Annotated in this window: 96 protein-coding genes, 1 tRNA gene and 2 pseudogenes (2 of these 99 cut by a window edge); 38 read left to right on the forward strand and 61 right to left on the reverse strand. The window is 73.8% G+C overall.

Annotation, left to right across the window (positions count from 1 at the left end; genetic code table 11):
• Together fxsT and ACQUFX_RS19680 are read right to left on the reverse strand one after the other, a co-directional pair.
• Positions 1–2,521 carry the 5' portion of an FxSxx-COOH system tetratricopeptide repeat protein gene (fxsT, locus tag ACQUFX_RS19675; RefSeq protein WP_428961824.1) on the reverse strand. It extends 1,301 nt beyond the left edge of the window, so only the first 2,521 of its 3,822 coding nucleotides appear in the window; its start codon is at positions 2,519–2,521; its stop codon lies off the left edge, out of view.
• 34 nt (positions 2,522–2,555) lie between these two features.
• Positions 2,556–2,792: a hypothetical protein gene (locus tag ACQUFX_RS19680; protein WP_428961825.1), complete on the reverse strand. Its 237-nt coding sequence runs from the start codon at positions 2,790–2,792 to the stop codon at positions 2,556–2,558.
• Between the two features lie 178 nt (positions 2,793–2,970).
• On the opposite strand from ACQUFX_RS19680, the gene ACQUFX_RS19685 reads away from it, so the two are divergent.
• Complete coding sequence (locus ACQUFX_RS19685) at positions 2,971–4,383, forward strand: aKG-HExxH-type peptide beta-hydroxylase (RefSeq protein WP_428961826.1); 1,413 nt, start codon at positions 2,971–2,973, stop codon at positions 4,381–4,383.
• A 9-nt stretch (positions 4,384–4,392) separates the two neighbouring features.
• Here ACQUFX_RS19685 and ACQUFX_RS19690 read toward each other — a convergent pair whose 3' ends face one another.
• A complete protein-coding gene (locus ACQUFX_RS19690) occupies positions 4,393–5,556 on the reverse strand; it encodes an acyl-CoA dehydrogenase family protein (protein ID WP_428961827.1) in 1,164 nt (387 codons plus the stop codon).
• Between the two features lie 251 nt (positions 5,557–5,807).
• On the opposite strand from ACQUFX_RS19690, the gene ACQUFX_RS19695 reads away from it, so the two are divergent.
• Entirely contained in the window at positions 5,808–7,235 is a 1,428-nt protein-coding gene (locus ACQUFX_RS19695; protein ID WP_428961828.1) for a UDP-glucose dehydrogenase family protein, read from the forward strand.
• A 278-nt stretch (positions 7,236–7,513) separates the two neighbouring features.
• Positions 7,514–12,508: pseudogene (locus ACQUFX_RS19700) on the forward strand (SCO7613 C-terminal domain-containing membrane protein); the annotation flags it as partial.
• 12 nt (positions 12,509–12,520) lie between these two features.
• On the opposite strand, the gene purE reads toward ACQUFX_RS19700, so the two are convergent.
• The 3 genes from purE to ACQUFX_RS19715 all read right to left on the reverse strand — a co-directional run bounded on the left by purE (position 12,521) and on the right by ACQUFX_RS19715 (position 16,357).
• Positions 12,521–13,012 carry a 5-(carboxyamino)imidazole ribonucleotide mutase gene (gene purE / locus ACQUFX_RS19705; protein WP_428961829.1) on the reverse strand — a complete coding sequence of 164 codons (492 nt, stop codon included), beginning with the start codon at positions 13,010–13,012 and terminating at the stop codon, positions 12,521–12,523.
• Between the two features lie 17 nt (positions 13,013–13,029).
• Positions 13,030–14,190 (reverse strand): 5-(carboxyamino)imidazole ribonucleotide synthase, encoded by a 1,161-nt coding sequence (locus tag ACQUFX_RS19710; RefSeq protein ID WP_428961830.1) that lies wholly within the window; start codon positions 14,188–14,190, stop codon positions 13,030–13,032.
• Between the two features lie 88 nt (positions 14,191–14,278).
• Positions 14,279–16,357 (reverse strand): thioredoxin domain-containing protein, encoded by a 2,079-nt coding sequence (locus ACQUFX_RS19715; protein ID WP_428961831.1) that lies wholly within the window; start codon positions 16,355–16,357, stop codon positions 14,279–14,281.
• Positions 16,358–16,496: 139 nt separating this feature from the next.
• Here ACQUFX_RS19715 and ACQUFX_RS19720 point away from each other — a divergent pair, with 139 nt between their 5' ends.
• Positions 16,497–17,525, forward strand: a complete 1,029-nt coding sequence (locus ACQUFX_RS19720) for a phosphatidylinositol-specific phospholipase C domain-containing protein (protein ID WP_428961832.1) — start codon at positions 16,497–16,499, stop codon at positions 17,523–17,525.
• Positions 17,526–17,724: 199 nt separating this feature from the next.
• Here the strand turns inward: ACQUFX_RS19720 and ACQUFX_RS19725 are convergent, their stop codons facing one another.
• The 3 genes from ACQUFX_RS19725 to mca form a co-directional block, all read right to left on the reverse strand.
• Entirely contained in the window at positions 17,725–20,256 is a 2,532-nt protein-coding gene (locus ACQUFX_RS19725) for a putative bifunctional diguanylate cyclase/phosphodiesterase (protein ID WP_428961833.1), read from the reverse strand.
• A gap of 180 nt (positions 20,257–20,436) precedes the next feature.
• Positions 20,437–20,730: a hypothetical protein gene (locus ACQUFX_RS19730; protein WP_428961834.1), complete on the reverse strand. Its 294-nt coding sequence runs from the start codon at positions 20,728–20,730 to the stop codon at positions 20,437–20,439.
• Positions 20,731–20,778: 48 nt separating this feature from the next.
• The gene (gene mca, locus ACQUFX_RS19735) at positions 20,779–21,660 is read right to left on the reverse strand and encodes a mycothiol conjugate amidase Mca (protein ID WP_428961835.1); all 882 of its coding nucleotides are present in this window, start codon (positions 21,658–21,660) and stop codon (positions 20,779–20,781) included.
• Positions 21,661–21,857: 197 nt separating this feature from the next.
• Between mca and ACQUFX_RS19740 the strand changes: the two genes are divergently transcribed.
• Both ACQUFX_RS19740 and greA read left to right on the forward strand, forming a co-directional pair.
• Positions 21,858–22,295 (forward strand): DUF4307 domain-containing protein, encoded by a 438-nt coding sequence (locus tag ACQUFX_RS19740; protein WP_428961836.1) that lies wholly within the window; start codon positions 21,858–21,860, stop codon positions 22,293–22,295.
• Between the two features lie 144 nt (positions 22,296–22,439).
• Positions 22,440–22,940 (forward strand): transcription elongation factor GreA, encoded by a 501-nt coding sequence (gene greA / locus ACQUFX_RS19745; RefSeq protein WP_067364635.1) that lies wholly within the window; start codon positions 22,440–22,442, stop codon positions 22,938–22,940.
• Positions 22,941–23,364: 424 nt separating this feature from the next.
• On the opposite strand, the gene ilvA is transcribed toward greA, so the two are convergent.
• The 5 genes from ilvA to ACQUFX_RS19770 all read right to left on the reverse strand — a co-directional run bounded on the left by ilvA (position 23,365) and on the right by ACQUFX_RS19770 (position 28,038).
• Positions 23,365–24,585 (reverse strand): threonine ammonia-lyase, encoded by a 1,221-nt coding sequence (ilvA, locus tag ACQUFX_RS19750; RefSeq protein ID WP_428961837.1) that lies wholly within the window; start codon positions 24,583–24,585, stop codon positions 23,365–23,367.
• 35 nt (positions 24,586–24,620) lie between these two features.
• On the reverse strand, positions 24,621–26,024 hold the full coding sequence (locus tag ACQUFX_RS19755; protein ID WP_428961838.1) for an amidase: 1,404 nt from the start codon (positions 26,022–26,024) through the stop codon (positions 24,621–24,623).
• A 16-nt stretch (positions 26,025–26,040) separates the two neighbouring features.
• Positions 26,041–27,183 (reverse strand): cystathionine gamma-synthase, encoded by a 1,143-nt coding sequence (locus ACQUFX_RS19760; RefSeq protein ID WP_428961839.1) that lies wholly within the window; start codon positions 27,181–27,183, stop codon positions 26,041–26,043.
• Between the two features lie 66 nt (positions 27,184–27,249).
• Positions 27,250–27,603 carry a hypothetical protein gene (locus ACQUFX_RS19765; RefSeq protein ID WP_428961840.1) on the reverse strand — a complete coding sequence of 118 codons (354 nt, stop codon included), beginning with the start codon at positions 27,601–27,603 and terminating at the stop codon, positions 27,250–27,252.
• A 3-nt stretch (positions 27,604–27,606) separates the two neighbouring features.
• A complete protein-coding gene (locus tag ACQUFX_RS19770; protein ID WP_428961841.1) occupies positions 27,607–28,038 on the reverse strand; it encodes a hypothetical protein in 432 nt (143 codons plus the stop codon).
• A gap of 132 nt (positions 28,039–28,170) precedes the next feature.
• Between ACQUFX_RS19770 and ACQUFX_RS19775 the strand changes: the two genes are divergently transcribed.
• From ACQUFX_RS19775 to ACQUFX_RS19795, 5 genes are all read left to right on the forward strand, one after another.
• On the forward strand, positions 28,171–28,587 hold the full coding sequence (locus ACQUFX_RS19775; RefSeq protein ID WP_428961842.1) for an HIT family protein: 417 nt from the start codon (positions 28,171–28,173) through the stop codon (positions 28,585–28,587).
• A 72-nt stretch (positions 28,588–28,659) separates the two neighbouring features.
• On the forward strand, positions 28,660–29,322 hold the full coding sequence (msrA, locus tag ACQUFX_RS19780; protein ID WP_428961843.1) for a peptide-methionine (S)-S-oxide reductase MsrA: 663 nt from the start codon (positions 28,660–28,662) through the stop codon (positions 29,320–29,322).
• Positions 29,323–29,528: 206 nt separating this feature from the next.
• The gene (locus tag ACQUFX_RS19785; RefSeq protein ID WP_428961844.1) at positions 29,529–31,313 is read left to right on the forward strand and encodes an N-acetylglutaminylglutamine amidotransferase; all 1,785 of its coding nucleotides are present in this window, start codon (positions 29,529–29,531) and stop codon (positions 31,311–31,313) included.
• Positions 31,314–31,315: 2 nt separating this feature from the next.
• Positions 31,316–33,229: an N-acetylglutaminylglutamine synthetase gene (ngg, locus tag ACQUFX_RS19790; protein ID WP_428961845.1), complete on the forward strand. Its 1,914-nt coding sequence runs from the start codon at positions 31,316–31,318 to the stop codon at positions 33,227–33,229.
• Positions 33,226–34,410 carry an osmoprotectant NAGGN system M42 family peptidase gene (locus ACQUFX_RS19795; RefSeq protein ID WP_428961846.1) on the forward strand — a complete coding sequence of 395 codons (1,185 nt, stop codon included), beginning with the start codon at positions 33,226–33,228 and terminating at the stop codon, positions 34,408–34,410. The genes ngg and ACQUFX_RS19795 overlap by 4 nt, the downstream gene beginning before the upstream one ends.
• Positions 34,411–34,470: 60 nt before the next feature.
• Here ACQUFX_RS19795 and ACQUFX_RS19800 read toward each other — a convergent pair whose 3' ends face one another.
• The gene (locus tag ACQUFX_RS19800) at positions 34,471–36,198 is read right to left on the reverse strand and encodes an alpha/beta hydrolase domain-containing protein (RefSeq protein ID WP_428961847.1); all 1,728 of its coding nucleotides are present in this window, start codon (positions 36,196–36,198) and stop codon (positions 34,471–34,473) included.
• 609 nt (positions 36,199–36,807) lie between these two features.
• On the opposite strand from ACQUFX_RS19800, the gene ACQUFX_RS19805 reads away from it, so the two are divergent.
• Positions 36,808–37,722 (forward strand): ribonuclease Z, encoded by a 915-nt coding sequence (locus ACQUFX_RS19805; RefSeq protein ID WP_428961848.1) that lies wholly within the window; start codon positions 36,808–36,810, stop codon positions 37,720–37,722.
• A gap of 10 nt (positions 37,723–37,732) precedes the next feature.
• Positions 37,733–38,242 (forward strand): GNAT family N-acetyltransferase, encoded by a 510-nt coding sequence (locus tag ACQUFX_RS19810; RefSeq protein WP_428961849.1) that lies wholly within the window; start codon positions 37,733–37,735, stop codon positions 38,240–38,242.
• A 137-nt stretch (positions 38,243–38,379) separates the two neighbouring features.
• Here ACQUFX_RS19810 and ACQUFX_RS19815 read toward each other — a convergent pair whose 3' ends face one another.
• Together ACQUFX_RS19815 and ACQUFX_RS19820 are read right to left on the reverse strand one after the other, a co-directional pair.
• Positions 38,380–39,750 carry a cystathionine beta-synthase gene (locus tag ACQUFX_RS19815; protein WP_428961850.1) on the reverse strand — a complete coding sequence of 457 codons (1,371 nt, stop codon included), beginning with the start codon at positions 39,748–39,750 and terminating at the stop codon, positions 38,380–38,382.
• Positions 39,751–39,826: 76 nt separating this feature from the next.
• Positions 39,827–40,183, reverse strand: coding sequence for a YkvA family protein (locus ACQUFX_RS19820; protein ID WP_067364599.1), 357 nt, complete (start codon positions 40,181–40,183; stop codon positions 39,827–39,829).
• A gap of 194 nt (positions 40,184–40,377) precedes the next feature.
• Between ACQUFX_RS19820 and ACQUFX_RS19825 the strand changes: the two genes are divergently transcribed.
• The 3 genes from ACQUFX_RS19825 to ACQUFX_RS19835 all read left to right on the forward strand — a co-directional run bounded on the left by ACQUFX_RS19825 (position 40,378) and on the right by ACQUFX_RS19835 (position 43,800).
• The gene (locus ACQUFX_RS19825; RefSeq protein ID WP_428961851.1) at positions 40,378–41,496 is read left to right on the forward strand and encodes an SGNH/GDSL hydrolase family protein; all 1,119 of its coding nucleotides are present in this window, start codon (positions 40,378–40,380) and stop codon (positions 41,494–41,496) included.
• A complete protein-coding gene (locus tag ACQUFX_RS19830) occupies positions 41,493–42,296 on the forward strand; it encodes an SGNH/GDSL hydrolase family protein (protein WP_428961852.1) in 804 nt (267 codons plus the stop codon). The genes ACQUFX_RS19825 and ACQUFX_RS19830 overlap by 4 nt, the downstream gene beginning before the upstream one ends.
• Positions 42,297–42,537: 241 nt before the next feature.
• Positions 42,538–43,800: an acetyl-CoA C-acetyltransferase gene (locus ACQUFX_RS19835; protein WP_428961853.1), complete on the forward strand. Its 1,263-nt coding sequence runs from the start codon at positions 42,538–42,540 to the stop codon at positions 43,798–43,800.
• Between the two features lie 169 nt (positions 43,801–43,969).
• Here ACQUFX_RS19835 and ACQUFX_RS19840 read toward each other — a convergent pair whose 3' ends face one another.
• The 3 genes from ACQUFX_RS19840 to ACQUFX_RS19850 form a co-directional block, all read right to left on the reverse strand.
• Positions 43,970–44,323 carry a hypothetical protein gene (locus ACQUFX_RS19840; protein WP_428961854.1) on the reverse strand — a complete coding sequence of 118 codons (354 nt, stop codon included), beginning with the start codon at positions 44,321–44,323 and terminating at the stop codon, positions 43,970–43,972.
• Between the two features lie 91 nt (positions 44,324–44,414).
• On the reverse strand, positions 44,415–45,233 hold the full coding sequence (locus ACQUFX_RS19845; RefSeq protein WP_428961855.1) for a Bax inhibitor-1/YccA family protein: 819 nt from the start codon (positions 45,231–45,233) through the stop codon (positions 44,415–44,417).
• A gap of 110 nt (positions 45,234–45,343) precedes the next feature.
• Positions 45,344–45,424, reverse strand: a tRNA-Leu gene (locus ACQUFX_RS19850).
• A gap of 103 nt (positions 45,425–45,527) precedes the next feature.
• Between ACQUFX_RS19850 and ACQUFX_RS19855 the strand changes: the two genes are divergently transcribed.
• The gene (locus tag ACQUFX_RS19855; RefSeq protein WP_428961856.1) at positions 45,528–47,438 is read left to right on the forward strand and encodes a hypothetical protein; all 1,911 of its coding nucleotides are present in this window, start codon (positions 45,528–45,530) and stop codon (positions 47,436–47,438) included.
• A 106-nt stretch (positions 47,439–47,544) separates the two neighbouring features.
• Here ACQUFX_RS19855 and ACQUFX_RS19860 read toward each other — a convergent pair whose 3' ends face one another.
• Positions 47,545–48,876: an NAD(P)/FAD-dependent oxidoreductase gene (locus tag ACQUFX_RS19860; RefSeq protein ID WP_428961857.1), complete on the reverse strand. Its 1,332-nt coding sequence runs from the start codon at positions 48,874–48,876 to the stop codon at positions 47,545–47,547.
• Positions 48,877–49,225: 349 nt separating this feature from the next.
• Here ACQUFX_RS19860 and ACQUFX_RS19865 point away from each other — a divergent pair, with 349 nt between their 5' ends.
• Positions 49,226–50,269, forward strand: coding sequence for a chymotrypsin family serine protease (locus ACQUFX_RS19865; RefSeq protein ID WP_428961858.1), 1,044 nt, complete (start codon positions 49,226–49,228; stop codon positions 50,267–50,269).
• A 95-nt stretch (positions 50,270–50,364) separates the two neighbouring features.
• Here the strand turns inward: ACQUFX_RS19865 and ACQUFX_RS19870 are convergent, their stop codons facing one another.
• From ACQUFX_RS19870 to eno, 17 genes and pseudogenes are all read right to left on the reverse strand, one after another.
• Complete coding sequence (locus tag ACQUFX_RS19870; RefSeq protein ID WP_428961859.1) at positions 50,365–50,943, reverse strand: hypothetical protein; 579 nt, start codon at positions 50,941–50,943, stop codon at positions 50,365–50,367.
• 130 nt (positions 50,944–51,073) lie between these two features.
• Positions 51,074–51,634, reverse strand: coding sequence for a hypothetical protein (locus ACQUFX_RS19875; RefSeq protein ID WP_428961860.1), 561 nt, complete (start codon positions 51,632–51,634; stop codon positions 51,074–51,076).
• Between the two features lie 13 nt (positions 51,635–51,647).
• The gene (locus ACQUFX_RS19880; protein ID WP_428961861.1) at positions 51,648–53,057 is read right to left on the reverse strand and encodes a DUF58 domain-containing protein; all 1,410 of its coding nucleotides are present in this window, start codon (positions 53,055–53,057) and stop codon (positions 51,648–51,650) included.
• Positions 53,057–54,064, reverse strand: a complete 1,008-nt coding sequence (locus ACQUFX_RS19885) for an AAA family ATPase (protein ID WP_067364562.1) — start codon at positions 54,062–54,064, stop codon at positions 53,057–53,059. The genes ACQUFX_RS19880 and ACQUFX_RS19885 overlap by 1 nt, the downstream gene beginning before the upstream one ends.
• Positions 54,061–54,642: a hypothetical protein gene (locus ACQUFX_RS19890; protein ID WP_428961862.1), complete on the reverse strand. Its 582-nt coding sequence runs from the start codon at positions 54,640–54,642 to the stop codon at positions 54,061–54,063. Before ACQUFX_RS19890 ends, ACQUFX_RS19885 begins: the two co-directional genes overlap by 4 nt.
• Complete coding sequence (locus ACQUFX_RS19895; RefSeq protein ID WP_428961863.1) at positions 54,639–55,376, reverse strand: DUF4129 domain-containing protein; 738 nt, start codon at positions 55,374–55,376, stop codon at positions 54,639–54,641. The genes ACQUFX_RS19890 and ACQUFX_RS19895 overlap by 4 nt, the downstream gene beginning before the upstream one ends.
• Positions 55,377–55,459: 83 nt before the next feature.
• Entirely contained in the window at positions 55,460–56,200 is a 741-nt protein-coding gene (locus ACQUFX_RS19900) for a uracil-DNA glycosylase (RefSeq protein WP_067364554.1), read from the reverse strand.
• On the reverse strand, positions 56,193–56,858 hold the full coding sequence (locus tag ACQUFX_RS19905; protein ID WP_428961864.1) for a dienelactone hydrolase family protein: 666 nt from the start codon (positions 56,856–56,858) through the stop codon (positions 56,193–56,195). The genes ACQUFX_RS19900 and ACQUFX_RS19905 overlap by 8 nt, the downstream gene beginning before the upstream one ends.
• A 149-nt stretch (positions 56,859–57,007) precedes the next feature.
• On the reverse strand, positions 57,008–57,844 hold the full coding sequence (locus tag ACQUFX_RS19910) for an HAAS signaling domain-containing protein (RefSeq protein ID WP_428961865.1): 837 nt from the start codon (positions 57,842–57,844) through the stop codon (positions 57,008–57,010).
• Positions 57,841–58,173, reverse strand: a complete 333-nt coding sequence (locus ACQUFX_RS19915) for a PadR family transcriptional regulator (RefSeq protein ID WP_428961866.1) — start codon at positions 58,171–58,173, stop codon at positions 57,841–57,843. The genes ACQUFX_RS19910 and ACQUFX_RS19915 overlap by 4 nt, the downstream gene beginning before the upstream one ends.
• 228 nt (positions 58,174–58,401) lie before the next feature.
• A pseudogene (locus ACQUFX_RS19920) lies at positions 58,402–58,882 on the reverse strand (endonuclease V).
• Between the two features lie 41 nt (positions 58,883–58,923).
• On the reverse strand, positions 58,924–59,853 hold the full coding sequence (locus ACQUFX_RS19925; protein WP_428967008.1) for a Ppx/GppA phosphatase family protein: 930 nt from the start codon (positions 59,851–59,853) through the stop codon (positions 58,924–58,926).
• 8 nt (positions 59,854–59,861) lie between these two features.
• Complete coding sequence (locus ACQUFX_RS19930) at positions 59,862–61,139, reverse strand: hypothetical protein (protein WP_428961867.1); 1,278 nt, start codon at positions 61,137–61,139, stop codon at positions 59,862–59,864.
• Between the two features lie 52 nt (positions 61,140–61,191).
• Entirely contained in the window at positions 61,192–61,734 is a 543-nt protein-coding gene (locus ACQUFX_RS19935) for an amino-acid N-acetyltransferase (RefSeq protein ID WP_428961868.1), read from the reverse strand.
• Positions 61,731–62,333 carry a DUF501 domain-containing protein gene (locus tag ACQUFX_RS19940; RefSeq protein ID WP_428961869.1) on the reverse strand — a complete coding sequence of 201 codons (603 nt, stop codon included), beginning with the start codon at positions 62,331–62,333 and terminating at the stop codon, positions 61,731–61,733. The genes ACQUFX_RS19935 and ACQUFX_RS19940 overlap by 4 nt, the downstream gene beginning before the upstream one ends.
• Positions 62,334–62,391: 58 nt before the next feature.
• Positions 62,392–62,991 (reverse strand): FtsB family cell division protein, encoded by a 600-nt coding sequence (locus ACQUFX_RS19945; RefSeq protein WP_428961870.1) that lies wholly within the window; start codon positions 62,989–62,991, stop codon positions 62,392–62,394.
• A gap of 28 nt (positions 62,992–63,019) precedes the next feature.
• Positions 63,020–64,303, reverse strand: a complete 1,284-nt coding sequence (eno, locus tag ACQUFX_RS19950; RefSeq protein WP_428961871.1) for a phosphopyruvate hydratase — start codon at positions 64,301–64,303, stop codon at positions 63,020–63,022.
• A gap of 208 nt (positions 64,304–64,511) precedes the next feature.
• Between eno and ACQUFX_RS19955 the strand changes: the two genes are divergently transcribed.
• Positions 64,512–65,201: a hypothetical protein gene (locus ACQUFX_RS19955; protein WP_428961872.1), complete on the forward strand. Its 690-nt coding sequence runs from the start codon at positions 64,512–64,514 to the stop codon at positions 65,199–65,201.
• A 98-nt stretch (positions 65,202–65,299) separates the two neighbouring features.
• A complete protein-coding gene (gene nudC / locus ACQUFX_RS19960) occupies positions 65,300–66,121 on the forward strand; it encodes an NAD(+) diphosphatase (RefSeq protein WP_428961873.1) in 822 nt (273 codons plus the stop codon).
• A 133-nt stretch (positions 66,122–66,254) separates the two neighbouring features.
• On the opposite strand, the gene ACQUFX_RS19965 is transcribed toward nudC, so the two are convergent.
• The 4 genes from ACQUFX_RS19965 to mfd all read right to left on the reverse strand — a co-directional run bounded on the left by ACQUFX_RS19965 (position 66,255) and on the right by mfd (position 73,475).
• On the reverse strand, positions 66,255–67,874 hold the full coding sequence (locus tag ACQUFX_RS19965) for a DUF885 domain-containing protein (protein ID WP_428961874.1): 1,620 nt from the start codon (positions 67,872–67,874) through the stop codon (positions 66,255–66,257).
• 114 nt (positions 67,875–67,988) lie between these two features.
• Positions 67,989–68,963 (reverse strand): nucleoside triphosphate pyrophosphohydrolase, encoded by a 975-nt coding sequence (locus tag ACQUFX_RS19970; protein ID WP_428961875.1) that lies wholly within the window; start codon positions 68,961–68,963, stop codon positions 67,989–67,991.
• 2 nt (positions 68,964–68,965) lie between these two features.
• Positions 68,966–69,751 (reverse strand): hypothetical protein, encoded by a 786-nt coding sequence (locus ACQUFX_RS19975; protein WP_428961876.1) that lies wholly within the window; start codon positions 69,749–69,751, stop codon positions 68,966–68,968.
• 49 nt (positions 69,752–69,800) lie between these two features.
• Positions 69,801–73,475 carry a transcription-repair coupling factor gene (gene mfd, locus ACQUFX_RS19980; RefSeq protein WP_428961877.1) on the reverse strand — a complete coding sequence of 1,225 codons (3,675 nt, stop codon included), beginning with the start codon at positions 73,473–73,475 and terminating at the stop codon, positions 69,801–69,803.
• A 208-nt stretch (positions 73,476–73,683) separates the two neighbouring features.
• Between mfd and ACQUFX_RS19985 the strand changes: the two genes are divergently transcribed.
• A complete protein-coding gene (locus ACQUFX_RS19985; protein WP_428961878.1) occupies positions 73,684–74,430 on the forward strand; it encodes a hypothetical protein in 747 nt (248 codons plus the stop codon).
• A 31-nt stretch (positions 74,431–74,461) separates the two neighbouring features.
• Here ACQUFX_RS19985 and ACQUFX_RS19990 read toward each other — a convergent pair whose 3' ends face one another.
• Positions 74,462–74,767, reverse strand: coding sequence for a hypothetical protein (locus tag ACQUFX_RS19990; RefSeq protein WP_428961879.1), 306 nt, complete (start codon positions 74,765–74,767; stop codon positions 74,462–74,464).
• Between the two features lie 203 nt (positions 74,768–74,970).
• Between ACQUFX_RS19990 and ACQUFX_RS19995 the strand changes: the two genes are divergently transcribed.
• The 6 genes from ACQUFX_RS19995 (at position 74,971) to ACQUFX_RS20020 (ending at position 84,539) form a co-directional block, all read left to right on the forward strand.
• Positions 74,971–75,195, forward strand: a complete 225-nt coding sequence (locus tag ACQUFX_RS19995; protein ID WP_428961880.1) for a GntR family transcriptional regulator — start codon at positions 74,971–74,973, stop codon at positions 75,193–75,195.
• A 31-nt stretch (positions 75,196–75,226) separates the two neighbouring features.
• Positions 75,227–75,454 carry a winged helix-turn-helix domain-containing protein gene (locus ACQUFX_RS20000; protein WP_428961881.1) on the forward strand — a complete coding sequence of 76 codons (228 nt, stop codon included), beginning with the start codon at positions 75,227–75,229 and terminating at the stop codon, positions 75,452–75,454.
• 189 nt (positions 75,455–75,643) lie between these two features.
• The gene (locus tag ACQUFX_RS20005; protein WP_428961882.1) at positions 75,644–76,585 is read left to right on the forward strand and encodes a cyclase family protein; all 942 of its coding nucleotides are present in this window, start codon (positions 75,644–75,646) and stop codon (positions 76,583–76,585) included.
• A 630-nt stretch (positions 76,586–77,215) separates the two neighbouring features.
• Positions 77,216–79,204 carry an OmpL47-type beta-barrel domain-containing protein gene (locus ACQUFX_RS20010; protein ID WP_428961883.1) on the forward strand — a complete coding sequence of 663 codons (1,989 nt, stop codon included), beginning with the start codon at positions 77,216–77,218 and terminating at the stop codon, positions 79,202–79,204.
• Positions 79,205–79,284: 80 nt separating this feature from the next.
• Positions 79,285–80,508 carry a multicopper oxidase domain-containing protein gene (locus ACQUFX_RS20015; RefSeq protein ID WP_428961884.1) on the forward strand — a complete coding sequence of 408 codons (1,224 nt, stop codon included), beginning with the start codon at positions 79,285–79,287 and terminating at the stop codon, positions 80,506–80,508.
• 38 nt (positions 80,509–80,546) lie between these two features.
• Positions 80,547–84,539, forward strand: coding sequence for a ThuA domain-containing protein (locus ACQUFX_RS20020; RefSeq protein WP_428961885.1), 3,993 nt, complete (start codon positions 80,547–80,549; stop codon positions 84,537–84,539).
• A 61-nt stretch (positions 84,540–84,600) separates the two neighbouring features.
• On the opposite strand, the gene ACQUFX_RS20025 is transcribed toward ACQUFX_RS20020, so the two are convergent.
• The 4 genes from ACQUFX_RS20025 to ACQUFX_RS20040 all read right to left on the reverse strand — a co-directional run bounded on the left by ACQUFX_RS20025 (position 84,601) and on the right by ACQUFX_RS20040 (position 87,641).
• Positions 84,601–85,362, reverse strand: a complete 762-nt coding sequence (locus tag ACQUFX_RS20025; RefSeq protein ID WP_428961886.1) for an ABC transporter permease — start codon at positions 85,360–85,362, stop codon at positions 84,601–84,603.
• Positions 85,359–86,168 carry an ABC transporter ATP-binding protein gene (locus ACQUFX_RS20030; protein WP_428961887.1) on the reverse strand — a complete coding sequence of 270 codons (810 nt, stop codon included), beginning with the start codon at positions 86,166–86,168 and terminating at the stop codon, positions 85,359–85,361. The genes ACQUFX_RS20025 and ACQUFX_RS20030 overlap by 4 nt, the downstream gene beginning before the upstream one ends.
• The gene (locus ACQUFX_RS20035; protein ID WP_428961888.1) at positions 86,165–87,028 is read right to left on the reverse strand and encodes a DUF4097 family beta strand repeat-containing protein; all 864 of its coding nucleotides are present in this window, start codon (positions 87,026–87,028) and stop codon (positions 86,165–86,167) included. The genes ACQUFX_RS20030 and ACQUFX_RS20035 overlap by 4 nt, the downstream gene beginning before the upstream one ends.
• A 106-nt stretch (positions 87,029–87,134) precedes the next feature.
• A complete protein-coding gene (locus tag ACQUFX_RS20040; protein ID WP_428961889.1) occupies positions 87,135–87,641 on the reverse strand; it encodes a type II toxin-antitoxin system HicB family antitoxin in 507 nt (168 codons plus the stop codon).
• A 387-nt stretch (positions 87,642–88,028) separates the two neighbouring features.
• On the opposite strand from ACQUFX_RS20040, the gene ppc reads away from it, so the two are divergent.
• Positions 88,029–90,815: a phosphoenolpyruvate carboxylase gene (ppc, locus tag ACQUFX_RS20045; protein ID WP_428961890.1), complete on the forward strand. Its 2,787-nt coding sequence runs from the start codon at positions 88,029–88,031 to the stop codon at positions 90,813–90,815.
• Between the two features lie 184 nt (positions 90,816–90,999).
• Positions 91,000–91,977 (forward strand): NAD(P)-dependent alcohol dehydrogenase, encoded by a 978-nt coding sequence (locus ACQUFX_RS20050; protein WP_428961891.1) that lies wholly within the window; start codon positions 91,000–91,002, stop codon positions 91,975–91,977.
• A 45-nt stretch (positions 91,978–92,022) separates the two neighbouring features.
• Here ACQUFX_RS20050 and ACQUFX_RS20055 read toward each other — a convergent pair whose 3' ends face one another.
• The gene (locus ACQUFX_RS20055; RefSeq protein WP_428961892.1) at positions 92,023–92,811 is read right to left on the reverse strand and encodes a hypothetical protein; all 789 of its coding nucleotides are present in this window, start codon (positions 92,809–92,811) and stop codon (positions 92,023–92,025) included.
• A gap of 212 nt (positions 92,812–93,023) precedes the next feature.
• On the opposite strand from ACQUFX_RS20055, the gene ACQUFX_RS20060 reads away from it, so the two are divergent.
• Positions 93,024–94,196 carry a DNA recombination protein RmuC gene (locus ACQUFX_RS20060; RefSeq protein ID WP_428961893.1) on the forward strand — a complete coding sequence of 391 codons (1,173 nt, stop codon included), beginning with the start codon at positions 93,024–93,026 and terminating at the stop codon, positions 94,194–94,196.
• 174 nt (positions 94,197–94,370) lie between these two features.
• On the forward strand, positions 94,371–97,673 hold the full coding sequence (locus ACQUFX_RS20065; protein ID WP_428961894.1) for a S8 family serine peptidase: 3,303 nt from the start codon (positions 94,371–94,373) through the stop codon (positions 97,671–97,673).
• 227 nt (positions 97,674–97,900) lie between these two features.
• Here the strand turns inward: ACQUFX_RS20065 and ACQUFX_RS20070 are convergent, their stop codons facing one another.
• Positions 97,901–98,323: a hypothetical protein gene (locus ACQUFX_RS20070; protein ID WP_428961895.1), complete on the reverse strand. Its 423-nt coding sequence runs from the start codon at positions 98,321–98,323 to the stop codon at positions 97,901–97,903.
• A gap of 133 nt (positions 98,324–98,456) precedes the next feature.
• Positions 98,457–99,452 carry a 4-hydroxy-3-methylbut-2-enyl diphosphate reductase gene (locus ACQUFX_RS20075; RefSeq protein ID WP_428961896.1) on the reverse strand — a complete coding sequence of 332 codons (996 nt, stop codon included), beginning with the start codon at positions 99,450–99,452 and terminating at the stop codon, positions 98,457–98,459.
• Between the two features lie 135 nt (positions 99,453–99,587).
• On the opposite strand from ACQUFX_RS20075, the gene xseA reads away from it, so the two are divergent.
• Both xseA and ACQUFX_RS20085 read left to right on the forward strand, forming a co-directional pair.
• Positions 99,588–100,805, forward strand: coding sequence for an exodeoxyribonuclease VII large subunit (xseA, locus tag ACQUFX_RS20080; protein ID WP_428961897.1), 1,218 nt, complete (start codon positions 99,588–99,590; stop codon positions 100,803–100,805).
• A 117-nt stretch (positions 100,806–100,922) separates the two neighbouring features.
• The gene (locus tag ACQUFX_RS20085; protein ID WP_428961898.1) at positions 100,923–101,144 is read left to right on the forward strand and encodes an exodeoxyribonuclease VII small subunit; all 222 of its coding nucleotides are present in this window, start codon (positions 100,923–100,925) and stop codon (positions 101,142–101,144) included.
• Positions 101,145–101,227: 83 nt separating this feature from the next.
• On the opposite strand, the gene ACQUFX_RS20090 is transcribed toward ACQUFX_RS20085, so the two are convergent.
• The 3 genes from ACQUFX_RS20090 to ACQUFX_RS20100 form a co-directional block, all read right to left on the reverse strand.
• Positions 101,228–102,097 carry a hypothetical protein gene (locus tag ACQUFX_RS20090; protein WP_428961899.1) on the reverse strand — a complete coding sequence of 290 codons (870 nt, stop codon included), beginning with the start codon at positions 102,095–102,097 and terminating at the stop codon, positions 101,228–101,230.
• A 183-nt stretch (positions 102,098–102,280) separates the two neighbouring features.
• Positions 102,281–103,158, reverse strand: a protein-coding gene (locus ACQUFX_RS20095; protein WP_428966897.1) for an IS5 family transposase whose coding sequence is annotated in 2 segments (ribosomal slippage) — positions 102,281–102,762 and positions 102,762–103,158 — 879 coding nt in all. Because the reading frame shifts where the segments join, the coding sequence is not laid out codon by codon here.
• A gap of 145 nt (positions 103,159–103,303) precedes the next feature.
• On the reverse strand, positions 103,304–103,957 hold the full coding sequence (locus tag ACQUFX_RS20100; protein WP_428961900.1) for a DUF4245 domain-containing protein: 654 nt from the start codon (positions 103,955–103,957) through the stop codon (positions 103,304–103,306).
• Between the two features lie 175 nt (positions 103,958–104,132).
• Here ACQUFX_RS20100 and glpX point away from each other — a divergent pair, with 175 nt between their 5' ends.
• Positions 104,133–105,164 (forward strand): class II fructose-bisphosphatase, encoded by a 1,032-nt coding sequence (gene glpX, locus ACQUFX_RS20105; RefSeq protein ID WP_067364213.1) that lies wholly within the window; start codon positions 104,133–104,135, stop codon positions 105,162–105,164.
• A gap of 46 nt (positions 105,165–105,210) precedes the next feature.
• Positions 105,211–106,122: a DMT family transporter gene (locus tag ACQUFX_RS20110; RefSeq protein WP_428961901.1), complete on the forward strand. Its 912-nt coding sequence runs from the start codon at positions 105,211–105,213 to the stop codon at positions 106,120–106,122.
• 109 nt (positions 106,123–106,231) lie between these two features.
• On the opposite strand, the gene ACQUFX_RS20115 is transcribed toward ACQUFX_RS20110, so the two are convergent.
• The 5 genes from ACQUFX_RS20115 to ACQUFX_RS20135 form a co-directional block, all read right to left on the reverse strand.
• The gene (locus tag ACQUFX_RS20115; protein ID WP_428961902.1) at positions 106,232–106,879 is read right to left on the reverse strand and encodes a rhomboid family intramembrane serine protease; all 648 of its coding nucleotides are present in this window, start codon (positions 106,877–106,879) and stop codon (positions 106,232–106,234) included.
• Positions 106,880–107,006: 127 nt separating this feature from the next.
• Entirely contained in the window at positions 107,007–107,726 is a 720-nt protein-coding gene (locus tag ACQUFX_RS20120) for an aggregation-promoting factor C-terminal-like domain-containing protein (protein ID WP_428961903.1), read from the reverse strand.
• A 294-nt stretch (positions 107,727–108,020) separates the two neighbouring features.
• Complete coding sequence (locus ACQUFX_RS20125) at positions 108,021–109,436, reverse strand: PhoH family protein (RefSeq protein ID WP_428961904.1); 1,416 nt, start codon at positions 109,434–109,436, stop codon at positions 108,021–108,023.
• Between the two features lie 366 nt (positions 109,437–109,802).
• The gene (locus tag ACQUFX_RS20130; protein ID WP_428961905.1) at positions 109,803–110,126 is read right to left on the reverse strand and encodes a hypothetical protein; all 324 of its coding nucleotides are present in this window, start codon (positions 110,124–110,126) and stop codon (positions 109,803–109,805) included.
• A gap of 31 nt (positions 110,127–110,157) precedes the next feature.
• Positions 110,158–110,499 (reverse strand): hypothetical protein, encoded by a 342-nt coding sequence (locus tag ACQUFX_RS20135; protein WP_428961906.1) that lies wholly within the window; start codon positions 110,497–110,499, stop codon positions 110,158–110,160.
• Between the two features lie 264 nt (positions 110,500–110,763).
• On the opposite strand from ACQUFX_RS20135, the gene ACQUFX_RS20140 reads away from it, so the two are divergent.
• The 3 genes from ACQUFX_RS20140 (at position 110,764) to otsB (ending at position 112,683) form a co-directional block, all read left to right on the forward strand.
• On the forward strand, positions 110,764–111,204 hold the full coding sequence (locus ACQUFX_RS20140) for a helix-turn-helix domain-containing protein (protein WP_067364271.1): 441 nt from the start codon (positions 110,764–110,766) through the stop codon (positions 111,202–111,204).
• 186 nt (positions 111,205–111,390) lie between these two features.
• A complete protein-coding gene (locus tag ACQUFX_RS20145; protein WP_067364230.1) occupies positions 111,391–111,744 on the forward strand; it encodes a hypothetical protein in 354 nt (117 codons plus the stop codon).
• 114 nt (positions 111,745–111,858) lie between these two features.
• Positions 111,859–112,683 (forward strand): trehalose-phosphatase, encoded by an 825-nt coding sequence (gene otsB / locus ACQUFX_RS20150; protein WP_428961907.1) that lies wholly within the window; start codon positions 111,859–111,861, stop codon positions 112,681–112,683.
• A gap of 144 nt (positions 112,684–112,827) precedes the next feature.
• Here otsB and ACQUFX_RS20155 read toward each other — a convergent pair whose 3' ends face one another.
• The 3 genes in view from ACQUFX_RS20155 to ACQUFX_RS20165 are tightly spaced (at most 31 nt apart) and all read right to left on the reverse strand, a layout consistent with a single transcriptional unit that may run on beyond the window.
• Positions 112,828–113,598: an isoprenyl transferase gene (locus tag ACQUFX_RS20155; protein WP_067364235.1), complete on the reverse strand. Its 771-nt coding sequence runs from the start codon at positions 113,596–113,598 to the stop codon at positions 112,828–112,830.
• A gap of 31 nt (positions 113,599–113,629) precedes the next feature.
• Positions 113,630–114,772, reverse strand: coding sequence for a geranylgeranyl reductase family protein (locus ACQUFX_RS20160; RefSeq protein WP_428961908.1), 1,143 nt, complete (start codon positions 114,770–114,772; stop codon positions 113,630–113,632).
• 25 nt (positions 114,773–114,797) lie between these two features.
• A protein-coding gene (locus tag ACQUFX_RS20165) for a hypothetical protein (RefSeq protein ID WP_428961909.1) crosses the window boundary here: on the reverse strand, positions 114,798–115,343 show its 3' portion. Its footprint extends 522 nt past the window's final position; the window shows 546 of its 1,068 coding nt (coding positions 523–1,068); the start codon falls outside the window, past its right edge — the gene reads right to left on this strand; its stop codon occupies positions 114,798–114,800.

The raw sequence follows: 115,343 nt of genomic DNA on the forward strand, positions 1-115,343 counted from the left end.
CGAGCAGGTGCTGGTGCAGCTCCCGGCGCAGCGCGGAGCCGGCGGCGGTGCTCCGGGGCGCCGCCCCGGCCAGGCCGAGCAGGAACTGCCCCCGCCGGGCCTCCTCCTCGGGCGGGGTCAGGCAGGCCCGCACGGCGGCCTGCACGGCGGGATGCATCCGCACCACCCCGTGGTCGCCCCAGGCGACGTCGAAGAGCCGGTACCGGGTCGCCACCGTCAACGCCCGGTCCATCTCCAGGCCGTCGGCGTTCAGCAGCGCCGCGTCCTGGCCGGTGAGCCCGGCCGCGACCTGCGTGCGCATCCGCCGCGACTGCACCAGCGTCAACGACAGCCCGTCCGGGGCGGCGAACGCGAACATCTGGGCCAGCACCACGGCGACCCGACCGCTCAGCTCCTCGCCCATCAGCCCGAGCGCCACCTCGACGATCCGCCGCGTCGGCGACCCCGCCGGGTCCGCACCGGTGGGCGCGACCACCTCCAGGAACGCCGGCACCGCCGTGTCGCCGGCCCGCGACCCGGTGACCGTCTCCCGGGTGGTGAGCAGGATGCCGGCCTGCTCCAGCAGCCCGGACGCCAGCCACAGGTCGAGCGGGAGCGCGCCGACCGCGTCGACCACGGCGGCGGCCGGGGCGGCGGTCAGCCCGGTGACCTGCCGGGTGAGCAGCCGTACGGCGTCGGCCCTGGTCAGTTCCGCGACGGTCACCTCGGTACCGCCGGTGGACGGGCCCGTCCCGGGCCGGGTGAGCACCACGTGGCCGGGCCCGGTGGGCAGCAGCCCGGCGAGGTCGACCCCGTCGGCGACGCCGTCGTACACCAGCAGCCACGGCTCGTTCCAGCGGCCCAGTTCGCGCAGCAGTTCGGGCACCGAGCCGCGCGGGCCGACGCCCAACCGGTCGGCGAGCGCGGCCAGCGCCCGCCACACGTCGTGCCGGCTGCGTGCCGGTATCCACTCCACGAGGCCGTAGTCGGCCCGGAACCGGTCGACGTAGGTCCGGACCAGGCTGGTCTTGCCGGCCGCCGCCGGCCCCCGGACCGTCACCGGCTCCCCGTGGCGGCTCGCCAGGAGGTGGTCCCGCAGCTCGGCCAGTTCCCGGTCCCGGCCGACGAAGCGGCGCGGCGCCGGCGGCAGGCCGGACACCGGGCGGGCCCGGTCCCGCCCGCCGGGGAACCCGACCCGCCACGGGCGGGACCCCGGCTGGCTGGTCACCGCCGCGAGGCCCAGCGTGCCGCGCAGCCGTCGGCGGGCCGCCTCCTCGGTGCAACCGGCCAGGTCGACGACCCGCGCCGGGTCGGGTCGCAGCCCCGGCGTCGCGGTGGTGCGCACCACCAGCAGTTCGGTGCCCGGGTGCGCGTGGACCTGCTCGACGAACGGGGCCAGCCAGCCGTCGTCCAGCACGGACGGGGGCACCGGCGCGCCGGTGGCCCGGGGCGGGGGCGGGTCGGGGGCGACCGCCAGCACGGTGACCGGGCCGTCGACCGGTGGCGCCCCCCGGCCCCAGCGCCGGACCTGGAGCCCGAGCACGGTCAGCTCGTCGCGCAGCCAGTCCGCCCACGGCCGCTGGATCTCCGGGTACGCCAGGCTGACGGCGCCGGTCTCGGTCACCGGCTGCCGGCCCACGCCGTACCGGTAGCGGTCCCGGACCGGGTCCGGCTCCGGCGCGGCGCGGTCCACCTCGCCGGCGGTGAGCAGGCCGAGCAGCGCCCCGTACGCGGTGAGCACGCCGTCGCGGTGGCGGGACTCCTCCAGCAGCGGGGCCAGCGGCTGCCCGGAGGGCCCACCGGCGATCTCGACCTGCGCGAAGTCGACCGGGACGGCGGGCTCGTGGAGCACGCCGAGGAACCGGCTGCGGACCTCCTCGGCGTACCGGGCGGCGGCCTCCTCGTCGCCGGTCAGCCCGGTGGTCGCCGCCACGATGCGTACCCCGGCCGGAGCGGCCCGCTGCACCTGCCGGGCGACCGCCGCCGCGTCGGCCAGCGCGGGCCGGTGGTACGGCAGGCAGACCACCACCGCGTCGCAGAGCACCGCGAGCCACGCGGCGACGGTCTCGGCGAAGTCGGCGGGTTCGAGCAGCACGTCGTCGTACTCGGTGAAGCGCAGTTGCCGGCGCAGCTCGATGCGCAGCGCCCCGTCCGGGCCGGCGCCCACCTCGGTCACCGCCGGCCACACCGTGGGGTCCGGGGTCCAGAGCACGTCCAGCCGGCCGGGCGGTACGGCGTACCGGCGCAGGGTGGGCTCGCCGGTGGCGAACCCGGGCAGCGCGAACATCAGGTCGGTCAGGGCGGTCGGGAGGTGGTCGGTGATCGCCGAGTCCTCGGCGTGGAAGGCGCGCAGGTGCTCGTGCACCCGTACCGCGCCCCGCCCGGCGTCGACCACGAGCACCCGGCGACCGGCGCGGGCCAGCAGCAGGGCCAGGTTGCTCACCACGTTGGTCCGCCCGGTGGAGCGGGCCGCCGCCACGAAGCCGGTCACCCGGGTCTCCGCCGCCCCGGCGTCCGGCCGGTCACCCCCCGGCGCGGTCACCGGCGAACCGTCCCGGCCCGGCCGTGCTCTCCCGTCATGCCGTCCCTCCCCGTCCCGCATCCCGGCCGGCGTCGGCCGCTCCCGCCCGGTCCTGTGTGTTCTGCCACCAGAGGAACCCGGTGGTGGGGTCACCTGTCTCGGCTATCAACCGGCGTAACGACCGACGCAGCAGTTCGCGGGGGATGGCGTCGAGATCGGCCGGGTCGAGAGCCTCGACATCAAGGAGATGAGACACCAGCGGTCGGTCGCGGCTGCTCATCCTTTCCGACATGTCCGGCCCAACCTTCGATCCATCGGCGCCACCATCCCGAACGGCCGAGTCCGCGACCCGAACGGCACAACCAGCATCCCGCCAGTAACATATCGTAGCGTTCATCGATATTCACCGTCGTTACGGTGGATCGCGCCATGGCCTGGGGAGGGCAGCCGTGCGGTCCGATCGGCACGAAATGCCCACCGGGACGTTCCTGGCGATCGCCCGTGGCGGCGGCGGCCGGTCCGCCGTCCGGCGGCTGCTCGCCGGGCAACTCAGCCGCAATCTGCTCGCGCTGCGTGAGGTCGTGGCGCTGAGCCAGGACGTCGGGCACCCGCACGCGCCCCTGGCCCGGCACGCCTGGACGCTCCTGGCGGAGCTGCGGCGCGACGCGCCCGGGGCGGCCCGTGCGGTGCTCGGGTACCCGTCGGTCAGCGTCTGGGCGGTCCGTACCCTCGCTGCGCTGCGTGACGGCGAGGTCGGTGCCGAGCCGGCCCTGCTCGGTGCGGTGGTCGCGGCGGTGGCGCTGCGGGCCGGCAGCCGGGCTCGTGTCGTCATGCCGACAGCCCCCACCGGCGCCACCGTGGTCGCCCTGCCGGGGCTCGGGCTGCTACGCCGGGGCCCCGGCGAAGCCGCGGGGAAGCCGGACGGCGGCGGGGCGGCGCTGCACGGCCACGGCGCGGGCGGGGCGGGGCTGACCGGCGGCGGGGCGGAGCTGACCGTCGACGGCGGACGGGGCCTCGTCGCGCTGGACGGCGTTCCCGCCACCCCGGCCGGGGACGCGCGGCTGTCCTGGCAGCCCACGTACCGGCTGCGGGCGCGCGGGCGGGGGGCGGTGTTCCACCTGGACGACCCGTGGGCCCTGGTCGAGCCGGCCAGCGTCGTCCCGGTGGACGCCGCCGGGGCGGCCCACTGGCGGGCCCGCCTCGCCCCGGGGTGGCGGCTGCTGGCCACCCGGCACCGGTCGTCCGCCGCCGACCTGGCCGAGGCCGTCTCGGTGCTCACCCCGCTGCGCCGGGACCCGGCGGGCCGGCCGCTGGCCGCGCTGGCCGGGGGCGGCACCCCGGCCGAGCTGACCGCCCCGCTGATCAGCGGCACCTTCCCGGCCGCGGTGGGCTGCATCGCCCTGGCCGGCACCGGGGACGCCCGGACGATCGCGGCGACCCTGGTGCACGAGCTGGCGCACAACAAGCTGGCCGCGCTGGACGACCTCTTCCCGCTCGTGGAGCCGACCGGCGGGGCCCGGCACGCCGCGCCCTGGCGGGCCGGCCCCCGCCCGCTGCCGGCCCTGGTGCACGGCCTGTACGCGCACGTGGCGGTCGGCGGGTTCTGGCTGCGCCAGCGGCACCACGAGACGGCGGCGGGCCGGCACCTGGCCCGCGCGGAGTTCGTCCGGATCCGCGCGGCCTGCCGGGAGGTGGCCGGGCTGCTCCGCGCCGCCGACGGTCTCACCGGGCACGGACGGCTGCTGGTGGAGCAGCTCGACACGGTAATCGCCGGCTGGGCCGACCGGCCGGCACCCGGGCGGGGCCGGCTGGTCCACGACCGGGCCGGGCGGGGCCGGCCGGTCCGCGACCAGGCCGGGTGGTGGGCGGTCGCCACCCGGTGAGGGCGTCGGTCAGTCCTTGAGGAGCTGGCGGGCCATCACGATGCGCTGGACCTGGTTGGTGCCCTCGTAGATCTGGGTGATCTTGGCATCCCGCATCATCCGCTCGACCGGGTAGTCGCGGGTGTAGCCGTACCCGCCGAGCAACTGCACCGCGTCGGTGGTGATCTCCATGGCCGCGTCCGAGGCGAAGCACTTGGCCGCCGCGCCGAAGTACGTCAGGTCGGCGTCGCCCCGCTCGGACTTCCCGGCGGCGGCGTACGTCAACTGGCGGGCCGCCTCCAGCTTCATCCCCATGTCGGCGAGCATGAACTGGACGCCCTGGAACTCGGCGACCGGCTTGCCGAACTGCCGGCGCTCGGCGACGTACCCCTTGGCGTAGTCGAGCGCGCCCTGCGCGATGCCGAGCGCCTGGGCGGCGATGGTGACCCGGGTGTGGTCCAGGGTCCGCATCGCGGTGGCGAAGCCGGTGCCCTCGGCGCCGATGATCCGGTCGGCCGGGATGCGGACCCCGTCGAGGTAGACCTCCCGGGTCGGGGAGCCCTTGATGCCGAGCTTCTTCTCCGGCGCGCCGAAGCTGACCCCGGGATCGGACTTCTCGACCACGAAGGCGGAGATGCCCCGGGACCGGGCGCCCGGGTCGGTCACCGCGAAGACGGTGTAGAACTCCGACACCCCGGCGTTGGTGATCCACCGCTTCACGCCGTTGAGCACCCAGTGGTCTCCGTCACGCACCGCGCGGGTGGTCATCGAGGCGGCGTCGCTGCCCGCCTCCGGCTCGGAGAGGCAGTAGGAGAACATCGCCTCGCCGGTGGCGACCGGGGTGAGGTACCGCTGCTTCAGCTCTGCCGAGCCGGCCAGCAGCAGCGGCATGGTGCCGAGCTTGTTGACCGCCGGGATCAGCGAGGAGGCGGCGCAGGCGCGGGCCACCTCCTCGATCACGATCGCGGTGGCCAGGGCGTCCGCGCCGGCACCGCCGTACTCCACCGGGATGTGCGGGGCGTGGAAGTCGGCGGCCCGCAGGGCGTCGAACGACGCCTTCGGGAACTCACCGGTCTCGTCGGCCTCGGCGGCGTGCGGGGCCACCTTCGCCGCGCAGACCTCACGGACCGCCTCCCGGATCGCCTCGTGCTCCTCGGGCAACCGGTAGACGTCGAATGGTTCCCCTGCGGCCATGTCGGCACCCTCCCTCTCACCGCTATCATGCGCAGTCGGTGCCTTGTCCGTCACGGTCGACCACGCAGGATGAAGGATAACGACACGGCCCCGGTCTTGGTTACCCGCGCGTAGCCTCGGCCAGGATGTCACCGGCGTCACCCCGCCGGCTGGCCGCCACACATTCACAATGTCCTTCGGTGCCCCGGACAGGCGCCCGGCCGAAATGCGACGCAACCAGAGCGCCGCCAGTGCGAGCGGAGAAGACAGGCGTGACGATCCCGTACCCGAACCCCCAGCCGATGCCGGTGATCCCGGCGGTGACGCCGCCCTCCGGCGCGTCCCGGCCCCGGGTCACCTTCCTCGGCACCGGTTACCTCGGCGCGACGTACGCCATCTGTTACGCGGAGTTGGGCTACGAGGTCCTCGGCTTCGACGTCGACGCCGACAAGATCGCCAAGCTCAACGCCGGTGAGGTGCCGATCCACGAGCCCGGCCTGGACGAGCTGCTGCGGCGTAACCTGGCCGCCGGCCGGCTGCGGTTCAGCACCGACATCGGCGAGACCGCCGACTTCGGCGACGTCCACTTCATCTGCGTCGGTACCCCGCAGCGGGCCGACGGCATGGGCGCCGACCTGTCGTACGTCGAGGCGTCGGTGACCGGCCTGGCCCAGCGGCTGACCCGCAAGGCGCTGATCGTCGGCAAGTCCACCGTCCCGGTGGGCACCGCCGAGTGGGTGGAGCAGCTCGTCGGCAAGCACACCCCGACCGACCTGGGCGTCGAGGTGGCCTGGAGCCCCGAGTTCCTCCAGGAGGGCTTCGCCGTCGACGACGTGCTGCGCCCCAACCGGATCGTGGTCGGCGTGAAGAGCGAGTGGGCCAACGGCATGCTCTACGCCGCGCACAAGGGCGTCTTCGACCTGGCCGCCACCGAGGACCGCGAGGTGCCGCTGGTGGTCACCGACTTCGCCACCGCCGAGCTGGTCAAGGTCGCCGCGAACGCCTTCCTGGCCACCAAGATCTCCTTCATCAACGCGATGGCCGAGGTCTGCGAGGCCTCCGGCGGCGACGTCACCCAGCTCGCCCGCGCGATCGGGTACGACCCCCGGATCGGCAACCGGTTCCTCCAGGCCGGGCTCGGCTTCGGCGGCGCCTGCCTGCCCAAGGACATCCGGGCGTTCCAGGCCCGGGCACAGGAACTGGGCGCCGGGGAGGCGCTGCGTTTCCTGCACGAGGTCGACCTGATCAACCTGCGCCGCCGTACCCGGGTGCTCCAGCTCGCCGCCGACCTGCTCGGCCGCCGTTCCGGGCCGGCCGGGCCGGACCTGTCCGGCACCCGGATCGCGGTGCTGGGCGCCACCTTCAAGCCCAACACCGACGACGTCCGCGACGCGCCCGCCCTGGCGGTCGCCGCGCTGCTGCACAAGGCCGGCGCGGACGTGCACGTCTTCGACCCGCAGGGCGTGGAGAACGCCCGCCGGGCGGTGCCGGAGCTGCAGTACGAGGCCACCATCAACGACGCCGTCACCGACACCGACCTGGTCTGCGTGCTGACCGAGTGGGCCGACTTCCGCAACGCCGACCCGGTCGCCCTCGGCGAGCTGGTCGCCGGCCGCCGGGTCGTCGACGGCCGCAACTGCCTGGACGCGGCACTGTGGACCCAGGCCGGCTGGGAGTACCGGGGGCTGGGCCGCCCCTGACCCGACGCCGGTCCGCACCCGGCGCGGCGGCGCGCCGCGCGGTGACCGGCACCTGATCCGCCCGCAGCGGCCGGTCGTGGCACCTCGGCCACGACCGGCCGCCATTTTGTGGCCCCCGACGCGGCGGCGGGTGTCGAAATCCGGGCCAGGTTTGGGCATGCTGCGACAGTGGAGATGTCCACAGTGCGGGTCGGCCGGGTGGAGGGGTGTCGGTGGGTACCTTCAAGTGCGCCTCGTGCGGCCAGGAGATCAAGCCGGCCGCCGACTGCCCGCACTGTGGGGCCCACCAGCCCCAGTGGGTCGAGCACCTGGCGGAGATCGAGCGGTCGATCGCCGAGATGAAGGCCCGCGAGGCCGCCATCGCCGCCGAGCAGCGGCAGATCGCCGCCAAGATGCAGGCCGCCCTCTTCCAGCGGGACATCCTCGCGCACGCCGGTGAGGAGCGGCTCAAGCAGTCCGCCCGACCGCACCGGGTGCTGCGCCGCCGGGCGGGCCGCCGCCCGGTGCCGAACCCGGCCGGCCCCGCCGACCCGACCGACGCACCGGCCCCGGCCGGCACCGGGGACACCGGCCCGGCGGGAGCCACCGACCCGGCCGGGGAGGGACCGACGGCGGCCCACGCCGGGGCACCCACCGGCGACGGGACGGCGCGGGCCACGCCGGCACCCGGCGGCCGACCGGGTGCCGGGGCACCGCCCCGGGTGCCCCGGCAGGGCCCGCCACCGCCCCCGGCGGATCCGTCGCCACCCCCGCCGACCGCCGAGTCGACCGCCACCTGGCTGGACGCCGACAGCCCGGAGCACCCGCCGGAGTCGTCCTCCCGCGAGGTGCAGAACATCCCCCTCGGGTTGGGCGCGTTGCTGCTCGGCGTCGCCGCCGTGGTCTTCGCCGCCCTGGCCACCAGCTCGATGGACGCGCTCGGCCGGCTGGGCATCCTGCTGCTGGCCACGGTGCTGATGCTGCTCGCCCCGCCGGTGCTGGCCCGCCGGGGGCTCACCTCCACCGCCGAGACGATCGCCGCCGTCGGGCTGCTCCTGCTGCCCCTGGCCGGGTACGCGCTGTGGGCCGTGGACCGGGTCGGCTCCGGTGCCGTACCGGGCGCGGTCTTCGCCGCCGGGGTCTTCGCCGCCACCGCCGGCACCGCCCTCGGGTACGCCCGCTGGAGCGGCCTGCGCGCACCCCGGTTCGCCACGGTGCTGGCCGCCCAGCCGGTGCTGCCGCTGCTGGCGTACGAGTGGCTGGGCGGGGCGGTCGGCTGGGCGCTGGTGCTCACCGTGGTCGGCGCGCTCGACCTCTGGCTGGCCGGCTCCGCGCTGACCGTGGAACGGCCGGTACGCCGGGACCTGCCCGGTGCCGCCGGGACACCGCGTCCCGCCGGTGGCCGCCCGGAGACCGACCCCGAGGAGGGCGGCGAGGTGCTCGGCGGCGAGCCGGGGCCACGGGCGCAGGTCGGGCCGCCCCGACCGGTGCCGGGGCTGCGGCAGCTCGCCTGGGGGCTGCACGCGGTCGCGGTGGCGCTCGCCCTGGCGTACGCGCTCACCGGGCTGCTGCGGGCGGCCACCGTGCCGGCCGCCGTCGGTGCCGGTACGGCGCTGCTGCTGGCCGCCGTGGTCTGCCTGGCCGGCACGCTCGCCCTGCGCCGGCCGCCCCTGCCGGACGTCGGGGCCGGCGTCGTCACCCTCGCCGTCATCGTCGCGCTGAGCCGGATCGCGGCGGTCGCCCTGCCCGGACGGGCGCTGCTGCTCATCGCGGCGGTCATCGCGCTGACCGGGCTGGCCGTGCGGGCGGTGCCCGAGGCGGCCCGGCGCGGCCCGCAACTCGCCGCCGCCGCCGCGCTGACCGTCAGCGGGCTGCTGGTCGCCGTCGACGCGGTCCGCGCCGGGCTCGCCCCGGTCCGGGCCGCCCTGCCCGCCTGGGCCGCCGACCTCGACCGGTACCCGGCCGAGTTGGCCGCCGCCGTCGGGCCCGCCGCGTGGCAGTTGCCCGCCGCCGCGCTGCTGCTGGCCGTGGCCGCCGCGCTGGCCCTGCCGCCGGAGATCCGCCAGGAGTTCGCGGTGGTCGGGGCGGCGCTGACCGCGCTCGCCGTACCGGCCGCCCTGGGGCTGGGCTGGCTCATGGCGCCGTGGCCGATGGTGCTGACCGCGATCGGCATCGGGCTGGTGGGGCTCGCCGCCCGCACCCCGCGCTCCGCGCTGGTCCACGCGGTCACCGCGGCGGCGGTCGGGCTGGTCGGCGTCGGCGCGGCGCTGGCCCGGCCGGCGCTGACCAGCGGCGTGCTGCTGGTGGTCTGCCTCGCCGGGATCGCCGTGGCCACGCTGCCCCGGTTCCGGATGACCTCGACCGGCACCGAGACGGTCGCCGCCTGGGCCGCCGGGGGCGCCGCCGCCGCCCTGCCCGGCTCGGTGGCCGCGTTCGTCGCCGCCAGCGTGCCGGTCGACCCCACGCCGACCCCGGCGAGCCTGCGCGAGGTGACCGTGCCGGTGCTCGCCGCCAGCTTCCTGGCGGTCTGCGTCACCCTCGGGTACGCCGCCCTGCTCCAGGTGTCGCAGCGGCACATCCCGCCGCCGCTGGCGACCGGGACCGGGCTCGGCGCGCTGGCGGTCGCCGCCGCCGCGCTCGTCGCGCCGGGCACCACCGTGGCCGACGCCTGGGTGGGCGTGCTGGTGCTGATCGCCGCGCTGCTGGTGGTCTTCGCCTCGTCGATCGACGCCAGCCGCCGCTCCGACCTGGCCCTGGACGGCGCCGACCTGGCCGTCGCCGCGGTCACCACGGCGCTGGTGGCCACCATGGTCCGGATCGCGGCCGTGGTCACCCCCGGCGGGCAGCTCGTGGTCGCCGCCGGGCTGGTGCTGGTGGTCGCCGTGGCCGCCCGCGCCATGCCCGAGGAGTGGCGGCGCGGGCCGATCCTCGGGGTCGCCGTCGGCGGCGTCCTGATCGGCCTGATCGCCGGCTGGTCGGCGCTGCGCGGCGGGTTCGGGGTGCTCGCCACGCCCGGCGCGATCTGGGCCGGCGACCTCTCCACCTGGCCGGCGGCGCCGACCGGCGGGTCGACCTGGCAGGCCCCGGTGGCGCTGGCGCTGCTCGCGGTCGCCGCCGCCGTGCTGCTGCCACCACCCTGGCGGTACGACGTGTCGGGCGGGGCGGCCGTGCTCGCCACGATCGGCGTGCCGGCCGCCTTCGCCCTGCCCTGGTGGTCACCGGTCCTGGTCGGCCTGGCGGCGGCCACCGTCTTCGGCATGGCGTCGGTGAGCGCGATGGACCCCCGGGCCGGGCTGTCCCGGGCCGTCCTGGCCGGCGTCCTCGGCCTGTACGCGGCCGGCGCCGGCCTGGTCCGGCCGTGGACCACCGCCCTCGCCCTGGGCGGCCTCGCGCTGATCTGCGTCACGGTGGCCGTCCTGGCCCGGGTCTTCGCCGGGCGGCAGGTCGACGTCGAGGCGGAGGGGATGCCGCCGTACCTGGCGCAGATCGGCGGGGCCGCCGCCGGGGCCGCGCTGCTGGCCGCGCCGGGCGGGATCGCCGCGCTGGCCGCCGAGTACGGTCACGCCCCCGAGGTGGTGGTGACCGCCGCGATCGCCGCCACCAGCCTCGGGCTGGCGGTGATCGGCGCGGTCCGCCGCCGGGTGCCGCAGTACCTCCCGTACGCCAGCGTGGCCGTGGTCGGCGCCGCCACGATCAGCGCTTTGGCCGCGTTCCCCGCCGGGCTCCCCCTCGGCGTGTACGCCGCCGCGGCGGCGCTGCTCGGGGTGCTCGCCGAGCTGATCCGGCACGCCACCGACCCGCCGCCCGACCTGGCCCAGCCGGTACGCCGCTGGACCGTCCTGCTCGACGGCGCGCTGCGCCGGCTGCCCGACGACGGTACGCCCCGCTGGCGGGTCAGCCCGGCGGCCGGGGCGGTCGCCGCCGCCGTACCGCCGACCGTCCTGGCGGTGGTCTCGATCGCGCCGACCCTGCCGGTGGCGCTGGTGGAGCCGTACCGGACGCTGACCCGGATCTGGCAGGGGCCGCCGCCGGAGCTGCTCACCCCGCCGGCCAGCGCGGCCGACCCGACGCACGTGCTGACCACGCTGCTGCTCACCGCGACCGCCGCGCTGGCCGCCACCGGCTTCAGCGCGGGCCGCCGGTCCCGGGCGGTACCGGTGGTGCTGCCCGGGATCGCCGTCACGCTGCTGATCGCGCCGGTCGCCCTGGGCCGGCCCTGGCCGGCCGGTGCGCTGGCCGGGATCACCGTCTTCGCCGTGGTGATGCTGGGGCTGGCGCTGACCCCGCCGCCGGCCCTGCTCGAACGGGCCCGTTCGCTGCGGGTGACGCGGGTGCTGGTCTTCCTGATCGGGCTGGCCGCCGGAGGTGCCGGCCTGGCCGGGTCGCTGGCCACCCGGGAGCTGACCCTGCTCGCCCTCGGCGGCGGGGTGGCGGTGGGCACGGTGGCCGCCCTGTTCGGCACCACCCAGCGGGCCCGCATCCTCGGCTGGCTCTTCGCCTCGCTGAAGGCGCAGCTCTTCGTGCTCACCCTCGGGCTGGTCGTCGGGTTCGCCCCGGTCTGGTCGGCGTTCGGGGTGCTGGCGGTGGGCGCGGCGCTCCAGTTCGGCACCGCGACGCTGCCCCGGCTGCGCCGGCCCGAGGCGTACGCCGAGGCGGCCACGGTGCAGTGGAGCGGGTACGCGGCGGGGTTCATCGCGCTGGCGTTGGCCTTCGACTCGCCCCGGCACATCGCCGCGCTGCTGGCGGCCTGGGGCGCGGTGCTCGGGCTGGCCGCCGTACGGCCGGGTCGCCGGCCGGTGGAGCGGCGGATCCTGTTCTGGGGCGTGGTCCTCTGCGAGATCACCGCCTGGTGGATCCTGATGCAGGTCGCCGACGTGGCCCTGCCGGAGGCGTACACGCTGCCGTTCGCCGCGCTGGCCCTGCTGGTCGGCCTGCTGGAGCTACGGCAGCGGCCGGAGCTGAGCAGTTGGGTGGCGTACGGGCCGGCGTTGGTCGCCGCCTTCGTGCCGACCCTGGCGATCGTGCTGGCCACCGACTCCAGCATGCTGCGGCAGGTGCTGCTGCTGCTCGGCGCGGTGGCCGTGTTGATCTACGGCTCGATCAGCCAGCAGCAGGCCCCGGTGATCGTCGGGGCGGTGGTGACCGCGATCGCCGCCGTGCACGCCCTGTTCAGCCTCGGCCCGTGGCTGGTGCTGATCCCGGTCGGGCTGGTCCTGCTGGTCCTCGGGGCGAGCAACGAGCGCCGCCGCCGGGCCCAGGAACGCCTCCAGACCGCCCTGCGCGCCATGCGCTGAAGTGCAGAGGGCTCAGGTGAGGGAGGCGTGCAGGGCGGCTTCCTTCTCGGCGACCAGCTTCTCCAGGCTGTCCTGGTACGCGACCATGCGGGCCCGCAGGCCCTCGTCGGTGGCGGCCAGGATGCGGACGGCGAGCAGGCCCGCGTTGCGGGCGTTGCCGATCGACACCGTCGCCACCGGCACACCGGCCGGCATCTGCACGATGGAGAGCAGCGAGTCCAGCCCGTCGAGGTGTTTCAGCGGCACCGGTACGCCGATCACCGGCAGCGGGGTCACCGAGGCGACCATGCCGGGCAGGTGGGCGGCGCCACCGGCCCCCGCGATGATCACCTTGAGGCCCCGGTCGGCGGCGGTGCGGCCGTACTCGATCATCTTGCCCGGGGTGCGGTGGGCGGAGACCACGCCGACCTCGTGGCCGACGCCGAACTCGGTCAGCGCCTCGGCGGCGGCCCGCATGGTCGGCCAGTCCGAGTCGCTACCCATGATCAGACCAACGGTGGTCACGCTGCTCGTTCCCTCGCTCACTCGGTACCGTCCCGCAGCCAGCGGGCGGCGCGTGCGGCCCGCGCCCGGACGTCGGCCAGGTCGTCGCCGAGCACCGTGACGTGCCCGATCTTGCGGCCGGGGCGCGCCTGCTTGCCGTACAGGTGGACCTTGGCGCCCGGCTCGGCGGCGAAGAGGTGGTGCAGCCGCTCGTCGATGGAGATGCCACCCGGCGCGCCGCCGAGCACGTTCGCCATCACCACCACCGGCGCGGTGAGCGCGGTGTCCCCCATCGGGTAGTCGAGGACCGCCCGCAGGTGCTGCTCGAACTGCGAGGTCCGGGCCCCCTCGATGGTCCAGTGCCCGGAGTTGTGCGGGCGCATCGCCAGCTCGTTGACGACCAGCCCGGTCGGGGTCTCGAAGAGCTCCACCGCGAGCAGGCCGACCACGCCGAGCGCGGTGGCCAGGTCGATGGCGAGCTGCTGGGCGGCGACCGCGACCTCCTCGGCCAGCCCGGGAGCGGGGGCCAGCACCTCGACGCAGATGCCGTCGACCTGCACCGTCTCCACCACCGGGTACGCGGCGACCTGCCCGAACGGGGACCGGGCCACCTGCACCGCCAGCTCCCGGCGCAGCGCCACCCGCTCCTCGACGATCAACCGGGTACCCCCGGCGAGCAGGGTGGTGGCCAGCTCGGTGGCCTGCGCGGCGTCGTCGACCAGCCAGACGCCCCGGCCGTCGTACCCGCCCCGGGCGGCCTTGAGCATCACCGGCCAGCCCTGCGCGTCGCCGAGGGCGACCAGGTCGGCCGGCTCGGTCACCGGTCGCCAGGCCGGGTTCGGCGCGCCCAGGGTGCCGAGACGCTCCCGCATGACCTGCTTGTCCTGGGCGTGCACCAGCGCGTCGGCCGGCGGGAAGAGCTTCACCTGCTCGGCGGCGAGGGCCCGGATGTGCTCGGTCGGCACGTGCTCGTGGTCGAAGGTGACCACGTCGCAGCCCTTGGCGAAGGTGCGCAGGGCGGCGAGGTCGGTGTGGTCGCCGTACTGCACGTCGGCGGCGACCAGGGCGGCGCCGTCGTCCGGGGCCTGCGCGAGCACGCGCAGGGACTGGCCGAGGGCGATCGCGGCCTGGTGGGTCATCCGGGCCAGTTGGCCGCCCCCCACCATGCCGACTACAGGAAGACCGGTTCGCGTGTCCATCTCGTGCGCAAGCCTAACGGCGTCCCCGGCCGCCTCTCGTCGGAGGTGGGCCGGGGTGTGAGAAGGGGCCCCTTCTCGACCGTATGGGTTAAGAGGGGGCCCCTCCTTCCAACTGGGCGCGCAGGTCGTCGACGGTGCCGACCGGACGCTGACAGACGAAACCCCGGCAGACGTACGCCGTGGGTCGCCCGTCGCGGGCCGGGCGGTCGGCGAGCAGCGGCACCCCGGGCTGGTCCGGGCGGCCGGCGACCAGCACCGCCCCGGGTGGGGCGTGCCGGAGCGCCGCCGCGACCAGCGGGTCACCGGCCGGGTCGTCGGTCGCCACCGCGATCTCGTACGGGCCCGACAGCAGCGCCTCCCCGACGGTGGCCGCGTACCCGGTGAAGCGGGCGTGCCGGGCGGCGATCGGGGCGATCGTGGCCAGGGCGGCCTCGGCGGCCTCCCGGTAGCGGTTCTCCCCGGTCAGCGCGGCGTACGTGACCAGCGCCGCCGCGACCGCCGAGCGCCCGGACGGGGTGGCGTTGTCGGTCGGGTCGGCGGGCCGGGTGACGAGCTGCTCGGCGTCGTCGGCGGTGTCGTAGAACCCCCCGTTGGGGGCGGCGAAGCGGGCCAGCGCGGTGTCCAGGAGCTGGCCGGCCAGCGCCAGCCACCGGCCCTCCCCGGTGAGCTGGTGCATGGCGCAGAACGCCTCGGCCACGGCTCCGTAGTCCTCCAGCACCCCGGCCGGCGCCCCGACCACGCCGTCGCGGGAGACCCGGCGCAGCCGGCCGTCGACCACGTGCACCCGGGCCAGGTGCTCGGCGGTGTCCCGCAGGGCCCCGTCGGCGACGATGGCCACCCCGGCGAGCACGTTGTCCTCGCCGCCGAGCCCGGCTGCGGCAGCCGTGCCGGTCCCGCCCGTGGTCTGCGTCTCGACGAGGCGGACGAACTCGGCGAGCGCGGTCACCGCCAACCCGTTCCAGGCGGCCACCACCTTGTCGTCGCGGGCCGGCTGGGGACGACCGTCCCGGGCCACCAGCAACCGGCTGACCACCTCCTGCCAGCGGCGGCGCACCTCGGGGTCGGCGTCGTCGACGTCCCGGGCCAGCCGCAGCACGCTCGTGCCGTGTTCGAAGGTGCCGGCCTCGGTGACGGCGAAGAGGTCGGCGGCCCAGCGACCGTCGGACTCGCCCAGCACCTCGACGAGCTGGGCGGGGGTCCAGGCGTAGGTGAGCCCCTCGACGCCCTCGGTGTCGGCGTCCAGCGCGGAGGCGAAGCCCTCGCCCGGCTTGTGCAGCTCGTCGGCGAGGAAGCGGGCCACGTCCCGGGCCACCCGCTTGGCCATCGGGTCCCCGGTGAGCCGCCAGAGCTGGGTGTAGACCCGCAGCAGCAGGGCGTTGTCGTAGAGCATCTTCTCGAAGTGCGGCACCGTCCAGTGCCCGTCCACCGCGTACCGGGCGAACCCGCCGGCGAGCTGGTCGTGGATGCCGCCCCGGGCCATCGCCTCGCAGGTGTGCCGGACGATCTCCAGGCTCTCCGCCGAGCCGGTGCGCTGGTGGTGGCGGAGCAGGAAGAGCAGGTTCATGTGCGGCGGGAACTTCGGCGCGCCACCGAAGCCGCCGTTCTCCCGGTCGTACTCCCGGGCGAGCTGGCCGGCGGCGGCGTCGAGCAGGTCGGCGGTGAGGGGCGCGGTGGGGCCGCCCACGGCCTGCGCGCCCCCGATCGCCTCGACCACCGCGGCGCCTTGCTTGAGCACGGCCTCCCGCTGCTCCCGCCAGGCGGTGCCGACCGACTCCAGCAGCCGGACGAAGTTCGGCTTCGGGAAGTACGTGCCGCAGAAGAACGGGGTGCCGTCCGGGGTGGCGAAGACCGTCATCGGCCAGCCGCCCTGCCCGGTCATCGCCTGGGTGGCGGTCATGTAGACGGCGTCGACGTCGGGGCGCTCCTCCCGGTCCACCTTGATCGCCACGAAGCCCGCGTCGATCAGCGCGCCGACCGCCTCGTCCTCGAAGGACTCGTGGGCCATCACGTGGCACCAGTGGCAGGCCGCGTACCCGACCGAGATCAGCACCGGCACGTCGCGCCGTTTCGCCTCGGCGAACGCCTCGTCGCACCAGGGCCACCAGTCCACGGGGTTGTCGGCGTGCTGGAGCAGGTAGGGGCTGGTGGCGCTGGCGAGTCGGTTCACCCGACGACCATATCCACCCGACGGCGGCTCCGTGCGCTCCCCCGTTGTCCCCGCCGAGGCCTTCCTTCGTTCACGTTCATCGATTTATATCGGCGCATGGCCCGGCGGGCAGGTCGCCGGCGCGTCGAAGGAGGAGCCCATGCGCGGTACCCGTCCCCTGGCCGCGATCACCTCGGTCGCGGTGGTCGCGGCGGTCCTCGCCGCCACACCCGCGTCGGCCGCCGCCGACCCGGCCGCCCGGGTCTCGGCCACCACCACCGTCGGCACCCACAACGCGTACGAGCGGGCCACCTACCCGTACCTGGCACAGGCACTGGACGCCCGGCCCGGCATGATCGAGCTGGACATCTGGCCGGACATCATCAGCCGGGTGTGGCGGGTCAGCCACTCCAACCCGCTCGGCAACGACAACAACTGCGTCCAGGCGTCCAGCGCCGCCCAGCTCTACACCGGCACCCGGAACCGGAACCTGGAGCACTGCCTGGACAACATCCGGCTCTGGCTGGCCGCCCACCCCGACGCCGGCCCGCTGCACGTCAAGATCGAGCTGAAGACCGGATTCAGCAGCCGGACCGGGCAGGGGCCCGCCCAGCTCGACGCGCTGCTCGCCGCCCGTCTCGGCGACCGGGTGTTCCGCCCCGCCGACCTGCTCGGCAACCACCCCACCCTGGACGCGGCGGCACGGGCCGACGCCTGGCCCACCCGGGCCCAGCTCGCCGGGAAGGCGATCGTCCACCTGATCCCCGGCACCGTCGAGCAGAGCAACCCGACCGACACCCTCTGGACCGACGTCGAGTACGCCCGCCACCTGGTCGCCCTGGCCGCCGCCGGCGCCCTCGGCTCGGCCCGGGCCTTCCCCGCCGTGCACCGGGCCCAGGCCGGCGACCCCCGCACCCGGTACGCCGAGACCGCCCTGCGCCCCTGGTTCGTGGTCTTCGACGGCGACGCGACCGCCTACGTCACCGGCGGGATCGACACCTCCTGGTACCACCGCAACCACTACCTGCTGGTGATGACCGACGCGCAGAAGGTGCCTCCGGCGGTGGGCGACGACGCCGGGGCCGCCGCCGCCCGGGTGGCGCAGCTCGCCCGCGCGCACGCCACCATCGCCTCCGCCGACTGGGCCACCCTGCCCGGCGTGGTCGACGACGTGCTGCCCCGGGGCTGACCCGCAGCCGACCCGGCGCGACAGGACCCGCCGCCGGCAGGACCCGCCGCCGACGGGGGCACCCCGTCGGCGGCGGCACCGACCTGGAGAGCCTTTCGAGCTGCCCTCAGGCACGGGGCGCCCCGTGCGTGAGGGCAGCTCGAAAGGATGACGAACAGCGCCACCGGCACCCCGGGTCACGCCGGGTGGGGGCGACCGGTCAGGAGGCGCCGTCGGCGCGCAGCGGCAGCACGTTGGGGCGGGAGGTGTCGATCAACTGCCCGAGCACCGCGCTGATCTTGTCCGCCGGCATGGGCTTGAAGAAGTGGTACCCCTGGGCGGCGGTGCAGCCCAGCTCGGTCAGGGCGAGCCGCTGCTCGGCGGTCTCCACCCCCTCGGCGACCACCCGCAGCCCCAACTCGTGGGCGAGCCCGACGGTGGTCCGGACGATGGCCGCCGCCTCCGGGGAGTCGGCCATCCGGATCACGAAGGAGCGGTCCACCTTCAGCTCGTCCACGGTGATCCGGGTCAGGAAGGTCAGCGACGAGAAGCCGGTGCCGAAGTCGTCCACCGCGAGCTGGACCCCCATCGTGCGCAGGGTGGCCAGCACCTCGTCGATGATCTCCAGCTCGCTCATCACCACCGTCTCGGTGATCTCCAGGACCAGCCGGTGCGCCGGAACCTGGTGCCGGCGCAGCAGCTCGGCGATGTCGGCCGGCAGCCGGGCGTCCAGCAGGCTGCGCGCCGAGAGGTTCACCGAGATGGGGACGTCCAGCCCCTCCCGGGCCCAGCCGGCGGCCACGGCGAGCGCCTTGTCCAGCACGTACCGGGTGAACGTGCCGAGCTGCTCGCTGTGCTCCACCGGGCGGATGAACTCGGCCGGGTTCAGCCAGCCCCGGCGCGGGTGCTGCCAGCGGATCAGCGCCTCCACCCCGGTCGGCGCCCCGGTGGCCAGGTCCACCGCCGGCTGCAACGCCAGCACGAGCTGGTCGTCGGCGGCGAGCGCCTCGCGCAGCTCGGCGAGCAGGGCGAGCTGGTCGGTGCTGGCCGCGTCCCGGGCGCTGTCGTACGCGGCGATGCTGCCGCCCCCGCCCTTGGCCTGGTACATGGCGATGTCGGCGCGGCGCAGCAGCTCGGTCAGGTCGGCGGTGCCGGCGGCGGCCACCACCACCCCGACGGAGACCTCGACGGACATCCGTACGCCCGCCACCTCGGTCGGCGCGGCGAGCCGCTCGGCGATCTCCCGGGCCCGGCGCAGCGCGTACGTCAGCGGGGCGGACCGGTCGCCGACCACCGGGGCGGACGTCACCAGCAGGGCGAACTCGTCCCCGCCGAGCCGCCCGAGCAGTTCGTCGGCGCGGGTCAGCGTCCCCAGCCGGTCGGCGGTCAGCCGCAGCAACTGGTCGCCGGCCGCGTGCCCGAGGGTGTCGTTGACCTCCTTGAACTGGTTGATGTCGAGCAGCAGCAGCGCCACCGGGTGCTCGTGGGCCAACTGCCGCAACGCCTGGTCACCCTGGCTGAGCATGGCCGCCCGGTTGAGCCGTCCGGTGAGCGGGTCGTGCACCGCCTCGTACGACGACCGTTCGGTCACCAGGCGCAGTTCCCGGTGCGTCGCCGCGTCGTGCAGGGCCGCCGCGAGGGCGTCGCCGAACGCGGCGACGGCGTCCCGCTCCCGGGGCCCGGGCGGCGCCGAGCGGGGGAAGAACAGGCGCAGCTCGCCGACCTCGGCCGAGCCGACGGCGAGCGGCCGGAACAGCTCGTGCTCGTCCGGGTCACGCCGGCGCGGCGGGTCGACGTCCCGGTCGGTGACCTGCCCGCCGGCGTCGCACCGGTACCGCCGCCAGTGGCCGTCGGGGCGGGCCACGTGCACCTCGACCGTCTCCGCGCCGAAGAGGTTGAGCGCGCCGGTGGCCGCCGCGGTGGCGACGCCGCGTTCCTCCAGCTGGTTGAGGGCGGCGGTGGCCTCGGCGAACGCCCGCCAGGTCCGGCGCTCCTGGTCGGCTTTGAGCCGGTGCCGGTAGGTCTGCTGGAGCAGCCAGAGCAGCGGCGGGAGCAGCAGCAGCCAGCGCGCGTCGATCTCCAGCAGCGCCACCACGACCAGGCCGACGACGATGTTGCCGACGAACATCAGCAGCTTGCCCCGGAGCGCGGCCAGCAGCGGCGTACCGATCGGCATGCTGTGCCGCAGGCCGAGCATGACCCCGCCCAGCCAGGCCGTGACCAGCAGGTACGCCACCGATCCGGCGATCAGGGCCAGCGCCAGCCCGGGGGTGGGCCCGGCGAGCAGCGGCCGGCCCAGCGCGGTCGCCACCGAGGCGGCCAGCGCGGTCGCCGCCGAGAGCGAGGCGGCGATGCGGACGATCTCGACCAGCGGGCGGCGGTCGCTGGCGACCGACATCCCCCACCAGGCCAGTCCGGCGCCGAGCAGCGCCGCCGACGGCAGCCAGCCGGCGGGCACCAGGTACAGGCAGACGATCAGGGCGGCCTCGCCCCAGGTGATGCTGACCATGCCGGCCGAGGTGCGGAAGCGCAGCCGGGCCAACTGGGCCACCGCGAAGGCGGCCACGGCGATCCCGAAGCGGGCGGCGCCGGGCAGGGGATCGTCCGGGGGCAGGCCGGTGGGGAGGGTCAGCCCGACCACGGCGGTCGTCACCGCGGTCAGCAGGACCGCGACGGTGAGCAGCAGGACGCGCGGCGGCGTGCCGCGCAACCCGAGCCGGTCGAGCGGATCGCCGGCCCGGTCGGAGGTCACCGAACTCCTCCCTCGGCCGGTCGCCCAGCGGCCCGGCGGGCGGCCGGTGCGGTGAGTGTCATCGGCGCCCCCTTCCGCGCACGGCACGGGGAACGTCTGGTCCCCCCGGCGGAAGGCTAAGCCAAACCGGATGGTCGCAACAGGGGGCGACCATCCGGTTCGGCGTGAATCACGAGTGAACTACCCGTTCCGGTGCTGCTGATGCGCCTTGGCGGCTTTCGGTGAGGATTCCTGTGGGGAACCTCCGTCTGTCGGATCGAGGACTGACGCCTCCGCCCGGGACGCCTCTGCCGGCACCGCCGCGTCGGCGAAGCTGGGGGGCAGCCGGCGCAGCCGCGCGTTCATGTTGCGGATCAGCAGCACGGTGATGGCGGCCAGCGCGAGGATGATGAAGAGGCCCATCGGCCCGGCCAGCCCACCCGTGCGGGTGTTGCCGAAGTTGTTCTGTGCGAGCACCTGGGCGGCGGTCAGCATGGTTCCCTCCGTGGTACGGCTGGTCACCAGGGTAGCCCCGGCCCCGGATCAGCGGGCACGGGTGGTCTCGCGGATCCCGGCGAACAGGTCGGACTCGGGCAGCGGGCTGTCGACCAGGGACCTGGCGAGCTGGAAGTCCTCCGTCGGCCAGGCGCGCTGCTGGAGCTCCATCGGCACGTGGAACCAGAAGCCGTCCGGGTCGACCTGGGTGGCGTGGGCGCGCAGCGCGTCGTCGCGGACCGGGAAGTACTCGGCGCACTCCACCCGGGTGGTGATCCGGGGGCCCTTGTCCGGCCGGTCCTCCCAGCGCTTGAGCCACTCGTCGTACGGCGAGTCGAGGCCGGCGGCGAGCATCCCCTCGTGCAGCGCCATGATCTTGGCCTTGGAGAAGCCGATGTCGTAGTAGAGCTTCAGCGGCTGCCAGGGCTCGCCCAGCTCCGGGTAGCGCGCCGGGTCGCCGGCCGCCTCGAACGCGGCCACGCTCACCCGGTGGCACATGATGTGGTCGGGGTGCGGGTAGCCGCCCTCCTCGTCGTACGTGGTGACGACGTGCGGACGGAACTGCCGCATCAGGCGCACCAGGGGCCCCGCCGCCACCTCGACGTCCTGGAGCCCGAAGCAGCCCTCCGGCAGCGGCGGCAGCGGGTCACCCTCGGGCAGCCCCGAGTCCACGAAGCCCAGCCAGGCCTGGTCGACGCCGAGGATGGCACGTGCGGCGTCCATCTCGCCCCGGCGGATGTTGGCGATGTCGGCCCACACCTCGGGCCGGTCGAGCTTGGGGTTGAGCACGCTCCCACGTTCCCCGCCGGTACACGTCACGACCAGGACGTCCACACCCTCGGCGACGTACTTCGCGGTGGTCGCGGCGCCCTTACTCGACTCGTCGTCGGGGTGCGCGTGGACGGCCATGAGACGCAGTTGGTCTGCCAACGTCAGGGCTCCTCGTCTGTGCCCGCCGGTCGGCCCCGCCCGCAACGACAACCGCACTGTGACAACCGCACTGCGACGACCTCACTGTGACGACAGCCGTACTGACCTGCCATCCTTGATGCCGGACCGGGCTGGGAAGATGGACTCTAGCCATTCTTGCCGATGCCACCGACAACAACGCCAGGAGATACCCGCCGGTGACCGAGACGCACGCCACAATTCCTTCCGGCGCCCCCGTCTTCCCACCCGGGCGCTACGGCCACCGCCGCGCCCCCGCCCGGCGCCGCCGCACCCTGCTCGTCGGGCTCATCCTGGTCGGCATGCTGACGGGCCTGACCCTGGTCGCGGTCCGCGACTACCAGCGGTACGGCGACCCGGCGTACGACGCCGAGGTGATCACGTACACCGGGATCACCGACGCGGAGATCCTGGTCGACTTCCGGGTCACCGTGCCGGCGGGCGGCTCCGCCGTCTGCGTGCTGCGGGCCCGGGACCGGGCCGGCGCCGAGGTGGCCCGGGAGCAGGTGACGGTGACCGCCGACCCCGGCGAGCGACAGGTCACCACCCGGCACCGGCTCACCACCACCGCCCGGCCGTTCATCGGTGAGGTGATGCGCTGCCGACAGCCCGCCTGAGCGGCCCGGACGGCCTGGTGCACAGCGGTACCACGGGTAGGTTGCCCCGGTACGGCTGGTGATCGACGACACCCTCGGGTGCGCGGCACTGGTAACTTGGAAATTCACCTGTCAGCCAGTACCGCACAACTGAGGAGACCGCCTGTGTCCACCACTGACAACACGGCGCCCGCCACCTGGCTGTCCCAGGACGCGTACGACCGCCTCAAGGCCGAGCTGGACGAGCTGATCGCGGCGCGTCCGGTCATCGCCGCCGAGATCAACGCTCGGCGCGAGGAGGGCGACCTGCGGGAGAACGGTGGCTACCACGCCGCACGGGAGGAGCAGGGCAAGCAGGAGGGGCGCATCCTCTACCTCAAGGAGCTCCTGCGTACCGCGCAGGTGGGCGAGGCGCCCAGCACCGACGCGGTGGCGCCCGGCATGGTGGTGACCATCTACTTCGACGACGACGCCGACGACACCGAGACCTTCCTGCTCGGGTCGCGGGAGATCTCCTCCACCACCGACCTGACCGTCTACAGCCCGGAGTCGGCCCTCGGTCAGGCGATCCTGGGCACCCGGTCCGGTCAGACCGTCACCTACACGGCGCCCAGCGGCGCCGACATCAAGGTGACCGTGGTGAGCTTCGAGCCGTTCTCCGGCTGACAACGGTCCCGGCCGCACCCGACAGGGTGCCCACTCCGTACGGCAGGGCGGTCGACCACCGGGTCGGCTGCCCTGCCGCTTCCCGGCCGCTCTCCTCCGCTTCCGCCGGGCTGGCCGGTGCCCGCCTGGTCCGTGCGGAGGAGGAAGGTGCCTTCGGCCGCCCTTTCGAGCTGCCCCTGTCGACGGGGCAGGACCGAACGACGGGCAGGCGCTCGGCACCGACCGGCGGTGCAGGTCGAACAGCAGTTGCTGTTCCTGGCGACAGACAACCCGAATCCGACACGATCGGCGAAGCGCGCCGGACATCGAGCGGAGGTCGCCTCCGCCAGCGACAGGTCCTCTTGGCGGGGCAGTTCGAAAGGGCCAACACTCACCTGCTTGAGCCGGGCCGGCCGGACCGGGCCGGAGCGCCGGAGAGGCCGCCTCAGGACTCGCCGAGCAGCCCCACCTGGTACCCGCTGGCCCGCAACGCGCCGATCAGCGTGTCGGAGTGCTCCACCCCACGGGTCTCCACCGACAGCGCCACCTCCACCTCGCCGAGCCGCAGGTGCGGGGTCGCCCGCTGGTGCACCACGTCGACCACGTTCGCCCGGTGCTCGGCGATCTGGGTGAGCAGCGAGGCGAGTTGGCCGGGCCGGTCCGAGCAGCGCACCGTCACCCGCAGGTAGCGGCCGGCGGCGGCGAGCCCGTGCTCGATCACCCGGAGCATCAGCAGCGGGTCGATGTTGCCGCCGGAGAGCACCGCGACCGTCGGCGTCCGCACCTCGACCACCCCGGCCAGCAGCGCCGCGACGCCGGCCGCGCCGGCCGGCTCGACCACCTGCTTGCCCCGTTCCAGCAGCATCAGCAGCGCCCGGGAGATGTCCTCCTCGGTGACCGTGACGATCTCGTCGACCAGCTTGCGGACGTGCTCGAAGGTGATCTCCCCCGGGCAACCGACCGCGATGCCGTCGGCGATCGTGGCGAAGGCCGACAGCGGCACCGGCATGCCGGCCGCGAGCGAGGGCGGGTACGCCGCCGCGCTGGCCGCCTGCACCCCGATCACCCGTACCTGCGGGCGCAGCGCCTTCGCCGCCACCGCGATCCCGGAGATCAGGCCGCCCCCGCCGACCCCGGTGACGATGGTCTGCACGTCCGGGCACTGTTCGAGGATCTCCAGCGCCACCGTGCCCTGGCCGGCGATCACGTCCCGGTGGTCGAACGGGTGGATCAGCACCGCCCCGGTCCGCTCGGCGTAGCTGCGGGCGGCCACCAGGGACTCGTCGACGGTGTTGCCGACCAGTTCGATCTGGGCGCCGTACCCCTTGGTGGCGGCGACCTTCGGCAGCGGCGCGTTCACCGGCATGAAGACCGTGGCGTGGGTGCCGAGCAGGCCGGCGGCGAGCGCGACCCCCTGGGCGTGGTTGCCGGCGCTGGCCGCGACCACCCCCCGCGCCTTCTCCTGCGCCGAGAGCCGGGAGATCCGCACGTACGCCCCGCGCACCTTGTACGACCCGGCGCGCTGCACGTTCTCGCACTTGAGCCAGACCGGCCCGGCGAGCGCCGCGCTCAGCGGGCGGGAAGGCTCCAGCGGGGTGACCCGGGTGACGCCGGTGAGCAGTTCCCGGGCCGCCCGGACGTCGTCGAGACCGACCAGTTCCGTCATGCCCCCGATGGTCGCACCACACCGGCCGAGGCCGGTCAGGAGGTCGTGGCCGCCACCCGTGGGTAGCCGGGGGCGTGCCGGGGCCAGGGGGCGGCCAACTCGAACTGCCCGGCGACCCCGAGCAGCAGCAGTTCCGAACCGGGTGGGCCGACGAGCTGCACCGCCACCGGCAGGCCGTCCGGCCGGCGGCCGACCGGCACCACGATCGCGGGCAGGCCGGCGACGTTCCAGGGCGCGGCGTACGGGGCGTACCGGATGTTGGTCAGCAGGTTCGACCGCCAGGACCGGCCCGACCAGCCGCCGGCCTCCGGCGGGGCGCTGGCCAGCGCGGGGGTGAGCAGCAGGTCCACCGAGTGGTCGGTGAAGAACCCGATCGACCGCTCCCGCCAGGCGGCCCGGTCGGCCTCCCGCACGTACCCCCGGCGCTGCGCCCAGTCGCCGAGCGCGACGTGCCGGCGGCTGCGCCGTTGCAGGCTGCTCCGGTCGATCCCGGCGGCCCGCACGTCGGCCGCCGCCGCCGCGAACCAGGTCGCCAGCCCCTGGAGGCCGAGCGCGGTCGGGTACACCGGGTCGGCCGGCACCGCGTCGTGCCCGGCGGCGGCGAGCAGCCGGCCGGCGGCGGTGACCGCGTCCCGGTTCGGCGCGTCGGGGTGCACGCCGCGCACCGGGGAGCGCAGCGAGACCCCCACCCGCAGCCGCTGCGGCGGGACCAGCTTCTCCGGCCGGCGACCGGCCAGGATGGCGAAGCCGACCGCCGCGTCGGCGACGGTGGTGGCGAGCATGCCGTGCTCGGTGAGGCCGAACCAGTCCTCCGCGCCGAGCTGGCAGGGGACCACGCCCCGGCCGGGCTTGAGCCCGACCAGCCCGCAGCAGGCCGCCGGGATGCGGATCGAGCCGAGCCCGTCGTTGCCGTGCGCGATCGGCACCAGCCCGGCGGCGACCGCGGCGGCGGCCCCGCCGGAGGAGCCGCCGGGGGTCCGCGCCGGGTCCCAGGGGTTGCGGGTGACCGTGGGCCCCTCGTCGGTGATCCCCCAGAGGCCCAGCTCCGGCATCCGGGTCACCCCGAGGATCACCGCGCCGGCGCCGCGCAGCCGCCGGACCACCTCGTGGTCGGCCTCGGCGACGCCGGTCCGCACCGCCGCCGACCCGTTCCAGGTGGGCAGGCCGGCGACCGGGGTGTTCTCCTTGACCGCGACCGGCACCCCGGCCAGCGGCAGGTTCGCCAGGTCGTCCTGCTCGTCGACCTTCTCCGCCTCGGTGACCGCCTCGCCGCCACGGACCGTACGGAACGCGGCGAGGCCGGCGTCGGCCCGGGCGATGTGGTCGAGATGGTCGGCGACGACCTGGGTGGCGGAGACGTCACCCCGCCGCACGCCCCGGGCGATCTGTTTGGCGGTCGCCCCGACCCAGGTCGTCGGCATGATGTCCGGCACTGCCACCCTCCCCAGCCAGCGGTCAGCCCAGCGCCTGCTCCAGGTCGGCGAGCAGGTCCTCGACCGTCTCGATGCCGACAGACAGTCGCACGAGATCGGCGGGAACTTCAAGCGGCGAGCCGGCGGCACTTGCGTGTGTCATCCGCCCCGGGTGCTCGATCAGGGATTCCACCCCGCCGAGCGACTCGGCGAGGACGAAGAGCCGCGCCCGGTTGCAGATCTCGACGGCGTGCTCCTCGCCGCCGGTGGCCCGGAACGAGATCATGCCGCCGAACCGGCGCATCTGCTTGGCGGCCACCTCGTGACCGGGGTGCGACGGCAGGCCCGGGTAGAGCACCTGGGCCACCTTCGGGTGCGACTCCAGGTAGGACGCGATCCGTTCGGCGTTGTCGCAGTGCCGGTCCATCCGTACCCCGAGGGTCTTGATGCCGCGCAGGGTGAGCCAGGCGTCGAAGGGGCCGTTGATCGCGCCCATCGCGTTCTGGTGGTACCGCAGTTCGTCCCCGAGGTCGGGGTCCGCGACCACCAGCGCGCCACCGACCACGTCGGAGTGCCCACCGACGTACTTGGTGGTCGAGTGGACCACCACGTCCGCGCCCAGGGCGAGCGGCTGCTGGAGGTACGGCGAGGCGAAGGTGTTGTCCACCACCAGCAACGCCCCGGCGTCGTGCGCGACGGTGGCGAGGGCGGCGATGTCGGCGATGCCGAGCAGCGGGTTGGTCGGCGTCTCGATCCAGACGATCTTCGTGCTGCCGGGCCGGATCGCGGCCCGCACCGCGTCCGGGTCGGAGACCTTGGCCGGCGTGTACGCCAGCCCCCACCGCTGCGCGACCCGGGCGAAGAGCCGGTACGTGCCGCCGTACGCGTCGTCCGGGATCACCACGTGGTCACCGGGGGCGCACACGCCCCGCAGCACCGTGTCCTCGGCGGCCAGACCACTGGCGAAGGCCAGCCCGACCTGGCCGCCCTCCAGCGCGGCCAGGCACTCCTGGAGCGCGTCCCGGGTGGGGTTGCCGGAGCGGCTGTACTCGTACCCCTGGCGGGGCGCGCCGACGGCGTCCTGGGCGTACGTGCTGGTCTGGTAGATCGGGGGGATCACCGCACCGGTCCGCGCCTCGGGTTCCTGACCGGCGTGGATGGCGAGTGTCTCGAAGCCGTGACTCATTCCCGACACGCTAGTCCGGTCACCCGCACCTCGGGCGGGTACCCGACGACGCACCACCCGCAACGCCTACTCGGTCAGCTTCGGATGCGACGGCCCCGCCGCGACGATCCAGACGATACGTCGCTCCGGATCCGGGCAGTACCAGATCCGGCCACCGGCGGTCACCTCGTACTGCCACTGGAGCAGGGACCGGCCACCAACCTGCCGGGTGGCGAGAGCACCCCTGAGCCGGTGCTGCCGTGCCGGGTTCTCGGGTTCGGTGGGCCGTTCGGTGAGGACGACCCACGCCTCCCAGGTGTTGGACCGGGCCGACTGGCAGAGTTGCTCCCAGCCCTTCGCCGCCTCGGAGGTCGCAAAACGCGCCTCCCATCCGCCGGGCCGTCCCGGCGGTGCGACCCGGTCACCGCGCTTGGCTGCCACTCGTCATGCCTCCGTCGGGCCAGGCACCGGGCCGTGGTCCTCCGACAACGGCTCGCTGAGCTCCCGGACGAGACCAGGATCGGTGTAGACGGCGGCGGTGGCCCGCCACTCCCGGATCGTCTGTGCCAGGACGGACCACTCACCGAGATCGGCCGAGATCCGTGCCGCGGTGACGAAGTCGGAGACGAACTGGGGAAGATCCGCCTCCGGCAGCAGCCGGAGCCAGGGGAACTCGTCGGTAAGTACCTCGACGGCCACCTCGTGGGGCAGGTGGGCCAGGGCATTGCGGAGAGCGCGGGCAGCGGCCACCGCACCCTCGCCGGCCGCCACGATCCGATCCTCCCGGGTCAACAGCAACGCGGCCCCGTCCCGCCGGCGGACCCGTACGTCCCCCGAGTCGGCCAGTGCCGCCACGCTCTTGGGATCGCGCTGCAATTCGCTCCACTGAACTTCCCTCGTAGCCACCACCCGCCAATTCTGAACTTTTTCAGACTTCATAGCAAGTCATTCCAGCCTGGCCGGGCCCCGAACCGGCTCTCCGGGGTCGCGCGGAGCTAGCCTGCCCGGATGAGTGGGTGCGTGTTCTGCGGGATCGTGGCCGGGGACACCCCGGCGTTCCGGGTCACCGACGAGCCGGACGGGGTCGCGTTCCTGGACACCCGACCGGTCTTCAGGGGGCACGTGCTGGTGGTGCCCCGCCCCCACCTGGCGACCCTCGGGGACCTGCCGGCGGCGGCGCTGCCCGGGTACTTCGCACTGGTCCGACGGGTGGCGCTCGCGGTGGAGTCCGGTCTGGGGGCCGGTGGCACGTTCGTGGCGATGAACAACAAGGTGTCCCAGTCGGTGCCGCACCTGCACACCCACGTGGTGCCCCGGACAAAGGGGGACGGGCTGCGCGGCTTCTTCTGGCCCCGGACCCGGTACGCCGACGACGCCGAGGCACGGGAGCACGCCACCCGGATCGCCGCCGCCCTGAGCGGGTAAGCCGGGTGGGCGGGTAAGGATGCAGGACTCCCCGGTGTTGCAGGCTGGGAGAGGTACGAGAGGAGTCCCATCGTGTTCCTTCGTCGAGTGAAGGCCGATCTGCCCACCCCGGACCAGGCCCTGCCCGGTCGGCCGCTGGCGATGCCGGTCGCCGACCGGCACGAGGTGCTGGGTACCCCGCTGAAGGGGCCGTTCCCGGCGGGCGCCCAGGTCGCGGTCTTCGGCATGGGCTGTTTCTGGGGCGCCGAGCGGCTGTTCTGGACCCTGCCCGGCGTGATCACCACCTCCGTCGGCTACGCGGGCGGGAGCACCCCGAACCCGACGTACGAGGAGGTGTGCTCGGGGATGACCGGGCACGCCGAGGTGGTGCAGGTGGTGTACGACCCGGCGACGATCAGTTACGAGGACCTGCTCAAGGTCTTCTGGGAGAACCACGACCCGACGCAGGGCATGCGGCAGGGCAACGACGTCGGCACCCAGTACCGGTCGACGATCTACGCGACCACCGACGAGCAACTCGCCGCCGCGCAGTCGTCCCGGGACGCGTTCGCGCCGATCGTGGCGCGGGCCGGCAAGGGTGACATCACCACCGAGATCGGCCGGCTGGGCGACTACTTCTTCGCGGAGACGTATCACCAGCAGTACCTGGCGCCGTCGAAGAACCCGAACGGGTACTGCAACCACGGCCCGAACGGGCTGAGCTGTCCGGTCGGCGTGGCCCGTACCGCCGGCTGACGCCCGGACCGCCGGCAGGCGCCGACGAAAATGAGTTGATCATCACACCGGAGGCCCCGGGCGAACCGCCCGGGGCACCCCGGACCTCGCACGGGGCGTGGGTCACGAAGCTGCCCACTCGGAAACCCGGCAGTGTAGCAATTCTTCAAGAAACCGTTATCAGCTCAACGGGCAGTAACCGGAAAGCTCTGGCAGCATAGTCAGGCATGTGCGGACTGGCTGGGGAATTCCGCCGTGACGGTTCCCGCGCCCAGGTGGCGACGGTGGAGCGCATGGCGGCCACGATGAGCGACCGGGGCCCGGACGACAGCGGAGTGTGGTCCCAGGGGCCGGTGGCCCTCGGTCACCGCCGCCTCAAAATCATCGACCTCTCGGCGGCCAGCGGCCAACCCATCGTCGATTCCGCCGCCGGGCTCACCGGGGTCTTCAACGGCTGCATCTACAACTACCGCGAGTTGCGCGAGGAGTTGCAGGGCAAGGGGCACCGCTTCTTCTCCTCCGGGGACAGCGAGGTCGTGCTCAAGGCGTACGCCGAGTGGGGCACCGACTTCGTCGACCACCTGATCGGCATGTTCGCCGTGGCGATCACCGAACGGGACAGCGGCCGGCTGGTGCTGGCCCGGGACCGACTCGGCATCAAGCCGCTCTACCTGGCCGAGACGCCGGGCGTGGTGCGGTTCGCCAGCACCCTGCCCGCCCTGCTCGCGGCGGGGGGCGTCGACACCACGATCGACCCGGTCGCGCTCGCCCACTACCTCAGCTTCCACAGCATCGTGCCGCCGCCCCGGACCATCCTGCGCGGGGTCGCCAAGCTGCCTCCGGCGACCGTCCGGGTGTACGAGCCCGACGGCCGGGTCGACGAGCGGGTCTACTGGGACCCCTCCTTCACCCGGCAGCCCGAGCGGGCCGGCTGGTCCGCCCGGGACTGGGAGGACGCCCTGCTGTCCTCGCTGACCACGGCGGTCCGCCGCCGGATGGTCGCCGACGTGCCGGTCGGGGTGCTCCTCTCCGGCGGGCTGGACTCCAGCCTGGTGGTGGCGCTGCTGGCCGGCGAGGGTCAGCGCGGCCTGGCCACCTTCTCGATCGGCTTCGACGCGGTCGGCGGCCGGGAGGGCGACGAGTTCCGCTACTCGGACCTGATCGCGAAGACCTTCGACACCGACCACCACCAGATCCGGGTGGCCGCCCGCGACCTGGTACCCCCGCTGGAGGCCGCCGTGGCGGCCATGGCCGAGCCGATGGTCAGCCACGACTGCGTGGCGTTCTACCTGCTCAGCCAGGAGGTCGCCAAGCACGTCAAGGTGGTCCAGTCCGGCCAGGGCGCGGACGAGATCCTCGGCGGCTACCACTGGTACCCCCCGCTGGCCTCGGTGGACCGCGACGCCGCGCTGGCGACGTACGCCCGGGCGTTCTTCGACCGGGACGCGGCCGGCCTGGCCCGGGTGCTCGACCCGGCGTGGCTGGCCGACGGCGACCCGGCCCGCGAGTTCGTCGCGGCGCACCTGGGCCGGGCCGGCGCGGACACCGCCGTCGACGCCGGCCTGCGGCTCGACACCCAGATCATGCTGACCGACGACCCGGTCAAGCGGGTGGACAACATGACCATGGCGCACGGCCTGGAGGCCCGCGTCCCGTTCCTCGACCACGAGTTCGTCGAACTCGCCGCGACCTGCCCGCCGGAGCTGAAGCTCGCGCAGGGCGGCAAGGGGGTGCTGAAGGAGATCGGCCGGCGGGTGCTGCCGCACGAGGTCATCGACCGGCCGAAGGGCTACTTCCCGGTGCCGGGCCTGACCCACCTCGAGGGCAAGCTGCTCGACCGGGTACGCGACGCGCTGTCCGCGCCGGAGGCCCAACGCCGGAGCCTGTTCCGCACCGACTACGTGAAGACCCTGCTGGACGCCCCGAACGCCGAACTCACCCCGTTGAACGGAAACAAGCTGTGGCAGCTCGGACTCCTGGAAATGTGGCTCCAGAGCCACGGAATCGACTGACCGTGACCGACACCCTGGCGACCGGTGTGGCACGGACCGACCGGGGTCGTGGTCGTCGGAAATACGAACGGGTCGGTCCCGGCGGCGACCCGGTGGCCCCCGCCACCGGCACCACGGACGAGGACACCGGCGAACGGTCCGGCGACGACTCCGGTGTGCTGCTCGACTGCGGCTGGGGCCGGCTGGTCTTCGGGCAGACCTTCACCGACCAGGCCGCCGTCGCGGCCGTGCTGCGCTCGGAGGCGGCCGGCGCCCGGGACATCTGCATCTACCTGCGCGACCCGCACGTGCTGGTCTCCCGGCTGCCCGACGAGCTCTTCATCGACCCGTCGCTGACCTACCGGCTGCCACTGGGCCACGGCCGGATGGCGCGGGAGACCGGGGCGGCGCGGACCGACGACGGGATCGGCGACCAGGCCCGGCCGGCCGCCCCGGGTACCGGCCCGCCCGGTGAGCACGGCGACATCCCCGGGCTGCGGATCCGGCGGCTGCGCGACGTCGCCGACGCGGACGCGGTGAACCGGATCTACGCCCGCAACGGCATGGTCACCGCCCCGGTCGAGGTGCTGGTCGCCAACGCCGCCACCGACCGGTTCCTGCACCTGGTCGCCGAGGCGCCGACCGGCGAGATCGTCGGCACCATCACCGGCATCGACCACGTGGCGGTCTTCGACGACCCGGAGAACGGGGCCAGCCTCTGGTGCCTGACCGTCGACTTCAACCAGGCCCCGCCCGGCACCGGCCAGGCCCTGCTGCTGGAGCTGGCGGCCCGGCTCACCGACCGGGGGCGGGCCTTCGTCGACCTCTCCGTCCTCGCCGAGAACGACGGGGCGATCCGGCTCTACGAGCGGCTCGGCTTCTACCGCACCGCCACGCTCTGCGTGAAGCGGAAGAACCCGATCAACGAGCGGCTCTTCCTGCCGGCCATGCCGGAGGGGTACGACGAGCTGAACCCGTACGCGAAGATCGTCGCCGACGAGGCGATGCGTCGGGGCATCCGGGTGGAGGTCACCGACCCGCACTGGGGCGAGCTGCGGCTGAGCAGCGGTGGCCGGACGGTCCTCACCCGGGAGTCGCTGTCCGAGCTGACCTCGGCGGTGGCGATGAGCCGCTGTGACGACAAGCGGGTCACCCGGCGGATCCTCACCGCCGCCGGGCTCCGCGTGCCGCGTGGGCGGACCGCGACCCGGGACGGCGCCGACGCCGCCTTCCTCGCCGAGGTGGGCCAGGTGGTGGTGAAGCCGGCGCGCGGCGAGCAGGGCAACGGCATCACGGTCGGGGTACGCACCACGGAGGCGCTGGCCAACGCGGTGGAGCTGGCCGCCCGGTTCTGCCCGGACGTGCTGATCGAGGAGATGTGCGCCGGCGAGGACCTGCGGGTCATCGTGATCGACCACGAGGTGGTGGCCGCCGCGGTGCGCCGTCCCGCCTCGATCACCGGGGACGGGACGCACGCCATCGCCGAGCTGATCGAGCGGCAGAGCCGCCGCCGGGCCGCCGCCACCGGGGGCGAGAGCCGCATCCCGGTCGACGACATGACCCGGGACGTGGTGGCCGAGGCGGGGTACGCGATGGACGACGTCCTGCCGCAGGGCGAGACCCTGGCGGTGCGACGGACCGCGAACCTGCACACCGGCGGCACCATCCACGACGTGACCGGGGAGCTGCACCCGGTGATCGCCGAGGCGTGCGTGGCCGCCAGCCGGGCGCTGGACATCCCGGTGACCGGGCTGGACCTGCTGGTGCCCGCGCCCGACCAGCCGGAGCACGTCTTCATCGAGGCCAACGAGCGGCCCGGACTGGCCAACCACGAGCCGCAGCCGACCGCCGAGCGGTTCGTGGACCTCCTCTTCCCCGGGACGAGGGCACCGCAACGACTCTGGTCCCCGGCCGGTGCGGCAACATCTGGGGCATGACCGTACGTACCATCGCCCCGCTCAAGCTCGACCTCGACTACCTGCAGCAGGTGTTGTTGGAGCTGCTGGAGATCCCGAGCCCGTCGGGGCGTACCGACCACGTGCAGCAGTACGTGGGTGAGCGGCTCTCGGCGCTGGGCATCTCCTCCACGCTGACCCGTCGGGGCGCGCTCAGCGCCTGCCTGGCCGGCCCCCGTCAGACCGGGGCGGACCGGGCGATCGTGGTGCACACCGACACCATCGGCGGGATGGTGAAGCGGCTGAAGGAGAACGGCCGGCTGGAGCTCAAGCCGATCGGCACGCACAGCGCCCGCTTCGCCGAGGGCGCCCACGTCCGGATCTTCACCGACGACCTGGAGCGGGTGATCACCGGTCAGGTGCTGCCGTTGAAGGCCAGCGGTCACCGGTACAACGACGACGTGGACCTCCAGGGCGTCGGCTGGGAACACGTGGAGGTACGGGTCGACGAGCCGGTCGAGGACGTCGCCGGGCTGCGTGCGCTCGGCATCGACGCCGGGGACTTCGTGGCGATCCTGCCGACGGCGACCATCACCCCCAGCGGGTACGTCCGGTCCCGGCACCTGGACGACAAGGCCGGGGTGGCGGCGGTGCTGACCGCGTTCAAGGCGATGGTGGACGCCGGGGTGACCCCGGGGGTGACCGCCCACCTGCTGGTCACGGTCACCGAGGAGATCGGGCACGGCGCGAGCCACGGCCTGGACCCGGACGTCGCCGAGATCGTCTCGGTGGACGCGGCGGTGGTCGCCCCCGGGCAGCAGTCCCGGGAGGACGCGGCGACCCTGGCGATGGGCGACGGGGTGGGTCCGTTCGACTACCACCTGACCCGCAAGCTCGCCGGGATCGCCGCCGAGCACGGGGTCGACCTGGTCCGGGACGTCTTCGACTACTACCGCTCGGACGTGGCGGCGGCGGTGGAGGCCGGGGCGCACGCCCGGGTGGCGCTGCTCGGCTTCGGCGTCGACGCCACCCACGGCCACGAGCGCACCCACCTGGACGGGCTACGCCACCTGACCCAGTTGCTCTGCCTCTACCTGCAGAGCGACCTGGTCTTTCCGGAGTGGGACGCCGAGCCGGAGGGCGACCTCGCCGACTTCCCGTCGCTGTCCGTGCAGCCGGCCAGCGCGGAGGGCCCCCGCGAGGGCCCCATCGGCCTCGACTGAGACGTGCGGGAGGGCCCCTGCCGACGCCCAGCCGTCGACAGGGGCCCTTCCCTTCCCTCCCTACCCGTGCAGGTCCTCGGACTCCAGCAGAGCGATCAGGGCGGTGGTCACCCGCAGCACCGCGTCACGGGCCGCCGGGTCCCGGTGCAGCCGGTTCTCCGCCCGGTCGGCGAGCTGCTCCAGCAGGGTCGCCGCGCGGGCCGCGTTGCCGTTGACACCGGCCTGCTCGGCACGCCAGAGGCGGTCCTCCAGCCGCTCCTGGACGTACTCGGTGATCCGGCCGGCGGCGACGTACTCGGCGATCAGCTCGCGGATGTCGGAGTACCAGGCCGGGTCGCGGGTGACGTCGCGGGGCAGGTGTCCGGCCCCGACGGCGGCGCGGGTCGCCTGGAGCACCTGGTCGGCGTACGTCGACACGCTCGGGTGGCGGGCGGCGAGCTGGGCGTCGGTCAGCGGCACCGAACTGCCGTCGAGGAAGCAGAAGCCCGGCCCGGTGTTGCTGCCGCTGTTGACCCGCAGCGGCACCTCGTGCTGGGCGATCCGCAGGCCGCCGAGGGCGAGCCCGAGGTCGTCACGGGCCACGACCGGCGGGGTGGCGGCGGTCATCTGGAGCTTCGGCGCGCCCGGCGGGAGCGTCCCGTGCTTCACCCAGGCGACGGTGTGGTCGTAGATCGCGTTCTGCACCATGTGCTGCGGCACCCGGGACAACGCGGGCAGCGCGCAGGTCTGCGGCTCACCCGGGTAGCCGCCGGGGTAGCTGCCGATGTCCCGCTTGCGCAGCGGGCCGTAGTCGGTGATCAGCTTCCAGTCGCCGTGCGAGGCGCCGGCCACCTCCCACGAGCGCAGCACCGGCGAGTCGGCCTGGGCTCGGGCGGCGGCGGAGAAGATCCCGCTGGCGACGTCCCCCTCGGCGTTGATCCGGAACACCGGCGTGCCCAGGTCGGCGCGCAGCACCCCGCCGCCGCCGTGCAGGACGACCGCGTCGAGGACGTTCGCCGCCGGCTGCACCCCGTTGTAGTAGTTGGCGAGGCGGCCGGCCGACTGGGAGTGCCCGGTGGCGACCACGTAGTCCGGCTTCGGCAGCGTGCCGAGCGGGGCCACGCCGGCGGGGTCGCGCACCGCCTTCACCGCCTGGCTGAAGATGTCGTACGAGAGGCTGTCGTCGGTGACGTTGCCGCCCACGGTGACGTCGAGCGCCCCGTACCGGGTCGGGCTCCACGCCTTGAGCCCGGTCGCCGAGTGCAGGCCGGCCCGCTGGGCGGAGACCCCGACCCAGGCGTACCCCTCGCGGATGAAGTGCTCGTGCGACTGGAACCAGTCGACCTCCTGGTCCCACTGGTTGCTGACGTTGGTCCACTCGGCGATCACCACACCGTTGAACTTCTTCGCCGCCGCCGGACGCCGCACCACGAGCCGGGTGCCGTACGGCTGGTCGGTGCCGAGGACGGCGGCCGGACCGGTGCCCTGGGGGGCGTAGCGGGTCGCCGTACCGAAGAGGAAGAACTCCTCCTCGACGTAGCCGGCGGCGGCGAGGTTGACGTCGGTGGCGAGGAACGGGTAGCCCCGGTCGGGGTGCCCGACGGCGGTGGTCCGGGGGATCGGCCCGGCGACCACGGCGGCGGCGACGTCGTCGCCGGTGGCGGTGGAGGGGCGGGCCGGCGCGGCGGGGTCGGCGGCGGGGTCGGCCGCCACGGCGGGCGGGGCGAGCGGCACGGTCAGCGCGCCGACCAGGCCCAGGGCGACCAGCGAGCGGGGTGTGTGTCGACGAATCGTGGCCAGGACAGACAAGGTTCACCTCACGGTGGTGGCGGGCCGGGGCGGCGACCCGGCCTGGTGAAGGTCTGTTCGATCGCGGGTGGTGGGGGGACGGGGTCGGGTCGGACGCGGTCGGCGGCGCGCCCGGACGAACGGGAGGGATGGTGACGTAACGCGCAAGTTTCGCAGGCGTGACAGCTTGTCCGAGACAGTAACGCTCGGGACAGGTGAAAGATAGAGCGTCAACGCTCGAACTTTCGCTGAGATCGGCAAAAGTCGGCCGGCGCGGGTCCCCGGCGGCGCGCGTGAGCCCGGCCACCCCGGCCGGCGAAGCCGAAAAAGGAGTACCGGATCCCCCCGGAACCTGGGTAGCGTGGCGGTACACGGGAAAGGAGGTGGTCCAGACTTGTATAGCAATCGGACTCGTGAGGTGGCTGTCCGCTAGCCGCTGTCCTCGACAGTGAAACCGTCCGCCGCGAGGCGGGCACCAGCACCATCGTCGAGACCGTGTGGCAGCGGTGCGGCGAAACCACGACAGCCACCCGACCCCCGGGGTGCCGGCCCAGTCCAGTCGGCCCGCGCGCGAGCGCGGAAGCCCCGGGGGTCGCTTCATGTCCACCCCCCGCCCCGGAGGGATCAGGCGTGTCCATGCGTGAGCTGGTGGTGCTGGGGACGGCCAGCCAGACGCCGACCCGGCAGCGCAACCACAACGGGTACGTGCTGCGCTGGGACGACGAGGTGATCCTCTTCGACCCCGGCGAGGGCAGCCAACGGCAGCTCCTGCACACCGGGGTCACCGCCACCGACCTGACCCGGATCTGCGTCACCCACTTCCACGGCGACCACTGCCTCGGGCTGCCCGGCATGATCCAGCGGCTCTCCCTGGACCGGGTCCCCCACCCGGTGCCGGTGCACTTCCCGGCCGCCGGCGCCGAGTACTTCGCCCGGCTGCGCCACGCCAGCTCCTTCCACGAGACCGCCGAGCTGGCCGTCGAGCCGATCACCACCGACGGGCAGCGGATCGCCCTGCGCTGCGGCACCCTGGAGGCCCGCCGGCTCCGCCACCCGATCGAGACCTACGGGTACCGCCTCGTCGAGCCGGACGGGGTCCGGACGCTGCCGGACCGGCTGGCCGGGTACGGCATCTCCGGGCCGGCGGTCGGCGAACTGCTCCGCGTCGGCCACCTCGACGTCGACGGGCGGCGCGTGACCCGGGCACAGGTGAGCGAGGCCCGACCCGGTCAGCGGTTCGCCTTCGTGATGGACACCGGCCTCTGCGACGGCGTGTACGCCCTGGCCGAGCGGGCCGACCTGCTGGTCATCGAGGCGACCTTCCTGACCTCCGAGGCCGCCCTCGCCGCCGAGGTCGGGCACCTGACCGCCGCCCAGGCCGCCCGGGTGGCCACCGAGTCGGGGGTACGCCGGCTCGTGCTCACCCACTTCTCGCAGCGGTACGCCGACCCGGCCCGTTTCGTCGCCGAGGCCCGCGAGCACTTCACCGGTGACCTGGTGGTCGCGACGGATCTGAGCACCGTGCCGGTCCCGCCCCGGCGGTAGCCTCGGCGGGGTGACCGTCACTCTCCGCACGCCGACCGCCGACGATCTCGCCCCGGTGGGGGCCCTGCACCAGCGGTCCCGGGTGGCGGCGTACTCCGCTTTCCTGCCCCCGGAGTCGCTGGCCGAGCCGGGGCCGGAGGCGATGGGGCGCTACTGGGTGGAACGGTGGACGTGGGAGCGCGACACGCACCGGATGATGGTCGCCGAGCGCGACGGCAGCCTGGTCGGCTTCAGCTACGTCGGCCCGGACGACGCGGGTGACCCGGAGACCGGCCTGCTCAACGCCATCCACCTCGACCCGGCCGAACGGGGCCGGGGCACCGGCCGGGCGCTGATGGTCGACGCGCTGGCCGCGATGCGGGAGGCCGGCTGGCACCGGGGGGCGCTCTGGGTGCTGGCCGGCAACTCCCCGGCCCGCCGCTTCTACGAACGCGGCGGGTGGCGGCCCACCGGCGAGCGCCGCGCGGAGCTGATCGGCCACACCCGCACCCCCCAGCTCCGCTACGCCCGCCCGGTGTAAGGAAGGGCCCCTTCTTAACGCATCCGGTAGAGAAGGGTTCCCTTCTCACCCCGCCGCGTCCGGCGGGCGGGCGCGGCGGAGTGAGAGCGGCGCGGCTAGGTGCAGCAGGGCGGCTGGGTGCAGCAGGCCGGGTGGGGTCAGCGGGCGCCGAGGTGGGCGAGCAGGTCCTGGCGGGTGAGCACGCCCTTCGGCTTGCCGTCGACCAGGACCAGCGCGGCGTCGGACTTCTCCAGCAGGCCGACCGCCTCGCTCACCGGCTGGCCGCCACCGATCATCGGCAGCGGCTCGGTCATGTGCCGCTCGATGGTGTCGTGCAGGTGGGCCTGCCCGGTGAAGAGGGCGTCGAGCAGGTCCCGCTCGGCGATCGAGCCGGCCACCTCGCCGGTGACCACCGGCGGCTCGGCCTTGAGCACCGGGAGCTGGGAGACGCCGTACTCGCGCATGTAGTCGATCGCGTCCCGGACCGTCTCGGTCGGGTGCACGTGCACCAGCTCGGGCAGCCCCCCGGGCTTGCTGGCCAGGGCGTCCGCCACGGTCGACTCCGTGTCGTTGGTGGTCAGAAAGCCGTACCGGGCCATCCAGGCGTCGTTGAAGATCTTGGAAAGGTACCCCTTGCCGCTGTCCGGCAGGAGGACCACGACCACGTCGTCCGGGCCGGCCTCCCGGGCCACCTCCAGCGCGGCGACCACGGCCATCCCGCAGGAGCCGCCGACCAGCAGCCCTTCCTCCCGGGCCAGTCGCCGGGTCATCTCGAACGAGGCCTTGTCCGACACCTCGACGATCCGGTCGGCGATCTCCCGGTCGTACGTGGTCGGCCAGAAGTCCTCGCCGACCCCCTCGACCAGGTACGGCCGACCGGTCCCGCCGGAGTAGACCGAGCCCTCCGGGTCGGCGCCGACCACCTGCACCCGCCCCTGCGAGGCCTCCTTGAGGTACCGCCCGATGCCGGAGATGGTGCCGCCGGTGCCGACCCCGGCCACGAAGTGGGTGATCCGCCCCGCGGTCTGCTCCCACAGCTCCGGGCCGGTCGTCTCGTAGTGCGAGCGCGGGTTCGCCGGGTTGCTGTACTGGTCGGGCTTCCAGGCGCCGGGGATCTCCCGGGCCAGCCGGTCGGAGACGTTGTAGTACGAGCGCGGGTCCTCCGGGGCCACGGCGGTCGGACAGACCACCACCTCGGCGCCGTACGCCCGCAGCACGTCCTGCTTGTCCTGGCTGACCTTGTCCGGGCAGACGAAGACGCACTTGTAGCCCTTGAGCTGGGCCACCAGGGCCAGCCCGACCCCGGTGTTGCCGCTGGTCGGCTCGACGATCGTGCCGCCGGGACGGAGGATCCCGGCGGCCTCGGCGTCCTCGACCATGCGCAGCGCGATCCGGTCCTTCACCGAGCCGCCGGGGTTGAGGTACTCGACCTTGGCCAGCACGGTCGCCCGGATCCCGGCCGCGACGTTGCGCAGCCGCACCAGGGGTGTGTTGCCGATCATCTCGACGACGTTGTCGTAGTACTGCACCTCGTTGTGTCCCTACACTCCGGCACCGGCGACAGCGCCGGGGCACCCGGCCTCGTCGCGCCCAGCCTACGTGGGGTCAGGGCACCGCGTGTCCGGGGATGACGGAGGCGCGGGCCGTCTCCCACTCCAGGAACCGCTCGGTCTCGGCCAGCACCGTGCCGGCCAGCCAGGTCACGACCACCGCGTCGTCCACCAGACCGAAGACGGTCAGCATCAGCTCCGGCACCAGGTCCACCGGGGAGGCGACGTACGCCACCGCGGCGGTCATCAGGGCCAGCCGGAGGCCGCCGTCGTACTCCCCGCGCATGCTGGCCCGGATCATCCGGGGCAGCGCCGCCAGCCGGGCGCCCAGCGACGGCCCGCCCCGGGCCCCGGCCGCCAACGCCCGGGCCAGCGCGGTGAACGCCGCGGTCCGCTTCAGGTTCTTGTTCATCGTGAGGCCCCTTCTCTCCGCCCGACCATCGTGCGCGCCGCGCGCAACACCCGCCGATGCCGGGCCCCGTCGACACCGCCGGGCGTCATCGACGGGCGACGCTCGGATCGGGACCCGCGAACGGTCGGTTTCCCGGCACCCGCCCGCCGCCGCGAGGACAGCCGGCTGTCGTACCGGCGCGTTAATGTCGTGGTATGGGGGTCGCTGGTTCCGCCGTACCGATTGTTCCACGCCCGCCTGTTCCGCGCCGGAGTCGCGTCCGGCAGATCGCCCGGGTCGCGGTGATCGGCACGGGCGCCACCGCGGCGGCGCTCGCCGCGACCACCGGCGTGCTCCTCGGGCAGGCCCGCCAGGCCCGGCGCACCATTCCGGCCGCCGAGGCGCCGCCGCCCCGCTGCGACGGCGTCTACGGCCCGAAGTTCCCCGGCCGGCCGCTGACCGTGGTGATCCTCGGCGACTCCTCCGCCGCCGGCTACGGCGTGCACCGTCGCCGGGAGACCCCCGGCGCGCTGCTGGCCACCGGGCTCTCCCGCCGGCTGCGCCGGCCGGTGCGGCTGCACCGGTACGCGGTGGTGGGTTCCCTGTCCTCCGGGCTGAAGCCGCAGGTCGAGTCGGCGCTGGAGCACTCCCCGGACGTCGCGGTGATCCTGGTCGGCGGCAACGACGTCACCAACCGCAGCCCGTTCGCGGTCGCCGTGCGGCACCTGGTCGGCGCGGTCCGCACCCTGCGCGAAGCCGGCTGCGAGGTGGTCGTCGGCACCTGCCCCGACCTGGGCGCGATCCGGCCCATCCAGCCGCCGCTGCGGTGGCTGGCCCGGCGCTGGAGCCGGCAGTTGGCGGCGGCCCAGACGGTGGCGGTGGTGGAGGCCGGCGGCTGGACGGTCTCCCTCGGTGACCTGCTGGGCCCCCGGTTCACCGCCGAGCCCACCCGGATGTTCGCCTGGGACCGGTTCCACCCCTCCGCCGAGGGGTACGCGATGGCCGCCGCCGCGCTGCTGCCGACCGTGCTGGCCGCCCTCGGCACCGGCCCGGAACGGCGTCCGCTGACCCTCGGCGAGGGGGTCCGGTCGCTGCCCCAGGCGGCCCAGGAGGCCGCCCGCCACGCCGGCACGGAGGTCAGCGGCACCCGGGTCAGCGGCCGGGAGCGCGGGCCGGCGGGTCGCTGGGCCCAGCTACGCCGCCGTACCCTCTTCGGAGCCGGGCCGGTGCCGGCCGGTGGCACGGCCGCCGCCGAGCCCGGACCGACCGGCACCGGCTCCACCGTCACCGAGTCCGCCGGCACCGAGTCACGCACCGTGGAGGGACTGGCATGAGCGGTCAGATCAGCAGCGGCCGGCTCGCGGCCCGGCTCGGCCGGGCGGCGGCACTCTCCATGGTCGCCGGCACGGTGGGCGGGGCCGCGCTGCTCGCCGGCGAGGCCATCGCCGCCCGCAGCCGGCGGTACGCCCAGCCGGAGTTGGGCCTCGCCCTGCGGGCGACGATCGGGCGGCCGGGCGCGCAGCCGCTGCGGCTGGTGCTGCTCGGCGACTCGTCCGCGCTCGGCGTCGGGGTGGAGCGGCTGGCGGACACCATCGGCGGTCAACTGGCGCACCTGCTCGCCGAGGGGCCGACCGGCCGGCAGGTGCACCTGTCCAGCGTCGGGGTCTCGGGCTCGCGCTCGGCCGACCTGGCGACCCAGGTGGCCCGCGCCCTGCTCGGTGAGCGCCCCGACGTGGCCCTGATCCTGATCGGCGCGAACGACGCCACCGGCCTGCGCCGCCCCGCCGAGGCCGCCGCGTACCTCGGCTCGGCGGTGCGCCGGCTGCGGGAGGCCCGGGTCGAGGTCGTCGTCGGCACCTGCCCCGACCTGGGCGCGGTCCGGGCGATCGCGCCGCCGCTGCGCCAGGTGGTCGGCTGGTCCGGCCGACGGATCGCGTACGCCCAGACGGTCGCCACCCTGGAGGCCGGCGGCACGGTGGTCGACCTGGCCACCGAGACCGGCCCGGTCTTCCGGGCGGACGCCGGGACGCTCTGCCACGACAGCTTCCACCCCTCCGCCGACGGGTACCGGGTCTGGGCGCACGCGCTGCTGCCGGCGGTCGCCGCCGCCGCGGCCGTCACCGCCCGGCACTGACCCCCACCCGGCACTGATCCCTCAACCAGCGCTGATCCCTCAACCGGAGCCGGCCCCGCCCCGCGCCGGCCCCCGCCCGGCGCTGATCCCTCAACATCAGCGCCGGCCCGCGCCGTGCTGGCCCCCGCCCGGCATCTGGCCCGGCCGGCACCTGACGCTGGCCGGCGGCGCGCCGGACGGGTGACCTTTCCCCGACCGTTGCCGCTTCCCCGGTAAGTTACCGACGGGTTAACGTGTGGGGATGCCGACCGAGTCGTCCCGCGACGCCGTCATCGTCGCCACCACCCGTTCCCCCATCGGCCGGGCGCACAAGGGGTCCCTGCGCGACGTCCGCCCCGACGACCTGGCCGCCACCGTCGTCCGGGCCGCGCTGGACAAGGTCCCCCAGCTCGATCCGACCGAGATCGACGACCTGTACCTGGGCTGCGGCCTGCCCGGCGGCGAGCAGGGCTTCAACCTGGGCCGGGTGGTGGCCACCCTGCTCGGGTTGGACGGCCTGCCCGCGGCGACCCTGACCCGGTACTGCGCCTCCAGCCTCCAGACCACCCGGATGGCGATGCACGCGATCCGGGCCGGCGAGGGGGACGTCTTCGTCTCCGCCGGGGTCGAGTGCGTCTCCCGGTACGCCCGGGGCAACTCGGACAGCCTGCCGCCCGAGGCACAGGCCCTGGTCGGCGGGGGCTGGGAGAACCCGCGCTTCGCGGCGGCGCGGGAGCGGTCGGCCCGGCGGGCCCAGGGCGGCGCGGAGGTCTGGGCCGACCCGCGCGAGACCGGTGACCTGCCGGACATCTACCTGGCGATGGGGCAGACCGCAGAAAACCTCGCCGAGGTGTACGACGTGACCCGCGCCGACATGGACGCCTTCGGGGTACGCAGCCAGAACCTCGCCGAGAAGGCGATCGCCGACGGCTTCTGGGCCCGCGAGATCACCCCGGTGACCACTCCGGACGGCACGGTGGTGAGCGCCGACGACGGCCCGCGTGCCGGGGTGACGCTGGAGGCGGTGGCCGGCCTGAAGCCGGTGTTCCGCCCGGACGGCCGGATCACCGCCGGCAACTGCTGCCCGCTCAACGACGGGGCGGCGGCGGTGGTCGTGATGAGCGCCCAGCGGGCCCGGGACCTGGGGATCACCCCGCTGGCGCGGATCGTCTCCACCGGGGTCACCGCCCTCTCCCCCGAGATCATGGGGCTGGGCCCGGTCGAGGCGTCGCGGCAGGCGCTGCGGCGGGCCGGGATGACCATCGACGACGTCGACCTGGTGGAGATCAACGAGGCGTTCGCCGCCCAGGTGATCCCCTCGTACCGGCAGCTCGGCGTCCCGGAGGAGAAGCTGAACGTGATGGGCGGGGCGATCGCGGTCGGGCACCCGTTCGGCATGACCGGCGCCCGGATCACCGGCACCCTGCTCAACGCCCTGCAGTGGCACGACCGCAGCATCGGCCTGGAGACCATGTGCGTCGGCGGCGGCCAGGGCATGGCCATGATCCTCGAACGCCTCTCCTAACCCATCCCCGCCCTCCCCCACCCCCGCGCCCCCCTGCGCCCCGCCCCCCCCGACGGCGTTGATCATGAGGTTGACGGCTGCCGCCGACGGTCTACCGCACGGCAACTCCATGATCGTCGCCGTGCCGGGGCGGGGCGGGGGGGCGTGGGGTGGGTGGGGTGGGGTGGGGTTAGAGGGTCTGGCGGGTGGCGGTTACCTGGCCGGTGGCGTGGGCCAGGGCAGCGGTCGGGGCGCCGGCGGCCACCAGGTCGGCGGCGACCACCCGGACCTGGTCGGGCAGGACGAGGTCGTTGTCCAGCCGGGGTACCGTCCGGCGGGGCCGGCCCTCCACGTCGGCGGTCAGGTTGGCGATCTCCTGTACCAGCCGGTGTACCAGGTCGGCCCGGGAGACGTTGCCGCCGGCGGTGGTGGCCGCCCAGCGCGGCTGCTGCCAGTGCCCCACCTGACGGACCAGCAGGTCCACCGCCCGGTCCAGATCGGTGTCGGCCGGGTCGGGGTCGGGAACACCCTGTGCTGCGCTCATCGCGCCGAGTCTACGGCCGGTCCGACCACCCCCGGAACGACCGGCGCCCGCCACCGCGGAACGCGGGGCGGGCGCCGGTCGACGGCGACGGTCAGTCGTCGCCCTGGAAGAAGCTCAACAGTCGTAGGATCTCGATGTAGAGCCAGATCAGGCTGACCAGGATGCCGAAGGCGGCCGTCCAGGAGTAGCGCTGGGGCAGCCCCATCCGGACGCCTTCCTCCACCTCGTGGAAGCTGAGCACGAAGCTCAGGGCGGCGACCGCGATGCAGACCAGGCTGAAGCCGATGGCGAGCGGGCTACCGTCGCGCAGGCCGGTGTTGATGCCGAACAGGGCCAGCACCAGGTTGATCATCATGACCGCGAAGAGGCCGACCATCACCGCGATCATGCCCTTGACGAACTTCGGGGTGGCCCGGATGACGCGCGCCTTGTACAGGATCGCCATCAGGAAGAACACCCCGAAGGTGGCGGTCACCGCCTGGAGCACGATGCCCTGGTACAGCGTTTCGAAGAACTTGCTGACCAGGCCGACGAAGACACCTTCGACGACGGCGTACGTGACCACCAGCGCCGGGTTGGCCATCCGGGAGAAGGAGATGATCATGCCCAGCACGAGGCCGACGATCGCGGCGCCGATCCAGGCCGGGCCGAGCAGCGCGTCGGGCACCAGCACCCAGGCCGCCGAGGCCGCGGCCCCGACGATCGCCAACAGGATGACCGTCTTGACCACCACGTCGTCGATCGACATCGGGGTGACGGTCGGCGGCGCGGCCGGGTAGCCGACGGCGCCCGGGTACTGCTGCTGCGGATAACCGGGCTGTCCGTACGGCCCGGGCGGAGCGTACCCGGCGGCACGCTCCCGCTCGGCCGCCTGACCGAGGCGGGCGAGCACCGGGTTCGAAGTCTTCACTTTCAGGCCTCCCTCAGGGGGTCGTCGCACGTGAACGTGCACCTTCAAGAGTAAACGCACGAGGCTGTCAAGTGGAGATCGGTAAGCTGAAGGGAAGCTGAGAGTGTCGGTGCCCGGGGCGGGGGTCGAACCCGCACGCCTTGCGGCAGCCGCTTTTAAGGCGGCCGTGTCTGCCGTTCCACCACCCGGGCAGGGCGGACCGACGCGGAGTGACACGCGGCGGTGCAGTGTCACGGTAACCGGTCCCGGCCGGGCCGGCGTACCCCGTCGGCACCGGAACACTAGGGTCGAGCCGTGACCAGCACAGCCGCCACGTCAGCCGAGGCCGGTCGGGGCGACGCGGGCCCGCCCGACGGTCCGGCGGCGCGCAAGGGCCGGTCCGCGCGGTGGCTCACCGCCGTCGACCGGTACCGCGTCCGCCTGTTCGCCGCCGTCGTCCGGCACCGCGCCGACCTGCTCGTGGCGCTGTTCTTCGTGCTCCTGGCCGGCTGGCTGACGCAAGGGCTCTGGCCGGACCCGGGCCGCCGGGTGCTGGCCCTCAACCCGGCCGACCAGGCCCTGTACGAGTGGTTCCTGGCGGTGGACGCGCGGGCGCTGCTGGGCGACTTCGGCCTGCTCACCGGGAAGTTGAACGCCCCCGACGGGGTGAACCTGATGACCAACACGACGGTCATCGCGCTCGGGATCGCCTTCGCCCCGGTCACCCTGCTGTTCGGGGCACCCGTCACCTTCGCCCTGCTCGCGGCGGCGAACCTGGCCGGTACCGCGATCGCCTGGCACCTGCTGTTCACCCGGGTGCTGCGGGCCCGGCGGCTCGCCGCCGCCCTCGGCGCGGGGCTGGCCGGTTTCGGGCCGGGCATGGTCTCGCAGACCAACAGTCACCTGCACATGACCGCCCAGTGGCTGGTACCGGTGATCGTCTGGCTGGTGGTCCGGCTGCTGCGCGCGGCGGACCCGGCCACGCCGGGCCCCGACGGCCGGCCCGGCGGCCTCGACCGGCGCCGGCTGCTCGCCTCGTCGCTCGGGCTGGCGGTGGCGGTCAGCGCGCAGATCTTCGTCGGCGAGGAGGTGGTCTTCCTCGCCGCGCTCACCCTGATCGTGATGACCCTGACCTACGCGGTCGCCGACCGTCCGCTGGTCCGCCGGGCACTGCCCGGCTTCGCCGGCGGGCTGCTGGTCGCGGCCGGGCTCTCGCTGGTCGCGGTGGGCTACCCGCTCTGGTTCCAGTTCGCCGGGCCGCAGGGGGTCGCCGACGGGATGTTCAGCCCGTACTACTTCTCCGCCGACCTGGCCAGTTGGTGGACGTTCTCCCCGCTGTCCGTGGCCGGCGGCGCCGAGGCGGCCCGGCTCACCACCGGACCGGCGGAGTACAACACCTTCCTCGGCTGGCCCCTGCTGCTGGTCACCGTGGCCGGCGCGGGCTGGCTGCTCACCACCGGCCGTACCGCGGACCGGCCGGGACGCCGCCCGCTGGTGCTCGCCTGTTTGGTCGCGGCGCTGCTGATGGGGGCGCTCTCGCTCGGCCCCGACCTGGTGGTCGACGGCGACCGGACCGCCGTGCCGGGGCCGTACGCCCTGCTCCTCGGCGTGCCGGTGGTGGACGGCGCGCTGCCGATGCGGTTCGCTCTCGCCGTGCTCCCGCTGGCCGGCACGATCCTGACGCTGGCGGTGGACCGGGCGCTGCGCGGCGGCGGGCTGGCCCGCCGGATCGTCCCGGCGGCCGTCGTGGCGGCGCTGCTGCCGGTGCTGCCCACCCCGCTGCCCACGGCGGACCGGCCGCCGCTGCCGGAGTTCATCGCCGGCGGGCACTGGCGCGAGTGCGTACCGCCCGGCGGGGTGCTGGTGCCGGTGCCGCTGCCCACCCCGAGGGAGCCCTGGCCGATGCGCTGGGCCGCCGCGGCCAATGCCGAGTTCGCCCTGCCGGAGGGGTTCTTCATCGGCCCGTACGGCCGGGGCGGGACGGCGGCGATGGGGACGTTCAAGCGGCCCACCTCCGCGCTGCTCGCCGACGTCGCGAAGAACGGGGTGCCACCCCTGGTCGACGACGCGCAGCGGGAGCGGGCGGCGCGGGACGCGGCTTTCTGGGGCGCCTCCTGCGTGGCCGTCACCGACGACGCCCCGCACGCGGGGAGCCTGCGCGACACGCTGGAACAGCTCTACGGCCCGGGTACCCGGATCGCCGACGCCTGGACCTGGCGGCCCTGACCGCCGCCCCCACCCGCACCGCCGACGCGGGACGCGGCCGGCCCTGCCGGTTAGGAGGGGCCCCTTCCTATACAGAAAGCGTTAAGAAGGGGCCCTTCCTTACACCTCAGGCCTGGCCGGTGCGCAGGGGCTGGGAGGCGACCTCGAACTCCTCGCGCGGGTCGTGCAACTGGCCGAGCGCGACCACCTCACGCTTGAGGAAGAAGGCCAGCGACCAGTCGACCACCACCCGGACCTTCCGGTTCAGGGAGGGGATCCGGCTCATGTGGTACGTCCGGTGCATGAACCACGCCGGCCAGCCGGTCATCTTGATCCCGTACACCTGGGCGACGCCCTTGTGCAGGCCGAGGCTGGCCACGCTGCCGGCGTGCTTGTGCTGGTAGTTGACCGGTTCCCGGCCGCGCACCACGTTCGCGATGTTGTCGGCCATCCGGGCGGCCTGGCGGACGGCGTGCTGGGCGCTGGGCGAGCAGAAGTTGCCCGGCTCCTTGGTCAGGTCCGGCACCGCCGCGCAGTCCCCGGCGCTCCACGCGCCCTCGACCACGGTGTCCCCGTCCACCACCTGGAGGGTGGGCAGGCAGGTGACCCGACGCCGCTCGTCGCGGGGGAAGTCGGTGGCGTCCAGCATCGGCGACGGCTTGACGCCGGCCGTCCAGACGATGGTGTCCGAGCGGAAGCTGTCCCCGTCGGAGAGCTTGACCACCCCGTCGACGCAGGACTCCAGGCGGGTGTCCAGCCGGATGTCCATGTTCCGCTTCAGCAACTGCTGCACCGTGTAGGCGCCCATGTCCCGGTCGACCTCGGGCAGCACCCGCTGGGTCGCCTCGACCAGCACCCAGCGCATGTCGTCGGCCTTCAGCTCCGGGTAGTACCGCAGCGCGTCCCGGGCCATGTCCTCCATCTCGGCGAGCGCCTCGATGCCGGCGTACCCGCCGCCGACGAAGGTGAAGGTCAGCGCGGAGCGGCGGACCTCTGGGTCCGGGGTGGCGGCGGCCACGTCGAGCCGGTCCAGCACGTGGTTGCGCAGGTAGATGGCCTCACCGATGGTCTTGAACCCGATGCCGTGCTCGTGCAGGCCGGGGATCGGCAGGGTGCGGGAGACCGAGCCGGGCGCCACCACCACGTGGTCGTAGGGGATCTCCCGGGGCGGGCCGGCGATCGGCTGCACGGTCGCGACCTTGCGGTCGTGCTCGATCCGGGTGACCGCGCCCGCCACGATGGTGCACCGGCGCAACTCGCGTCGCAGGGGCACCACGGAGTGTCGGGGGGAGATGTTGCCGGCCGCCGCCTCGGGCAGGAACGGCTGGTACGTCATGTGCGGCTGAGGGTCCACCACGATGACCTCGGCCTCGCGGGAACTCAGCTTCTTCGACAGGCGCAGGGCGGCGTAGAGGCCGACATGTCCGGCACCGACAACAAGGATCCGCTTCGGATTCACGTCATCCATCTTTCCCCGACGGGCTCCGCCGACACCGCTCACGGCCCCCTGTTGTGACGGAGCACAACCCTGTGACCTGCGCGACTACACGGAGGGTGACCGGCGCCACGAGGTTCCGGGTGACCCCGGTCGCAGGGGCGCGGCCCGCCGAACCGCCCGAGAAGGGTCACATCGGCGCAGAGGCGGCGAATACGGGACACGGATCGACTTTTCGGGGCTGTCGTTTTTCGCACCCCGAACGCTACGGCACCTGTCAAAACCCTTACACAAATCTATTGATCAACGCCAATTGGTCTTTTCCTGTTCTAGGCCACGACCACGTGACCCGTGCGTACAGGGAAGGATCCAGATGCCCAGGACGAAGAGGACGATCATCGGCGCGGCGATCGCCGCGACCGCTGTTCTGACGCTTCTCACCACCGGTCCCGCCCAGGCGGGACCGGGCAAGGACAAGGAGGCCACCGGTACCGCCACGGCGAAGCTCGACGAGAGCCGCGCCCCGGACCGTACCGCCCGCGCCACCGTCTCCTCCCCCGCCGCCGAGGCGGCGCTGGCGACGATCCAGACCCGCATCGCCGACTACGTCGCCACCCACGGCACCCGGTACTCCTTCGCCAGCTACGTGGACGGCCGGACCGGGAAGATCGTCCTGCGTACCGACGCGCCCGCCGACGTGGTGTCGTCCCTGACCACCCTCGCCAGCGGACAGGCCGCGCAGCGCCAGGCGGCCCGCGAGATCCAGGTCAGCCGCACCAGCACCACCGACTCCTGGCACCGTCGCGACGACGTGCCGGCCTACTACGGCGGCGGGGGGCTGCTCGCCTCGGGCGCCCTCTGCTCCTCGGGGTACGCCGTCCAGAACGGCGCCGGGACCGTGTTCATGACCACCGCCGGCCACTGCTACGCCGACGGCACCACCGTGTCGACCGAGTCCGGCGCCAACACGTACGGCACCGTCTCCAACCGGCGCCTGCCCACCGTCACCGGCCACGCCATGGACTTCGAGCTGATCGGCGGCTCGTCGTACGCGGGCCGCGTCTTCACCGGCGGGGTCACCAGCACCACCAGCATCCCCGTGGTCTCGGCCGGCGCCGCGAGCGTCGGGTACACGGACTACTGCCACAGCGGCCGGACCACCGGCGAGAACTGCGGCCACACCGCGACCAGCGTCACCGCGCAGGTCTGCACCACCACCGGATGCAAGTCGCCCGTCATCGCCTTCACCGGCGGCACGCTGAGCGCGGGCGGTGACTCCGGCGGCTCGTTCTACGCCAAGGACGCCTCCGGCGCCTGGATCCGGGGCAACGTGATCGCCGGCGGCGGCGGCACGGCGTACGCGCAGCCGTGGACGGTGCTCTCCAGCCACCTGGGCGTCAGCATCGTGCTGGGCTGACCCCGACCGCACACCGGACGGCTGGGAACCGCGCCACGGTTCCCAGCCGTTCGCGTCACCGCCCCGCCACCGGCGTCACCGCACCTCGATCGGCGTCACCGCACCTCGATCGGCCACGGCCCGCCGTAGGACTCCAGCACGGCTCCGTCGTCCGTCGTGACCGTGGTCCGGGCGTACAGCTCGTACCTGCCGGTCGGCACCGCGCCACCGCCCGGCTCGCAGCCCACCAGGGGCGCCTCGCCGGGCAGGCTCCGCACCTCACCCGGGGCCAGGTCCCACCGCGCCCCCACCGCGTCCTGCGCCATCGGCAGGGTCACCACGCGGCCCTGCCGGACCAGGAAGACGTCGGCGCGCGGCAGCGCGACGCCCCGTACCGGCTGCCGGCCGGCGACCTCGACCGTCCCGACCACCGCCGGCTCGTCGGCCGACACGCTGGCGGGAAAACGCCCGGTCAGGGTCATCTCCCCGGCGGCGGGCGGGCGGAACGGCTGCCCGCACTCGACGACGGCGGGCTCCGCGGCCCCGGTGGGCTCCCGGGAGACCGGCTCCCGGCCCGACGACTCCGGCTCGGCCGTCCCACCGGCCCCGTCGCCGCCCGCGCAGGCGGCCACGGCGAGGACGAGGACCAGGGCACACCCGGTCAACCGACCGACAAGTCCCACGTGGTGGCGCATGACGACATCCCCTCACGTCCGTCTCGACGGGTCGGTGATTGGACTCCCCGGACGCCACCATGGTTCCGGCCGGTGGGCCGGACCCGGTCCGACTCGCCGGCGCCGCGCCGCCGGGGTCCCCCGGAAGGGGTCACCGACGCCGGAGCAGCCAGCGCAGCAGCACGGTCAGCCCCACCGCGACCAGCAGCCCGGCCACCGTGGCGGCGCGGAGGCCGTCGCCCGCCCGGATCGCGCCCGCCTCGACCAGCAGCACCCCCAGCACGGCGGAGGCCAGGACCACCGCGCCCGCCCGGGCCAGCCAGCCGGTGAGCACCTGCGGATCGATCACCGCGTCGTAGGGCAGCAGCGCGGCCAGCGCGCAGAGGGTGTGCGCCAGGTAGAGCAGCGCCGCCACGGCGAGCAGCCGCCACAGCGCGGCCGGCCGGCCGTACCCGGCGGCGGCGAGCAGCCAACCGCCCACCGTGACCAGCGCCGTGAAGGTCGGCCACACCCGGCCCGGCCCGACCGCCGGCAACAGCGCGGCGATCGCCAGGACGCCGACGGCCCGGCCGACCAGGACCTCGGACGGGAAGGCGAGGGCGAACCCGGCCAGGGTGGTGAGGAAGATGCCGACCCGGACGAGCAGCGGCAGGAGGCTGACCCGGGTGACCGCGTGCCGCAGGGCACGGACCCGTTCGGTGACCGCGTTCACGCCCGCTCCCCGCTCACCGGGCACCCGCCCGGGGTGCGGTGGCCAGCCGGGCCACGTCCCGCAGCACCTCGTCCAGGCTGCCGGCGCCGGCCCAGCGGACCACCGGTACGCCGTGCTCCCGCAGTTGGCGGATCATCGTGTCCCGGTCCAGCCGCCACAGCCGGTACGCCACCTCCGCCCAGCCCTCGCCCCGGGGCGGGGAGAGGTCGGCCGGCAGGGTGTCCACGGCCACCACGAACCGCCCGGAGCGGGCCAGCCGGGCCAGCATCTGGGCGGACCGCTCGTCCAGCAGCGGGGTGAGGACCACCGCCAGCGCGTCCGAGGAGAGCAGGTGCGGGCCGAAGACCTGGTCGTACGGCTCGTGCGGGGAGGACTCGGCGCGGATGTCGAGCAGCCACTCCAGCACCGTCAGGTACTGCCGGCGGCCGGTGGCCGGGCGCAGGCGACGGGCCGCCGGGCCGTACTCCAGCAGCGAGACCCGGTCGCCCCGGTGCAGGTAGTGCTCGGCGATCGCGGCGGCGGCCCGGACCGTGGTGTCCAGCACCGAGGCGGGCCCGCCGATCCCACCGGAGCGTCCCGCCTCGGCGAGCACGTCGAGCAGGACCACCACCTCGGCGTCCCGGTCGGAGAGGGTCGCCGCGACGTGCAGTTGCCGGGCGCGCAGGGAGACCCGCCAGTCGATGCGGCGCAACCGGTCACCGGGGGCGAAGACGCGTACCCCGGCCAGCTCGCCGCCCTCCCCCGGCCGCCGGGAGTGGTGCGCGCCGACCAGTCCGGCGGCCCGGGGCATCGCCTCCACCGCGTCGAACGGCTCCGTCCTCGGGTAGACCCGGACCCGGGCCGGCTCGACGACGGTGGCCCGGGAGACCAGGAGGCCACCGGCGGCGGCGGCCCGCGCCCCGGCCGGCCCGACGGGGTGCCGGCCCCAGCGGCGGGCCGTCCCGGACAGGGCCACGTCGACGGCCGCGCCGCCGGGTACCGAGGTGACGAAGGGCCGGTCCGCGCCACCGGAGCGGGCCACCTCCAGCCGTACCCCGCCGAAGTCCACCCGGGTCATCCGCAGCCACGGGGAGACCCGGGTACGGACCACGGTCAGGTCGTACCCGGCCTGCTCCGGGTTGCCGACGGTCGCCGTGGCGGTCACCTCGCCCCCCTCGACCAGGTGCCCGTCGTCGGCGGTCAGCCAGAGTTGCGGCCCGGCGGCGGGCCGGCGACGCAGCGCGTACGCGGTGCCCAGGGCGAACGGGGTGGCCAGCACCACCAGGTCGACCCGGCCGAGCAGCACCGCTGCGATCAGCAGCAACCCGGTGAGCAGCACCGCCCGCCCCAGCGCCCAGGTGGGCGTCCAGCCGGGCGTGCCCTCCCGCCCCGGCCCGCCACTGTCGACGGCGGCCGGGCCGGCACCGGCGGTGAGGGCGGCCATCAGCGCCCGGACCGGCCACCGGCGTGGCTGGGCAGCGCCCCGCTGGCCGGTGCGGGAGTGGCGTCGAGCACCTCACCGACCACGAAGGACGGGTCGACCCGGCGCAGCCACATCTCCGGGCGCAGGGTGATCCGGTGCGCCAGGGCCGGCGCCGCGACCTCCTTGACGTCCTCCGGGACCACGTAGTCCCGGCCGGCGAGGACGGCGCGGGCGCGGGCCAGCAGCAGCAGCGCCAGCGAGCCCCGGGGCGAGGCGCCGACCAGCACCGACGGGTGCTCCCGGGTGGCCGAGGTCAGCGCCACGATGTACCGCCCGACGGAGTCCTCCACCACCACGTCCTCCAGGGCGGCCTGCATCGCCCGCAACGTCCGGGCGTCCACCACCGGGGAGATCACCGCCTCCTCCCGGCGGCGGGTCATCCGGCGGCGCAGCACGTCCCACTCCTCCTCCGGCTCGGGGTAGCCGAAGGAGACCCGGAGCAGGAACCGGTCCAACTGCGCCTCGGGCAGCGGGTAGGTGCCCTCGTACTCGATCGGGTTGGCGGTGGCCAGCACGTGGAACGGCTCGTCCAGCCGGTACGTGACCCCCTCCACCGAGACCTGCTTCTCCTGCATCGCCTCCAGCAGGGCGGACTGGGTCTTCGGCGGGGTCCGGTTGATCTCGTCGGCGAGGAGGAGGTTGGTGAAGACCGGGCCGGCCCGGAAGGAGAAGTCCCCGCTGCTCTGGTCGTACAGGAACGAGCCGGTGACGTCGGCGGGGAGCAGGTCGGGGGTGAACTGGAGCCGGCGGAAGTCCAGCCCGAGCGCCTGGGCGAAGCAGCGTGCGGTCAGCGTCTTGCCCAGGCCGGGCAGATCCTCCAGCAGCACGTGGCCGCCGGCCAGGATGCCGGCGAGGACCAGTTCCAGGGCGTCCCGCTTGCCGACCACGACCGAGCCCACCGCGTCCAGCACCGACCGGGCCAGGTGGCCGACCTCGGCGGGGGGAATGGTCCGGTCCACGTCGTTCATATGTTCTCCAGGTCGGCGACGATCACCGCGAGGTCGCGCGGCGACGGGGTGCGTCGGGGCGGGGTTTCCAGGAAGATCCAGAGCCGCTCGCCCAGCAGGGCGCGGGCCCGGACGGGGTCGGAGTCGCGGGTCAGGCCGTGCCGTTGCCGCAACCGCTCGTCGGCCAGCTCACCGAGGCGCGGCTGGACCAGGTCGATGAACCGGTCCGGCCGGCCGGTCGACCAGTCCAGCGGGGTCGCCCACCGGTTGACGGCGGTCCGCAGCGCGTCACTGGCCCCCCAGTTCCAGGTGCCCGGCTCCTCGCCGGAGCGCAGCCGGACGGCGGCCCGCCGGGGCGGCGGGGCGAGGGCGGTGGTCACCCGGTGCACCGCCTGGACGGCGAGGACCCCGGCCACCACCACCTCCAACGAGACGGTGAGGCCGACCGCCCGCAGCACCGCGACGACCACCACGGTGACGGCCGCGGTGACCGCGAGGAACTTCACCACCCGGCGGGCCCGGCCGCCCCGGACCCGTTCCGGGCGGGCCGGCCGCTCCTCCTCGGACCGGAGCAGGTCGTCGATGCTCGTGCTGCTCACGCCGGGACCTCGCCGCCGGCGGTGGCGGTGAGTTCGCCGCGCAGCCGCCGCAGGGCGGCCCGCGCCTGGTCGCGGGTGCGTTCGTCGACGGGCCGGGTGGCGTACCGGGCCTCGCGGTAGACGTGGGCGAACTCGGCCAGCACGTCCGCGCTGACGATCGCCGGCACCCCGGCGGTCGGGTCCCCCCGGAGCAGCCGGGTGACCAGGTCGGTGGGGGTGTCGCCGGCCAGCCGGGGCACCCCGGCGCTGCCGGCGGCCTCCTCCAGGCGGACCCAGCAGGCGATCACGGCGGCGCGCGGGTCGGTCGCGGAGTCGTCGAGGTCGGTCAGCCCGGCGTCGAGGGCGGCGACCACCTCCCGGGCGGTGCCCTCGGCGGTGCGCCGGGCACGCTGCTGGGGCAGGGCCCGGGTGGTCCGCCGCAGCGCCCCCCGGAGCAGGGTCCACGCGAGGTAGCCGAGGACGACCAGCACGGTGAGGGCGAGCAGGACGATCGCGGTGGTGGCGAGCCACCGGGGCAACTGCGGCTGCGTCGGCTCGCCGGCGTCCCGGGGCTCCACCGGGAACGACGTCTCCGGCACCCCCTCCGGGTACTCCGGCACGTACGGGATGTGCTCGCTGGCGGGCGGGACGCGGTTCGCCCCGATCGCCGAGTTGCCGGCGGCGAGCGCCACCGCCCCGAGCAGGACGACGACCAGGGCCACCGGCCACCACCGGCGCAGTTCGTTCGACTCCACCGGCCGTTACCCCCGGACCGCCGACGGGTACGGCCCGACGGGCGCACGTCGTCCGTCCGTCATCGCCACCGCCCCACGCAGTCTCAGTCCAGCCCGGCCACCTGCTTCGCCCGGGCGAACACGTCGTCCAGCATTCCCGGCGTCAGCCGCCCGGTGAAGGTGTTCTGCTGGCTGACGTGGTAGCAGCCGAGCAGTTCCGGTACGGCCGTGCCCGACCAGTGTGCCCCATGGCCGAACGCCGGTCGCGGGCTGGGCGGGCGGTGCCCGTACACCGCGCGGAGCACCGGCCACCACGCCGCCCAGGCGAACGCGCCGAGCGCGACCACCACCCGCAGGGTGGGCCGGATCAACGCCACCTCGCGGTGCAGCCAGGGCGCGCAGGTGTCCCGTTCGGCGGGGGTGGGCTTGTTCTCCGGCGGGGCGCAGCGCACCGCGGCGAAGATCCGGGTGCCGGTCAGCGCGAGCCCGTCGTCGGCGGCGACGCTGGTCGGCTGGTTGGCCAGGCCGGCCCGGTGCAGGGCGGCGAAGAGCACGTCACCGGAGCGGTCACCGGTGAAGATCCGCCCGGTCCGGTTGCCGCCGTGCGCGGCCGGGGCGAGCCCGAGGACGGCGATCCGGGCGTCCGGCACGCCGAAGCCGGGGACCGGTCGCCCCCAGTACTCCTGGTCCCGGAAGGCCGCCCGTCTCGTCCGGGCGACCTCCTCGCGCCAGGCGACCAGGCGCGGGCAGGCGAAGCAGTCGCCGACCGCGCCGTCGAGGTCGGCCAGGTCGGTCGCCCGCGCGGCGCGGGCGACGACCTCCGCCGGGGTACGGGCCTCAACCAAGCCGGGACCGGAACAGTTCGAGGGTACGGGCCCACGCGCTGGCGGCGGCCTGCCGGTCGAACGACTCGGGCCGGTCGTCGTTGAAGAAGGCGTGCCCGGTGCCCGGGTAGTCGTAGGTCTGGCAGGTGCCGCCGGCCGCCTCGATGGCCTTCCGGGTGGCGCGTACCCCGTCCGGGGTGGCCGCGCCGCTGCTCTCGGCACAGTGGATGACGGCGGTCTTACCGGCGTAGTCGCCCCAGTCGGCGCCCATGCCGTCCCAGGGCAGCGACGGGTAGAAGCCGGCGGCGGCGACGATCCGGTCGGAGCGGCTGGCCGACCAGAGGGCGAGGCTGCCACCGACGCAGAAGCCCACCGTGCCGACCTTCCCGGTGACCTCGGGCCGGGCGGCGAGGTGGTCGGCGGCCTCGGCGACGAGCCGCGCCGCGTCGTCCAGCCGCCGGCCGGTCACCGGGCCGTCCTCCGCCGTCGGTGACAGGTCGGGTACCAGGGCGACGAAGCCCGCCTCGGCGAAGCGGTCCGCGACCGAGGTGATGTGCGGCACGACCCCCCACTGTTCGGGGAGGACGATGACGGCGGGACCGGTCGCACCGCTGGAGGGTATCGCGAGGTACCCCTCACCCGGCCTGACGTGGTCGGGATAGCTCACCAGTTCGCCCATGGGTCGTCCTCCTAGCGGTCAGTCATCATTGGCTGGTCGCACAGTGGTGTTGCGTGCGCGTAGCCTGTCACGCCGTGACCGCCGCCGGAAGACGCCGGAACAGTGGTGTTCACCTCCCGTTTCCCGCCGCGCACCGCTTCCGGCCCCGCTCAGGACGTCGGTGCGGGCGACGCCGGCACACTCTCCGTGGGCGGCGGCACCGGGCTGGCCGAGGCGGACGCGCTCGGGGTGACCGCCGGGGCGGACCGGAAGGGCACCTGCCCCAGGCAGTACGGGTAGGCCGGCACCGGCTGCCCGTCCGACCGGTACAGCACCTCGTCGCAGGCGGGGTGACCGAGCCAGATCGGGTGGCCGCCGCCGGTCCAGTTCCGCTGCTCGTCGTCCAGGCTCACGAAGCCGGCCAGGGCGAAGACGACCAGCACCCCGGTGCCGGCGCCGACCGCGAGCCGGGGCCAGCGGCCCAGCTCCGGGGTACGCCGGCCGAGCCACACCGAGGCGACCACGCAGACGGTGAGCAGCAGCAGGGCGGCCAGGGTGCTCCCGCCCAGCCTCGGCAGCAGCCCGAACGACCCGCCCGTGGTGACCACCGTGATCAGCATGGCGGCCAGGTACCCGCGCAGCACCCACCAGGCCGGGCGCAGCAGCCGCAGGTACTCGCTCGCCGAGGCGTACCCGAGGACGGGGCCGATCCGCCGGTCGGTGGCGCGCAGCCGGGCGCGGGCCCCGGCCAGCAGCGAGGCGGCCCGCTGGTCGAGGCTGCGCGCCGAGGCCGGACCGGCCGCCCCGGCGGCGGCCCGCAGCTCGGTCGCGTACGCCTCGGGCTCGCCGAGCCGGTCGACCAGGCTGCCGTCGGCCTCGGCGGCCACCTCGGCGAGGTGCTCCGGCAGGTCCTCGGTCAGCTCGTCGCGGGTCTGCGGCGGCAGGTCGGCCAGCGCGGCCCGGACCCGTTCGACGTACGCCGTGATCTCCTGCCCAGTGACGGTCATGCCGCCATCCCCCGATCGTCGAGCAGTGCGTCCATGGTGGTGGCGAACGAGCGCCAGAGCTTGCCGGAGCGGGTCAACTGGTCCCGCCCGGCGGCGTTGAGCGAGTAGTACTTGCGGTGCGGGCCGGACTCGCTCGGCACGACGTACGTGGTCAGCAGGCCGGCGGCGAAGAGCCGGCGCAGCGTGCCGTAGACCGAGGCGTCGCCGACCTCCTCCAGGCCGGCCTCCCGGAGCCGGCGCAGGATGTCGTACCCGTAGCCGTCCTCCTGCCGGAGCACGGCGAGGACCGCGAGGTCCAGCACGCCCTTGAGGAGCTGTGTGGTATCCACGCACCGCACACTACTGTGCAATGCGTAATACCGTCAACGGAACGGCAGTTCGAGGCGGGGGCGCGCGGCGGGCGGGCGGCGGGCGTACCGGTGTGTCGGCCTTTCGAACTGCCCTCACGCACGGGGCACCCGCCGCGCCGGACGGACACCCCGGGCCGGTTGCCGGTGGTCCCATGAACGGGGCAGCTCGAAAGGTTGCGGGTATCCCGGTCCCCGGTCCGCCCGGCCCTACGTGGTCGCCGGCGGCAGTTCCCGCAGGGCGGCCCGGGAGAGCAGGTCGGCCTGCCGGGTCGGCTCCGGTATCCGGTACCGGGGCGCGAGCGCGAGCGTCAGGTCGCTCGCCTCGGCCAGGCCCACCCGGTGTCCCACCGAGACGAAGACCGGCTTCACCCCGGCCTGGGTACGCAGCGCCCGCCCCACCGTCTCGTCCCCGTCGACCAGCGGCGTGGAGGCCCCCCGTGCCCGCTCCGGCTCGTCGAAGCGGGCGGTGAAGGCGGTCTTCGCCACGCCGTAGGCCGGCAGACCGGTGAGCACCCCCAGGTGGCAGGCGAGCCCGAACCGCCTCGGGTGGGCGATGCCGTAGCCGTCACAGACCAGCACGTCCGGGGGGTACCGGCAGCCGCTCCAGCGCGGCCAGCAGGAACGGCACCTCCCGGACCGTCTGCGGGGTACCCGGCAACCCGCTGCGCAGGTCGACCCGCCGACGCAGCTCGGCCTGCACCCGCTCCGCCTCGGCGACGAAGTCCCCGGTCAGGCGAGACTCCAGGCGATGCCGTCGAGGATGTCGTGCTCGCTGGCGACCACCGAGGGCACCCCGGCCCGCTCCATGATGACCTGGAGGACCAGGGCCCCCGCGCCGATCACGTCGGCCCGGCCCGGGTGCATCACCGGGATCTCCAGCCGCTGGGCGGCGGTCTTGCCCAGCAGGTCGGTGGTCACCTCGGCGACCCGCTCGTAGGGCACCCGGGCGTGGTGGATGCGCGCCGGGTCGTACCCGGTCAGGCCCTGGGCGATGGCCACGACGGTGGTGACCGACCCGGCGAGGCCGACCAGCGTGGCGGCCCCGCGGCCCGGCACGGTCGCCAGCGCCCGGTCCACGGCGGCGGCGATGTCGGCCCGCGCGGCGGCGACCTGCTCCGGGGTCGGCGGGTCGCCGGCCAGGTGCCGTTCGGTCATCCGGACGCAGCCGATGTCCACCGAGACGGCCGCCGCGACCCCGCCGGCGCGGGTGCCGACCACGAACTCGGTCGAGCCGCCGCCGATGTCGACCACCAGGTACGGCTCCTCGGCGTCGGCGGGGAGCCCGCGCACCGCGCCGGTGAACGACAGCCGGGCCTCCTCGTCACCGCTGACCACCTCGGGCGCGACCCCCAGGGTCTGCTGCACCATGGCCCGGAAGTCGTCGGCGTTGGAGGCGTCCCGGGACGCCGAGGTGGCGCACATCCGCACCCGTTCCGCGCCCAGCTTCTCGATCTCGCCTGCGTAGTCGGCCAGCGCCACCCGGGTCCGCTCGATCGCCTCCGGCGCGAGCCGGCCGGTGCGGTCCACGCCCTGGCCGAGCCGGACGACCTCCATCCGCCGGCTCAGGTCGGTCAGCGGGGCCTGCGGACCGGCCGCCGGGTCGGGCAGGTCGGCCACCAGCAGCCGGATCGAGTTGGTACCGCAGTCGATGGCCGCCACTCGCGTCGTCACGACGGCAACCCTACGGCAGCCGCCGGCCCGGGATCCGCCCGCCGGGGCCGGTACCGGGCCAGCCGGGGCACCCAGGGCAGCAGGGCGACCACGAGCAGCACCGTCACCAGGGGCAGCCGCCACAGCAGGGGCACGTTCGGCGCGGGCGGGTCGGCCGGTGCCGCCGCCACCCAGGGCCGGGCCGTCTTGGCCCAGGCGAGGAAGGCGTCCCCGATCGGCATCGCCCCGAAGGCGTACCGCTTGGTCCACGGCGTGTCCAGTGGCAGCCCGGCCAGTTCGCCGTAGTTGGCCAGGCCCCGGGCCAGCCGGTCGTCGCCGCGCGCCTGGGCCGCCCCGAGGGTCACCACGGTGGCCGAGAGGCTCACCCCGAGCAGCAGTGGCCCGGAGTCCACGTCCCCGGCCCCGGACGTCCCGACCGGGTACTCCCGCACCGCCGGGCCCAGGCGCAGCGGCGAGACCACGAACCGGTCCCGGAAGCGCAGGTACTGCTCACGGGCGAAGTCCGGGTCGACGTCCACCAGGAACCGGTGGATCATGCTCTGCGAGGTGCCCCGGGCCACCTCGACCGGTTCGCCGGTCACCGGGTCCACCCGGTGCGGCATCAGCCCGGTCGTCGGGTCCAGCCGCTGGCGTACCCCGTCGAGCCACCGGCCGACCGTCCCGCCGAACCGGGGCGGCAGCAGGGTGTCGTGCAGCCGCAGCGAGGCCACCGCCACGGTCGAGTCCACCGGCCAGGCCTGCCCCGGGTACGCGGCCAGGTACGGCGTCGGCGCGGCGGCGAAGGCGGCCCCGAGCGCGGCCGAGTCGGCGGCGAACCGGCGCAGGTCCGCCGGGTCCCGCCGGTCGGCCGGTTGCAGGGCGAGCATCCCCCCGCGCAGCCAGTTGGTCCAGCCCAGGTAGAAGACCCCGTACGCGGGGGTGAGGTCGGGGCTGAACGGTGCCCGGCCGGCCGGCGAGTCCAGCCGGTCCAGGGCCCACCGGGCCTCCCGCAGCGCCTCGGCCCGCTCCCCCGCCGGCCGGCGCAGCCCGGACTCGACCCAGGTCAGGCCGTACAGCGCGTGGGCGAAGAAGTACCCCTCGGGGAAGAGTTCCTGTGCCCGTTCGCCCGCCCCGTCGGCCAGCGCCGCCCGCAGGAAGGTGAGCTGCCGCCGCACCCCGGGCGGCTCGCCGTCCACCCCGCCGGTGGCCGGCAACACCAGCCGGCTCGCGCCGACCAGGGCGAGGACGCTGACCAGCAGCGCGAAGACCGTACCGAGCCGCCGGGTCGTCGTCACGCCGCCAGCATGCCGTCACCGGTCAAGCCCGCCCGGCACCCGCCGCACCGGCTCAGAGGCGCAGCAGCATGCGGGTGTTGCCGAGGGTGTTCGGCTTGACCCGTTCCAGGCCGAGGAACTCGGCGACACCCTCGTCGTACGAGCGCAGCAACTGCTCGTACACGGGCTGCGGCACCGGGGCGCCGTCGATCGGCTGGAAGCCGAACGAGCCGAAGAAGCGGGTCTCGAAGGTGAGCACGAAGATCCGGGCCACGCCCAGCTCCCGGGCGGCGTCGATCAGCTCGCCGACGATCCGGTGCCCGAGGCGCTGCCCCCGGCACGACGGGTCGACCGCCACCGTACGGATCTCGGCCAGGTCCTCCCACATCACGTGCAGCGCGCCGCAGCCGACCACCGCCTCGTCGGTGGCCCGCACCGCGACCCGGAACTCCTGCACGTCCTCGTACAGCGTGACGGTGGCCTTGCTGAGCAGCCGCCGGTCGTTGGTGTACGTGTCCACCAGCCGGCGGATCCCCCGGACGTCCCGGGTCCGGGCCCGCCGCACGAGGATGTCGGTGCCCCCGCCCCCGTCGGCGTCGACCGGTGGCCCGCTCACCCGCCCACCGGCCCGTCGGAGGGGACGTCCACCGGCCCGGCAGCATCACCCGCCGGGACGTCCACGCAGGGGCCGGCGGCCCACCAGCGCTCCACCAGCGCCAGCGTCTCGTCGCCGAAGGGGTTCACCCCGGGACCCGCCGCGAGGGCGTGCCCGAGGTGCACGTGCAGGCACTTGACCCGGCCCGGCATCCCACCGGCGGAGATGCCGGCGATCTCCGGTACCTGGCCGATCGCGTCCCGTCGGGCCAGGTAGTCCTCGTGCGCGGCCCGGTACCGGGCGGCCAGTTCCGGGTCGGCGGCGAGCCGCTCGGCCATCTCCTTCATCAACCCGGCCGACTCCAGCCGGCTGCACGCGGCGGTCGCCCGGGGGCAGGTCAGGTAGAACAGCGTCGGGAACGGTGTCCCGTCGGCCAGCCGGGGGGTCGTCTCCACCACGTCCGGCAGGCCGCACGGGCAGCGGTGGGCCACCGCCCGGGTACCCCGGGGCGGGCGTCCGAGCTGCGCGGCCACGGCGGCCAGGTCGGCCTCCGTGGCCGGCTCCCGCGTGGGCGGGGGTACGGCGTCCGCTGCCGGCTCCTGCGGGGGTACGACGGTCACGCTGCGCCCATCTCTCGTCGGTGGTGGTGTCCTCGCGCCCGGTGCGGGCGTGGCCCGGTCAGCGGCCGGGGTGCCCGGCGTCGGCGGCCCGGATGCTCGACCAGAGGGTGTCGTACCACGGGTCGGGGGTCTCGGGCTGGGCGGGCCGGCTGGCCGCGCCGGCGTCCCGGGCGGCGCCGGCCGGGTCGTTGAGCACGATGACCGGCACCTCCCCGGGGTAGACCATGTAGAAGCGGCGCCGGGCCTCGCTCTCGATGAAGGCGGGGTCCTGCCACTTGGCCGCCTCGATGGAGCGCTGCTCGATCAGGGCCCGCTGGGCGGCCTGGGCCGCCTCCATCCGTTCGATGTCGGCCTTCTGGTCGAGGTACACCCGCACCGGGTAGGTGTAGGCCAGTGCGAGCGCGATCAGCACCGCGAAGAGCACGGTGGCCCGCCCGGTGATGCGCCGGGGGTGGGGTGCGGAGAGCCGCTTGACGCCGCCGCCGGGCACCGCGCGCCGGGCCGCGGCGGGCCGGCTCGCGGAGCGTACGCCCTCGGCACCCCGGGCCGCGCCCGACGTGCGTCCGCGCGACTCCGCGCGGACGCCCCGGGCTCCGCCCGGACGGCCGGTGGGCCGGCGGACCGGACGGGCGCCGCCCGGTGTGCGCCGCTGCTGCATCACACCCCTCCCCCGGAGCCTCGCCGTCTCAGGCGGAACGGTAGCGCGGGAAGGCACCCGCCCCGGCGTACCGCGCCGCGTCGCCCAGCTCCTCCTCGATGCGCAGGAGCTGGTTGTACTTGGCCACCCGGTCGGAGCGGGCCGGCGCGCCGGTCTTGATCTGGCCGCAGCCGGTGGCCACCGCCAGGTCGGCGATCGTGGTGTCCTCGGTCTCGCCGGACCGGTGGCTCATCATGCACTTGAACCCGGCCCGGTGCGCCAGGTCGACCGCGTCCAGCGTCTCGGTCAGCGAGCCGATCTGGTTCACCTTCACCAGGACGGCGTTGGCGGCACCCTCCGCGACGCCCCGGGCGATCCGCTGCGGGTTGGTGACGAACAGGTCGTCGCCGACGACCTGGATCCGGGCGCCGACCGAGGCGGTCAGGCCCTGCCAGCCGCTCCAGTCGTCCTCGGCGAGCGGGTCCTCGATCGAGACGATCGGGTAGTCGTCGGCGAGCTTCATGTAGTACGCGCTCATCTCGTCGGCGGTCTTCGCCGTGCCCTCGAAGGTGTAGGTGCCGTCGGCGAAGAACTCCGTGGCGGCCACGTCGAGGGCGAAGACGATGTCGGTGCCGACCCGGTAGCCGGCCTTCTCGACGGCCTCGGCGATCAGGTCCAGCGCCGCCGCGTTGGTCGGCAGGTCGGGGGCGAAACCGCCCTCGTCGCCGAGTCCGGTGGAGAGGCCCTTCTTCTTCAGCACCGACTTCAGCGCGTGGTACACCTCGGCGCCGGAGCGCAGCGCCTCCCGGAAGGTCGGCGCGCCGATCGGAGCGATCATGAACTCCTGCACGTCGACGTTCGTGTCGGCGTGCGCCCCACCGTTGAGGATGTTCATCATCGGCACCGGCAGCAGGTGGGCGTTGGGCCCGCCCAGGTACCGGAAGAGGCTCAGGTCGGCGCTGCTGGCGGCGGCCTTCGCCACGGCCAGGGAGACGCCCAGGACGGCGTTCGCGCCCAGCTCGCCCTTGTTGTCACTGCCGTCGATGTCCAGCATCCGCTGGTCGATCAGCCGCTGCTCGCTGGCCTCGTAACCGATGAGCTGGTCGACGATCCGGTCCTCGATGTTCTGGACCGCCTTCTCGACACCCTTGCCCAGGTAGCGGTCGGTGTCACCGTCGCGCAGCTCGACCGCCTCGAAGGCGCCCGTGGAGGCGCCGGACGGCACCGCGGCGCGGGCGATCGTGCCATCGTCGAGCCCGACCTCGACCTCGACAGTCGGGTTGCCACGGGAGTCGAGAATCTCCCGGGCGACGATTGCTTCGATGGTTGCCACTGTCGCTCCTCGTTCCTGTGGTACCGGCGCGGTTCCGCCGCGCCGGGTATGCGCCGGAGGTGGGCTGGTGAACGCAGCGTATCGGGCGTCGCTGAACGCTCCGGCGACACCCGGTACCCGTCGGCGAGGACGGACATTCCCGAATTCTCGTGGCCCAACCGGGCAACCAGTTTGCGCCTGGTGGACCTGATCGACAAGGCTGGGCGCCATGCCCGCCGCCACGACTACTCTCCGTGCGCTCGCCATCTCGGTCACCGCGTTGCTCACCGTCACCGGCTGCCAGACACTCGACGACGCCGGCCGGGCGCTCGGGCGCTCCGACCTCGTCAACGACGTCGCCGCCCGGATGGACCAGGCGATGGAACTGACCTACACGGCCGAGTACCGGCTCGCCGGGGGCGAGGCCGCCTCGATCGCCCAGGAGCAGAAGCCGGCCCGCTCCGCGTACACGTACCCGGGTGGGAAGCTCACCGTCACCAAGGAGGCGACCACGGAGTGCGAGACCGCCGAGGGCCGGCCGGTCTGCACGGTCGCCGCGCCCCCGGCCACCGGCAAGCCGACGGTGGCGGTCTTCACCGAGGCCAAGCGACGCGGCCTGGTCACCCCGCCGGTCGTGGTCGGGCTGCTCACCGCCGCCGCCCTGGAGCCGGCCGCGGTCATCGAGCAGAGCGACACCACCCTCGCCGGCCACCACGCCACCTGCGTGGCCGTCTCCCAGGTGCCCGACCCGTTCAGCGCCTGCGTCACCAGCGCCGGGGTGCTCGGCAGCTTCAGCGGCGCGGTGGACGGCACGACCGTCGAGCTGGCCCTGACCCGGTACACCACCACGGTCGACCAGGCCGCGTTCGAGGTGCCGGCCGGGGCCGGCGTGGTGGACCGCCGCCCGGCGGATTCGTGACCGGTCCCCGTCCCGACCCCGCACCCGGCACTGCGGCCGACCCTGCGGCTGGTGCCGGAACGGGTGCCGGCGGCGGCCGGTTCGGGACGGGGCGGTTCGTGCCGGGGGCCGGATGCCCCGGCTCACCCGCGCCGGAGCACCCGGCCGTGGTGATGGCCGGCCGCGAGTTCCTGACCGGCCCGGCGGGTGAGATCCCCCGGGTGGCCGGACTGGCCCCCGACACCGCCTGGCTGCCGCTGGGCACCCTCGACGGCGTACCGGTCTGGGGTGCGGCGGTGGCGTCCACCGAGGGCCTCCCCGGTCGCTGGCTCGACTGGCGGGCGTACGCCGCCGAGGTGCCCGAGCCGCTGGCCGCGCTCGCCGGGCGGGCCCTCCAGGTTGTCACCTGGCGGGCGGCGCACCGGTACTGCGGGTCCTGCCGCACCGAACTGACCGACGTACCCGGGGAGGCGGCCCGCCGCTGCCCCGACTGCGACCGGTACCTGCCGATGCAGCTCTCCCCCGCCGTCGTGGCGGCGGTCACCCGACCCGGTACGGCCGGGGCGGTGGCCGACCTGCTGCTGGTCCGGCACGCGTACGGGCCGACCCGGGTGTGGGCCCTGGTCGCCGGGTACGTCGAGGTCGGCGAGTCGCTGGAGGCGGCGGTACGCCGGGAGGTCGCCGAGGAGGTCGGGCTGGACGTCGGCGAGCCGGTCTACTTCGGCAGCCAGCCGTGGGCGATGTCCGGGCCGGGCGTGACCCTCGCCGGGTTCACCGCCCCCGTCACCGACCCCGCCGCCGAGCCGGTCGTGGACGGCCGGGAGCTGGTCGAGGCCCGCTGGTTCCCGCTGGACGCCCTGCCGGAGGCGCTGCCGCCGGCGTACTCGATCTCCCGCTGGCTGATCGACGCCACCGTCGCCCGCGCCACCCGCCGGTCCTGACGCCCCGCCCCCGCTCGCCCCGACGCCCGCGCCGCTCCCTGCCGCCGCTCCCTGCCGGCGGTCCCGTCGCGCCGGGCCGGGGTGTTAACAGGGGGCCCTTCCTCTACCGAATGCGTTAAGAGGGGGCCCCTCCTTACACGCCCAGCAGGGTGCGGAGGTGGCGGGGTGGGGGGCAGTCGTGGGCCAGCATCTCGTCGTGCCACTGCCGCACCGACACCCCGTCCGGGCGGGACCGGGCGATCTCCGCCATCTCGGTGTAGCCGACGAAGTAGGTGGAGAGCTGGGTGGAGGTGAGCAGCGACCGACGCCACTTGCCGACCGCCTCCCCCTGCTCCTGGAAGCCGCGCCCGGTCATCAGCGCCATCGCCTCTGACTCGGGCAGCCCCTCGCAGTGCACGAGCTGGTCGAGCAGGGCGTTGATGGTCATCCGGAGCTGCATCTTCAACTGCTGGAGCCGGACCGGCAGGCCGCCGAAGCCGCGCTCGACCATGACCTCCTCGGCGTGCACCGCCCAGCCCTCGACGAAGACGCCGGAACGGGTGACCGCGCGGACCCGGGTCGGGCCGGCGTACCGGCGGGCGTGGGCGAGCTGGAGGAAGTGGCCGGGCATCGCCTCGTGCACGGTCAGATTGCGGATCATGTGGTTGTTGTACTCGCGGTAGAACGACTCGACCCGGCTCGCCGGCCACCCCGCCGGGGTGGGTGAGATGCAGTAGAAGGTGGGCAGCGCCGCCGTCTCCAGCGGGCCGGGCGCGTCGCAGTACGCCACCGCGACGCCCCGGGCGAAGTCGGGCATCTCCTGGATCACGCACCGGTCGTCGACCAGGCTGACCAGGTCGTGGGCCCGGACGAAGTCGGTCGTCTCGTCCATGGTGACCGAGGCCAGCTCGACGACGGTGTGGTCGTCGGGGTGCTCGGCGGCGAGCAGGTCCAGCGCCCGGCGGACCGTCTCGTCGTCGGCCGGGCCGCCGACCAGTTCCACCGCCGCCGCGCGGATCTCCTCGGTGACCCGGTCCAGGTTCGCCCACGCCCGGCGTTGGATCTCCGCCGCGCCCAGCTCGGTGTCGAGGGTGTGCCAGAGCCGCGCCTCCCAGCGCCGCCGCCCCAGCCGGGGGTCCCGCCCCGGGCCGGCGTCGGCGGCCAGCCCGGTCCGCAGCCAGGCCACGAACTCCTCGATCGCGGCGATCGCGGCGGTGGCGGCGGGCTCGACCCGGTCGTACCGCGCGGGCGCCTCGGCGAGCAGCCCCGGCACCTCGTCGCGGATCAGCGCCGCCGCGCCGGTGAACTGCCCGACCGCCGTCTCGGCGTGGATCCGGGGCAGCTCACCCAGGGTGGCCCGCGCGGTCGCCAGGGCGTCGGGTACGGCGGCCAGCCGGCCGGCGAGGGCGGTCAGCCGCACCTCGGCCGGCGCGTACGGGCGGGCGAGCAGGGCGTGCAGGAGCGGCCCCGGGTTGTGCGCCAGCGGGTCCCACTCGTGGGCCCGGATCTCGGTGGACTCGAACAGCTCCCGGTCGACCAGGGCGGTGAGCAGCGCGTGGTCGACCTGCTCGGTGATGTCGAGGGCGTCCGGGTCCAGTTCGGAGAGCGCGTGGGAGGCGTCGGTGAGCATCGCCCGGTCGGCGGCGACCGCGTCGACGCCGAGGTCCGGCAGCCGGTCGTCGTACCGGTGGTCACCGGCCAACGCGGCGAGGCCGGGCCGGCTCTCCAGCAGCGCGTCGACGATCCGTTCCGCGAGGGGCACGAACGACTCCATGTCCCGGCACCCTACCGCCCCGTGCCGCCCGTGCCCCGGCCCGGCGCTCCGCCGGTCGAGGGGTTCGCGCCGGTTCCCGGGGCGGGAGCGCCGGACGCGGACCCCTCGGACGGCTCAGGCGCTCCGCTCGGCGGCGCGGACGCGGTCGGCGTGCGCCAGGGTGGCGCGGCGCAGGGCGGCCTCGGGGTCGAGGCCGGCCTCGCGGGCGGCGGCGACCGTGGCCAGCAGGTCGGCGCCGAGGCGGGCCTCCGGCCCGGTCCCCGCGTCCGCCGGTGGCGGCGGCACGGCCAGGCCGACCCGGCCGGCCCGGTCCAGGATCTTCGCGGCCAGGGCCAGGGCGGGCTGGCTCAGGGCGATGCCGTCCAGCACCGAGGCGCGGGACTTCTCCGCCTGTTTGATCTTCTCCCAGCTCGCCTCGATCTCCTCCAGGGTGCCGGCCTCGGCCCCGGAGAAGACGTGCGGGTTGCGCCGGACCATCTTGTCGACCAGAGTGCCGGCGACGTCGTCCACGCTCCACCGGGCGCCCTCGGGCAGATCCTCGGCGAGGCGGGCGTGCAGCAGCACCTGGAGCAGCACGTCGCCCAGTTCCTCGCGGAGCGCGTCGGTGTCGTCGGCGCTGATCGCGTCGTACGCCTCGTAGCACTCCTCCAGCAGGAACCCGGCGAGGCTGCGGTGGGTCTGCGCCCGCTTCCACGGGTCACCGCCGGGCGAGGCGAGCCGGTCCATCACCTCGACCGCGTCGAGCAGCCGGGCCCCCGGCGGGTCCCAGGAGCCGTACATCAGCTCCAGCTCGGCCAGGCCGGGCTCCCGGGCCAGCCGCAGGCCCAGCTCCCGGGCCAGGGACTCGTCCCCGGCCGGGCCGGCCAGCCAGACCACCGTGCCGTGCGCGGTCACCGCGTCGAGCAGCGCCCGGGTCGCCCCGGCCTCGACCACGGTGACCTCGCCGCCCGCCGCGCGCACGGCCGTGGCCAGCGCGCTCTCCGCGCCGGTCAGCACCGGGTTGCCGCGTACCACGTCCCAGGCGGACGCGGTCAGCAGACCGGCCGGGAGCCGGGGCGAGGTGACCAGCAGGACGATCCGTCGGGTCACCCTCAGTGCCCGTGGCCGTCGTCGGGGGTGTGCTCCTCGGCGGCCGGCTTGGGGCTGGAGATGTCGGTCACCGGGCCGGACCGGTCGATGTACGGCAGCGAGTAGAAGACCAGCGACTGGCCGGTGCTGACCACCGACGGGACGCCGACCGGGCGGTAACGCGGGTTGATCGTCGTGCCGGCCCGCTCGGCCTCCTCGGTGAGGGCGGCGCTGAGCGCGGAGGCCTGGCGGACGAAGGCGCCCTGGCCGAAGGCCTGACGCACCTCGGCCACCGACAGCCCGGCCTGGATCGCGCCGGTCTTCTCGATCGCCTTGTACACCGCCATCACCGAGGCGTCGCTCAGCTCGGCCGGGGGCAGCGCGGCGCTGAGCGAGCCGGAGATGTTCAGCCACTCGCTCCACAGCCGGGCGTACTCGGCGGTCGGCGGCATCCGGAGCTGCGCCGCGAGCTGGTCCGGGGTGATCTCGTTGGCCACCTGCACGTTCTGTGCCTCGGCCACCCGCTTGCCCAGCTCGATGCTGACCAGCAGGTCGATGACGTCCTGCCGGGTGACGTCCGCCCGGAGCAGCTCGGGCGCCGGGGTCACCCCGGTCTCCTCGCCCTGCTGGCGGATCACCGCGCTGTACTTGGCCTGGGCGTCGTCGAAGACCTCGTCCACCCGGTCGATGGAGTACCGGGTGTCACCGACGTACGCGGCGACGTCCGGCGAGGCATTGCCGCACCCGGCGACGGACAGGACACCGATGGCCGCGACGCTGGCAGCGGCGATGAGACGACGAACACGCATGCGCATCACTCTCTCACATCCCGGAAGGGGTCCTTTCCCAGCCAGGGGGTCATGTCCGGGCCCCGGCCGGGGTGGGGGCGCCGAGCACATCGGAGAGGAGTTGGCCGCACCACTCCAGCAGGGCCTGGTCACGCAGCGGCTCCCCGCCGATCCGGCGGGTGCTCGGGCGCGGCACGCTGACCTGGTCGGTGGCCTGCTTGTAGACCGAGTCCGGGTGGTACCGCTTGAGCCGCAACTGCTTCGAGTCGGGCAGCGGCAGTGGGCTGAACCGCAGGTTCTTGCCCTGCATGCTGACGTCGGTGAGGCCGTACCGGCGGGCCAGCAGCCGGAACCGGGCCACCGCGACCAGGTTCTGCACCGGGGCGGGCGGCTCGCCGTACCGGTCGGTCATCTCGGCGACCACCTCGCGCAGCCGGTCGTCGTCGCGGGCCTCGGCGAGCTTGCGGTACATCTCCAGGCGCAGCCGTTCCACCCCGACGTAGTCGTGCGGCAGGTGCGCGTCGACCGGAAGGTCGATCTTGACATCGACCTCCTCCTCGGGGCGCTCGCCCTTGAACGCCTGCACCGCCTCGCCGACCATCCGGACGTACAGGTCGAAGCCGACGCCCTCGATGTGGCCGGACTGCTCCCCGCCGAGCAGGTTGCCGGCGCCCCGGATCTCCAGGTCCTTCATCGCCACGTACATGCCGGCGCCGAGTTCGGTGTGCTGGGCGATGGTGGCCAGCCGCTCGTGGGCGTGCTCGGTGAGCGGCTTCTCCGGCGGGTACAGGAAGTACGCGTACGCCCGCTCCCGGCCCCGGCCGACCCGGCCCCGGATCTGGTGGAGCTGGGCCAGGCCGAGCAGGTCGGCCCGCTCCACGATCAGGGTGTTGGCGTTGGGGATGTCGATGCCGGACTCCACGATCGTGGTGCAGACCAGGACGTCGAACTCCTTCTCCCAGAAGCCGACCATCACCTTCTCCAGGGCCTCCTCGCCCATCTGGCCGTGCGCCACCGCGACCCGGGCCTCGGGCACCAGCTCCCGCAGCCGCCGGGCCGCCCGGTCGATCGACTCGACCCGGTTGTGCAGGTAGAACACCTGGCCGTCGCGGAGCAGTTCGCGGTGCACGGCGGCGGCCACCTGCCGCTCGTCGTACGCCCCCACGGAGGTCAGCACGGGGTGCCGTTCCTCCGGCGGGGTGGCGATGGTGGACATCTCCCGGATGCCGGTGATCGCCATCTCCAGCGTCCGGGGGATCGGGGTGGCCGACATGGCGAGCACGTCGACGGAGGCGCGCAGGGTCTTCAGGTGCTCCTTGTGCTCGACGCCGAAGCGCTGCTCCTCGTCGATGATCACCAGGCCGAGGGACTTGAACCGGGTCGCCGCCGCCAGCAGCCGGTGGGTGCCGATGACGATGTCCACGGTGCCGTCGGTGACCATCTCCATGGTCCGTTCGGCCTCCTTCGGCGTCTGGAACCGGGAGAGCTGCCGGACGGTCACCGGGAACTGGCTCATCCGCTCGGCGAAGGTGTTGTAGTGCTGCTGCACCAGCAGGGTGGTGGGCACCAGCACCGCCACCTGCTTGCCGTCCTGCACCGCCTTGAAGGCCGCCCGGACCGCGATCTCGGTCTTGCCGTACCCGACGTCGCCGCAGATCAGCCGGTCCATCGGGACGGTCTGCTCCATGTCCCGCTTGACCTCCTCGATCGCGGCGAGCTGGTCGGGGGTCTCCTGCCAGGGGAAGGCGTCCTCCAGCTCCCGCTGCCACGGGGTGTCCGGGGCGAACGAGTGCCCCTTGGACGCCTTGCGGGCGGCGTAGAGCTGGATGAGCTGGGCGGCGATCTCCCGGACCGCCTTGCGGGCCCGTGCCTTGGACTTCTGCCAGTCCGCGCCGCCCATCTTGTGCAGCGTCGGCTGCTCCCCGCCGACGTACCGGGAGAGCTGGTCGAGCTGGTCGGTGGGGACGAACAGCCGGTCGCCGGGCTGCCCGCGCTTGCTGGCGGCGTACTCGATGACCAGGTACTCCCGGCTCGCGCCGTTGACCGTGCGCTGCACCAGCTCGACGTAGCGCCCGATGCCGTGCTGCTCGTGCACGACGAAGTCGCCGGCCCGCAGCTCCAGCGGGTCGATGGTGTTGCGCCGCCGGCTGGGCATCTTGCGCATGTCCCGGGTCGAGGTGCCCCGCCCGCCGGTGATGTCGTCGGCGGTGAGCAGCGCGAACCGGGACGCCTCGTCGACGAAGCCCTGGCGCAGCGAGCCGCAGGTGACCAGCAGCTCACCGGGGGCCGGGGCGGCCGGCACCCGCTCGACCAGGCGGGCGCCGAGACCGGCGTCGCGGAGCACCTCGACGGCCCGCTGGGCGGGGCCGTGCCCCTCGAAGACCAGCGCGATCGACCAGCCCTCGCCGGCCCAGCGCTTCAGGTCGTCGACCAGGCGCGGCGTCTCCCCGTGGTAGAGCGGGGCGGGCTGGGCGGCGAGGGCGACGGCGATCGCGTCGTCCGGGGTGACGTCGGTGCCGTCGGGCTCGTCCTCCCAGGGCTGCCGGACCGGGGCGGCCCCCCCGTCGACCAGCCCGAACGGCGACAACGTCCACCAGGGCTGACGCAGCGTCGCGGCGGTGGCGCGGACCTCGGCCAGGGTCTTGAAGGCGGCGGCGCCGAGGTCCACCGGGGCCTGGCCCCCGACCGCGGCGGCGGCCCAGCTCGCCTGGAGGAACTCGTCCGAGGTACGGACCAGGTCGTGCGCCCGGGTCCGGATCCGCTCCGGGTCGCAGAGCAGCACGTGGGTACCGGCCGGCATGGTGTCCAGCAGCAGCTCCAGCGAGTCGGCGCCGACCAGGGCCGGGGCCAGCGACTCCATCCCCTCGACCGGGATGCCCTCGGCCAGCTTGTCGCAGATCTCGGCCAGCTCCGGGTGCCGAGACGCCAGGTCGGCGGCGCGCTGCCGGACCGCCGGGGTGAGCAGCAGCTCCCGGCAGGGCGGGGCCCACAGCCCCGGTACCGCCTCGATGGTGCGCTGGTCGGCGACGGCGAAGGTACGGATCTCCTCCACCTCGTCGCCCCAGAACTCGACCCGGGACGGGTGCTCGTCGGTCGGTGGGAAGACGTCCAGGATGCCGCCGCGTACCGCGAACTCGCCCCGCTTGGTGACCAGGTCGACCCGGGCGTACGCCAGGTCGGTCAGCCGGCGGGCGACCGCCTCCAGGTCGGCCTCCGCCCCGGCGGCGAGCTGCACCGGCACCAGGTCGCCGAGCCCCTTGAGCTGCGGTTGCAGCAGCGACCGCACCGGTGCCACCACCACCCGCAGCGGGCCGGTCCGGCCGCGCGCGTCGGCGGCGTCCGGGTGGGCCAGCCGGCGCAGCACGGCCAGCCGCCGGCCGACCGTGTCCGAGCGCGGCGAGAGCCGCTCGTGCGGCAGCGTCTCCCAGGACGGGAAGACCGCCACCTGCTCGGCGGGGAGCAGGCACCCCAGCGCGGCGGCCAGGTCGTCGGCCTCCCGGCTGGTCGCGGTCACCGCGAGCACCGGCCGCCCGGCCCCACCCGCCCCGCCGGCCGCACCGGCCCCGTTCGCCGCACCCGAGGCGGCGTCGGCGGCGACGACGGCCGCCGCGAACGGGCGCAGCGCCGCGGGTGCGGTCACGTCGAGCCCGTCGGCCTGTGCCGCCCCGGAGCGGGCCAGGTCACGGACCCGGGCCAGGGCCGGGTCACCGAGGGCGGCGGCGAGCAGTCCGGCGAGCGTCGTCATAGCCTCTTCCAGGAGATTCGGTGCGGACGGGTGCCGGTGACCGGGGGCGTCCCACCCGCCCCGGCACACGACGAAGGCCCCGCGTCCGCGACGGACCAGGGGTACCTCCGCCAGCGTATCCCCGCTGCGGAGATCTGTGCGAACACGCCGTGACGCGCGCCTCGTACCCTGATCATCCCCTGTCCGACCAGCAGTTGGAGCATCTCCGGTGAGCTACCCCCCGCCCGGCCCCCCGTCCCCCGGCCAGCCGCCGCAGCACCCGTACGGCAACCAGCAGCCCGGCCACCCGCCCCAGTACGGCACACCGCAGCCCGGGTACCCGGGTCAGCCCGGCCGGCCGCAGCCCGGGTACGGGGCACCGCCGCCGTCGGCCTACCCGCCGCCCCCGGCGACACCGGTGACCAAGCGGATCCCGGAGGACCAGCCGTTCGTGGTCCGTCCCAGTGTCGCGAAACGGGGCGGGATCATGGGCGGCGTCATGCTGGCGCTGCTCACCCCGATCGTCTGCTGCGCCGGCCTCGGCATCACGCAGGGCAGTGACGGCAGTCCCGTCCTCCCCGTGCTCGGCATGCTCGGCTGCCTGTTGCTCCTGGTCGGCCTGCCGCTGGGCTTCCAGCTCTGGCTGATCGCCTCCGGCGGCCCGATCCTGGCGCTCAGCCCGGCCGGGGTGTGGATCCGCAGCCGACCGACCCGGGGCCAGGCGGTCTGGCTGCCGTGGGAGGCCGTCGCGCGGATCTCCCGCCGCCGGTGGAGCCTGGAGAAGATGCTGGTCGTCCAGCCCCACGATCCCCGGATGGTGCAGAACCTGGGCGTCTTCACCGCGCTGGACAGCGGCCTGCTCAGCGCCTTCTACGGCTCCGGCCTGGTGGCCACCCTCAACTTCGCCGACAAGCCGGAGGCCGAGATCATGGCCGCCGTCGCCCACTACAGCGCCGGCCGCTGCCCCATCACCTGACCACCACCCTTACCGGGACCACCCACCCCGCTCAGGCAGCTCGTCGCGCGGTGAGGGTCAGGTCGCGGACCAGTCGACGGGACAGGTGGACCATGGCCCGGGACTGCTCCAGGCCGATCGGCCAGCGTTCGGCCTCGGCCCCGGCGGACAGTTCGAGCAGCAGACCGGAGGGCGGACAGTCGCCGATCTCCATCCGCCACAGACCCATCCGGAGCTGGATCACCTCGTTCCCGGTCGCTGCCGTGACCAGGCGGGACAGGTGCAGATCGCCGCGTCCGGCGCAGTCGGATCCCCGCAGACACCAGGGCGGGTGGGCAGGGTTCGGTAGGTTACGCACGGGCCGGGCTCCTTCCCGGTCAAGGCCCGGGAGTGGAGCTCCACCTCCACCCCGGGCCGCTCATTGTCACGTGCTCAGCCGGGTGCGAGCCAGGGTGAGCGAGCACAGCGTAACTCTTCGTGTCGACATTGTCGACACTGTCGACCTTATAGACGCTGTCGATCTGCGGTGATCTACTTGGCCCTGCGAGCCAGGGAGAGCACATGAACAAGCCCAAATACGAGCAGGTCGCATCGGCGATCCGCGAACAGATCCAGGCCGGCACACTCAAGCCTGGCGACCAACTTCCCACCACCCAGGGCCTGATCGCGCAGTACGCGGTCTCCTACGGGTCGGTCCGAACCGCGCTCCTCATCCTGAAGGCCGAGGGACTCATCGAGGGCCGGCAGGGCGAAGGCGTCTACGTACGCCGGCCAGCCGAGCAGTGACGGACCCCCTAGCGGACCCGAACCCGAGCCCATGCCTGCCTACACCAAGAAGCAACGCCTCATCGACACGCTGACCGACCGGATCGAGTCCGGGGTGTACCCGCCGGGCGCCAAGCTGCCCTCCGGCACCGAACTGTGCGCGGAGTTCGACGTGTCCCGGCAGGTGGTCCGCTCGGCGATCGACTGGCTCAAGGCCCGGGACCTGGTCGACGGCGCCCCGGGAGCCGGCGTCTTCGTCCGCGCCCGAAAAACCCCGTAACCAGGCAAACCCGACGTCGCCTCATCCCACCCTCGCCCACTGCCGTGATCTTGCAGTTACCGACCCGACAAAAGCCGCATAGAACCCATCTCTGGGGCCGTAACTGCAAGATCGCGCGAAGAGCGGGGACGCGCGGGGACGCACGGGGCAGGGGTGGACGGGGGTGGGGTGGTGGGTGACGATGCCACGGTGACTGAAGAGCGGGTGCAGGGCCACGGGGCCGTGGAGCAGTGGCGGGCGCGGTTCGACGCGGAGGTCTCCTTCGCCAACGGGGGCGGGCTGCGGACCGAGGGCTTCCGGCTGGACATCCCCGGGCCGGAGATCGACGACGCCGAGCTGGCCGCACTCTTCGTCCGGCACCTCGGGCTGCTGATGGTGACCGAGGTACGGATCACCAACGCGACCGTCCTCGCCGAGGCGCACAAGGGCGGCCGGGGCGTCGCCCCCGCCAGCGGGACGGGCCGGCGGTACGTGGAGCTGAGTCACGTCGTCCGGGACGGGATGACCACCCTGCTGGACTGGCCGGCGCCCCGGATCACCGACTGGCTGTCCAGGGAGGACTCGCGCAGCCGGTACGCGCCCGGCACGGAGTTCCACGTCGGACGGATCAACATGATCGCCAACACCGGCACCTATCTGGACACCCCGTCGCACCGGTACGCCGACGGGTCGGACCTGTCGGGTGTCGGGCTGGAACGGCTCGCCGACCTGCCCGGGGTGGTGGTGCGGGTGCCCGCCGGCACCCGGGCGGTCGACCGGTTGATGCTCGCCCCCTACGAGGTGGCCGGTCGGGCGGTGCTGCTGCACACCGGCTGGGACGTCCACTTCGGCACCGAGGGGTACTCCGCGCCGGAGGCGCCGCACCTGACGGGGGAGGGGGCCCGGTGGCTGGTCGAGGCGGGGGCCGTACTGGTCGGGATCGACTCGGTCAACATCGACGACATGCAGCCGGCCGCGCCCGGCACCCGTCCCGCGCACAGCACACTGCTGGCGGCGGGAGTGCCCATCGTGGAGCACCTGACGGGGCTGGCGGCGCTTCCTCCGGAGGGTTTCCGGTTCACCGCCGCCCCGCCGATGGTCGCCGGCATGGGCACCTTCCCGGTCCGCGCCTTCGCGGTCGTGCCGGCCTGAGCAGGCGTAGCACCCCCCGTAGCGGGCGTAGCGGACAGTCCTGCCACAAGACCTCAGTGGCCGGAACCCGCCACTTTCGTTCTCCTGGATAAAAGTCTCGCCTGCTGCGTCGAAAGATATGGACAGCTCGATGGCAAGTCCGTTAGGGTCACGGCACACAGTTGTTTCACAGAGGTAACCGGCGGCGCGGTTATCTCACGGGACGTGGCAACGGGGCGAGCCTCACGCCTACGGCCACGGTCGCTCCGACGGCGTGGTAACCCCGCTTCGGAGCCACGACAGTCGTTTTCGATCCGGCGCGACGGCACGCGCCATGCCCCCGGACCACCCGACTCAGCCCGCCCTGCGGTGCGGTGAGCCGCCCCCGGCCTCCGCCCGCCACCGCCAACCGTCTCCGCCTCACACCACCACCCTCGCCTCACACCACCACCTCGCCTCACACCGTTCGGTTTCGCCTCAGCGAGCCGGCTCACCTTCCGGTGCCGCGTGGCCATCGTCGCCACCCGGTCGCCTGAGGTGTGGGTCAGGCCGGGCTGCCGCGCGCCCATCACCCTTTCCGCCATCCGGCATGCCGGTGGAACCAGCCATTGGCATGCCCGAAAAAGTCTGACAAGGACCTTGATGAAAGGTATGCCGGACATGCCATTCCGCTCGCTCGGGCACGGCACCAGACGCCGCCAGCCCCGTCCCCCGACACCGCCCACCACCCGGTTCCGGCGTCCGCTCGCCGCGCTCACCCTGGTGGCCACCCTGCTGGTCACCTCCGCGCTGAACGCCGTACCGGTGGGCGCCCGGGAGAGCACCGAGAAACAGCAGCAGCAGGAACAGGTGCTCACCTGGACGGCGGGCAACGACGTCACCACCTACACGACCGCGCCCACCACGGCGGTGGCCGGACCGGCGACGCTGGTCTTCGAGAACAGCGCCGCGACCGGCAACACCAGCGGCATGCAGCACACGCTGACCTTCGAGACCGGTGACCCGAGGTACAACCAGGACGTCGACGTCAACATCCTGGCCGACCCCTTCGACGCCAACGGCGGCCGGTGGACGGTGGACGTCGTCCTCACCCCCGGCACGTACCGCTACTTCTGCGCGATCCCCGGGCACGGCCTGATGGCCGGTCTGCTGGTGGTCACCGGCGACGACGAGGAGGACACCACCCCGCCGACGGTGAACGCCGCCCTCGCCGGTCAGCAGAACAGCTCCGGGGCGTACGTCGGCGCGGCCACGGTCACCCTGACCGCCAGCGACGCCGAGTCCGGTGTGGAGAGCATCGAGTACTCGCTCGACGGCGAGTCGTACGCGGCCTACACGGGTCCGCTGACCATCAGCGAGCCGGGTGAGTACACCGTCACCTACCGGGCCACCGACGTCGCCGGCAACACCTCGGCGGCGCGGACGGTGGACTTCACCGTGGTGGCGCCCCCCGACCCGGACACCACGGCCCCCACGGTGAGCGCGAGCCTCAGTGGCGAGCGGGACGGTGACGGCGCGTACGTCGGTGCGGCCACCGTCACCATCACCGCCGCGGACACCGAGTCCGGCGTGGCCACCATCGAGTACTCGCTCGACAGCCAGCCCTTCACCACCTACACCAGCCCGTTCGCGGTGAACCGGCCGGGCCAGCACACCGTCAGCTACCGGGCCACCGACAACGCCGGCAACACCTCGACGGCCGGGTCGCTCACCTTCACCGTGTTCATGGGCAGCTCGAACCCGGACTGCCCGGTGCTGGACACCCGGCCGACGGTCTGGTTCGGCACGACGAACAGCGGCCTGCCCAACCGGCCGGTGGGTAGCGGCTGCACGATCAACAACCTGATGCAGAGCGAGCGCATCTGGCTCAACCACAACGAGTTCATGACCCACGTCCGGGCGACCGTCGGGCACCTGATGCACCTCGGGGTGATCAACCGGGACGAGCGCCAGGCTTTGATCGACTCGGCGCGCGCCTCCAACGTCGGCAAGTCCGACGAGCAGACCGGCTACCGGTCGCTGCTGAGCCGTTCGGGCGCGTCGTTCGACCAGTGGGAGCACGTCGGGGCGGGCGGCTTCACCCGCAACGCCGACGGGTCGATCACCAGCAAGCCGGTCGCCGGCCTGGGCATGCTCTGGTTCCCGATCCGGACCTACGGCGACTTCTCGCTGAAGTTGCAGTGGCGCGACGACGCCCCCGGCGACGGCCGGGCCAACAGCGGCGTCTTCGTCCGGTTCCCCGGGGTGCACCAGCACCCCCAGGAGTCCCGGCCCGAGTGGGTGGCGATCAAGTACGGCCACGAGATCCAGATCCTCGACCGCACCGACGGTGACCAGTACAAGACCGGCTCGGTCTACGGCTTCGACCAGATCAACCTCGACGGGGCCGGTGTCACGCCGAAGGGCACCTGGAACGACTACGAGATCCGGGTGGTCGGGCAGCACTACTCGATCTTCCGCAACGGCGTGCTGATCAACGAGTTCGTCAACGACCCCGGAACGGTCTTCAACCCGCCCCGCTCGGACGACCCGGGCGGCGCCGGCCGGCAGAACACCCAGGGCTACATCGGCCTGCAGGTGCACGGGGCCGACGACATCGTGAGCTTCCGCAACATCAGGGCGGCGACCCTGACCCCGTAGCCCGCCCCCGCCATCCCACCACCCGTCAGCCGTGGCCGGCAGGCCGCCGGCCACGGCTGACCGCAACGATTGGAACCACCGTGGAACGTGACGACCTTCCCGACAGTCGACCCGAACCCAAGAAACCGCCCAGAACCGCCGGCCTGCGGACCCTGCTGGCGCTGGCCGTGGCGACGATCACCCTGGGCAGCGCGGGCACCGCGCTCGCGGTGCAGTCCGGCTACTTCGCCGAGAAGCCGGACGGCTGCGTCGCGCCGGACCGCACCGTCCAGCTCTACGCGGTGGAGCTGCCCCGGGACCCGTCGACCAACCAGATCCGGCTCGGCTACGGGCTGACCCCGGAGACCGCGTCGTACCCGGGGCCGACGATGGAGATGATGGAGGGTGAGTGCCTGGCCCTCACCCTGCACAACCAGGTGCCGGAGGCGACCCTGGCGGCGCTGCGGACCGACCCGAACCACCCGCTCGGGGTGTCGCTGCACGTGCACGGGGTCAAGTACACCCAGAAGTCGGACGGCACCGTGCACAACCCCGGCTCGTACGTCGCGCCGGGCCAGTCCCGCACGTACACCTGGTTCGCCAAGCCCCGCAACAGCAAGACCGGTTCGCCGGGCACCGCCGGGTACTGGTGGTACCACGACCACGTGGTCGGCGGCTCCCACGGCACCCAGGGCCTCAACGCCGGGCTCTTCGGCGGGCTCGTGGTACGCCGGCAGGGCGACCCCCGGCCGGACCGCACCTACGTCAGCTTCTTCGGCGACCGGCAGACCATCAACCTGCGGCGCGGCGCGGAGGTCGACACCTGCGACCCGGTGAACCCGGTCCCCGGCCCGACCTGCCTGGTCGCCAAGGTGGGCGAGAAGGTGGAGTTCATCGTGGTCGGCATCGGCAATGACATGCACACCTTCCACCTGCACGGACACGCCTGGGCGGACACCCGCACCGGCCTGGTGGTGGGTGACAACAAGGCGCTGGTCGACTCGATCCCGGTGATCGACAACAAGACCCTCGGACCCGGTGACTCCTTCGGCTTCACGGTCGTCGCCGGCGACGCGGTCGGCCCGGGGCACTGGATGCTGCACTGCCACATGCAGTTCCACTCCGACCTGGGCATGGCGACGAGCCTGCACATCCTCGACGAGAACGGCCAGATGCCGCCGCACAACGGGCACGGCCCCGCGCACGTGCACGGCCCGGCCGCCGGCTCGGGCAGCGGTTCCGGTGCCGCGACCGCGCCGGCCGGCACCACCGCCGGGGCCGCCGCGCCGGCCGACCACGCCGCGCACCAGCCCGTCGGTTCCTGACCTGCCACCACCCCCACCCGTCCACAGAAGGAGCAGAAATGGCTCAAAAACGCCATTTCCGACTAGCCCGACTGACCTCGTCGTCCCGGCGCGCGCTCGCCGTGACCTCCGCCGCCGTCCTGACCGCCGGCCTGCTCGCCGTGAACCCGACCACGGCCGAGCCGGCCAGCGCGGCACCCCCCACCTGGGGTGCCCGCGTGGTCAACGTCCTGGTCTTCCACGGCCCCGCCGCCGACCAGGACGACCCGGTGAACCGGGCCACCAACATCATCAAGAAGCTCGGTAGCGAGAACGGCTTCTACGTCCACTCCTCCGACGACCCGGGCGTCTTCACCGCCGACAACCTGGCGAAGTACCGCAGCGTCGTCTTCCTCTCCGCCAACGGCGTGACGCTCGACGACAGCCAGGAGGCGGCGTTCCAGGCGTACATCAAGGGCGGCGGCGGCTTCGTCGGCGTCCACGACGCGGCCTACGCCCAGCCCGGCTCGGAGTGGTTCACCGGCCTGATCGGCACCCGGCCGGCGCCCAGCCTGCCGGCCGCCGAGAAGGTGGTGGAGGCGACCGCCAACGGCAACAACCCGCCGAACGAGACCGCCACGCACGCCTTCGACGGCACCACCAGCACCAAGTGGCTGGTCCGGACCACCACCGGCTGGCTGGCCGGCAAGCTGGCCGAGCCGAAGGTGGTCAACCGGTACGCCCTCTCCTCGGCCAACGACTCGCCGAGCCGGGACCCGAGGGACTGGACCCTGCAGGGCTCCAACGACGGGCAGACCTGGACCGACCTGGACCGGCGTACCGGGCAGAGCTTCCCCCAGCGCTTCCAGACCAGGCAGTTCTCCTTCGACAACGACCAGGCGTACCTGCACTACCGGCTGAACGTCACCGCCAACAGCGGCGACACGATGATCCAGCTCTCCGAGCTGTGGCTGATCGGCGACGACGCCCCTCCGGCGCCCGAGACGAAGGTGCAGGAGGCGGTGGTCCAGGTGACCGACCGGCAGCACCCGGCCACCGAGGGCCTGCCGCTGACCTTGACCCGCTCCGACCAGTGGATCAACTGGGACCCGAGCCCGGTCGGCCGGGTGCACACCATCGCCCAGGTCGACGAGACCAGCTACGACGCCGGCCTCGCCGGCAACGGGCCCTTCCACCCGATCTCCTGGTGCCGTGACTACGACGGCGGCCGGTCCTTCTACACCGGGATGGGCCGCACCGAGCAGAGCTGGACCACGGACACCCAGTTCCGCAACCACCTGCTCGGCGCGCTCCAGTGGACCGCCGGCACGGTCCGGGGCGACTGCCAGGCGACCATCGCGTCCAACTACCGGGTCGAGCGGCTCACCACCGCCAACGCCTCCGGGCAGCTCGACCAGATCGGCGAGCCGCACGGCCTGACCATCGCCGGTGACGGTTCGGTCTTCTACATCGGCAAGGCGGCCTGCCCCTCCGGCCCGATCGCCGACTGGAACAACCCCCACGTGGGCCTCGGCTGCGGCACGATCCACCGCTGGGACCCGGAGACCAAGCAGGTCAAGCTCCTCACCACCCTGCCGGTGATGGGGAACCGGGGCAGCGGCAGCGAGCTGGTGAAGAACGAGGAGGGCCTGATCGGCATCACCCTCGACCCGAAGTTCGCCGAGAACGGCTGGGTCTACGCGTTCTGGATGCCGCACGAGTCCATCGACCGGGAGCGGCGGGTCGGCAAGCGGACCGTCTCCCGGTTCACCTACGACAAGCAGGCCGACAGCATCGACCAGGACACCCGCAAGGACCTGCTGAGCTGGGAGACCCAGATCCACAGTTGCTGCCACGCCGGTGGCGGGATGGCCTTCGACAACGAGGGCAACCTCTACATCGGCAGCGGGGACGCCAACTCCTCCGGCGGCTCCAGCGGCTACTCCGGCAACAACTGGACCCAGGAGTACGCGGGCATCTCCTTCCAGGACGCCCGCCGCACCTCCGGCAACACCAACAACTACAACGGCAAGATCCTGCGGATCCACCCGGAGGACGACGGCACCTACACGATCCCGGAGGGGAACCTCTTCACCGGGCAGGAGGAGGGCGGCGGCAAGACCCTCCCCGAGATCTACGTGATGGGGGTCCGGAACATCTCCCGGCTGAACTGGGACCCGGTCAACAACTGGCTGACCGCGGCCTGGGTCGGCCCGGACGCCGCCGCGCCGAGCCCGGAGCTTGGCCCGGCGAAGTACGAGCACGCCACCATCATCACCTCCGCCGGTAACCAGGGCTGGCCGTACTGCATGGGCAACAACCAGCCCTACCGGGACCGCAGCAACACCGACGCCAGCGTGCTGGCCGGCTGGTACGACTGCGACAACCTCAAGAACACCTCGCCGCGCAACACCGGTCTGGTGGACATCCCGCCGTCCCGCCCCAGCATGATCTGGTACTCCCCGCAGGGCGGTGGCCCGGTCTACCCGACCCGGACCGAAGGCAGCGGGCTCCCCTCGTACGTGCTCGGTGAGGAGACCTTCACCCGGCCGTGGCTGCGCGGCGGCGGGCAGGCCGTGATGGACGGCCCGACGTACCACCGGTCGAAGGTCGACACCGACAGCGGGGTCGCCTGGCCGGCGCACTGGGACAACAAGTGGTTCATCGGTGACCAGTCGAACTCGAACAACCGGGTGGCGGTCACGGTCGACCCGGCCAACGTGCCCGACCAGGGCGCACCGGCGTTCGCCGAGGACCTGCGGGCGATCATCCCGGGCGGCAGCGGGGGCACCCAGCTCCAGTCCTGGATGGACGCCAAGTTCGGCCCGGACGGCGCGCTCTACATGCTCGACTACGCGGGCGGCTTCTTCAGCCTGCACGGCAACCAGAAGCTGATCCGGATCGTCTACACCGGCGGCGAGCCCACCCCGGGCCCGAGTCACGCCTCCGCGCAGGTGACCGCCAGCAGCAGCTACCGGACGGTCTCCTTCTCCAGCGCGAAGGTCGGCGGCATCGCCTGGGAGTGGGACTTCGGTGACGGCACCAAGGGCTCGACCCAGCCGCACCCGACCCACACGTACCGCACCCACGGCACGTACCAGGCGACGGTGAAGGTCAGGTACGCCGACGGCACGACCGCCACCAGCACCATCGAGGTCAGCACCGGCTGCGTCGCCCCGGACACCCGGAGCACGGTCTGGCTGCTCGACACCGACACCGGGCTGCCCAACCGGCAGGCCAACGGCGGCTGCACGATCAACGACCTGATCGACGACGAGCGGGCCTGGCCGAACCAGGGGTCCTTCCTGGCCCACCTGGACGAGACGCTGGACCACCTGCTCAAGACCCGCGTGATCAACAACGAGGAGGTGACCGCGCTGCGGGCCGCCGGGGTCGCCTCCCCGATCGGCCGGGTCCCCGGTTACCAGCCCATCTTCGACGGCACGGCGTACTCGTTGGCGGACTGGCGGCAGGCCCCCGGTGGGTCGTTCGCGCTGAACCCCGACGGCACCATCCGCAGCATCGGCGGCATGGGCATGCTCTGGTACGCCGGTCAGGAGCTGGCCGACTACTCGATCAAGCTCAAGTTCCGGGACTCCTCGCCGGGCACGACCCGGGCCAACAGCGGGGTCTTCGTCCGGTTCCCGGACCCGCGGACGCCGCTGGAGGACCGGCCCGAGGGCAGTTGCTCGACCCTCGGCTCGGCCCGCACCTCGCAGGCCTGGGTGGCGATCATGTGCGGCCACGAGATCCAGCTCTACGACGGAGCGACCGGTGAGACCCAGAAGACCGGCTCGGTCTACAACTTCCAGCCGCTGACCCTGGACCGTTCGGGGGCCACCCCCAAGGGTCAGTGGAACGACTACGAGATCCGGGTGGTCGGACAGCAGTACACGATCATCCGCAACGGGGTCACCCTCAACGTCTTCGACAACGTCCCGGGCAAGCAGTCCTCCCGGGCCGGGGACCCCCCGACCGACCTGCGCCAGTTCACCAGCGGGTTCGTCGGGTTGCAGAACCACGGCAACAGTGACGTGATGGACTTCCGGGACATCCGGGTCCGCGCGCTCTGACCGACGGCCGCGCGGCGGTACGGGACTCCTCCCGTGCCGCCGCGCGGTGCTGTGCCCCCGGTCAGGTGACCGTGCGGCGGAAGGTCACCATGGCGAAGGCGTAACCGACGACGAGGATGCCGACGCACCAGGCGAGGGCGACCCAGACGCCGGTGCCGGCCGGCTGCCGGGTCAGCAGGTCGCGGACCGCGTCGACGATCAGCGTCACCGGCTGGTGCTCGGCGAAGGCGCGCACGGGGCCGGGCATGGTGGCGGTCGGCACGAAGGCGGAGCTGACGAAGGGCAGGAAGATCAGCGGGTACGAGAAGGCGATCGCGCCGTCCGCCGACGTCGCGGAGAGGCCGGGGATGACGGCGATCCAGGTCAGGGCGAGGGTGAACAGGGCCAGGATGCCGGCCACCCCGAGCCAGGCGACCAGGCCCGCCGAGGAGCGGAAGCCCATGAGCAGCGCGGCGCCGACCACGACCAGGACCGATACGAGGTTGGCCACCAGCGAGGTCAGCACGTGCGCCCACAGGACGGCGGAGCGGGCGATCGGCATGGACTGGAACCGCTCGAAGATGCCGCTCTTCATGTCGAGGAAGAGCCGGAACGCCGTGTACGAGATGCCGGAGGCGATCGTGACGAGCAGGATGCCGGGCAGCAGGTAGTCGACATAGGACTCTGTGCCCGAGTCGATGGCGCCCCCGAACACGTAGACGAACAACAGCATGAACGCGATCGGCATGAACGTGGTGGTGACGACGGTGTCCGGGCTGCGCAGGATGTGCCGCAGGGAGCGCCGGGTCAGGACGGCGGTGTCGCCGAGGAAGTGGCGGGTCATCGGGGTTCCTTCGTGTCCGTGCCGGCCCGGCCGGTCGTCCCGGTGGCGCCGACGATGGCGAGGAAGACGTCCTCGAGGGTGGGCTGCTTCTCGACGTACTCGACGGTGGCCGGCGGGAGGAGCTGGCGGAGTTCGGCGAGCGTGCCGTCCGCGATGAGGCGGCCGGAGTGGAGGATGGCGATCCGGTCGGCGAGCTGCTCGGCCTCGTCGAGGTACTGCGTGGTGAGCAACACCGTCGTGCCCTGCCCGGCGAGTTCCCGGACCGACTGCCATACCTCGATGCGCCCCTGGGGGTCGAGCCCGGTCGTCGGCTCGTCGAGGAAGACGACCGGCGGGTTCCCGACCAGGCTCATGGCGATGTCGAGGCGACGGCGCATGCCCCCCGAGTAGGTGCCCACCCTCCGCCCGGCCGCTTCCGTCAGCGAGAAGCGGGCGAGCAGGTCGTCGGCGATCCGGCCCGAATTCTTGAGGTGCCGCAGCCGGGCGACGAGGACGAGGTTCTCGCGGCCGGTGAGGATCTCGTCGACGGCGGCGAACTGCCCGGTGAGGCTGAGGGACTCCCGGACCTTCGCCGCCTGAGCGGCGACGTCGAACCCGTGCACGCTGGCGGTGCCCGCGTCGGCCCGCAGCAGCGTGGACAGGATGCGCACGGTCGTGGTCTTGCCGGCCCCGTTGGAGCCGAGCAGGGCGAAGATGCTGCCCCGGGCCACGTCGAAGTCCACGCCCCGCAGGACGTTCAGCCTGCCGTACGACTTGCGCAGACCCCGTACCCGGATGGCGGGTCCCTGGACCTGGTGGGAGTTCATTCCGATGCTTCCCTTCGGGGCGCGGCGACACGGCGGATGAGGACGGTGCCGGAGCTGTTGTGCAGGTGCAGTTCGACGGCCCGTTCGCTGACGGCGGCGGCCGGGTCGGGGGTGAGTTCGTTGCGGACCCGGCCGTGCGCCGAGCTGGCGTCGATCCAGGCCGCCGTGCCGGCCGGGACACCGACGTCGATGTCGGCGTGGCCGTTGTCGAGCCGGACCGTGCCGCCGCCGACCTCCCGGATGCGGATGGGGCCGTGGGCGCTGCGCGCGGTCACGTCGCCGAGGGCCCGGTCGATGGTGATCGCGCCGGACGAGGTGACGTGCACCTCGCCGACGGTGGTACCCAACTCCACGGCGCCATGCGAGGCGCGCAGCCGGGCCTCGCCGCGTACCTCCGCGACGCGCACCACACCGTGTCCCGCGGTGACGTCGAGCCGGCCGGTCACCTCGGCGATGTCGGTGCTGCCGTACGGCACGTCGAGGACGAGGTCGGCGATGGTGTCGGCGGTGACGCCGCCGTACTTTGCGACGATGCGGGCGTCCCCGAGCACACCCCGGGACCGGACCGACCCGTACGCGGTCTCGATCGTGACCCGCGACCCGGTCGGCACCTCGCCCCGGACGTCGACCGAGTCGCCCTTGCTGAACAGGCTGAGCCGACGCGGGACCGTGACCCGCACCCGGCCGTTGTCGAAGGAGACCGTGCTCTCGCGGGCCAGCGACTCGTCGCCGCTGCGGCCGGGCCTGCTCGGCACCACCTCGACGACGGCGTCGGTGCGATCCGCGGCGACGACCTCGACGAAGCCGACGCCGACGGTGACCTCCAGGTCGATCGGTCCGGAGACCTCGTAACTGGGCATGGCTGACCTCCAGATGGGCATGCCGGATCGGCCCCGTCAGGCGACGGGACCACACAGGTGCTCGTTCTGTTCGGCTCCGCGCGGTCGCGGAGGGTACGGACGTGGACTAGCGGGCCCAGCCGGTGAAGCTGTCTCCCTGCCCGGGGGCACGCCGGGGGGCACGGCGGGCGGTCGGCTCCAGGGCGGCGGCGATCGTGCGGACGAACCACGAGTTCACCGACACCCCCTCCTCGGCCGCGGCCTGCTCGACCCGGGACTTGAGCCGGTCCGGCAGCCGCAGCGTGGTCCGGGAGGTGACCGTGTCGTCGACCGGCTCGGCCGGCGGCGCGACCTCGGGCGCGGCCGGAGCCGTCGCGTCCACCCCCGCCGGTTCGGGACGGGTCACCACCAGGTGCGGATCACGTCCCCGCAACAAGACGTCGACCGAGCCGGGCGCGATCTGACGGGTGATCTCGCCGGCCACGTCGCTCAGCACCCCCAGCAGCATCAGGCGCACCGCGCCGTCCAGGGCGGCGTTGAGCTGCTCGGCGACGGCCCTGGTGTCCGTGTCACCGTGCTCGGCCGCCGCCGCCAACTGCGTCTGGAGTTCCGAGACGTACCGGTCGAGTTCCATGACACCAAGTTAGCACCCCAGTGGTGTCACCACAAGCCGATCTGACACCACATGACACCACTCGGGGCGGCAATGGTGTCACCCGCCGCCGGGGTCCTCGGACCGGCCCGTCCGGCAGCCCGGCGGCCCACGCCCCGGTACGGGGTGTGCTTGATCACGTGAGCCCGGCAGGAGCGCGTCCGACCCCGTCCCACCCCTCCGGCACACCCCTTCCCACCTGCATGAACACGCCTCGTCACGACGCCGACACCGGCCCCGGCGGCGGGCCGGGAAGCCGCTACGAGCAGAGGCGAAAAGACAGGGCCCCTCCTGTCCGCAGGGGTGGCGCGGATACGATCAGGGGGAGTCGGACAGCGCTGTCCTTCGTACTCCCGGGAGGAGCGCACCGTGACCGACCAGCACGACCACGACGGGCCCGACGCCGCCCTGCGGGCCGACATCCGGCGACTCGGCACCCTGCTCGGGCAGACCCTCGCCCGCCAGGAGGGCCGCCCGCTGCTCGACCTGGTCGAGGAGATCCGCGCCCAGGTCCGCAGCGACGCCCCGGCCGCCGCCCAGCGCCTCGGCGGGCTCGACGTCACCACCGGCACCAAGCTGGCCCGCGCCTTCTCCACCTACTTCCACCTGGCCAACATCACCGAGCAGGTGCACCGGGCCCGGGACCTGCAACGCCGCCGGGCCGTCCACGGCGGGTGGCTGGACCAGGCAGCCAAGATGATCGCCGAGCGCGGGGTGCCGGCCGAGGAGATCGCGGCCGCGGCCCGCCGGCTCGCGGTCCGGCCGGTCTTCACCGCCCACCCCACCGAGGCGGCCCGCCGGTCGATCCTGTCCAAGCTGCGCGCGGTCGCCGACGAGCTGGACGCCGAGACCACCAACGCGATCCTCTACGGCGCCAGCGACGAGGGCCCGGCCAACCGCCGCCTCGCCGAGCTGCTGGACCTGATGTGGCAGACCGACGAGCTGCGGCTGGACCGGCCGGACCCGACCGACGAGGCCCGCAACGCCATCTACTACCTGCGCGACCTGTACGCCGAGGCCGCCCCGCAGGTCCTCGACGACCTGGCCGACACGCTGCGCACCCTCGGGGTGGAGACCTCCCCGACGGCCCGCCCGCTGACCTTCGGCACCTGGATCGGCGGCGACCGGGACGGCAACCCGTTCGTCACCCCGCTGGTCACCCGCGAGGTGCTGACCATCCAGCACGAGCACGGCATCGCCGCCACCGAGGCGGCCATGGAGGAGCTGATCAACGAGGTCTCCGTCTCCCGCCGGCTGCGCGGGGTGTCGCTGGACCTCTCCGCCAGCCTCGCCGCCGACCTGGACGCGCTGCCCGAGGTGGCGCCCCGGTTCCGCCGGGTCAACGCCGAGGAGCCGTACCGGCTCAAGGCCCGGTGCGTGAAGGCGAAGCTCGCCAACACCCGGGCGCGGCTGCGCCAGGCCACCCCGCACGTGCCCGGCCGGGACTACCGGGGCAGCGCCGAGCTGATCGCCGACCTGGAGCTGCTGCGCGCCTCGCTGGCCCGCAACGCCGGTCAGCTCACCGCCGTGGGCCGGCTCGCCTCGACCATCCGGACCGTCTCCGCGTTCGGGCTGCACCTGGCGACCATGGACGTCCGCGAGCACGCCGAGGCCCACCACGCGGTGCTGGCCCAGCTCTACGCGGCCGTCGGCGAGGTCTCCGACTACCCCGCGCTGACCCGGCTGGAGCGGACCAAGCTCCTCGCCGACGAGTTGGCCGGTCGGCGTCCGCTCTCCGCCCTGGACACCCCGCTGACCGAGGGCGCCCGCAAGACCTTCGACGTCTTCGGCACCATCCGGGAGGCGCAGGACCGGTTCGGCACCGAGGTCATCGAGTCGTACATCGTCTCGATGACGCTCGGCGTCGACGACGTGCTCGCCGCGGTGGTGCTGGCCCGCGAGGCCGGCCTGGTGGACGTGCACAGCGGGCGGGCCCGGATCGGGTTCGTGCCGCTGCTGGAGACCCCGGCCGAGCTGAACGCCGGTGGCGAACTCCTCGACGAACTGCTCTCCCTGCCCGCGTACCGGGCGCTGGTGGCGGCCCGGGGCGACGTGCAGGAGGTGATGCTGGGCTACTCCGACTCCAACAAGGAGGCCGGCATCACCACCAGCCAGTGGTCCATCCACCGGGCCCAGCGGGCGCTGCGTGACGTGGCCGCCCGGCACGGCGTGCACCTGCGGCTCTTCCACGGCCGGGGCGGCACCGTCGGGCGCGGTGGCGGGCCGACCCACGAGGCGATCCTGGCCCAGCCGTACGGCACCCTGGACGGCGCGATCAAGGTCACCGAGCAGGGCGAGGTCATCTCCGACAAGTACACCCTGCCGGCGCTGGCCCGGGAGAACCTGGAGCTGACCGTCGCGGCGGTGCTCCAGGCGACCCTGCTGCACACCGCGCCCCGGCAGCCGGCCGAGATGCTGGAGCGCTGGGACGCGGCGATGGACGTGGTCTCCGAGTCCGCGTACCGCCGGTACCGGTCGCTGGTGGAGGACCCGGACCTGCCGGCGTACTTCTGGGCGTCCACCCCGACGGAGCTGCTCGGCGCGCTGAACATCGGCTCCCGGCCGGCGAAGCGGCCGAACACCGGGGCCGGCCTGGCCGGGCTGCGGGCCATCCCGTGGGTGTTCGGCTGGACCCAGACCCGGCAGATCGTCCCCGGCTGGTTCGGGGTCGGCACCGGCCTGGCCGCCGCCCGGGAGGCCGGCCTGTCGGACGTCCTCGCCGAGATGCACCGCAACTGGCACTTCTTCCGGACGTTCCTGTCGAACGTCGAGATGATGCTGACCAAGACCGACCTGACCATCGCCCGCCGGTACGTCGAGACGCTGGTGCCGAAGAAGCTGCACCCGATCTTCACCAAGATCGAGGAGGAGTACGAGCTGACCCGGCAGGAGGTGCTGGCGGTGACCAGCTCCCCCGACCTGCTCGACGGCTCCCCGGTGCTCCAGCGCACCCTCGCCGTCCGCGACACCTACCTGGAGCCGCTGCACCACCTCCAGGTGGCGCTGCTGCGGCAGTACCGTGACTCCGGCGCCGCCGGGCGGGCCGTGGTCACCGCGCCGGGCGGCCGGCGGGCCCCGAGCGACGGTACGGCCCTGGAGCGGGCCCTGCTCACCACGGTCAACGGCATCGCCGCCGGGATGCGCAACACCGGCTGAGCCACCGCGTACGGACCGAAGCCCCCTGCTGCCGCCGTGCAGCAGGGGGCTTCGGCGTGCCGGGACGTCCATGCGGAGTAAAGAACGCGACTTCGCGTCAACCATTCATGTAGCACTATGTCAACGAGGGCTTACGCCGAGCATGTCGTGTTCGCGTCCCCGCAGCCCCGCAGGAGGCGACCCCGTGAAGGCCATCGTCCAGGACACCTACGGCCCGGCAGACGTGCTCCACCTGCGCGACGTCGACCGGCCGACCATCGGCGACGAGGAGGTGCTCGTCCGGGTCCGCGCGGCCGGGGTCGACCCCGGGGTGTGGATCTTCATGGCCGGCCGCCCCTATCTGGTACGTCTCGCGAGCGGGCTGCGCCGCCCCCGGGTGGCGGTACGCGGCCGGGACCTCGCCGGGGTGGTGGCCGAGGTCGGCGCCCGGGTGACCCGGTTCCAGCCGGGCGACGAGGTGTACGGCACCTCTCCGGGCGGTTCGTACGCCGAGTTCGCCGGCACCACGCCGGACCGGCTCGCGCGCAAGCCGGCCAACCTGTCGTTCGAGCAGGCCGCCGCGGTGCCGGTCTCCGGCATGACGGCCCTGCGCGCGGTCCGCGACAGCGGTGCGGTCCGGCCGGGGCACCGGGTGCTGGTGATCGGCGCGTCGGGTGGCGTCGGCTCCCACGCCGTACAGATCGCCAAGGCGTACGGCGCGACGGTGACCGGGGTCTGCACCCCGGCGAAGACCGGGTTCGTCCGTTCCCTCGGCGCCGACGACGTCCTCGACTACACCCGGGCGGAGATCGACCGCGACGGCGCGGTGTACGACGTCGTCATCGACACCGGCGGCGACCGCCCGCTGTCGCTGCTGCGGCGCGCGCTCACCCCCCGTGGCACCCTGGCGCTGGTCGGCGGCGGGTACACCAGGGGTGGGCTCCTCGGCGGCTACGGCCGGCAGATGTTCCGCGCGCCGCTGCTGTCGCTGGTCGTCGGCCAGCGGCTGCGCACCGTGAGCGCGGTGGAACGCGCCGAGGACCTCGACGAGCTGCGGGACCTGATCGAGTCCGGCGCGCTCACCCCGGCCGTCGACCGCAGCTACCCCCTCGCGGAGGCACCGGACGCCCTCCGGTACTTCACCCGGGGACACCCCGCGGGAAAGGTCGTGCTGACCGTCTGACCGTCTGACCGGCTGACCGGCTCACCGGCGCGGTGCCGGGACGGCTCAGAAGTCCCCGCCGAAGTCCCCACCGAAGTCGCCGCCACCGAAGCCACCGAAGTCGCCCCCGCCGAAGTCACCGCCGCCGAAGTCACCGCCCATGTCGCCACCGGCGTCGCCCATGTCACCCGCGTCGCCCATGTCCCCGGCCTCGCCGAGGCCGTCCTGGTACCCGGCGGCGTAACCCGGGTCGCCGAAGCTCGGCGAGAAGAGGGCGTCGGCGATCAGCATGCCGCCGAGCACACCGGCGCCGGCCCCGAGGGCCGTCTTCCACCACGGCGTCGAGTACCACCCGGCCGGGACCGGCCGGCCCTGCATCCGCCCACCCGGGTAGTAGTACGGGGTGTCCCGGCCGGGCTGCGGGCCCGCCTTGAAGGTCTGCCCCTGGACGTTGACCTCGCGCTCCTTGGTGAGCGCCCCCGCGCCCTGCGCGGCGGCCAACTGCGGCAGCTCGGGGCCCGGGTCGATGCCGAGCGCCGTGCGGGCCGCCCGGACGTACGCCAGCCCCTCCAGGGCGGTCTCCCGGGCCAGCCGGAACTGTTGGGCCGTGCGGGCCTGCTCCAACTGGCTGCCGGCCGCGTTGTACCGCTCACCGGCGTCGACCAGGGCCTGACGGACCGCCGGCTCGTCGCCGTGCAGGTTCATCACCTGGCCGCCCAGCCGTTCGTACCACCGCTGGGCGTCGGCGCGGACGTCGGCCAGCTCGCGGGCCTGCCGCGCGGCCTGCTCCCGCCGCCACCACACGAACGCGCCCCCGAGGAGGGCCACCAGCACGACCACCAGCAGAAATTCCATACTTCGACGGTACCCGGACCCGGCCACAACCACCCGTGCCGCCGGCCGCCGGTGATCAACCTCGCCCGCCGGCGAGCCGACTGTCGCGCCCGCCCACCCCGCCGCCACCCGCCCCGGCGGGTGTTAAGAAGGGGCCCCTGCTCTACCGAAAGCGTTAACAGGGGGCCCTTCCTTGCACAGCGGGGGGCGGGGTGGTTTGGCAAGCTTCGGGGATGGACTTCTCGACGCTGGCCGTGGTGGTCGTCTGCCTCGGCGCCGGTGGCGCGGTGGGGTGGTACGCGGCCCGGAGCCGGGGTGCGGCGGAGCTGGCCCGGCTGGAGGCGACCCTGGCGGCCACCCGGGCCGGCGAGGGCCGGCTGGAGCAGTCGATGCGGGCGCTGAGCTACGAGGCGACCGCCCAGTCCCAGGAGGCGGTGGCCCGTGCGGTCGCCCCGCTGCACGACACCCTGCGCCGGTACGAGTCCCGGGTGGCCGAGCTGGAACGGGACCGGGTGGACGCGTACGCGGAACTGCGGGAGCAGGTCCGGTCGATGGGGGCGGTCTCCGGCGAGCTGCGCACCGAGACCAAGCAACTGGTGGCGGCGCTGCGTGCGCCGCAGGTCCGGGGCCGGTGGGGCGAGCACCAGTTGCGCCGGATCGTCGAGGCGGCCGGCCTGCTGGAGCACTGCGACTTCGACGAGCAGGTCACCGCCGCCGTCGAGCACCGGACGGTCCGCCCCGACCTGGTGGTCCGGCTGCACGGCGGGCGCCGTGTGGTGGTGGACGCGAAGGCGCCCTTCGACGCGTACCTGACCGCGATGGAGGCGCGCGACGAGCGGGGCCGGGACACCCACCTGGACGCGCACGCGCGGCACCTGCGGGCCCATGTGGACGCGCTGGCCGCCAAGTCGTACTGGGCAGCGTTCGACAGCGCCCCGGAGTTCGTGGTGCTCTTCGTGCCGGCCGACCCGTTCCTCGACGTGGCGTTGCAGCGCGACCCGACGCTGCTGGAGCACGCCTTCGCCCGCAACGTGGTGCTGGCCACCCCGGCGACGCTGGTCGCGCTGCTGCGGACGGTGGCGTACTCGTGGCGGCAGGAGGCGCTGGCCCGCAACGCGGTGGCGGTGCACTCGCTGGCCCGTGAGCTGTACGGGCGACTGTCCACCCTGGGTGATCACGTCGGCAAGCTGGGCTCCTCGCTCGGCGGGGCGGTGACCGCGTACAACCGGGCGGTGGGCAGCCTGGAGGCGCGGGTGCTGGTCAGCGCACGCAAGCTCGCCGAGCTGGGCGTTTCCGATCAGGAGCTGGCCGCGCCGGCCCAGGTCGAGGTGGCGCCGCGCCAGCCCCAGGCTCCCGAACTGGCCGAGCGCTCCGGGCCGGAATCGTCCACTGCGGTCGATGGCTGAGTCGGCTGTCCGACTTCCATCAGCGTCCCCGCCACCCGACGCGACGCTGAAAGTCACGACCTGATCACAACGTACGACCGGGTGGTGGACATCGACGGCTGCGACCACGAAGGATTCCGCTCACACGTGCCCCGGGACTACCCGGGGCCCTCACCATCCTGGGGGATACCGAACGTGAGCAAACCCCGCAGTCGGAGTCGGCGGACCTCCGCCGCCTTCATCGCGTCGGTCATGGCTGCCGGAGCCATGTCCGTGGTGGGTGGCGCCGCCACCGCGAGCGCCGCACCCAGCACCGCCGAAGGGTCGCCGGCCACCGCCGCCGAGACCCTCGGCACGCACGATGCCAAGCTCCTGGCCAGGGCCGAGGCGACGAAGGCACCGACCGTCACCCTGATCGTGGCCGCCGAGAAGGGCGCCGCGAAGCGGGTCGCCGATGGTGTGCGCAAGCTGGGCGGCTCGGTCAGCCAGCAGTACGACCGGGTCGGGTACGTCCTGGCCAAGGTGCCGACCGCGCAGGTCCTCAAGGCGGCCACCCTGCCCGGTGTGGCCGCCGTCGACCTCGACGAGGAGATCAAGCTGCCCGACCCGGCCCCGGAGCGGGCCCCGGACGGCAGCACCGCCGCCGCGCAGGGCGGCACCCTCGCCGGCCCCGGCGCGGACACCCTGGGCGTCAACCCGTACATGCCCACCAACGAGACGGGCGCGGAGGCCTTCAAGGCCGCCAACCCGCAGTGGGACGGCCGGGGCGTGACCATCGGCATCATGGACTCCGGGGTGGACCTGGACCACCCGGCCCTCCAGCAGACCACCACCGGCGAGCGCAAGATCGTCGACTGGGTCACCGCGACCGACCCGCTGGAGGACGCGAGCTGGCGGCCGATGATCACCCAGGTCACCGGGCCGAGCTTCACCGCCGCCGGGGCCACCTGGACGGCGCCGGCCGGGGCGTACCGGTTCAACCTGTTCAGTGAGTCGATCACCGCGGCCACCGACCACCGGGGCGACGTCAACCGCGACGGTGACACCAGCGACCAGTTCGGGGTCCTGTTCAACCCGGCCACCAACGACATCTGGGTGGACGCCAACCAGGACCGGATCTTCGCCGAGACCGAGAAGATCCGCCCGTACAAGGAGCAGTTCCAGGTCGGCCACTTCGGCACCGACAACCCGGGCACCCCGGTCCGCGAGCAGACCCCGTTCGTGGTCGAGTACCGCAAGAACGTGGACACCACCCCGGCCGGCGGCCCCGGCCTGGTCGACTACGTCAGCATCGGGATCGTCTCCAGCTCTCACGGCAGCCACGTCGCCGGCATCACCGCCGCCAACGACATGCTGGGTAACAGCGCGTTCGACGGCGCGGCCCCCGGGGCGAAGCTGGTCTCCTCCCGGGCCTGCTCGTGGAGCGGTGGGTGCACCGCCGCCGCGCTCACCACCGGCATGGTCGACCTGGTGGTCAACCGCAAGGTCGACGTGGTCAACATGTCGATCGGCGGCCTGCCCACGCTGAACGACGGCGCCAACGCCCGCGCCCAGCTCTACAACGACCTGATCGACATCTACGGCGTGCAGATGTTCATCTCCGCCGGCAACTCCGGCCCGGGGCTGAACACCGTCGGCGACCCGTCGGTGGCCAGCAACGTGGTCAGCGTCGCGGCGAGCGTCAGCAAGGACACCTGGCTGGCCAACTACGGCTCGGTGGTGAGCAAGGAGAACGCGCTGTTCAACTTCTCCTCGCGCGGACCGCGTGAGGACGGCGGGTTCAAGCCGAACATCGCCGCCCCGGGCTCGGCGATCTCGACCACGCCGCTGTGGCAGCCGGGCAACCCGGTGCCGGAGGCCGGCTACCCGCTGCCGCCGGGCTACCAGATGTCCAACGGCACCTCGATGGCCTCCCCGCAGGCCACCGGTGCCGCCGCGCTGCTGCTGTCGGCCGCCAAGGCGACCGACCGGGGCGTCACCCCGGCCGCGCTGCGCCGGGCGCTCTACACCTCCGCCGAGCCGATCGCGGACGTCCCGACGTACGCGCAGGGGTACGGCATGGTCGACGTGCCGGGCGCCTGGGAGTTGCTCGCCGGCGGCGTCGAGGCCCGCACGTACGTCTCGGACGCGCCGGTCTGCACCCCGCTCTCCGGCAGCCTCACCCGGTACGACGCCGACCTCGGCGCCTTCGTGCCGAACCCGCACCGGGGCGCCGGCGTGTACAACCGGTGCGCCACCGCCGACGGGGGGCACCGGATCAACCAGCGCCGCTCGTACGAGGTGACCATCACCCGGACCGGCGGCCCGAGCGGGACCATCCCGCACCAGATCACGCTGCGCGGCAACGACGAGGGGACCTTCCGGATCCGCCAGCAGGTCTCGCTGCCCCGCAACATCCCGGTCACCATCCCGATCCACGCCCGGCCGACCTCGCGCGGGGTGCACAGCGTGCTGGTGGAGATCGACGATCCGAACACCTCCGTGGTGGACTTCGAGATCCCGGCGACGGTGGTCGTCCCGCACGAGCCGACGTCGCCGAGCCACTCCTTCTCGGCCGAGGGTTCGGTCGACCGGAACGGCTACAGCTCGTACTTCGTCACGGTGCCGCCGGGTGCCGGCGCGCTCCAGGTGAACCTCTCCGGTATCGCCACCGGCTCGCAGACCCGGTTCATCGCGATCAACCCGCTGGGCGTCCCGGTGGAGGCCACGACGAGCACGGTCTGCTTCACCAACTTCTCCGACGCCAACGTCTGCAAGCCCCAGGAGCGGGACTACCAGAACCCGATCCCGGGCGTCTGGGAGATCGAGGTCGAGTCGCGGCGGACCTCGCCGACGCTGAACAACCCGTTCCACATCCGGGCCCGGATCCAGGGCGTCTCGCTCTCCCCGGCCACGGTCGAACTGCCCAGCGTCACCGCCGGCCAGCCGACCCCGGTGAACTGGGAGCTGACCAACTCCTTCGGCCCGGTCTCGGTGACCGGTCAGGGCGGCCCGCTGGTCAGCGCGCACACCGAGCGGCCGACCATCACCGACGGTGACCTGCAGGAGTACACGGTCGAGGTGCCGGCGGGTGCCACGACCTTCACCGCGCGGATCGGCAACACCGCCAACCCCGGCGCCGACCTGGACCTGTTCGTCTACCGGGGCACCACCCTGGTCGGCCAGCAGGCCGACGGGGACTCGGAGGAGGCGGTGACCATCACCAACCCGGCACCGGGCACCTACCGGGTGGTGGTGGACGCGTACTCGGTCGACGGGCCGGGCACCAGCACCGCGTACGACTACCGGGACTCGTTCTCGGCGCCGTCGCTCGGTACCCTCTCCGCCCCGAGCACCCCGCTGCGGCTGACGCAGCTCGCCACCGCCACCCTCACCGGTACGGTGACCGCCCTGTCCACCCCGGCCGCCGGTCGGGAGTTGCAGGGTGAGCTGACCGTGGTGACCACCGAGGGCGCCGTCGTCGGCCGGGGCGCGGTCGCCATCGACGCGGTGAACTGACCGCCGCGTGAACGCACCAGCGCGGTGAGCTGACCGCACCGGCAACACAGCGGAGCCCGTCCCCGAACATCGGGGACGGGCTCCGTCGCTGTCGGACCGTCGTCGTCGGGCCGTCGTCGTCGGACCGTCGGGCCGTCGTCGTCGGACCGTCGGGCCGTCGTCGTCGGACCGTCGGCGGGGCTGTCGGGCCGGCCTGGCCGCCGGGCCGGGGTGGGCCGGTCGGGGCGTCAGGCCGGGGTGGCGGAGGAGACCACGAACGGGGTGCCCTGCTGGCAGGTGGTCATCATGCCCTCCTCGACCTTCCCGGTGACGGTCACCCGGGCGCCGGCCTTGACCACGTCCTTCGCGCCGCCGAGCAGCAGGTACCCGTCGAGCAGCAGGCAGCCCGGCTCCACCCCGGCGGTGACCGTGCCGGTCAGGGTCGTGGTGCCCGACTTCGCCGGGGCGCTGGCGGCGGGGCGGCTGGGACGATGGGCCGGCGGGGTCGCGGCCGGGTCGGTCGGGTCGGCGGCCGGGGTCGAGGGGTCGGTGGACACCGAGGTCTCTCCTGTCGAGCCGGGGGCGGGGGTCACGTCGCCGCCCTGGGCGCCGCAGGCGCTCAGCAGGGCACCGGCGACCAGTGCGGCGGCGACGATCCGAAGGGTCCTCATACCCGCTTGGACGCGACCGGGCACCGTTCCGTTCCCACCGGTCGCACCGGCCCCACCCACCCCGGCCGGGCCGGGGACGGTCAGCGCAGCCGGGCCGGGGAGGGTCAGCGCGCGGGCGTCGGCGACACCGGGCTCAGCCACGGGCGGCGGCCGCGGCGGCGGCCTTCATGTCCCGCTTCAACTCCTGCGGCAGCGAGAAGGTCAGCCGCTCGTCGGCGGTGGTGATCTCCTCGACGTCGGTGAAGCCCCGCTCGGCGAGGTGGGCCAGCACCTGCTGCACCAGTTCCTCCGGCACGCTGGCGCCCGAGGTGAGGCCGACCGTGGTCGCGCCGGCCAGCCAGGCGTCGTCGATCTCGTGGGCGAAGTCGACCAGGTGCCCGGCGCGGGCCCCCGCGTCCAGGGCCACCTCGACCAGGCGTACCGAGTTGGACGAGTTCCGCGACCCGACGACCAGCACCACGTCGCACTCGGCGGCGATCTCCTTGACCACGTGCTGCCGGTTGGAGGTGGCGTAGCAGATGTCGTCGCTGGGCGGCGACTGGAGCAGCGGCAGCCGCTTCTTGAGCCGGGCGACGGTCTCCAGCGTCTCGTCGACCGAGAGGGTGGTCTGGGAGAGCCAGACGACCTTGTTCGGGTCGCGGACGGTGACGTTCTCCACGTCCTCCGGGCCGTCGACGAGCTGGATGTGCGCGGGCGCCTCACCGGCGGTACCGATGACCTCCTCGTGGCCCTCGTGGCCGATGAGCAGGATGTCGTAGTCCTCGGCGGCGAACCGGCGCGCCTCGTGGTGCACCTTGGTGACCAGCGGGCAGGTCGCGTCGATGGCCTTGAGCGACCGCACCCGGGCCTGCTCGTAGACCTCCGGGGCGACCCCGTGCGCGGAGAAGATCACCGTGGCGCCCTCGGGCACCTCCTCGTTCTCCTCCACGAAGATCGCGCCCTGCGCCTCCAGCGTCTGGACCACGTGCTTGTTGTGCACGATCTGCTTGCGCACGTAGATCGGGGTGCCGTAGAGCTTCAGCGCCTCCTCCACGGTCTGCACCGCACGGTCGACGCCCGCGCAGTAGCCACGGGGCTTGGCCAGGAGCACGCGCTTGCCGGTCTGGGGGGTCGCCTGAGCCTCGGTCACCCGCCCATCGTACGTGCCACCCCACCACCCGCCACCCAACCGCCGCCCCCCGGTGATCATGGAGTTGACGGCAGTCCCGACGCGGACGGCCCACGCCAACCCCATGATCACCGGGGCGGGCCGTAGGGTGGGCGGGTGAGTGCGGGGACTGGGGCGAGCAGCGTTGAGGAGCCGTGGCCGGTACGGGTGGTCAGCCAGAAGGTGGGCGCGTGGATCGCGCGGCTCGGGTGGGTCTGGGTGGACGGGCAGGTCGCCCAGATCAGCCGCCGGCCGGGCGCCAGCACCGTCTTCCTCACCCTGCGTGACCCGGCGGCCGACCTGAGCCTGACCGTCACCACCAACCGGGACGTCCTCGACGCCGGGGCGCCCGAACTGCGCGAGGGCGCCCGGGTGGTGGTGCACGCCAAGCCGGAGTTCTACGCCGCCCGGGGCACGCTCAGCCTGCGCGCCGACGAGATCCGGCAGGTGGGCCTCGGTGAGCTGCTGGCCCGGCTGGAGAAGCTCAAGAAGCTGCTCGCCGCCGAGGGGCTCTTCGACCGGGCGCGCAAGCGCCGGCTGCCGTTCCTGCCCGGCCGGATCGGCCTGATCACCGGGCGCGCCTCGGCCGCCGAGCGGGACGTGCTCACCAACGCCCGCCGCCGGTGGCCGGCGGTGGAGTTCCGGACGGTCAACGTGGCGGTGCAGGGCACCGGCGCGGTCGCCCAGATCGTCGACGCGCTGAAGGTCCTCGACGCCGACCCGGGCGTCGAGGTGATCGTCCTGGCCCGGGGCGGCGGCAGCATCGAGGATCTGCTCCCCTTCTCCGACGAGGCGCTCTGCCGGGCGGTCTTCGCCTGCCGCACCCCGGTGGTCAGCGCGATCGGCCACGAGACCGACACGCCCCTGGTCGACTACGTCGCCGACCTCCGCGCCTCCACCCCGACCGACGCGGCGAAGCGGGTCGTCCCCGACCTCGCCGAGGAGGTACGCCTCATCGGCCAGGCCCGGTCCCGGCTGGAACGCGCGGTCCGCAACCTGGTCGACCGGGAACGGCACCGGCTCGACCTGCTCCGCTCCCGCCCGGTGCTGGCCCGCCCGCAGGTGATGGTGGACCAGCGGACGACCGAGGTGACCGCGCTGCGCCAGCGCGCCGGGCGCTGCCTGGACCACCGGCTGGCCGCCGCCGGCAACGACCTGCGGCACACCCTCGCCCGGCTGCGCGCCCTCTCCCCCGCCGCCACCCTCGACCGGGGGTACGCCATCGTCCAGCGCGGCGACGGCCGGGTGGTGCGCGCGGCGGGCGACGTGGACCCGGGCGACCACCTGCGGGTACGCCTCGCGGAGGGCGACCTGGCCGTGACGGTCGAGGGGTGAGTCCCCGCTCCCGGTCGACCGGACCGCCGCCGCCCCGGCGGACCACCGGACCGTCGGAGCCGCCGCCCGCAGGCACGCCGTCGGGGGCCGGGGCGCCGGTGTGCTGAGATGGGACCGATGACTGACGAGCAGAAGGCCGGGCCGGACGAGCGGCTCAGCTACGAACAGGCGCGGGCCGAACTGGCCTCGGTGGTCGAGCGGCTGGAGGCCGGCGGCACGTCCCTGGAGGAGTCGTTGGCCCTCTGGGAACGCGGCGAGGCGCTGGCCGCCATCTGCCAGCGTTGGCTGGACGGGGCCCGCAGCCGGCTCGACGCCGCCCGGCAGGCCGCCGACTCCTGACCCCGGTCAGCGACCGGAACCGACCGGTGGCCGGGCCCGGCACTGTGGCGTGTCGGGTCCGGCCACCGGGCGGTCGGGTCAGGTCACCGGAACAGGTTGTACAGCTCGGCCGGGGCCTCCACCACCTGGTCCGCCGGCGGTCGCTGCGCCGCCGTGGCGTTGCCGTAGTCCGCGTACGTGACCTTCACGTCCTGGGCCGGGGTCTGCCCGGTGGCCGGGACCTGGATGGTCAGTTCGCTGAGCCGCCCCTGCGGGTCGAGGCGGGCGGTGAAGGGCAGCGACCGGGCCTGCTCCCCGAGCGCGGTGACCAACGCGGCGTCGAAGGAGTCCGACTCGGTCGCCTTCGAGACGTCGACGGTGCCGGCGTACGTGCCCTCGCCGGTTTGGCGGACGTCGGTCACGGCCTGGGTGAGCGCCGCGCTCCCGGCCGGGTCGAGCTTGTCGAAGTCGAAGCCGAGGTTGCGGTTGCCCTGGATCCGGGACTGGTCGAGGTGCTGGTACTTGCCGAGGTTGAGGTCGCGGATGGCGGGCAGGCTCGGCGCGGTCCGCCCGCCGACCTCCACCTTCACCCAGCTGTCCGGCTTGACGTGGACGAGGTCGAGGGCCAGCATCAGGTCGGAGTCGGCGTCGCCGATGGTGACCTTCATCTGTGCGCTCTGGCTCGGCTGGTGCACCTGTCCCTCCGCGGTCGAGCCGACGCCGGACATGGTGAACCGGAAGTTGCCGTTGCGGATCTCGTTCGTCGAGTTGATCAGGGCCTGCTTGGCGTCGCCGTCGACCGCGCCGGAGGGGCCCGGCGAGGCGCTGCCGGAGGGGTCGGGGGCGGCGCTGCCGGAGACCGTGGGGGTGGCGGAGGCGCCGGGCTCGCCGGCTCCGGTCTCGGCGCAGGCGGCCAGGGCGGGGGTGAGGAGCGTCGCGGCGAAGACCGCCGCGCTGAAGCGCCGAATCGTCACGAGAGGCCTCCAGGGATCGTCCGGCCCGCACGCGGGCGCAGGTGGGCCGCCGGAGCGTGCTCCCGCCCCGGCGCGGACCCGTCCGGCCGGGTGGTACGGGCCGGGTGGGTCCGTACCTTCTGTTCCCGGACGTCGGCTTCGGTAATCCCCGTCCGGCGGCGCTAGGGCCTGTGTCGAAGTCGGTCACAGCCACTCGTTGATCGCGGCGACGTGCACGGTGGCTTCGTAGCGCACGGCGAGTTTGTCGAAGCGGGTGGCCACGGCACGGTGGCGTTTGAGGCGGTTGATGCCGCACTCCACGGCGTGACGCTGCTTGTACCGCTGCTGGTCGAAGGCCGGTGGCCGGCCGCCCTTCGACCCCAGCTTGCGCCGGTTCGCGTCCTGGTCGGCCTTCGACGGGATCGTCGCCCTGATGCCACGTCGGCGCAGGTAGCGGCGGTTGGCCTTCGACGTGTACGCCTTGTCAGCGAGAACCCGGTCCGGGCGGGTCCGGGGCCGGCCGCCGCCGAGTCGGGGCACCCGGATCCCGTCGAGCACCGCCATGAACTGCGGGCTGTCCCCACGCTGCCCGGCGGTCAACACGATCGACAGCGGCTTCTGTCCCTGCTCACAGGCCAGGTGCACCTTCGTGGTCAGCCCACCCCGTGACCGGCCGAGCGCGTGATCGGCCGGTTCGACCGTGACCCCGCCCGGCGGCTCGGCCTGCAGATCCCCCTTTTACGCGCCCCAGCGGCGTGCTGGTGCGCTCGGGCGACCGTCGAGTCCACCGACACGTCCCACACGACACGTCCGGCCACGTCAGCGAGGGCCTGCAACGCGGTCAGGATCCTCGCCCAGGTCCCATCACGCTGCCACCGCCGGAACAGCGCATACGCCGCAGCCCAGGACCCGTAACACTCCGGAACGTCCCGCCACGGGGCACCGACCCGTATCCGCCACCGGATCCCATCAATGAGCTGCCGTTTCGTCCATGTCGACGGTCGACCTGGCCTACGCCCCACAGGCAGCAGCGGCTCCAGCGCCACCCACTGTGCGTCGGTCAGGTCATGCCGCCTCGTCACCGCTAGGGTGTCCACGAGGTCTCCGGTGTTCGGGTTCTGCTTGGTCGCTGAACCAGATACCGGAGACCTCACTATGTCTCGAACACCGACACGCCAAGATCCTCAACCAACCACTCAAGCCCCGGCACCGACTTCGACACAGGCCCTAGCGCAGGGCGGTGACCAACTGCCGCAGCTCGTTGTCGCGCGCGTCGCCCACGATCAACACCGTCCGCTGGGGTTCCAGCAGCACGTACGCCTGCTCGTTGCCCCGGGCGGTGTACCGCTGCCAACTGCGCCCGTCGAGGTCGATCGTCCCCTGCGGCTGCCCCTCGGCGGTCAGCTCGGCCGGGAGCAGCCGCTCCGCCGGTACGTTGCTCTGCACCAGCTGGGCGCCCCGGCCCTCCGGGGTGACGTACCCGATCCGCAGGTTCGAGCCGCCCTCGACGGACTGGAAGGTGGCCCGGACCGGCCGCCACTGCTCGTCGAGCCCGGTCGGTGCGTCGATCGGGAAGAGGTTCGCCGAGCGGGCCTGCTCGATGGCGGGCGCGGTGTCGACCACGGCCGGCTGGTCGCCACCGAGGAAGCCCCGGTAGAAGGCGAGCAGCAGGGCGATCGGGACCAGCAGCACGAGCAGCGAGATCGCCATGTCCCGGGGGCGTCGGCCACCCCGGTCCCGGGCGACCGGGGCCACCTGCGGGGCGGCCCCGTCCGCGGGCTCGCCCGGCGGGGTGGCCGGGGTCGCCGGGGTCGCCGGCGGCTGGCCGTCCGGCGGCGTCGGGTCGGCGGGTACGCGGTTGGCAGGCTGTGCGGGCTCCACCTCTCCATCTTGACAGCCGCCGGATGCCCGGAACCGGGCCACCACCACCCTGTCCCGGCGTTAGATTGACCACCGTGTGCGGACGCCGAATCGGCCACCGTGTGAGGATCAGCGGCAAAGCCGGCAGCGGGGCCGTACCGCCGGTCCACCCCGCAGCGTCGCGAGGAGAGCCGTCATGACGAACACCAGGACCCGGATCCCCCAGAACCTCGACCGGAACCTCGCCCTCGACCTGGTCCGGGTGACCGAGGCCGCGGCGATGGCCGCCGGTCGGTGGGTCGGTCGGGGCGACAAGGAGGGCGGTGACGGGGCCGCCGTCGACGCCATGCGCAAGCTGATCAACTCGATCCCGATGCGGGGCGTCGTGGTGATCGGCGAGGGCGAGAAGGACAACGCCCCGATGCTGTTCAACGGCGAGGAGGTCGGCGACGGCACCGGCCCGGAGGTGGACGTCGCGGTCGACCCGATCGACGGCACCACGCTGATGAGCAAGGGCATGCCGAACGCCCTGGCGGTGCTGGCCGTCGCCGAGCGGGGCGCGATGTTCGACCCCAGCGCGGTCTTCTACATGGAGAAGCTCGCCGTCGGCCCGGCGTACGCGGACGTGGTCGACATCGAGGCCGGCCCGGCGGAGAACATCCGCCGGATCGCCCGCGCCAAGGGCACCGACGTGTCCGAGGTCACGGTCTGCGTGCTCGACCGGTCGCGGCACGCGGACCTGGTCGAGCAGATCCGCCGGACCGGGGCGGGCATCCGGTTCATCTCCGACGGTGACATCGCCGGCGCGATCGCCGCCGCCCGGGGCGAGTCCGGCGTCGACGTGCTGATGGGCATCGGCGGCACGCCGGAGGGGATCACCGCGGCCTGCGCGCTCAAGTGCATGGGCGGGGTGATGCAGGCCAAGCTCTGGCCCCGCGACGAGGACGAGCGGGCCAAGGCGCTCGCCGCCGGCCACGACCTGGACCGGGTGCTCACCACCGACGACCTGGTCACCGGGGACAACTGCTTCTTCGTGGCGACCGGGATCACCTCCGGCGACCTGCTGCGCGGGGTCAGCTACCGGGCCGGTGGGGCGTACACCCAGTCGATCGTGATGCGCTCCAAGAGCGGTACGATCCGCGTGATCGACTCGTACCACCGGCTGGAGAAGCTGGCCCTCTACTCGGCGGTCGACTTCGACGGCCGCCCCCTCGCCGAACAGGAGTAGGACGACGGAACGCCCCTCCCCACCCCCGGCCCGACGGATCGCGGGGGTGGCGCTGGCGACCGCCGGCGGCACCGCGGTGGCCGTGCAGTCCCGGATCAACGGCGAGTTGGGCGTCCGGCTCGCGGACGGGATCGCCGCCGCGGTGGTCTCCTTCGGGCTGGGGCTGCTGGTGCTCCTGGTGCTGGTGCCCACCACCGCCTCCGGGCGACGCGGGCTGGCCGCCCTGCGGACCGCCCTCGCCCGGGGGGCGTTGCGCCCGTGGCACTGCCTCGGCGGGGTGTGCGGGGCGTTCCTCGTCGCCACCCAGGGGCTGACCATCGGCACGCTCGGCGTGGCGGTGTTCACCGTGGCGGTGGTCGCCGGGCAGTCCGGCAGCAGTCTGCTGGTGGACCGGGCCGGGGTCGGCCCCGGCGGGCCCCAGCGGGTCACCGCCAGCCGGCTGGCCGGCGCGGTGCTCACCGTGCTCGCGGTGCTGATCGCCGTGGGCGACCGGCTCGGTGACCCGGGCGCCCTGGTGCTGGCGGTGCTGCCGCTGCTCGCCGGGGTCGGCATCGCCTGGCAGCAGGCGGTCAACGGCCGGGTCCGGGCCGCCGCCGGCAGCACCATGACCGCGACCCTGGTCAACTTCGTCGTCGGTACGGCGGCGCTGCTGGCGGCCTTCGCGGTGGAGGTGGCGGTACGCGGCTGGCCGGCCGGGGCGGCGTTCCCCACCGAGCCGTGGCTCTACCTGGGCGGCCCGCTGGGCGTCTCGTTCATCGCGCTGGCCGCCGCGCTGGTCGGGTTGACCGGGGTGCTGCTGCTCGGCCTGGCGACCATCGCCGGGCAGATCGTCGGGGCGGTCCTGCTCGACCTGCTGCTGCCCACGGCGGCCTCGTCGCCGGGCCCGGCGACCCTGATCGGCGCGGCGCTGACCCTGGTCGCCGTGCTGGTCGCCACCCTCGGCCCCCTCCGCCGGTAAGGAAGGGCCCCCTCCTAACCCTTTCGGTAGAGGAAGGGCCCCTTGTTAACCACAGGCAGGCCCCCGAGCGGCGGGGGCCGGCGCGTCAGGGCACGGGGCCCGGCACGGGTCAGGGCATGGTCAGCGGGGACTCGGCGTACGGGTCGGGGTCGGGGCGACGACGGCGGAAGATGATCGCCGCCACCATCCCGCCGACCAGCCCGAACAGGTGCCCCTGCCAGGAGATGCGCTCGTCGGTCGGGAGGATTCCGATCAACTGCCACCCGTAGAGCAGGCCGACCAGCAGCACCACCGCGAAGTTCCACCAGCTCCGCTCCACGATGCCGCGCATGAGCAGCAGCCCCAGGTACCCGAAGATCACGCCGCTGGCGCCGACCACGATGGAGTTCGGTGACCCGGTGAACCACACGCCGAAGCCGCTGACCAGCACGATGACCAGGGTCGACCAGAGGAACCGGCGGACGCCGGCGGCCAGCACGAAGGTGCCGAGCAGGATCAGCGGGATGCTGTTGCTGTAGAGGTGGTCGAAGCCGTGGTGCAGGAACGGGGAGAAGAAGACCCCGTCGAGCCCCTCGATGCTGCGCGGGATGATCCCGGCGGCGGCGTCGAAGCCGGCTCCCAGCCACACGTCGAGGGCCTCGATGAGGAAGAGGATCGGCACCACCGCGCACATGGCGACGAAGGCTCGGCCCAGCGAGGCGTAGAACGCCTCGGTGCCGAACCGGTTGGGGTCGTTACCACCCGGGCCCAAGGTCACCCCCCAAGAGCTATCAGCAAAAGGCGCGACCCGCCACTACGGGACCGGGCGGATCCGGCCGGTGCACGACGACGGCGGGGTCGGGTGGCGTCATCCACCCGACCCCGCCGTCGCGTCGTCACGCCGGTCAGTACCAGCCGGAGCTCTGCGACTTCGCCCAGGCCTTGCACGGGGTGCCGTACCGGCCCTCGATGTAGCCGAGGCCCCACTTGATCTGGGTCACCGGGTTGGTCTCCCAGTCGGAGCCCACCGAGGCCATCTTGCTGCCCGGCAGCGCCTGGGGGATGCCGTGTGCCCCGGAGGAGGAGTTGTGCGCCCGGGGGTTCCAGCCGCTCTCCTTGTTCCACAGCTTGTTCAGGCAGGGGAACTGGTCGATGCCGTGGCCGGCCTGCACCATCAGCGCGCAGCCGGTGCGGCGGTGGCCGCTGAACTCGTTGCAGGAGTCCGGGACCGGCCCGTCGTACGGCCGGTTCGCCTTGGCGGCGGCCTCCTTCGCCGCCTTCTCCTCGGCGGCCTTGCGGGCGGCCTCCTCCCGGGCCTTCTTCCGGGACGCCGCGGCGGCCTCGGCCTCCTTGGCCCGCTGGGCGGCCTCCTTCGCCGCCTTGGCGGCCCGCAGCTTCGCCTGGTACTCGGCGCTGCGCTGCTGGGCGGACCGGATCTGGTGCAGGGCCTGCCGCTCGCGCTGGTACTCCTGCTCGGCCCGGTCGACCTCGACCGCGACTCGCGAGGTCAGGCCCTGTTGCTGGGTCTCCTGGTGGTCGCCCAGGTAGACGCCGCCGGCAACGCCCACGGAGAGCAGCACGACAGCGGCCGTGCGGGCGCCGAACCGGCTCCACAGCCGACTCACGAAGTGGTCCCTTCGTCGGGGGCAAGGACACGGTGCCGGGCCCGGCCCCTCGTGGGGCCGCTCGGCACCGTGAGCGCCCCGACCGTGTCGCCGGTCGCCGCCGACGCATCAGCCGGCACCGGGTGCCCGGTGGCCGCCGGTGACGAACGATCACCAGCGATGTGCCTGGTGCGCGGGCGCTCGTGGGACACGATCGCGCACAGTGAGGCGGATGGGAAACCAATGACATCAATTGTGATCTGCACCACACCTAGAATGCCATCAAAACCGCCCAGAGCGCCCGCGCCACACCGGTCAGAGCGGGACGTCCTCCAGCAGATCGGTGACCATCGCGGCGATCGGCGACCGCTCCGAACGGGTGAGGGTGACGTGCGCGAAGAGCGGATGCCCCTTCAGCGCCTCGATGACCGCCGTCACCCCGTCGTGCCGCCCCACCCGCAGGTTGTCCCGTTGGGCCACGTCGTGCGTGAGCACCACCCGCGACCCCTGGCCGATCCGGGACAGCACGGTGAGCAGGACGCCCCGCTCCAGCGACTGGGCCTCGTCCACGATCACGAAGGCGTCGTGCAGGCTCCGGCCCCGGATGTGGGTCAGCGGCAGCACCTCCAGGATGCCCCGGGAGGTCACCTCCTCCAGCACGTTCTCGTGCACCACGGCACCGAGGGTGTCGAAGACCGCCTGCGCCCAGGGCGACATCTTCTCCGACTCGGACCCGGGCAGGTAGCCCAGTTCCTGCCCGCCGACGGCGTACAGCGGGCGGAAGACGACCACCTTCTTGTGCCGGCGGCGCTCCATCACCGCCTCCAGCCCCGCGCAGAGCGCCAGCGCCGACTTGCCGGTGCCGGCCCGCCCGCCGAGCGAGACGATCCCGATCGACTCGTCCAGCAGCAGGTCGAGGGCGACCCGTTGCTCGGCCGAGCGACCGTGCACGCCGAACGCCTCCCGGTCGCCCCGGACCAGCCGTACCGTCTTGTCCGGCAGCACCCGGCCGAGCGCCGAGCCCCGCGCCGAGTGCAGCACCAGCCCGGTGTGGCAGGGCAGCCCGGCGGCCTCGTCCAGGTCGAGGGCCTCTCCGCCGTACAGCGCGCCGATCTGCTCCTCGGCCAGCTCCAGCTCGGCCATTCCGGTCCAGGTCGGGTCACTGGCCTGGCCGTGCCGGTACTCGTCGGCGTGCAGGCCCACCGAGGCCGCCTTGACCCGCAGCGGCATGTCCTTGCTGACCAGGGTGACCTGCCGCCCCTCGGCGGCGAGGTTCAGCGCGACGGAGAGGATGCGGGCGTCGTTGGACTCGGTGCGGAACCCCGGCGGCAGCACCCCGTCGTCGGTGTGGTTCAGCTCCACCCGCAGCGTCCCACCGGTGTCGTTGGCCGGCACCGGCTGGTCCAGTCGACCGTGCGCGATCCGCAGTTCGTCCAGCATCCGCAGCGACTGCCGGGCGAACCAGCCCAGCTCCGGATGGTGTCGCTTGCCCTCCAGCTCGGAGATGACCACCAGCGGCAGGACCACCTCGTGCTCGGCGAACCGGTGGAAGGCCGCCGGGTCGGACAGCAGCACCGAGGTGTCCAGGACGTACGTCTGGCCCGCTGGTCGGGGCTCCTTGGGTTCGGCCGGCGCGGCAGCCGCCGAACGGCGGCTCCGGGTGGCACGGCGGGTCGTGGCTTTCGCGGCCGGGGTCTGGTCGGCCCCGGCATCGGTACGGCGAGTCGTCACAGGCCTGCTCCGACGGATGGGCACCCGCCACCCGCGTTCCCGCTCCTCCGGTGCCCGGGGACACGGGGTCGGATGCGGGCCCCGTGCGCGAGGTCGCAGATCCGGGCTGGCCGGCTGGCCCGGGAGAACCCCGTGCCATGCCTAGACGCTAGCGGCGCAACCGCGCCGGGGCTAGGGTTCGACCGCGGATCTTCGAAAACGAACACGTTAACAGAGCCGCCGGGGCGGCCGGCGGGCGGGGGCGGCGGGCCGGCCGGGATGCCTGCCCCCTGCGCGCATCCCGGCCGGCGGGACCATCGCCAGGGGTCCGGCGTGGCCCCACGGTGCGCGTCCGCCGCGGACGGCGCACCGGGTCTCGGGGACCGGTCACCCGGTCCGCTGCACGAGCGTGCCGGCGGGGTACCGGCCGCTGGCCGGGGTGGGCGGCACGACGGACGAGGACCCGGTGTACGTGGTCCCCGGCCGGGTCGCCGGCCCGACCTGGCGGGCGGGGGCCGCGAGCGCGGAGGCGATGGCCGCCTGCGCGTCCCGGCGCCGCCGGTTCCAGGCGCCCCGGTCGCCGTCGAAGTAGCCCTGCCGGTACCCGAACCGGTACCCGATCCGGTAGCTGAGCTGCCCGTGCAACCGCCCGGCCGCGTAGCTGCTCGACCCGAGCAGCAGGACGAGGAAGACCACGAGGAAGGGACTCATCCGGCGGCTCCGCTCCGTCGTGTCGGCCGACTCATCGTTCCTCCGGTTCGGCGAGGTGGTCGGTGGTCAGGAGCCGTTCGAGGTCGCCGGTGCCGACCTCCTCGACCAGCTCCACACTGATCTGGCAGCCGTCCACGACGACCTCGGCCACCGAGACCCGGCGGATCTCGCCGCCCGCGTCGTAGACCCGGACGCTCACCTCCGGGCAGCCGAGGTGGGCACGCCAGGCGTCCCACTCGGCGCGGTCGCCGACGGTCAGCGACAGGTAACGGCAGCCCCGTGCGAGGTACAGCCGCCACGGGGCGCTGAGGCCCGTGGCCACCCCCTCCGCGACCAGGCCGAACGTCTGGGCACGGGTTGCGAGTTCGGTCACCACACCCCCCTCGGTCCGGGGGCGTCACACATGTGGGCACTGGCGGTCTCCGGCACGTGCCACACCGTAGATTGTCCCATGAACGTGACAGTATCAGCTTTTCGTCTGATTACGGTCACACCTACCGACATCTATTCTGCATCGGCTAATTGCCTGATCAAGGGCGCAATCGTGAGCGCGGAAAAGCCGATAAGTGCGTCACTTTCACGTGACAGGAAAGCGCTCGCCTGGCCTCTTGTGGGCAACTGGCCGTACCGTCACGGAGTGACCGGGACCGCTCACGCACGGAAGATCGCCTTCGCCACCTTCGTCCGCCGGGCGCTCGACGACGCCCGCGCCACCCGCGCCTGGAGTGGCACAGAGGTGTCCCGCCGCACAGGCGTCTCCCGGCAGACGATCAACCGCTGGGTCCGCGGGGACTGGGCCAGCGACCCCGAGGCGGAGCGGGTGGTGGCCTTCTGTGAGGGGCTCGGCCTCAATCCGGCGGCGGCCTTCGCCGCGCTCGGCTGGGACCGCACCGCCCCGCCGCGCAGCGCCCCCACCCCGCCCCCGATGGACCCGGACGTCGAGGCGCTGCTGCGCCGCCTGGTCGACCCGAACGTCTCCGACGCGGAGAAGTTCCACATCAGGGAGACCATCCGGTATCTGGCGTACCGCCCGACGTTGCCCCTCGACGGGCGGAAACGGGGCCGAAAGGCCGGCTGAGAAGGGAAACGCCCTGGCCCGGCCAGTTCTCAGATGGCGAAAGAACGGTCGACCGGTACCGAAGGTTTCGCTCCGGGGTCGGACGCCGCGCGCTAGCGTCCAGAGTGTGCTGCTTGGGCTCGTCGTCGGCGGGGGGACGGGACACGGCCGAACCAAGCCCTGCGGGACAGAAGGAGGGGTCTGTCCATGACCCTGAAATGGTTGGCAGTCGTGATCGCGTCGGTCTCCCTGACCGGGTGGCTGACCGGAAACGTGGTGCTCGGCCTGGTCGACGGCGGGGAGTTGCCGCTGCCCGTCAACCTGCTCGCGCTCACCGTCGCCGGCACCGCCGTCGTCCTGGCCGTCCTCGCCGAGCTGAACGACCGGCTCAACGACCGGCTCACCGCGATCACCGAGTTCCTGGTGGGCCGGCTCGACGAGATCGAGGCCCGGGCCGGCGACCGGAACGCGGGCTTCGTCGAGGGGTATCTGCTCCACCACGATCGGGAGGCGACCGTGGTGCCGTTCGTCCGCCCCGGCCGGGACGCCGCCGAACGGTGACCCCGCCGGCCGCCCCGGCGACACCCGCGATGCCACTCGTCGATGCCTGCGCGTCACCCGGGCGTCGGATCGATGCCGTGAATGAGGCGTCCCAACCGGGGTACGCTGTCGCGCGTGCCGCCGTTGAACTTGGGCAACCACCAGCCGCAGACCCCGCTGAACGCCGACCAGGCCTGGCGGGCGACCGCCCCCCGTGCCGCCGAGACCGTGCTCTTCTTCGACTTCGACGGCACGCTGGCGCCGGTCGACGACGACCCGACCGCGGTGCAGCCCGCGCCGAAGGTGCTCGCCGCCATCCAGGCGCTGGCCCCGGCCGTGCAGCGGGTGGCGATCGTCTCCGCCCGGCCGGTGGACTTCCTCCGGGACCACTTCGGCGGGCTGCCCGGCGTCGACCTGTACGGGCTCTACGGTCTGGAGCACAGCCACTCCGGCGGTGAGACGGTGACCGAGCCGGCCGCCCTGCCCTGGGTGCCGACCATGGCCGAGCTGGCCGAGCTGGCCCGTGCCGAGTTGCCCCCCGGGACCCTGACGGAGTACAAGCGGCTCTCGGTGGCGCTGCACTACCGCACCGCGCCGGAGCTGGGCCCCGCCGTCGAGCGCTGGGGCCGGGATCAGGCCGAACGGCTCGGGCTGCGGGTGCAGGCGGGGCGGATGGTGCTGGAGCTCAAGCCCCCGGTCGACCAGGACAAGGGCCGGGTCATCGGGGAGGCGGTGAAGTCCGCCGCCGGCGCCTGGTACTTCGGGGACGACGTCTCGGACATCAAGGCGTTCGCCGCGCTGCGGGCGCGGGCCGCCGCCGACCCGGACTTCTTCGGCGTCTGCGTGGCGGTGGCGAACCCGGAGACCGGCCAGGAGGTGGCCGAGGCCGCCGACCTGACCATCGACTCGCCCGCCGCGCTGGGCGACTTCCTCACCACCGCCGCCCACCACCTGAGCTGAGCCCGGCCCACCCACCGCTACCGACCGGGGCGGGCCCGCCCCGGTCGGCCCCACCGCCATACGGCCGGCGGGGCCGCCCGCTCGACTCCCGGGCGCCGGAGCGCCCCGGTCAGGCACCAGGCGCCGGAGCGCGTCGAGTGCCGGTCAGGTGCCGAACCGGCGTTGCCGGTTGGCGTACGAGCGCAGGGCCCGCAGGAAGTCGATGTGCCGGAAGTCGGGCCAGTTCAGCTCGCAGAAGTAGAACTCCGAGTGGGCCGACTGCCAGAGCATGAACCCGGAGAGGCGCTGCTCGCCACTGGTCCGGATGACCAGGTCGGGGTCCGGCTGCCCGCGCGTGTAGAGGTGCTCGGCGATGTCCTCGACGTCCAGGGTCTCGGCCAGCTCCTCCAGGGTGCCGCCGGCCGCCGCGTGCTCCATCAGCAGCGAGCGGACCGCGTCGGCGATCTCCCGCCGGCCGCCGTACCCGACCGCGATGTTGACCTCGGCGCCGCCGCTGCGGTCCCGGGTCCGTTCCTCGGCGGCCTTGAGCGCGGTGGCGGTCTGTGCCGGGAGCAGGTCGAGCGCCCCGACCATCCGCAGCCGCCACGGGTTGCCCACCTCGGAGAGCTCCACCACCAGATCCTCGATGATCTTGAGGAGGGGGTCCAGCTCGCTGGCCGGCCGGCGCAGGTTGTCGGTGGCCAGCAGGTAGAGCGTGACGTGGCCGATACCGGCCTGGTCGCACCAGCCCAGCACGTGCTTGATCTTGGCGGCACCGACCCGGTGCCCGTCGTTCGGGTCGACGAACCCCATCTCCCGCGCCCACCGGCGGTTGCCGTCGCACATCACTCCGACGTGCCGGGGCACCGGCTTACCAGCGAGCCGGGCGGTCAGCCGACGCTCGTACACCGAGTACATGAGGTCCCGCAGATTCATCACCTTGCAGAGTAGCGACCCGTCCGCACGGTCAGGGCCGCGGAGCCGGAACCCGCCGGACGAGCCCCCCGGCGATCCGCCCGAGGGTACGCGCGTCCAGCCGACCGTCGCCGAGCCCCAGCTCGACCACGGTCGAGTAGACCCGGTCGTCGCGCCCGGCCGCCCGGACGGCCGCGTCGACGACCGGCCGGTGCCGGGCCAGCCAGGCGGCCGTCGAGCTGTGCCGCAGGTGCGTGCCGAGGCGGCGGCGCAGCGCGGCGGCGTACCGCCGGGCCGCCCCCGCCGGCTCCCCGGCCGCCGCCGCGCCGGCCAGCGCCCCGGAGAGCAGGGCGTAGAAGATGCCCTCCCCGGTGAACGGGTTGATCAACGACAGCGCGTCCCCGGCGAGCAGGATCCGGCCCCGCGCCGGCGGCGGTCGGTGCGTGGAGAGCGGCAGGTGGTGCGCGCGCAGCCGGTCGGTGGTGCCCGGGTCGGCCCCCGGCAGCAGCGCCGCCATCCGGTCCAGCAGCTCCGCCCGGGTCAGCCGGTCACCCCGCAGCACCTCCCCGTACCCGACGTTCGCCCGACCGTCGCCGATCGGGAACGACCAGGCGTACGCCGGCCAGCGGGCCGACGACGTGATGATCAACTGTTCGGGCGGGCCGGGCCGCGCCGGGGCGTACCCCCGGATGGCCAGCGCCAGGTGGCGGGCGGGGTTGGCCGGCTGCCCGAGCGCGCGGCGGACCACCGACCCGGCGCCGTCCGCGCCCACCACGACCCGGGCGGCCAGTTCGCCGTCCAGCACCACCCGGTCGGCCCCGGCCTCGACCCGGCGTACGGTGTGCCGCCGCAGCTCGACCCCGGCGGCCACCGCCGCCGCGACCAGCCGGGCGTCGAAGACCGCCCGGGGCACCGTGTACGCCGGCCGGGGCAGTGGTCGGGCCACCTCGCCCCCGCCCGGCCCGACCAGACGCAGCGCGGGCAGTGGGGCGTACCCGTCGACCGCGCCGGTCACCCCCAGCGCGTCGAGGACGTCCAGCGCGTGCGCCGCGATCCCGTCGCCGCACGCCTTGTCCCGGGGAAAGTCGGCGCGGTCCAGCAGCAGCACCCGCGCCCCACCCCGCCGCGCGGCCAACGCCGCCGCCGACCCCGCCGGCCCCGCTCCCACCACCACCACGTCGAATTCATCCCCCACCCCCTTATTCTCCTCTTTACCCCTTTCATCCACCGTTCTGATCAAGGGCGTTTCGGCGTTGATCAAGGGGTTTCGGTGAGGACCCACGAAGGACCGACCGAAAACCCTTGATCAACCGGCGCTCGGGTGAGGGCTGTGCGGGGGTGGGTGGGGTGGGCGGAGCACGGTGGAGGGAGTAGAGAGCCAGGATGGCGGCGGCCACGAGGGGGGTGGCGTCGCGGAGCAGGCCGTCGAGGCCGAGGAGCCACCAGCACAGCGGCAGGTGGACGGCGAGGACGCCGAGGGTGATCACCACCAGCAGGCGGCGGGCCCAGCGGTGACCACGCAGCAGGAACGCCGTGCAGAGCAGGGTCAGGTAGCTGACCGCGATCCCGGCGGCGAACCAGAACAGCACCGCCGGCACGGCGAGCAGCCGCCCGTCCAGCACCGCCCCGGCGGCGACCAGCGCCGGCACCAGCATCAGCGGGCTGTAGGTGAGCGCGGCGACCCGACTGGTGAGCAGCCACCCGGTCGTCTCGGGACGTCTCGGGACGACCTCCCGCCAGGCGAGCCGGCGGTCGGCGAAGACCAG

This window comes from Micromonospora fluostatini (assembly GCF_050410825.1).
Taxonomy (GTDB): Bacteria; Actinomycetota; Actinomycetes; order Mycobacteriales; family Micromonosporaceae; genus Micromonospora; species Micromonospora rosaria.

What these genes read in the sequence shown, in the direction of transcription:
- ACQUFX_RS19680 (WP_428961825.1), bottom strand. Translation starts at nt 2,792, where the DNA reads ATGTCGGAAAGGATGAGCAGCCGCGACCGACCGCTGGTGTCTCATCTC.
- ACQUFX_RS19685 (WP_428961826.1), top strand. Translation starts at nt 2,971, where the DNA reads ATGCCCACCGGGACGTTCCTGGCGATCGCCCGTGGCGGCGGCGGCCGG.
- ACQUFX_RS19690 (WP_428961827.1), bottom strand. Translation starts at nt 5,556, where the DNA reads ATGGCCGCAGGGGAACCATTCGACGTCTACCGGTTGCCCGAGGAGCAC.
- ACQUFX_RS19710 (WP_428961830.1), bottom strand. Translation starts at nt 14,190, where the DNA reads ATGGACACGCGAACCGGTCTTCCTGTAGTCGGCATGGTGGGGGGCGGC.
- ACQUFX_RS19720 (WP_428961832.1), top strand. Translation starts at nt 16,497, where the DNA reads ATGCGCGGTACCCGTCCCCTGGCCGCGATCACCTCGGTCGCGGTGGTC.
- ACQUFX_RS19730 (WP_428961834.1), bottom strand. Translation starts at nt 20,730, where the DNA reads ATGCTGACCGCCGCCCAGGTGCTCGCACAGAACAACTTCGGCAACACC.
- ilvA (WP_428961837.1), bottom strand. Translation starts at nt 24,585, where the DNA reads ATGACGGAACTGGTCGGTCTCGACGACGTCCGGGCGGCCCGGGAACTG.
- ACQUFX_RS19760 (WP_428961839.1), bottom strand. Translation starts at nt 27,183, where the DNA reads ATGAGTCACGGCTTCGAGACACTCGCCATCCACGCCGGTCAGGAACCC.
- ACQUFX_RS19775 (WP_428961842.1), top strand. Translation starts at nt 28,171, where the DNA reads ATGAGTGGGTGCGTGTTCTGCGGGATCGTGGCCGGGGACACCCCGGCG.
- ACQUFX_RS19785 (WP_428961844.1), top strand. Translation starts at nt 29,529, where the DNA reads ATGTGCGGACTGGCTGGGGAATTCCGCCGTGACGGTTCCCGCGCCCAG.
- ACQUFX_RS19795 (WP_428961846.1), top strand. Translation starts at nt 33,226, where the DNA reads ATGACCGTACGTACCATCGCCCCGCTCAAGCTCGACCTCGACTACCTG.
- ACQUFX_RS19820 (WP_067364599.1), bottom strand. Translation starts at nt 40,183, where the DNA reads ATGAACAAGAACCTGAAGCGGACCGCGGCGTTCACCGCGCTGGCCCGG.
- ACQUFX_RS19825 (WP_428961851.1), top strand. Translation starts at nt 40,378, where the DNA reads ATGGGGGTCGCTGGTTCCGCCGTACCGATTGTTCCACGCCCGCCTGTT.
- ACQUFX_RS19830 (WP_428961852.1), top strand. Translation starts at nt 41,493, where the DNA reads ATGAGCGGTCAGATCAGCAGCGGCCGGCTCGCGGCCCGGCTCGGCCGG.
- ACQUFX_RS19835 (WP_428961853.1), top strand. Translation starts at nt 42,538, where the DNA reads ATGCCGACCGAGTCGTCCCGCGACGCCGTCATCGTCGCCACCACCCGT.
- ACQUFX_RS19840 (WP_428961854.1), bottom strand. Translation starts at nt 44,323, where the DNA reads ATGAGCGCAGCACAGGGTGTTCCCGACCCCGACCCGGCCGACACCGAT.
- ACQUFX_RS19865 (WP_428961858.1), top strand. Translation starts at nt 49,226, where the DNA reads ATGCCCAGGACGAAGAGGACGATCATCGGCGCGGCGATCGCCGCGACC.
- ACQUFX_RS19870 (WP_428961859.1), bottom strand. Translation starts at nt 50,943, where the DNA reads ATGCGCCACCACGTGGGACTTGTCGGTCGGTTGACCGGGTGTGCCCTG.
- ACQUFX_RS19880 (WP_428961861.1), bottom strand. Translation starts at nt 53,057, where the DNA reads ATGGCCGCCCTCACCGCCGGTGCCGGCCCGGCCGCCGTCGACAGTGGC.
- ACQUFX_RS19885 (WP_067364562.1), bottom strand. Translation starts at nt 54,064, where the DNA reads ATGAACGACGTGGACCGGACCATTCCCCCCGCCGAGGTCGGCCACCTG.
- ACQUFX_RS19905 (WP_428961864.1), bottom strand. Translation starts at nt 56,858, where the DNA reads ATGGGCGAACTGGTGAGCTATCCCGACCACGTCAGGCCGGGTGAGGGG.
- ACQUFX_RS19910 (WP_428961865.1), bottom strand. Translation starts at nt 57,844, where the DNA reads ATGACCGTCACTGGGCAGGAGATCACGGCGTACGTCGAACGGGTCCGG.
- ACQUFX_RS19945 (WP_428961870.1), bottom strand. Translation starts at nt 62,991, where the DNA reads ATGCAGCAGCGGCGCACACCGGGCGGCGCCCGTCCGGTCCGCCGGCCC.
- ACQUFX_RS19955 (WP_428961872.1), top strand. Translation starts at nt 64,512, where the DNA reads ATGCCCGCCGCCACGACTACTCTCCGTGCGCTCGCCATCTCGGTCACC.
- ACQUFX_RS19965 (WP_428961874.1), bottom strand. Translation starts at nt 67,874, where the DNA reads ATGGAGTCGTTCGTGCCCCTCGCGGAACGGATCGTCGACGCGCTGCTG.
- ACQUFX_RS19975 (WP_428961876.1), bottom strand. Translation starts at nt 69,751, where the DNA reads ATGCGTGTTCGTCGTCTCATCGCCGCTGCCAGCGTCGCGGCCATCGGT.
- mfd (WP_428961877.1), bottom strand. Translation starts at nt 73,475, where the DNA reads ATGACGACGCTCGCCGGACTGCTCGCCGCCGCCCTCGGTGACCCGGCC.
- ACQUFX_RS19995 (WP_428961880.1), top strand. Translation starts at nt 74,971, where the DNA reads ATGAACAAGCCCAAATACGAGCAGGTCGCATCGGCGATCCGCGAACAG.
- ACQUFX_RS20000 (WP_428961881.1), top strand. Translation starts at nt 75,227, where the DNA reads ATGCCTGCCTACACCAAGAAGCAACGCCTCATCGACACGCTGACCGAC.
- ACQUFX_RS20010 (WP_428961883.1), top strand. Translation starts at nt 77,216, where the DNA reads ATGCCGGACATGCCATTCCGCTCGCTCGGGCACGGCACCAGACGCCGC.
- ACQUFX_RS20020 (WP_428961885.1), top strand. Translation starts at nt 80,547, where the DNA reads ATGGCTCAAAAACGCCATTTCCGACTAGCCCGACTGACCTCGTCGTCC.
- ACQUFX_RS20025 (WP_428961886.1), bottom strand. Translation starts at nt 85,362, where the DNA reads ATGACCCGCCACTTCCTCGGCGACACCGCCGTCCTGACCCGGCGCTCC.
- ACQUFX_RS20030 (WP_428961887.1), bottom strand. Translation starts at nt 86,168, where the DNA reads ATGAACTCCCACCAGGTCCAGGGACCCGCCATCCGGGTACGGGGTCTG.
- ACQUFX_RS20035 (WP_428961888.1), bottom strand. Translation starts at nt 87,028, where the DNA reads ATGCCCAGTTACGAGGTCTCCGGACCGATCGACCTGGAGGTCACCGTC.
- ACQUFX_RS20040 (WP_428961889.1), bottom strand. Translation starts at nt 87,641, where the DNA reads ATGGAACTCGACCGGTACGTCTCGGAACTCCAGACGCAGTTGGCGGCG.
- ACQUFX_RS20055 (WP_428961892.1), bottom strand. Translation starts at nt 92,811, where the DNA reads ATGGAATTTCTGCTGGTGGTCGTGCTGGTGGCCCTCCTCGGGGGCGCG.
- ACQUFX_RS20060 (WP_428961893.1), top strand. Translation starts at nt 93,024, where the DNA reads ATGGACTTCTCGACGCTGGCCGTGGTGGTCGTCTGCCTCGGCGCCGGT.
- ACQUFX_RS20070 (WP_428961895.1), bottom strand. Translation starts at nt 98,323, where the DNA reads ATGAGGACCCTTCGGATCGTCGCCGCCGCACTGGTCGCCGGTGCCCTG.
- ACQUFX_RS20085 (WP_428961898.1), top strand. Translation starts at nt 100,923, where the DNA reads ATGACTGACGAGCAGAAGGCCGGGCCGGACGAGCGGCTCAGCTACGAA.
- glpX (WP_067364213.1), top strand. Translation starts at nt 104,133, where the DNA reads ATGACGAACACCAGGACCCGGATCCCCCAGAACCTCGACCGGAACCTC.
- ACQUFX_RS20130 (WP_428961905.1), bottom strand. Translation starts at nt 110,126, where the DNA reads ATGAGTCCCTTCCTCGTGGTCTTCCTCGTCCTGCTGCTCGGGTCGAGC.
- ACQUFX_RS20145 (WP_067364230.1), top strand. Translation starts at nt 111,391, where the DNA reads ATGACCCTGAAATGGTTGGCAGTCGTGATCGCGTCGGTCTCCCTGACC.
- ACQUFX_RS20155 (WP_067364235.1), bottom strand. Translation starts at nt 113,598, where the DNA reads ATGAATCTGCGGGACCTCATGTACTCGGTGTACGAGCGTCGGCTGACC.